Source organism: Fusibacter sp. 3D3, assembly GCF_001748365.1.
Lineage (GTDB): Bacteria > Bacillota > Clostridia > Peptostreptococcales > Acidaminobacteraceae > Fusibacter_A.
This window is the reverse complement of the sequence record NZ_BDHH01000012.1, coordinates 1-115,343: the sequence shown is the minus strand read 5'-3', so window position 1 is coordinate 115,343 and position 115,343 is coordinate 1. Positions and strand designations below refer to the sequence as shown.

At 38.5% G+C, this 115,343-nt stretch carries 108 protein-coding genes, 1 tRNA gene, 1 pseudogene, 2 riboswitches and 1 other annotated feature (1 of these 113 running past the window's edge); of the genes and pseudogenes, 64 read left to right on the top strand and 46 right to left on the bottom strand.

Translation table 11 applies throughout. The features are described from left to right. Together F3D3_RS14435 and gltB are read right to left on the bottom strand one after the other, a co-directional pair. Positions 1-245, bottom strand: the 5' portion of a protein-coding gene (locus F3D3_RS14435; RefSeq protein ID WP_069875009.1) for a glutamate synthase subunit beta. 1,183 nt of this gene lie to the left of the window's left edge; only the first 245 of its 1,428 coding nucleotides appear in the window; the start codon lies at positions 243-245; its stop codon lies off the left edge, out of view. Positions 246-259: 14 nt separating this feature from the next. Then, on the bottom strand, positions 260-4,807 hold the full coding sequence (gene gltB / locus F3D3_RS14430; protein WP_069875008.1) for a glutamate synthase large subunit: 4,548 nt from the start codon (positions 4,805-4,807) through the stop codon (positions 260-262). 520 nt (positions 4,808-5,327) lie between these two features. Here gltB and F3D3_RS23400 point away from each other — a divergent pair. Further along, positions 5,328-5,480, top strand: coding sequence for a hypothetical protein (locus F3D3_RS23400; RefSeq protein ID WP_242877143.1), 153 nt, complete (start codon positions 5,328-5,330; stop codon positions 5,478-5,480). A 150-nt stretch (positions 5,481-5,630) separates the two neighbouring features. Here the strand turns inward: F3D3_RS23400 and F3D3_RS14425 are convergent, their stop codons facing one another. The 10 genes from F3D3_RS14425 to F3D3_RS14385 all read right to left on the bottom strand — a co-directional run bounded on the left by F3D3_RS14425 (position 5,631) and on the right by F3D3_RS14385 (position 16,420). After that, complete coding sequence (locus tag F3D3_RS14425) at positions 5,631-6,761, bottom strand: S1C family serine protease (protein ID WP_242877142.1); 1,131 nt, start codon at positions 6,759-6,761, stop codon at positions 5,631-5,633. Positions 6,762-7,001: 240 nt separating this feature from the next. After that, positions 7,002-7,568: a hypothetical protein gene (locus tag F3D3_RS14420; protein WP_069875006.1), complete on the bottom strand. Its 567-nt coding sequence runs from the start codon at positions 7,566-7,568 to the stop codon at positions 7,002-7,004. Between the two features lie 705 nt (positions 7,569-8,273). After that, entirely contained in the window at positions 8,274-8,402 is a 129-nt protein-coding gene (locus tag F3D3_RS25210; RefSeq protein WP_084389066.1) for a transposase, read from the bottom strand. Positions 8,403-8,596: 194 nt separating this feature from the next. Beyond that, on the bottom strand, positions 8,597-8,896 hold the full coding sequence (locus F3D3_RS25205; protein WP_069875005.1) for a helix-turn-helix domain-containing protein: 300 nt from the start codon (positions 8,894-8,896) through the stop codon (positions 8,597-8,599). 359 nt (positions 8,897-9,255) lie between these two features. Beyond that, positions 9,256-10,272: a pirin family protein gene (locus F3D3_RS14410; protein ID WP_069875003.1), complete on the bottom strand. Its 1,017-nt coding sequence runs from the start codon at positions 10,270-10,272 to the stop codon at positions 9,256-9,258. A 42-nt stretch (positions 10,273-10,314) separates the two neighbouring features. Further along, on the bottom strand, positions 10,315-11,037 hold the full coding sequence (locus F3D3_RS14405; RefSeq protein ID WP_069875002.1) for a Crp/Fnr family transcriptional regulator: 723 nt from the start codon (positions 11,035-11,037) through the stop codon (positions 10,315-10,317). 28 nt (positions 11,038-11,065) lie between these two features. After that, a complete protein-coding gene (pflA, locus tag F3D3_RS14400; protein WP_084389064.1) occupies positions 11,066-11,899 on the bottom strand; it encodes a pyruvate formate-lyase-activating protein in 834 nt (277 codons plus the stop codon). An 18-nt stretch (positions 11,900-11,917) separates the two neighbouring features. Then, a complete protein-coding gene (gene pflB / locus F3D3_RS14395) occupies positions 11,918-14,164 on the bottom strand; it encodes a formate C-acetyltransferase (protein ID WP_069875000.1) in 2,247 nt (748 codons plus the stop codon). Between the two features lie 104 nt (positions 14,165-14,268). Then, entirely contained in the window at positions 14,269-15,102 is an 834-nt protein-coding gene (locus F3D3_RS14390; protein WP_069874998.1) for a MerR family DNA-binding transcriptional regulator, read from the bottom strand. 349 nt (positions 15,103-15,451) lie between these two features. Further along, on the bottom strand, positions 15,452-16,420 hold the full coding sequence (locus F3D3_RS14385) for an AraC family transcriptional regulator (protein WP_069874997.1): 969 nt from the start codon (positions 16,418-16,420) through the stop codon (positions 15,452-15,454). Between the two features lie 306 nt (positions 16,421-16,726). Between F3D3_RS14385 and F3D3_RS14380 the strand changes: the two genes are divergently transcribed. After that, positions 16,727-18,181 carry an S-layer homology domain-containing protein gene (locus F3D3_RS14380; RefSeq protein WP_069874995.1) on the top strand — a complete coding sequence of 485 codons (1,455 nt, stop codon included), beginning with the start codon at positions 16,727-16,729 and terminating at the stop codon, positions 18,179-18,181. 220 nt (positions 18,182-18,401) lie between these two features. On the opposite strand, the gene F3D3_RS14375 is transcribed toward F3D3_RS14380, so the two are convergent. After that, positions 18,402-19,229 (bottom strand): MBL fold metallo-hydrolase, encoded by an 828-nt coding sequence (locus F3D3_RS14375; RefSeq protein WP_069874993.1) that lies wholly within the window; start codon positions 19,227-19,229, stop codon positions 18,402-18,404. A 372-nt stretch (positions 19,230-19,601) separates the two neighbouring features. Between F3D3_RS14375 and F3D3_RS14370 the strand changes: the two genes are divergently transcribed. Both F3D3_RS14370 and kynU read left to right on the top strand, forming a co-directional pair. Continuing rightward, entirely contained in the window at positions 19,602-20,033 is a 432-nt protein-coding gene (locus F3D3_RS14370; protein WP_069874991.1) for an Lrp/AsnC family transcriptional regulator, read from the top strand. Between the two features lie 136 nt (positions 20,034-20,169). Beyond that, positions 20,170-21,453: a kynureninase gene (gene kynU, locus F3D3_RS14365; RefSeq protein ID WP_069874990.1), complete on the top strand. Its 1,284-nt coding sequence runs from the start codon at positions 20,170-20,172 to the stop codon at positions 21,451-21,453. 34 nt (positions 21,454-21,487) lie between these two features. Here kynU and F3D3_RS14360 read toward each other — a convergent pair whose 3' ends face one another. Both F3D3_RS14360 and F3D3_RS14355 read right to left on the bottom strand, forming a co-directional pair. Beyond that, positions 21,488-22,525 (bottom strand): Gfo/Idh/MocA family oxidoreductase, encoded by a 1,038-nt coding sequence (locus F3D3_RS14360; protein WP_069874988.1) that lies wholly within the window; start codon positions 22,523-22,525, stop codon positions 21,488-21,490. Between the two features lie 93 nt (positions 22,526-22,618). Beyond that, complete coding sequence (locus F3D3_RS14355) at positions 22,619-23,038, bottom strand: Lrp/AsnC family transcriptional regulator (RefSeq protein ID WP_207645382.1); 420 nt, start codon at positions 23,036-23,038, stop codon at positions 22,619-22,621. Positions 23,039-23,208: 170 nt separating this feature from the next. Between F3D3_RS14355 and F3D3_RS14350 the strand changes: the two genes are divergently transcribed. Further along, a complete protein-coding gene (locus tag F3D3_RS14350; RefSeq protein ID WP_069874986.1) occupies positions 23,209-23,967 on the top strand; it encodes an MBL fold metallo-hydrolase in 759 nt (252 codons plus the stop codon). A 58-nt stretch (positions 23,968-24,025) separates the two neighbouring features. Here the strand turns inward: F3D3_RS14350 and F3D3_RS14345 are convergent, their stop codons facing one another. From F3D3_RS14345 to F3D3_RS14335, 3 genes are all read right to left on the bottom strand, one after another. Continuing rightward, the gene (locus tag F3D3_RS14345) at positions 24,026-24,682 is read right to left on the bottom strand and encodes a pentapeptide repeat-containing protein (protein ID WP_069874985.1); all 657 of its coding nucleotides are present in this window, start codon (positions 24,680-24,682) and stop codon (positions 24,026-24,028) included. A 134-nt stretch (positions 24,683-24,816) separates the two neighbouring features. Beyond that, the gene (locus F3D3_RS14340) at positions 24,817-25,077 is read right to left on the bottom strand and encodes a DUF3795 domain-containing protein (protein ID WP_069874983.1); all 261 of its coding nucleotides are present in this window, start codon (positions 25,075-25,077) and stop codon (positions 24,817-24,819) included. 154 nt (positions 25,078-25,231) lie between these two features. Then, positions 25,232-25,696, bottom strand: coding sequence for a YafY family protein (locus F3D3_RS14335; protein ID WP_069874981.1), 465 nt, complete (start codon positions 25,694-25,696; stop codon positions 25,232-25,234). A 162-nt stretch (positions 25,697-25,858) separates the two neighbouring features. Here F3D3_RS14335 and F3D3_RS14330 point away from each other — a divergent pair, with 162 nt between their 5' ends. After that, positions 25,859-26,266 carry a helix-turn-helix transcriptional regulator gene (locus tag F3D3_RS14330; protein ID WP_069874979.1) on the top strand — a complete coding sequence of 136 codons (408 nt, stop codon included), beginning with the start codon at positions 25,859-25,861 and terminating at the stop codon, positions 26,264-26,266. Positions 26,267-26,345: 79 nt separating this feature from the next. After that, a complete protein-coding gene (locus tag F3D3_RS14325) occupies positions 26,346-27,122 on the top strand; it encodes an EFR1 family ferrodoxin (RefSeq protein ID WP_069874977.1) in 777 nt (258 codons plus the stop codon). 25 nt (positions 27,123-27,147) lie between these two features. Here the strand turns inward: F3D3_RS14325 and F3D3_RS24185 are convergent, their stop codons facing one another. From F3D3_RS24185 to F3D3_RS14285, 9 genes are all read right to left on the bottom strand, one after another. Then, positions 27,148-27,285 carry a hypothetical protein gene (locus tag F3D3_RS24185; protein WP_175438384.1) on the bottom strand — a complete coding sequence of 46 codons (138 nt, stop codon included), beginning with the start codon at positions 27,283-27,285 and terminating at the stop codon, positions 27,148-27,150. A 22-nt stretch (positions 27,286-27,307) separates the two neighbouring features. Beyond that, positions 27,308-27,823, bottom strand: coding sequence for a DUF1016 N-terminal domain-containing protein (locus F3D3_RS14320; RefSeq protein ID WP_069874976.1), 516 nt, complete (start codon positions 27,821-27,823; stop codon positions 27,308-27,310). A gap of 134 nt (positions 27,824-27,957) precedes the next feature. Beyond that, entirely contained in the window at positions 27,958-28,299 is a 342-nt protein-coding gene (locus F3D3_RS14315) for a zinc ribbon domain-containing protein YjdM (protein WP_069874974.1), read from the bottom strand. A gap of 116 nt (positions 28,300-28,415) precedes the next feature. After that, the gene (locus F3D3_RS14310) at positions 28,416-28,892 is read right to left on the bottom strand and encodes a methylated-DNA--[protein]-cysteine S-methyltransferase (RefSeq protein WP_069874972.1); all 477 of its coding nucleotides are present in this window, start codon (positions 28,890-28,892) and stop codon (positions 28,416-28,418) included. Beyond that, on the bottom strand, positions 28,885-29,373 hold the full coding sequence (locus F3D3_RS14305) for a DNA-3-methyladenine glycosylase (RefSeq protein ID WP_069874971.1): 489 nt from the start codon (positions 29,371-29,373) through the stop codon (positions 28,885-28,887). Before F3D3_RS14305 ends, F3D3_RS14310 begins: the two co-directional genes overlap by 8 nt. 101 nt (positions 29,374-29,474) lie before the next feature. Then, positions 29,475-30,566 carry an RNA-guided endonuclease TnpB family protein gene (locus tag F3D3_RS14300; protein ID WP_069870248.1) on the bottom strand — a complete coding sequence of 364 codons (1,092 nt, stop codon included), beginning with the start codon at positions 30,564-30,566 and terminating at the stop codon, positions 29,475-29,477. Next, positions 30,563-30,964, bottom strand: coding sequence for an IS200/IS605 family transposase (gene tnpA / locus F3D3_RS14295; RefSeq protein ID WP_069870250.1), 402 nt, complete (start codon positions 30,962-30,964; stop codon positions 30,563-30,565). Before tnpA ends, F3D3_RS14300 begins: the two co-directional genes overlap by 4 nt. A 260-nt stretch (positions 30,965-31,224) precedes the next feature. Beyond that, positions 31,225-32,658, bottom strand: coding sequence for an argininosuccinate lyase (gene argH, locus F3D3_RS14290; protein ID WP_069874969.1), 1,434 nt, complete (start codon positions 32,656-32,658; stop codon positions 31,225-31,227). Between the two features lie 81 nt (positions 32,659-32,739). Further along, positions 32,740-34,005, bottom strand: a complete 1,266-nt coding sequence (locus F3D3_RS14285) for an argininosuccinate synthase (RefSeq protein ID WP_069874967.1) — start codon at positions 34,003-34,005, stop codon at positions 32,740-32,742. A gap of 270 nt (positions 34,006-34,275) precedes the next feature. On the opposite strand from F3D3_RS14285, the gene argJ reads away from it, so the two are divergent. The 10 genes from argJ to F3D3_RS14235 all read left to right on the top strand — a co-directional run bounded on the left by argJ (position 34,276) and on the right by F3D3_RS14235 (position 46,261). Next, positions 34,276-35,499 (top strand): bifunctional ornithine acetyltransferase/N-acetylglutamate synthase, encoded by a 1,224-nt coding sequence (argJ, locus tag F3D3_RS14280; RefSeq protein WP_069874966.1) that lies wholly within the window; start codon positions 34,276-34,278, stop codon positions 35,497-35,499. Beyond that, positions 35,499-36,341 (top strand): acetylglutamate kinase, encoded by an 843-nt coding sequence (gene argB, locus F3D3_RS14275; RefSeq protein ID WP_069874964.1) that lies wholly within the window; start codon positions 35,499-35,501, stop codon positions 36,339-36,341. The genes argJ and argB overlap by 1 nt, the downstream gene beginning before the upstream one ends. A gap of 32 nt (positions 36,342-36,373) precedes the next feature. Further along, positions 36,374-37,573: an aspartate aminotransferase family protein gene (locus F3D3_RS14270; RefSeq protein ID WP_242877141.1), complete on the top strand. Its 1,200-nt coding sequence runs from the start codon at positions 36,374-36,376 to the stop codon at positions 37,571-37,573. Positions 37,574-37,711: 138 nt separating this feature from the next. Beyond that, entirely contained in the window at positions 37,712-39,178 is a 1,467-nt protein-coding gene (locus tag F3D3_RS14265; RefSeq protein WP_069874963.1) for a sodium:solute symporter, read from the top strand. Further along, positions 39,168-40,910: a PAS domain-containing sensor histidine kinase gene (locus tag F3D3_RS14260; RefSeq protein WP_069874961.1), complete on the top strand. Its 1,743-nt coding sequence runs from the start codon at positions 39,168-39,170 to the stop codon at positions 40,908-40,910. The genes F3D3_RS14265 and F3D3_RS14260 overlap by 11 nt, the downstream gene beginning before the upstream one ends. Continuing rightward, complete coding sequence (locus tag F3D3_RS14255) at positions 40,903-42,285, top strand: sigma-54 dependent transcriptional regulator (RefSeq protein WP_069874959.1); 1,383 nt, start codon at positions 40,903-40,905, stop codon at positions 42,283-42,285. Before F3D3_RS14260 ends, F3D3_RS14255 begins: the two co-directional genes overlap by 8 nt. A 135-nt stretch (positions 42,286-42,420) precedes the next feature. After that, on the top strand, positions 42,421-43,173 hold the full coding sequence (locus F3D3_RS14250; RefSeq protein ID WP_069874957.1) for a LamB/YcsF family protein: 753 nt from the start codon (positions 42,421-42,423) through the stop codon (positions 43,171-43,173). A gap of 47 nt (positions 43,174-43,220) precedes the next feature. Next, positions 43,221-44,462, top strand: coding sequence for an NRAMP family divalent metal transporter (locus F3D3_RS14245; RefSeq protein WP_069874956.1), 1,242 nt, complete (start codon positions 43,221-43,223; stop codon positions 44,460-44,462). A gap of 10 nt (positions 44,463-44,472) precedes the next feature. Beyond that, on the top strand, positions 44,473-45,228 hold the full coding sequence (gene pxpB / locus F3D3_RS14240) for a 5-oxoprolinase subunit PxpB (protein WP_069874954.1): 756 nt from the start codon (positions 44,473-44,475) through the stop codon (positions 45,226-45,228). Beyond that, positions 45,215-46,261 carry a biotin-dependent carboxyltransferase family protein gene (locus F3D3_RS14235; protein ID WP_175438383.1) on the top strand — a complete coding sequence of 349 codons (1,047 nt, stop codon included), beginning with the start codon at positions 45,215-45,217 and terminating at the stop codon, positions 46,259-46,261. Before pxpB ends, F3D3_RS14235 begins: the two co-directional genes overlap by 14 nt. 80 nt (positions 46,262-46,341) lie before the next feature. Here F3D3_RS14235 and F3D3_RS14230 read toward each other — a convergent pair whose 3' ends face one another. Genes F3D3_RS14230 through F3D3_RS14220 form a run of 3 tightly spaced genes read right to left on the bottom strand, consistent with a single transcriptional unit; the run spans position 46,342 to position 48,749 of the window. After that, positions 46,342-46,710 carry a type II toxin-antitoxin system RnlB family antitoxin gene (locus F3D3_RS14230; protein ID WP_069874950.1) on the bottom strand — a complete coding sequence of 123 codons (369 nt, stop codon included), beginning with the start codon at positions 46,708-46,710 and terminating at the stop codon, positions 46,342-46,344. Between the two features lie 48 nt (positions 46,711-46,758). After that, positions 46,759-47,856 (bottom strand): type II toxin-antitoxin system RnlA family toxin, encoded by a 1,098-nt coding sequence (locus tag F3D3_RS14225; protein WP_069874948.1) that lies wholly within the window; start codon positions 47,854-47,856, stop codon positions 46,759-46,761. Continuing rightward, the gene (locus tag F3D3_RS14220) at positions 47,853-48,749 is read right to left on the bottom strand and encodes a viroplasmin family protein (RefSeq protein WP_069874947.1); all 897 of its coding nucleotides are present in this window, start codon (positions 48,747-48,749) and stop codon (positions 47,853-47,855) included. Before F3D3_RS14220 ends, F3D3_RS14225 begins: the two co-directional genes overlap by 4 nt. 158 nt (positions 48,750-48,907) lie before the next feature. Here F3D3_RS14220 and F3D3_RS14215 point away from each other — a divergent pair, with 158 nt between their 5' ends. From F3D3_RS14215 to F3D3_RS24180, 8 genes are all read left to right on the top strand, one after another. Further along, a complete protein-coding gene (locus tag F3D3_RS14215) occupies positions 48,908-49,285 on the top strand; it encodes a GntR family transcriptional regulator (RefSeq protein WP_069874945.1) in 378 nt (125 codons plus the stop codon). 1 nt (position 49,286) lies between these two features. Then, positions 49,287-50,153, top strand: coding sequence for an ABC transporter ATP-binding protein (locus tag F3D3_RS14210; protein ID WP_069874943.1), 867 nt, complete (start codon positions 49,287-49,289; stop codon positions 50,151-50,153). Further along, entirely contained in the window at positions 50,150-50,803 is a 654-nt protein-coding gene (locus F3D3_RS14205) for an ABC-2 transporter permease (RefSeq protein ID WP_069874942.1), read from the top strand. Before F3D3_RS14210 ends, F3D3_RS14205 begins: the two co-directional genes overlap by 4 nt. Positions 50,804-50,970: 167 nt before the next feature. Next, a complete protein-coding gene (locus tag F3D3_RS14200) occupies positions 50,971-52,269 on the top strand; it encodes a sensor histidine kinase KdpD (protein ID WP_084389058.1) in 1,299 nt (432 codons plus the stop codon). After that, entirely contained in the window at positions 52,266-52,955 is a 690-nt protein-coding gene (locus F3D3_RS14195) for a response regulator transcription factor (RefSeq protein WP_069874940.1), read from the top strand. The genes F3D3_RS14200 and F3D3_RS14195 overlap by 4 nt, the downstream gene beginning before the upstream one ends. 128 nt (positions 52,956-53,083) lie before the next feature. Further along, the gene (locus tag F3D3_RS14190; protein ID WP_069874939.1) at positions 53,084-53,383 is read left to right on the top strand and encodes a hypothetical protein; all 300 of its coding nucleotides are present in this window, start codon (positions 53,084-53,086) and stop codon (positions 53,381-53,383) included. 2 nt (positions 53,384-53,385) lie between these two features. Next, positions 53,386-57,810, top strand: a complete 4,425-nt coding sequence (locus tag F3D3_RS14185) for an S-layer homology domain-containing protein (protein WP_069874937.1) — start codon at positions 53,386-53,388, stop codon at positions 57,808-57,810. Positions 57,811-57,829: 19 nt separating this feature from the next. Beyond that, positions 57,830-57,917: riboswitch (cyclic di-GMP riboswitch) on the top strand. A 262-nt stretch (positions 57,918-58,179) separates the two neighbouring features. Continuing rightward, positions 58,180-58,332: a hypothetical protein gene (locus F3D3_RS24180; protein WP_175438382.1), complete on the top strand. Its 153-nt coding sequence runs from the start codon at positions 58,180-58,182 to the stop codon at positions 58,330-58,332. A gap of 55 nt (positions 58,333-58,387) precedes the next feature. Here F3D3_RS24180 and F3D3_RS14175 read toward each other — a convergent pair. Further along, positions 58,388-58,464, bottom strand: a tRNA-Arg gene (locus F3D3_RS14175). A 175-nt stretch (positions 58,465-58,639) separates the two neighbouring features. Between F3D3_RS14175 and F3D3_RS14170 the strand changes: the two genes are divergently transcribed. The 3 genes from F3D3_RS14170 (at position 58,640) to F3D3_RS24175 (ending at position 60,604) form a co-directional block, all read left to right on the top strand. After that, a complete protein-coding gene (locus F3D3_RS14170) occupies positions 58,640-59,587 on the top strand; it encodes an ABC transporter substrate-binding protein (RefSeq protein ID WP_084389057.1) in 948 nt (315 codons plus the stop codon). Next, positions 59,578-60,363, top strand: coding sequence for an ABC transporter permease (locus F3D3_RS14165; protein WP_069874933.1), 786 nt, complete (start codon positions 59,578-59,580; stop codon positions 60,361-60,363). The genes F3D3_RS14170 and F3D3_RS14165 overlap by 10 nt, the downstream gene beginning before the upstream one ends. Positions 60,364-60,448: 85 nt before the next feature. Further along, positions 60,449-60,604 carry a hypothetical protein gene (locus F3D3_RS24175; RefSeq protein ID WP_175438381.1) on the top strand — a complete coding sequence of 52 codons (156 nt, stop codon included), beginning with the start codon at positions 60,449-60,451 and terminating at the stop codon, positions 60,602-60,604. A 301-nt stretch (positions 60,605-60,905) separates the two neighbouring features. Here F3D3_RS24175 and F3D3_RS14160 read toward each other — a convergent pair whose 3' ends face one another. From F3D3_RS14160 to F3D3_RS14145, 4 genes are all read right to left on the bottom strand, one after another. After that, positions 60,906-62,129: an FAD-dependent oxidoreductase gene (locus F3D3_RS14160; protein WP_069874932.1), complete on the bottom strand. Its 1,224-nt coding sequence runs from the start codon at positions 62,127-62,129 to the stop codon at positions 60,906-60,908. A 79-nt stretch (positions 62,130-62,208) separates the two neighbouring features. Beyond that, entirely contained in the window at positions 62,209-62,769 is a 561-nt protein-coding gene (locus F3D3_RS14155; RefSeq protein ID WP_069875063.1) for a YeeE/YedE thiosulfate transporter family protein, read from the bottom strand. 22 nt (positions 62,770-62,791) lie between these two features. Continuing rightward, a complete protein-coding gene (locus tag F3D3_RS14150; protein ID WP_069874930.1) occupies positions 62,792-63,019 on the bottom strand; it encodes a sulfurtransferase TusA family protein in 228 nt (75 codons plus the stop codon). Positions 63,020-63,091: 72 nt separating this feature from the next. Next, on the bottom strand, positions 63,092-63,778 hold the full coding sequence (locus F3D3_RS14145) for a YeeE/YedE thiosulfate transporter family protein (protein ID WP_069874928.1): 687 nt from the start codon (positions 63,776-63,778) through the stop codon (positions 63,092-63,094). A gap of 167 nt (positions 63,779-63,945) precedes the next feature. Between F3D3_RS14145 and F3D3_RS14140 the strand changes: the two genes are divergently transcribed. Next, on the top strand, positions 63,946-64,845 hold the full coding sequence (locus F3D3_RS14140; RefSeq protein WP_069874927.1) for a LysR family transcriptional regulator: 900 nt from the start codon (positions 63,946-63,948) through the stop codon (positions 64,843-64,845). A 27-nt stretch (positions 64,846-64,872) separates the two neighbouring features. On the opposite strand, the gene F3D3_RS14135 is transcribed toward F3D3_RS14140, so the two are convergent. Continuing rightward, positions 64,873-65,091, bottom strand: coding sequence for a sulfurtransferase TusA family protein (locus tag F3D3_RS14135; protein WP_084389055.1), 219 nt, complete (start codon positions 65,089-65,091; stop codon positions 64,873-64,875). Positions 65,092-65,210: 119 nt separating this feature from the next. Between F3D3_RS14135 and F3D3_RS14130 the strand changes: the two genes are divergently transcribed. The 3 genes from F3D3_RS14130 (at position 65,211) to F3D3_RS14120 (ending at position 68,138) form a co-directional block, all read left to right on the top strand. Continuing rightward, positions 65,211-65,993, top strand: coding sequence for a glycosyltransferase (locus tag F3D3_RS14130; protein WP_069874923.1), 783 nt, complete (start codon positions 65,211-65,213; stop codon positions 65,991-65,993). After that, positions 65,917-67,167 carry an ATP-grasp domain-containing protein gene (locus F3D3_RS14125; protein WP_069874922.1) on the top strand — a complete coding sequence of 417 codons (1,251 nt, stop codon included), beginning with the start codon at positions 65,917-65,919 and terminating at the stop codon, positions 67,165-67,167. Before F3D3_RS14130 ends, F3D3_RS14125 begins: the two co-directional genes overlap by 77 nt. 347 nt (positions 67,168-67,514) lie before the next feature. After that, positions 67,515-68,138 carry a hypothetical protein gene (locus F3D3_RS14120; RefSeq protein WP_069874920.1) on the top strand — a complete coding sequence of 208 codons (624 nt, stop codon included), beginning with the start codon at positions 67,515-67,517 and terminating at the stop codon, positions 68,136-68,138. A 311-nt stretch (positions 68,139-68,449) separates the two neighbouring features. Here F3D3_RS14120 and F3D3_RS14110 read toward each other — a convergent pair whose 3' ends face one another. Further along, positions 68,450-70,093 carry a glycosyltransferase family 39 protein gene (locus tag F3D3_RS14110; RefSeq protein WP_069874916.1) on the bottom strand — a complete coding sequence of 548 codons (1,644 nt, stop codon included), beginning with the start codon at positions 70,091-70,093 and terminating at the stop codon, positions 68,450-68,452. 297 nt (positions 70,094-70,390) lie between these two features. Between F3D3_RS14110 and F3D3_RS14105 the strand changes: the two genes are divergently transcribed. From F3D3_RS14105 to F3D3_RS14085, 5 genes are all read left to right on the top strand, one after another. Next, entirely contained in the window at positions 70,391-71,287 is an 897-nt protein-coding gene (locus tag F3D3_RS14105) for a sulfurtransferase (RefSeq protein ID WP_069874915.1), read from the top strand. 26 nt (positions 71,288-71,313) lie between these two features. Beyond that, a complete protein-coding gene (locus F3D3_RS24680) occupies positions 71,314-73,107 on the top strand; it encodes a rhodanese-like domain-containing protein (RefSeq protein WP_069874913.1) in 1,794 nt (597 codons plus the stop codon). 105 nt (positions 73,108-73,212) lie between these two features. Continuing rightward, complete coding sequence (locus F3D3_RS14095) at positions 73,213-74,352, top strand: aminotransferase class I/II-fold pyridoxal phosphate-dependent enzyme (RefSeq protein ID WP_069874911.1); 1,140 nt, start codon at positions 73,213-73,215, stop codon at positions 74,350-74,352. Positions 74,353-74,420: 68 nt separating this feature from the next. Next, positions 74,421-74,684 (top strand): HPr family phosphocarrier protein, encoded by a 264-nt coding sequence (locus F3D3_RS14090; RefSeq protein ID WP_069874910.1) that lies wholly within the window; start codon positions 74,421-74,423, stop codon positions 74,682-74,684. Positions 74,685-74,851: 167 nt separating this feature from the next. Beyond that, the gene (locus F3D3_RS14085) at positions 74,852-75,607 is read left to right on the top strand and encodes a nitroreductase family protein (RefSeq protein ID WP_069874908.1); all 756 of its coding nucleotides are present in this window, start codon (positions 74,852-74,854) and stop codon (positions 75,605-75,607) included. Between the two features lie 47 nt (positions 75,608-75,654). On the opposite strand, the gene F3D3_RS14080 is transcribed toward F3D3_RS14085, so the two are convergent. Next, positions 75,655-75,891: a hypothetical protein gene (locus F3D3_RS14080; protein WP_069874906.1), complete on the bottom strand. Its 237-nt coding sequence runs from the start codon at positions 75,889-75,891 to the stop codon at positions 75,655-75,657. A 19-nt stretch (positions 75,892-75,910) separates the two neighbouring features. After that, a riboswitch (cyclic di-GMP riboswitch) is annotated at positions 75,911-75,995 on the bottom strand. A 120-nt stretch (positions 75,996-76,115) separates the two neighbouring features. On the opposite strand from F3D3_RS14080, the gene F3D3_RS14075 reads away from it, so the two are divergent. The 18 genes from F3D3_RS14075 (at position 76,116) to F3D3_RS13990 (ending at position 93,868) form a co-directional block, all read left to right on the top strand. After that, positions 76,116-77,033 carry a triphosphoribosyl-dephospho-CoA synthase gene (locus F3D3_RS14075; RefSeq protein ID WP_069874904.1) on the top strand — a complete coding sequence of 306 codons (918 nt, stop codon included), beginning with the start codon at positions 76,116-76,118 and terminating at the stop codon, positions 77,031-77,033. A 271-nt stretch (positions 77,034-77,304) separates the two neighbouring features. Next, the gene (gene citC / locus F3D3_RS14070; protein ID WP_069874903.1) at positions 77,305-78,345 is read left to right on the top strand and encodes a [citrate (pro-3S)-lyase] ligase; all 1,041 of its coding nucleotides are present in this window, start codon (positions 77,305-77,307) and stop codon (positions 78,343-78,345) included. 9 nt (positions 78,346-78,354) lie between these two features. After that, on the top strand, positions 78,355-78,663 hold the full coding sequence (gene citD, locus F3D3_RS14065) for a citrate lyase acyl carrier protein (RefSeq protein ID WP_069874901.1): 309 nt from the start codon (positions 78,355-78,357) through the stop codon (positions 78,661-78,663). Continuing rightward, positions 78,656-79,525 carry a citrate (pro-3S)-lyase subunit beta gene (gene citE / locus F3D3_RS14060; RefSeq protein ID WP_069874900.1) on the top strand — a complete coding sequence of 290 codons (870 nt, stop codon included), beginning with the start codon at positions 78,656-78,658 and terminating at the stop codon, positions 79,523-79,525. The genes citD and citE overlap by 8 nt, the downstream gene beginning before the upstream one ends. Before the next feature lie 19 nt (positions 79,526-79,544). Continuing rightward, positions 79,545-80,987 carry a citrate lyase subunit alpha gene (gene citF, locus F3D3_RS14055; protein WP_084389073.1) on the top strand — a complete coding sequence of 481 codons (1,443 nt, stop codon included), beginning with the start codon at positions 79,545-79,547 and terminating at the stop codon, positions 80,985-80,987. 5 nt (positions 80,988-80,992) lie between these two features. Next, positions 80,993-81,502, top strand: coding sequence for a citrate lyase holo-[acyl-carrier protein] synthase (gene citX, locus F3D3_RS14050; RefSeq protein ID WP_069874897.1), 510 nt, complete (start codon positions 80,993-80,995; stop codon positions 81,500-81,502). A 40-nt stretch (positions 81,503-81,542) separates the two neighbouring features. Next, positions 81,543-82,616, top strand: coding sequence for a tripartite tricarboxylate transporter substrate binding protein (locus F3D3_RS14045; RefSeq protein WP_069874895.1), 1,074 nt, complete (start codon positions 81,543-81,545; stop codon positions 82,614-82,616). Positions 82,617-82,673: 57 nt separating this feature from the next. Further along, positions 82,674-83,171, top strand: coding sequence for a tripartite tricarboxylate transporter TctB family protein (locus F3D3_RS14040; RefSeq protein ID WP_069874893.1), 498 nt, complete (start codon positions 82,674-82,676; stop codon positions 83,169-83,171). A gap of 9 nt (positions 83,172-83,180) precedes the next feature. Next, a complete protein-coding gene (locus tag F3D3_RS14035) occupies positions 83,181-84,692 on the top strand; it encodes a tripartite tricarboxylate transporter permease (protein WP_069874892.1) in 1,512 nt (503 codons plus the stop codon). 88 nt (positions 84,693-84,780) lie between these two features. Continuing rightward, entirely contained in the window at positions 84,781-86,757 is a 1,977-nt protein-coding gene (locus tag F3D3_RS14030; RefSeq protein WP_069874890.1) for a methyl-accepting chemotaxis protein, read from the top strand. Between the two features lie 80 nt (positions 86,758-86,837). Then, entirely contained in the window at positions 86,838-89,033 is a 2,196-nt protein-coding gene (locus tag F3D3_RS14025) for an ATP-binding protein (RefSeq protein ID WP_069874888.1), read from the top strand. Between the two features lie 49 nt (positions 89,034-89,082). Beyond that, positions 89,083-89,829, top strand: a complete 747-nt coding sequence (locus F3D3_RS14020; protein ID WP_069874887.1) for a Na-translocating system protein MpsC family protein — start codon at positions 89,083-89,085, stop codon at positions 89,827-89,829. A gap of 21 nt (positions 89,830-89,850) precedes the next feature. After that, a complete protein-coding gene (locus F3D3_RS14015) occupies positions 89,851-90,249 on the top strand; it encodes a hypothetical protein (RefSeq protein ID WP_069874885.1) in 399 nt (132 codons plus the stop codon). A gap of 160 nt (positions 90,250-90,409) precedes the next feature. After that, positions 90,410-91,390 (top strand): nucleoid-associated protein, encoded by a 981-nt coding sequence (locus tag F3D3_RS14010; protein ID WP_069874883.1) that lies wholly within the window; start codon positions 90,410-90,412, stop codon positions 91,388-91,390. Continuing rightward, on the top strand, positions 91,387-92,079 hold the full coding sequence (locus tag F3D3_RS14005) for a pseudouridine synthase (RefSeq protein ID WP_069874881.1): 693 nt from the start codon (positions 91,387-91,389) through the stop codon (positions 92,077-92,079). The genes F3D3_RS14010 and F3D3_RS14005 overlap by 4 nt, the downstream gene beginning before the upstream one ends. A 101-nt stretch (positions 92,080-92,180) precedes the next feature. Beyond that, positions 92,181-92,549, top strand: coding sequence for a hypothetical protein (locus F3D3_RS14000; protein WP_069874879.1), 369 nt, complete (start codon positions 92,181-92,183; stop codon positions 92,547-92,549). Between the two features lie 42 nt (positions 92,550-92,591). After that, on the top strand, positions 92,592-93,344 hold the full coding sequence (locus F3D3_RS13995) for a hypothetical protein (protein ID WP_069874878.1): 753 nt from the start codon (positions 92,592-92,594) through the stop codon (positions 93,342-93,344). An 11-nt stretch (positions 93,345-93,355) separates the two neighbouring features. Next, complete coding sequence (locus F3D3_RS13990; RefSeq protein WP_069874876.1) at positions 93,356-93,868, top strand: regulatory protein RecX; 513 nt, start codon at positions 93,356-93,358, stop codon at positions 93,866-93,868. Here the strand turns inward: F3D3_RS13990 and F3D3_RS13985 are convergent. Next, positions 93,785-95,671 (bottom strand): ATP-dependent helicase, encoded by a 1,887-nt coding sequence (locus F3D3_RS13985; protein ID WP_069874874.1) that lies wholly within the window; start codon positions 95,669-95,671, stop codon positions 93,785-93,787. The two genes, F3D3_RS13990 and F3D3_RS13985, sit on opposite strands and share 84 nt — an antisense overlap. A gap of 246 nt (positions 95,672-95,917) precedes the next feature. On the opposite strand from F3D3_RS13985, the gene tig reads away from it, so the two are divergent. The 6 genes and pseudogenes from tig to F3D3_RS13955 all read left to right on the top strand — a co-directional run bounded on the left by tig (position 95,918) and on the right by F3D3_RS13955 (position 102,743). Further along, a complete protein-coding gene (gene tig, locus F3D3_RS13980) occupies positions 95,918-97,204 on the top strand; it encodes a trigger factor (RefSeq protein WP_069874873.1) in 1,287 nt (428 codons plus the stop codon). A gap of 25 nt (positions 97,205-97,229) precedes the next feature. Then, the gene (gene clpP, locus F3D3_RS13975; protein ID WP_069874871.1) at positions 97,230-97,814 is read left to right on the top strand and encodes an ATP-dependent Clp endopeptidase proteolytic subunit ClpP; all 585 of its coding nucleotides are present in this window, start codon (positions 97,230-97,232) and stop codon (positions 97,812-97,814) included. Positions 97,815-97,836: 22 nt separating this feature from the next. Next, the gene (gene clpX / locus F3D3_RS13970; RefSeq protein ID WP_069874869.1) at positions 97,837-99,108 is read left to right on the top strand and encodes an ATP-dependent Clp protease ATP-binding subunit ClpX; all 1,272 of its coding nucleotides are present in this window, start codon (positions 97,837-97,839) and stop codon (positions 99,106-99,108) included. Between the two features lie 165 nt (positions 99,109-99,273). Next, a complete protein-coding gene (lon, locus tag F3D3_RS13965) occupies positions 99,274-101,619 on the top strand; it encodes an endopeptidase La (RefSeq protein ID WP_069874867.1) in 2,346 nt (781 codons plus the stop codon). After that, positions 101,603-102,184, top strand: a pseudogene (gene yihA / locus F3D3_RS13960) (ribosome biogenesis GTP-binding protein YihA/YsxC); the annotation flags it as partial. The gene lon and the pseudogene yihA, both read left to right, overlap by 17 nt. Before the next feature lie 346 nt (positions 102,185-102,530). Then, positions 102,531-102,743: a hypothetical protein gene (locus F3D3_RS13955; RefSeq protein ID WP_069874863.1), complete on the top strand. Its 213-nt coding sequence runs from the start codon at positions 102,531-102,533 to the stop codon at positions 102,741-102,743. Between the two features lie 166 nt (positions 102,744-102,909). On the opposite strand, the gene F3D3_RS25200 is transcribed toward F3D3_RS13955, so the two are convergent. Continuing rightward, a complete protein-coding gene (locus tag F3D3_RS25200; protein ID WP_084389049.1) occupies positions 102,910-103,368 on the bottom strand; it encodes a transposase in 459 nt (152 codons plus the stop codon). A gap of 87 nt (positions 103,369-103,455) precedes the next feature. Between F3D3_RS25200 and F3D3_RS23385 the strand changes: the two genes are divergently transcribed. After that, a protein-coding gene (locus F3D3_RS23385) for an IS630 family transposase (protein WP_242877140.1) occupies positions 103,456-104,504 on the top strand; the annotation gives its coding sequence in 2 pieces (ribosomal slippage) (positions 103,456-103,965 and positions 103,968-104,504; 1,047 coding nt in all). A 97-nt stretch (positions 104,505-104,601) separates the two neighbouring features. Beyond that, a protein-coding gene (locus tag F3D3_RS13930; RefSeq protein WP_139132100.1) for an IS3 family transposase occupies positions 104,602-105,722 on the top strand; the annotation gives its coding sequence in 2 pieces (ribosomal slippage) (positions 104,602-104,851 and positions 104,851-105,722; 1,122 coding nt in all). On the opposite strand, the gene F3D3_RS13925 is transcribed toward F3D3_RS13930, so the two are convergent. Then, on the bottom strand, positions 105,719-107,452 hold the full coding sequence (locus tag F3D3_RS13925; RefSeq protein WP_069874854.1) for a hypothetical protein: 1,734 nt from the start codon (positions 107,450-107,452) through the stop codon (positions 105,719-105,721). The two genes, F3D3_RS13930 and F3D3_RS13925, sit on opposite strands and share 4 nt — an antisense overlap. Before the next feature lie 395 nt (positions 107,453-107,847). Further along, positions 107,848-110,271: a valine--tRNA ligase gene (locus tag F3D3_RS13920; protein WP_069874852.1), complete on the bottom strand. Its 2,424-nt coding sequence runs from the start codon at positions 110,269-110,271 to the stop codon at positions 107,848-107,850. A gap of 93 nt (positions 110,272-110,364) precedes the next feature. Beyond that, positions 110,365-110,644, bottom strand: a binding site (T-box leader). 197 nt (positions 110,645-110,841) lie between these two features. Between F3D3_RS13920 and F3D3_RS13915 the strand changes: the two genes are divergently transcribed. Beyond that, complete coding sequence (locus F3D3_RS13915; protein ID WP_069874850.1) at positions 110,842-111,579, top strand: FlxA-like family protein; 738 nt, start codon at positions 110,842-110,844, stop codon at positions 111,577-111,579. A gap of 8 nt (positions 111,580-111,587) precedes the next feature. Here F3D3_RS13915 and F3D3_RS13910 read toward each other — a convergent pair whose 3' ends face one another. From F3D3_RS13910 to F3D3_RS13895, 4 genes are all read right to left on the bottom strand, one after another. Then, positions 111,588-112,226, bottom strand: coding sequence for an amidohydrolase family protein (locus tag F3D3_RS13910; RefSeq protein ID WP_175438380.1), 639 nt, complete (start codon positions 112,224-112,226; stop codon positions 111,588-111,590). 29 nt (positions 112,227-112,255) lie between these two features. Continuing rightward, positions 112,256-113,449: a M20 family metallopeptidase gene (locus tag F3D3_RS13905; RefSeq protein WP_069874847.1), complete on the bottom strand. Its 1,194-nt coding sequence runs from the start codon at positions 113,447-113,449 to the stop codon at positions 112,256-112,258. A 17-nt stretch (positions 113,450-113,466) separates the two neighbouring features. Next, entirely contained in the window at positions 113,467-114,897 is a 1,431-nt protein-coding gene (gene nhaC, locus F3D3_RS13900; protein WP_069874845.1) for a Na+/H+ antiporter NhaC, read from the bottom strand. Positions 114,898-115,044: 147 nt separating this feature from the next. Continuing rightward, positions 115,045-115,343 (bottom strand): sodium ion-translocating decarboxylase subunit beta (locus F3D3_RS13895; protein WP_139132099.1); only part of this gene is annotated, 299 nt, incomplete at its 5' end.

Genomic DNA, 115,343 nt, shown 5'->3' with positions numbered 1-115,343 from the left:
ATGTCATAGGCATGTTTCCAGTCTAAAGCTTCTGACATCTCATTCCAATACGAAATCAGATTACCCAGTGGACACCCAAAACTGCAAAATGTCGTGCCACAAGTCATACATCTTCCAGCTTGTACTGCCATGATCGCCTCATCAAGCGGTTTATAGACACTTCTATTGTCTTTAAGTCTTTGAGAGACAGGTCTTAATTTGAAATTTTTACGATTTTCTTCATTAAAAAGCATGATATCTTTCATTTGTCTCCCCCTTTTTATGAAATGGCTTCAAGTTTAGATGTTTTAGTGTCTTCTGAACTTTGATTCTTTTGTTTTTCAAGAATTTGTTTATAGATCGGCGAAACGACTTGTTTGAAATCTTTTACGCACGCGTTCCAGTTGTCTAAAACTTCAAGCGCCCTTTTTGAATCCGTATATAGATAGTGCTTCCTAATCAACTGTTTGACTCTTTCTTGTTCTGCATCTCCAAGTTCATAGATTTTCACCATCTCAAGATTACATTTCATTTTTAGCGTTTGATCTGGATCATAAACAAAAGCCTCACCACCAGACATTCCTGCTGCAAAGTTCTTGCCCGTATTGCCCAAAATAATCACCGTACCACCTGTCATATATTCTAGCCCATGGTTGCCAATACCTTCAACAATAGCAGTGGCACCACTATTTCTAACAGCAAACCGCTCGCCTACACAGCCATTGATATAAACCTCACCATCTGTTGCACCATATAAGAGCGTATTCCCTGCAATGTAAGTGTTTCCTGCATCAAACGTCGAATTTTTAGGGGGTTTTACGATGATTTTAGCCCCTGATAGGCCCTTGCCTACATAGTCATTGGCTTCACCTTCAAGAATCATCGTGAGTCCCTTTGCTCCAAATGCACCGAAGCTCTGTCCAGCTGATCCATAGAATGTCAAATGAATGGTATCTTCATCAAGGCCTGCAGCACCGTGTGCATTGACAATTTTACCCGATAGCATTGCGCCTACCGATCGGTGCGTATTTTTAATCTCAAAGGCACCTTTAACAGCTCTTTTATGCTTAATTGCATTTTTTGAAATTTCGATCAGTTTATGATCAAAGCTGTTTTCAATACCATGTTCTTGGGCTTTCACACAGTAGGGTTTCATTCTCAGCGGCATATCCGGTTTATATAAAATTTTATCGAAGTTTAAATGTTTTGCTTTCCAGTGATTAATCTCTTTGTTCACATGGATGACATCGATATGCCCCACCATTTCATCTATATTTCTAAAGCCAAGTTCTGCCATGATTTCACGCGTTTCACGTGCGATGAAACGCATGAAATTCATTAAATGCTCTGGTTTTCCAGAAAAATGTTTTCTGAGTTCTGGATCTTGTGTCGCAATGCCGAGATCACAATTGTTTTTATTACAATGTCTGAGCATTGTGCAACCCATAATCACAAGTGCCGTCGTCGCAAATCCAAATTCCTCTGCACCGAGCAGTGTGGCTACAACCACATCGCGTCCCGTCTTGAGTTGCCCATCCGTTTGAAGTCTAACGCGACTTCTCAAATTATTGAGCAAAAGAACTTGATGTGTTTCTGAAAGGCCAATCTCCCATGGCGTACCTGCTGTCTTAATTGAAGATAAAGGGGATGCACCGGTGCCACCATCGTGACCACTGATGACAATCATATCCGCATGTGCTTTGGCCACACCCGCTGCAATGGTCCCAATGCCCACTTCAGAAACCAATTTAACACTAATTCGAGCTTTGGGATTGGTTGATTTTAAATCATAAATAAGCTGTGCCAAATCTTCAATCGAGTAAATATCATGGTGTGGAGGTGGTGATATTAAATCAATGCCCGGAGTAGAATGTCTCACTTTTGCGATGTGAACAGTGACTTTACTGCCTGGCAAATGCCCCCCTTCACCGGGTTTTGCGCCCTGAGCTACTTTGATCTGGAGCTCATCAGCATGCATGATGTAATTCGTATTGACACCAAAACGCGCAGAAGCAATTTGCTTTGTAGCGCTTCTCTTATCATTACCACTTGAATCTACTTCATAACGTGCATCATCCTCGCCGCCTTCACCACTGTTACTCCTAGCACCCAATCGGTTCATGGCGATGGCAATCGTCTCATGTACTTCTTGACTCAATGATCCGAAAGACATAGCACCCGTGCAAAACCGCTTTATAATTTCGCTTACCGGTTCAACCTCTTCAAGTGGCACTGAGGCCCTAGTCCCCTTGAGTTCAAATAGACCTCTCAAGGTGAATAAGCCTTTGGATTGATCGTTTATCTTCGATGCATATTGCTTGTAAAGATCATAGTCATCCTGTCTCGTGGCCTGCTGTAGAAGATAGATCGTCTCTGGATTAAAGAGATGTCTCTCACCACCTCTACGCCACACATGCTGTCCTCCAATTTCAAGTTCATAGCTGGGTTTTCTAAGCCTATTAAATGCCTTAGCATGGGTCTCAAGTGTCTCACGCGCTATTTCTTCTATCCCCAAGCCTCCTATACTCGTAGGCGTTCCAGGAAAATAGCGCTCTACCAAACTATCGCAGAGTCCCAAGGCTTCAAATATTTGCGCACCTTGATAAGATTGTACTGTACAAATGCCCATCTTGGATAAGATTTTAAGAAGACCATTTGAAAGTGAATTGATCAGATTATAACCTGCTTCTTCTGCCGTAACGCCCTTGACTAAGCCTTGCGTTACAAGATTTTTTGCCGTTTCTATTGCGAGATATGGATTTACTGCACTTGCCCCATAGCCTATCAAAAGTGCCACGTGTGTGGTTTCTCTCACATCTCCCGCTTCTACGATGATTGATATTTTAGTTCTAGTCTTCTGATGAATGAGATGATGATGTACTGCTGATACAGCCAAGAGACTCGGTATGGCCGCTTCATAACCATCTACTTTCTTATCGCTTAAAATAAGTAGGTTGTAGCCTTCATTTACACGCCTTGACGCCCTCTCGCAAATTAAAGTTAACGCTTTTTTAAAACCCTCTACGCCTTCGTCTGCTTTAAAAGTGATTGGAATCTTGGTGGCATTAAAATGTGCATTTCTGAGCGCTTTTATCTTGCGCGTTTCAGCATTGGATAATACAGGCGTCTTTAGACTGATAAAAGGCATAAAATTAGGTGCTTCATCCAAAAAGCTTGACTCCGTTCCCATATAGTTCATGAGCGACATGACTATTTTTTCTCTAATCGGATCAATCGGTGGGTTGGTCACCTGTGCAAACAGCTGTCTAAAATAAGCAAAAAAAGTCTGCGTCTGGTCTGATAAAACGGCAAGCGGTGCATCATTCCCCATGGAGCCAAGTGGCTCCTTACCAGTCTCTGCCATGGCTTTGATCACATGATTGACATCTTCAAGGGTGTAGGCAAAGGCAGCTTGCTTCTCCAGTAAGTTTTCATCTCTGAGGACGTAGTTTTCTTTATTTTCAGGGAGATCACTCAAGCAAACTTTAGCCTTTTTCAATATATCCTCATATGCATATTTCGAAAAAACAGAAGCTTTGATCTCATCGTTTTTAAAGAGCATGCCCTTTTCCGTGTCTACGATCATCATCTTGCCAGGCTCTAATCTCCCCTTTTCAAGCACGTCTTCTGGTCGGAATTTTAGAACCCCAAGTTCAGATGCCATGACCATTAGACCACCTTTAGTAATGACGTATTTAGCAGGTCTAAGACCATTGCGGTCAAGTGTTGCCCCAACCTGAATGCCATCACAGAAGAATACAGCTGCTGGCCCATCCCATGGTTCAATTAATGAACCGTTTGTTTCATAAAAGGCCTTGAGCTCAGCATTCATAGTTTGATCATTCTCCCATGCCTCTGGTATGAGCGTCATCATGGCTTTTGCATTACTATTTCCATGTTTTACAAGCAGTTCAAAAACATTGTCAAGCGATGCCGAATCACTGCCGTTTGGCGTTATAATCGGAAATACCTTTGAGAAATCAGCACCATAAACACTGGATTTTAACACCCCTTCTCTGGCGTTCATCCAGTTTCGATTGCCTCTAATGGTATTAATTTCACCATTATGTGCCACATATCTATACGGATGCGCCAAATCCCACGTTGGAAAAGTATTGGTACTAAATCTTGAATGCACCAGTGCAATGGCACTTTTAAAATTCACATCCTGTAAATCTATGAAATACGGTCCAATCTGATCGGGCAAAAGAAGCCCTTTGTAAACAATCGTGTCACTGGACATACTGCAGATATAAAAATATTCAGTCCCTTTTTTGACGAGTGTCTTAACCTCGTTTTCTGTCCGTTTTCGAATCATATAGAGCTTTTGTTTAAAAAGTTCTAGGTTTTCAAGGTTGCCAAGGCCTATAAAAACTTGTCTGATATTCGGCTCAGTGCCACGAGCTGTTTCACCGATCATTCTGTTATCTGTAGGCACCGTTCTCCAGCCGAGGACTGAAGCGCCTTCTTCTATGACAATGCGCTCTAATATGCCTTCACACTGATATCTGATCGCAGGTGATTTTGGTAAAAATACCATCCCCACCGCATAAAGACCTCTTCTTGGAAGTTCTATGCCCTTGTCTTCACAAATACCTTCAAAGAACTCATGTGGTATTTGGAACATGATGCCCGCACCATCACCTGTGTTGGGATCTGATCCCGATGCACCTCTATGCGTCATATTGACAAGTACTTCTACACCTTTCTTGACAATCGTATGGCTCTTATCGCCGTTGATATTTGCCACAAATCCGACACCACAATTGTCCTTTTCAAACTCTGGACGATATAAACCCTGTTGGTCAGGTAACCCCACTGATTTCATAAATAATACCCCCTAAACTCTAAACATTCGTTTCGTATACAGTATACAGTGCAAAAAGGTTCAAAAATTAGAGACCTCTTCACTCTCCTCAAAAGTAACAGATGAAATTACTTTGAATACCATACGCTATTTTCTAAAAATTTCGATAATTTTGAATATTATATATCGTTCTCTTGCAAATATCAATACATTTTTGATACATATTTAGTCATTAGAATGCATTTTTTATCATTTGTTTTTTTGTGTTTGTCCCTTAAAGACATTTTTCAAAAACTTTGTTAAGTATTAAACACATTGAAAATGCTATATACATGCTGTCAGCGTATTTTTAAGCATTTGATCCCCATTAGGATATTATACAAGATTGCATATTTGTATTTTGCAATGCAATTATTCATATCTTTCATTTTGAATGTATATATTTTAAATTTAAAGTCTTCGGTATAATATAAGCATAATCATTTTTTTACTGACCTATAATCAAATGCATTTAAGAACACGATTTGAAAGGAGATACAACATGGCCGTAATTGCATATTTAAATTTCCAAGGCACATCAAAAGAAGCTTCAGAATATTATGCTGAAGTTTTTAGTTCTGAAAAACCAAAATGCATGTTCTATGGTGACATGCCACCAGATCCAAATGCCTCTTCAAGAAACCTTCTGGAGTAAATTATATGGCAACCTCATCGATAAGTTTGGAATTGGCTAGCAGTTTAATCTAGACGACGCATAATTAATGCTTATGTATAAACTAAAGGTGTTCTTTTAGGTCTTAATCCAAATCTTACCTAAAATAAACACCTTTAATTTTAAACGCCTTTAGCGTGGTTCCCCTTTTAAAATCACTTTCAAGTCGACCGGTTTCCCTTCTCTAATGACTTTTACATGCACGACATCATCAGGTCTATAACTGTATAACTGTCTCGTCAACTTGGTAATTGTATTTATAGGCGTATCACCAATGCTTACGATCACATCACCAGAAATAATACCACCGTAGTTTGCTGGGGAATCACTTACGACATCATAGACATAAACACCTGTTTCAGTGCCTAAGTCATTGCCATAAGTCCTTATATATTGATACACGTTTACGCCCTTAATCCCTAGATAAACTTTAGTAAATTCACCTTTCATAATAAACTCATCTACAATAGGCTTTGCAATATTGATGGGAATTGCAAAACCAAGGCCCTCACCCGATTGTACTTTAGCCGTATTGATCCCTATGACCTCTCCTTTAATGTTGAGCAGTGGTCCGCCACTATTTCCAGGATTAATAGAAGCATCTGTTTGTACTAATCCTTCAATATTATAGTTTTCATTTACGGGTATTGTGCGCTCGAGGCCACTGATAATGCCCGCAGTGACACTTCTTTCAAAAGTTAAGCCCAGCGGATTGCCTATGGCGATCGCCGTTTCACCTACTACGATATCATCCGAATTGCCTAGAGATGCCACGGGCAGATTTTTGCCTTCAATTTTCAATACGGCTAAATCTAAAACGGCATCATTCCAAAGAATTTCCGCGTTTTTTGAAGTACCATCATAGAGCAATACCTTTACTGCCTCTGCATTACCATCGTTCACCACATGAGAATTCGTAAGAATATAGCCTCTTTCGTCGACAATAACGCCAGTTCCAACGCTTTCGCCTTTATATGTGCCATAATACCAATCTTCATGAATTGAAGTTGTGGCTACGCCAACTACCGATGGCATTGCCGTCTTTGCCACAGCAGGGATACCCCCTTCTAACGCGATACTGCTGACTTTCATAGGTGTTAAATTCAAATCTGTTACCACACTTGCGCCTTGAGGTTCTGATTTTGTCACGAAACCTGCGCCTAATATGCCGCCCATAAAGGCTGATAAAGGCAACATAAAAACCAAGAACAGAACCAAAGACTTCTTGATCATAAAATATTTTTTGCTTTCATCTTGTCTCATCTTTAACATCCTTTCATTTAAAAATTAAATGGCACTTCCATTTATAGCACTTATTATAGCACTAAAAAGATTTCATACTATTTCAATTGTGAAACTTTTTTGTTAACGTCCCTATACCCTGAATTTTTTATTGTGCAAAGTGTTCTAATTATAAAAAGCACCCTTATTTTAGGGTGCTAAATATGTAAACTTTGTTTTTTAAATTATATTTCTTAAGTTATACTTTTTAAATAGTTTTGACTATAAATGATAAGATAAAGAAATGTTCGTGTCTTCACTCCACATTTCCACAACCCCACTAATAAGAAGATAGTGCTTGAGTGTTCCATATGAAGTTAGAGTTATCGATTGTTTATCAGCTGAAATGTTAGGCTTAATATAATTTTCTGTCCATGTGGTCCCTACCGTATATCCAGTCAAAGAGGTCCATGCGTTATACCCATTTATTTGTCCAAAACTGCCATTGATATAAACGTCAATTACTGCATTTAAATTTAAATAAATAACACCACCCATAAGCTTAGATGTACTTACAGAAACGCTAGTACTTGATCCAGAATATAGCCTAGGAATGATTTTAATCACACTTTTGCTATTGGTATATGTTTCTGCAGTTGCTTTTTTAACAAATTCATCAAATTCTTTTTGTGAATTGATTTCAATAGGTGTCACACCATCTGGCAAGAAATTGATTCTCTCTAGGTTAATTGCACTTGTGTCAATGACTTCCGTACTGCTATTTCCATCAGCAAAGCCTGGAACCGAAAGAGTTAAAATCAATAAAAAACATATTAATATTTTTTTCATTTTGATCCTCCTTGAATCAAATATAATCTATGTACAAAGCTCACAATTTATATTATACTCTTGTTAAGAGATATGTCAACTTAAAGGAGGTTTGTATAATGGAGGCATTTTGGGCTACTATTATTTTTCAAATAATTAACACTGCTTTATTATTAGGAATTATCTATCTAATTGTAAATTTTTTAAAAAGCAAAAGATAATTGTAAAATTCAGGTTCATATAGAAATGTATTCAAAATATTTTTTTATTAACTTAGTCAATCTACCCGAGTCTTGCTGCGGGCTGCAAACTATTACATAGAAAACCATAAACCAAAGTAATTCTAATTGGCTTATGGTTTTTTATTTTTCTTTCGTTCTTATATGAAATTACGCGCTTATATATAACTGCTAGAGTAAAGTTGTTATGAAGAACATAACATTCAGTTCATTTAAAAATCACCTATATAAATCGCGAATAATAATTTACATCAGATGGAATTAAAAATTAATTTTGTTATTTTTGTCAAATAACTACATAAATCGTGATAATGTTATTACAATTTAAATTACAATCTTTGAATTACTGCATCTGGAGTTGTATTCACACGCTTAATAAACGCTCTAACAACTAATTTGATGGCTTGAACAGATGGATAAAAACGCATTGTTGATCCTGTCGTTTTTTAACCACCCCCTGAGTCCCTTGATTAAATTCGATTGTAGACTATAGGGGGAAGTACATTAAAGTCAGCCTATCTGCATGCTTTTCCAAGAATGGGTGCAGTAGTTTTGCATGATGAATCCTTGAATTATCAAGGATCATCACAATTTTTCCAGTAGGATAATTTTGCATAACTTTTCACAAGAATCGAAGAAAGGGATGAACATCATAGCGCTCTTCTTCGCTGCAGATTATTCGCCCAGTTTCATAGTCTAGTATTCCTAAAAGCTTTACGCCATAAGTATTCAAAATCCAATGAGCAATCAAATTGCAATCCCAATTCTTTCTGTTTTCAAATCCCACTTCGTTAGGTGTTTTGGTTGTGACTACTTCAAATAGCTTTTTTTCTTGATCGTCATTAAGAAACTTAGGTTTACCAGTACTTCTACCCAAGGAAGACCCTCAAGACCGTTTTGGTTGTATGCTTTAACGTAAGTTCCAACCGTATGTCCAACAAGGTTTTGAGTTTTGGCAATTGCTTTGTTTGTGTAACCCTCCAGATGATTGAAAATAACCATATAACGGATGTGCATGTGCTTACTATCATTGTCCTTTATTGCTTTCTTAAGTTGTTGCATTTCAGGACTGTTTTTATCAACTAATGAAACTAAAATTTTATTTTTCATCAAATATCTACCAGATAACATCCTCGAGTTCAATAGCGTTTTTAGTATACAAAATTAGGGATTACCAGTGCACCTCTCAGTATGGAAATCTGCTATTCACATAACCTTGAAACCACTAAAACAAATCTTGTTCATAAAAATGCACAAAATGAGCAATAGACGCTTCAAAAGGTTGTGAAATCACTGTAAATACAAGACTTCACGTGTTCAGTCAACAACATATTATACAATGTATATACTTTGTTTTTTCGATTATCCACAATTTATCCACCGTATTTGTGGATAAAAACAATCCCACGTATCAACGCTTTCTTACATCGCGCCCTCATACATGGGATTTTGGGATTTTGAGATTTAACCTATTTTGGAAATTGTTCAATGCCATTTGCATATTTTGCAAACCTAGGTGTGGTTTTAGAGTGCACAGGATCAGGTCTTTCCCATGGCCAGCCGCCAAATCGCGTATTGCGATAATCCCGATACGCCTCTTGTATTTCTTGTTCCGTATTCATGACAAACGGTCCATACTGAACCACGGGTTCGTTGATCGGCTCACTTTGAAGCAACAGCCATTCGGAAGCTTCCTTACCATTTTGAATTTCAATGGTTTCTAACGGTTTTAGATGGCCACAATGATTCGATTTAAGGACGGACTCATTCACCATAAGTTCATGCCCTTTATAGAGATATAGACTTCGGTTAATGGTTTCTGAGCTGTTTTCAATTATTAATTTCGCGTCAGCATCCATCTTCACAATCCAAATGGAGAGATTATGATCTGGTTTTGCCGCCCAAGAATCTGGCGTTGGACTTACTGCCACCTCGCCGTCAAATGTGCCTGCAATTAAAATAATTTCAGATGTATTGCCACTTTCATCGACTTTTTTAATTTTAGGAATGGTCTCATGCCAAAGCATTTTATAGTGTGGCTCAACAAATTTATCTTTCTTCGGCAAGTTGAGCCAAATTTGAAACAAGTGAAGCGGATTTTGATCGTCTTCTTTGATCAAAGGGAACATCTCCGCATGTTGGAGACCGCTTCCCGCTGTCATCCACTGAACGTCACCATCACCATATCTACCAGATGCGCCCGCCGAATCAAAATGATCTACATGGCCTTCAAGAACGATTGTGACCGTTTCAAAACCACGATGGGGATGTTCTGGAAATCCTGGTACATTTCTACCATGATACATCTTCCACGGATTGCGTTCATCAAAGTCCTCGCCTAGAATTCGCCCTTCAAGAGAAGCTTTGGGTCCAAGGGATGAATTGCCCTCGGGATATTCATCTCTATGGTGCACACAATATAAAAAAGGGTCCTGAGTTTCCCAGACGAAACCCAACGGACTCATTTTTAAAAATACTTGATCCATTGTTAAATCCTCCTTTAGAAACTAGTACCCCATTTCTTTTATTTATATCATCGTCTTGAGTTTATTGACATCATAAATCAGAATTTTCTTGACCCCTTCAAGCTGGATTAAGCCCAATTCTTGAAAGAGTTGAAGTTTTCTAGACATCGTCTCACGTGTGATTCCTGCATAGCTTCCCATTTCTTCACGACTAATAGACAGCTCCAGTAAAATGCCCTTTTCAGTTTTATGACCAAAGTCTTCCACTAAATCGATGAGTAAGCCTGCGATTTTAGCATCTGGACTCTTGCTCGAAAGCCTTTCTACTAAGGCCTCTGCCTTAATGATCCGTTCATAAGCTTTTTCAAATATTTTAAGCGTAATTTGAGGATTCGTAATGACGATTTTATCAAATTCTGCTTTCTCAAGTGTGCTGATTTGAGTATCTTCAATCGCCACTGCATTAAAATCAAATTCATCTTCTTTTAACAAGTTAAAGGCACCGATAAAATCCCCTGCTGACAGGATATATAAAATTTGTTCTTTACCATCAAGTGAATTCTTAAAAATCTTCATTTTGCCTGAACAAATAATGTACAGTTTATTGGCTTTTTGACCTTGTGCAAAAATCACATCGCCTTTTTTATAGGCATCACTTGAAACCCCTTGCGAGATAAGCCTTGCTTCCTCATCCGTCAATGACGACAGCAAAGGGATATTGTTAATGCAGAGCATCTTGCCACATTTTATACAATTGACACGATTGCATCGAATAATCTTTTCCATATTTATCCTATCTTTATCATAAGTTTCATTAGGAAACGGCTTTTTTCAACTTCTGACGTACTTTTAATTTCTGATTAATCAGCACTTCAAATTCACTTGCCACCGCCGGATCCATAGCTGGGACATTTTCAAGTTCATATGTCCACCCTAATTGAGAATATTTTTCAATCCCACTCTTATGATACGGTAAAATCTCTATTTTTTCAATGTTTTTCTCAATGGGTGCTATGAGTTCAAGCAAGCGCTCCATATGCTTCACATGATCCGTCTCTCCTGGAACCATCACATGACGGATCACCACATTGCCTTTAAAGCGATTTTCTTTAAGCGCTTCTATAAAGCTTAAAATACCAGACATATTTCTGCCTGTCAATTTTAAATGCTGTTCATCCGTCACATGCTTGATATCCAATAAAAGTGTATCCGTGTATCTCAAAATATCTGCATAATATTTTTTAACGCCATATCCAGAGGTGTCCACGCAAGTGGTGATCCCTTGATCTTTAAGGGCTTTTAAGGCTTTTGCCAAGAAAGCCCCTTGCATTAAAGGTTCCCCTCCAGAGAAGGTCACGCCGCCACCTGAAGCCTCATAATACTCTCGATATCGATTTGCAATTTCAACAACTTCTGCCACTGTAATATGCTTTGAACCCATAAAATGCTGTGAATCTGGATTGTGACAATATTGACATTTAAGCGGGCATCCTTGAAGAAAAAAGAGCGTCCGAATGCCGGGTCCATCCACAAGTCCCATGGTTTCAATAGAATGGAGGCTACCGCTAATTTCAGTGTTGTAAACCTCTCTATTGTGATGGTTATTTAAATCCAGTTCGATTTGCAAACCTTCTTTCGTCGTTTTCATAGGGCACCCCTCTTTCATCTACATCCGATCGTGGAAAGTACGGTTGATGACTTCTTCCTTTTGCTCTTTTGTCAAGCGGTTAAAGTGTACTGCATATCCTGAAACACGGATGGTTAACGTTGGATATTTACTAGGGTTGTTCATTGCATCTATGAGTAATTCTCTCGATAGCACATTTACATTGAGGTGAAATGCACCTTTTGTAAAATAGCCATCCAGTATACTGTATAAGTTTTTATACTTCACATCTTCCGTTCTGCCAAGAGCCGCAGGCACAATAGAAAATGTGTTTGAAATACCATCTTGACAGATGTTCTCAAAAGGCAGTTTTGCCACCGTATTAAGGGATGCAAGTGCACCCATGTGATCTCTACCGTGCATCGGATTCGCCCCTGGTGCAAAAGGTTCCCCTTTCAATCGACCATCTGGTGTTGCACCTGTTTTTTTACCATAGACCACATTTGAAGTGATTGTCAGGACAGACATTGTCTGAGAAGACTCTCTATAAGTCTTATGCTTTTGAATTTCATTGCTGAATAAAGTGACAATATCCTTAGCGATCAGATCAACTCGATCATCGTCGTTCCCATACATTGGGTAGTCGCCTTGGATATCAAATCCAGTCGTGATCCCATTTTCATCTCGAACAGCCGTAACTTTCGCATGTTTAATCGCACTTAACGAATCCGCCACAAGTGAAATACCTGCTACGCCAAATGCCATATAGCGCCCTACCTGCGTATCATGAAGTGCCATTTGACCTTTTTCATAAGCGTATTTGTCATGCATAAAGTGGATGGTATTCATGGTGTTGACATAAAGTCTTGCCAGTTTTGTAAGCACTTTTTTATAAGAAGCATAGACCTCATCATAGTTTAAAACATCGTTTTTGATTGGCTCAATACCGTCTATAACCTTGATTGGCGCATTCAACTTGTCTTTTTTAAGTTCATCATAGCCTTGATTAATACTGTATAATAACGCTTTTCCAAGATTTGCTCTGGCACCAAAGAATTGCATTTCTTTACCAATTCTCATTGGGGATACGCAGCAGGCAATGCCATAATCATCACCATAAATCGGTCTCATAAGGTCATCGTTTTCATACTGTATAGCACCCGTTTGAATGGACATTTTCGCACAATAAGTTTTAAAAGTTTCTGGTAATGCCTTTGACCAAAGCACTGTCATGTTTGGTTCTGGTGCTGGATCTAGATTTGTAAGTGTGTTTAAAAATCTAAAGGCTGTTTTAGTGACAAGTGTCCTACCATCTTCACCCATACCCCCGATTGACTCTGTAACCCAAGTGGGGTCTCCAGCAAAAAGCGTGTTATAATCTGGCGTTCTAAGATGTCTCGCCATTCTGAGCTTGATCACCAGTTGATCAATCAATTCTTGAGCACCAACTTCATCTAATAAGCCTAAAGCGATATCTCGCTCGATGTAAATATCTAAAAAAGTGGTATTTCTACCGAGCGACATTGCTGCACCGTTATTTTCTTTTACCGCTGCCAAATAGCCAAAGTAGAAAAATTGAACAGCTTGTTGAGCATTCTGAGCTGGCTCCGAAATATCCACGCCATACTCACTTGCCATCGCTTTAATTTCTTTTAATGCTCTTATTTGCTCAGTGATTTCTTCTCTCAATAAGATGATTTTTTCAGTTGCCATCTCATCTTCCAGTGCCTTAAAATCCTTTTGCTTATCCTTAATAAGTGCATCTATACCATATAGTGCAATTCTTCTGTAATCTCCGATAATTCGACCACGGCCATATGCATCTGGCAGGCCCGTAAGGAGCCCCACACTTCTGGCAAGTTTCATATCACTTGTATAAGCATCAAACACGCCTTGATTATGCGTTTTTCTGTACGCCTGAAAATGGTTGGACATATCACTTGGCATTTCATAGCCGTAAGCTTCCAGCGATGATTCTAACATTCTAAAACCACCATAGGGGTTCATGATACGTTTTAAGGGCTCATCTGTTTGAAAGCCTACGATCACTTCATTATCACGGTCCAAATAACCCGCTTTGTATTGATTTATCCCTGAAAAAAGACTTGTTTCGATACCAATGATGCCCTTTTCAATCTCTTCTTTGATCAGCGCTTCTGCTTCGCGCCATACCGCTTTTGTCTTATCACTTTTGCCTGCGAGAAACTGATCATCGCCCTCATAAGGTGTATAGTTAAGATTGATGAAATTTTTTACATCTATATTTTCCGACCAATTGCCTTGCTTAAACGTCTTATAATTTGTCATAACGACCTCCGTTTTTCTTTCATTATAAGGCCATTTGTTTATTTAAGATGTGATTACACGCACTTTTTGAAAAAATCATTGTCTGTCGAAAGTTGATCTAACCGTTATATTTCTGAATTATCGATCACACTTTTTATCGGAATCTGTATCTCCGAGACATATTCATATTCTGAATCCGAAAAATCATAATCCACAATATTCTTTTCAATAGAGTCTCCTGCGATGACATAGCCATTTTCATAAATCCAGCTTGTGAGCACTGCATAGTACTTTGCCATCTCACAATAAGGGCCTTCAAAAGTGATACAGGCACAATCTTGCTCTGGAATTTCAATGGTTTGAGATAATTGATCAGAATCCACAGAAACGACTTCAATAAAATATCTAAACCTCGTAAAAATGCCTTGATCCATATTTTCCTTAGATAGAGACGTATAAATCTGACCTTCAATCAGCCACGAGCTGGTCTTGAGATACTGTTCGTTTGCCTTAAACGCTTTCTTGATCTCATAGTCACTCTCCACATCATTCATGTCTAAAAAAATGCCTCGTCTTGCGGGGATTCTTTTAATCTTCATTTCATCGAGTTCGCTGTTGATGTTTTCAAGTAACTCAAGTTTTGTCTGGATTTTATTTTTCAGATTCATGAGCCTGTTGATCTTATGGTCAATTTCGTCTTCTTTCTTCTTGAGTAGACTCACCAAATTGCTCGTATTCTTATGTTTCATATAGCGGTTAATCTCTTCTAGCGAAATGTCTAAATTTTTAAAAAAGAGAATTCGACTGAGTTTGAAAAAGCTTCTAATATCATAGTATCTGTAATCATTATTGGGATCGCATTCTGGTTTTAAAAGCCCTATACGATCATAATGCCTTAAAGTGTCCGTACTGATATTAAACATCTTTGCCAGTTCACCTATTAAAAACTTCTCTTTCATATGCCCTCTTTTCTGTTTATGCACATTTTACAATATATGTATGTTTGCTTTTGAGCTTCATTTATTAACGCATCAAAGCGTATACTCAGTCCGCTTCGCTACCTTCGTAACACTTGCACAATCCTATCGGATTGCATTCAGTGGGAGTTTGGACTCCCACTGAATTAGGAATATGAACCCCCACTTTGAGAAGTGGAGGACATCTCCTCAAGTGTTATAAGAAGAATTTCACATGTGATTAGTGTCATTATACATGAGATGAATAAAACTAACAATGTCAACATCTCTTGTATACAACAGAAACTCCGCTCGCAGACAACAAACGGAGTTTCTATCTTCTTTACAGTCTTTATTGCGTGTCCACTGGCACATAAATATCCATAACGGTTACACCACCTATTTCCTTGACTTCCTCAAGACAATTTGCCAGATCACATCTGACAAAATCAGGCGCTTTAAACTCATGATCTTCAAGCCAGCTCACTAGATATTGCCATCCCGTTCCTATGCGCTCAAAGGGATCAAGCATTGGATCTTCAATTCTCAAAGCTGCATAGCGATAAGCGGGGATGCGCTTGACCTTAATCTGAGTTCCCTCAAATTCAATTTCTGTTGCATCTGGACTTGGTAGTTTATCTAGCATGGATTCATCAACAGAAAGCCAATATTCATAACCTCTAAACCTCGTGACATCCTCGCTACCTTCAACAGGAACATCAAATCCAAACGCTCTAAGGGGTGTTATGTCATAGGTTTTTGCAAATTGATTCATAAGCCCTATGATGGCATCTTCTGGTTCATTGCCAATCATTGTGCCACTGAACACCACCATTTTATCCATAAGCTCATATCTTACGTCACTTAAATACTTTTTCATCTTTTTAATACCTTCCGCAGTCAAATTTTGTGTTACTGTTTCAAAACCTGGAGGGAAATTCGCAAGTATTCGCTCTTCATTGGCGCTTAAGTTCAAATCATAGATCACTAGACGCCTTGTTTTTAAAACCTCTTTTTTCCTAAAATAATTTGGAGAATGTCCATAAGCGTTATAAATCGCCCTTGAAAAAGCACGTTCAGAGGCATAACCAATGTCAAGTGCAATGTCCACAATGCGCTTATCTGTTTTCAGTTCATCCAGTGCATACTCCAGTTTCTTTTTTCTAACATACGCCATGATCGAAAGCCCTGTGTATATGTTGAACATATGGTTTAAATAAAACTTTGAAAATCCAACATGATCTGCGATTAGGTCTAGATTAAGAGGGTCACTAATATGAGCGTCTATGAACTCAATTGATTTTTGAAGATAAAATTTCACCTTTGAAACCTCCTGTATTTATTGACCGGTCCTCTTTATTATAAACTAAAAAATAAATGGATACAGGACATTTCGTGCGGTCAAAACCATCGATTTTAAATTTGGGAGACCTGCTAGTACTATGAGCCCAGATCCTCTTAGTACAGTGGTTTGAGTAGGCCCAAGCTTCATTTCAGATGTGTTAAGCGATGATTACGTTACGATGACTTTACGCTTTATGAACCTCGCCACTGATATAATGTATTTAGAAACATACATTATTGCCAAGCGCTTATGATCCCCTGGCAATACCAAAGGAGGAGAAACATGAAAACTTTTTTTAAATCGGCACTCATTTTAGTGCTGGCTATTTCTATGTGCATCCCAGTTTTTGCCACAACCAACACGGATGAAATCATATTTTCAGATATCAATTCGACACATTATGCTTATGACGCTATTAAGACTATGAAAACCTATGGGATTATCAGTGGCTATCCAGATGGTACCTTTAGACCGAACAACACAGTAAACCGAGTGGAATTTGCGACGATGATGGTCAAAGCCTTAAAACTCCAAATCAATTTAAATGCAACGTCTTCATTTTCAGACATGAACACAGAAACTTGGGCAATTCCCTATGTAGAAGCCTCAAAGAATTTCTTAACAGGTTATAAAACCACTACAGGTTATGCGTTCAAACCCTATGAAGCTTCTGTCAGAGAAGACATGGCAGTGGCACTTATTAAAGCTCTAGATAAAAATACGGATACAGAAGCAGTTTTATCTCTCTATGCGGATCAAAACAGCATCTCCAACAATCTCAGAGTCTTTGTCGCTTCTGCAATCAACAACAATTTGATGATCGGAGAAACGATTGGCACTCAGAAATACTTCTATCCTCAGAGATCATTAACGCGAGCTGAAGCGGCTTCACTTCTTATGAATGTTATCAAAGCCGAGAAAATTACTTTTGATGGCGAGGAGAAAGTTACTTTTGATGAGGATGTCAACACAAATCCTGACGCAACTTATTATGCTACAACACTTTCCTATGAGTTTGACCGCGCTGGAAACAACGGTAATGGTAACGCATATGGCAATGGTAACGCATATGGCAATGGTAACGCATATGGCAATAACAAAACCAATAGCGCCGTTGTTCTAAAATGGGATAAAATAACGCACCCAGATTTTGAAGGCTACAAAGTTGTGGCTTCTAAAACAGACAGTACACCTGCTTATCCTGAAAATGGGTACGCTTTATGGATTACAGATAAAAACAATACCACAGCATTGATTAAAGCGGGTTCTTCATATGACGGCAACGAATTTTCCAAGTTTGAAGCTGGACAGACGTACTACTTCAGCATCACTGCAGTCTATAAAGATAAAAAAGTCCCTAGCAACGTAATCACTGTCACTATTCCAAATACGCCAAGCACAAGCAATAACGATTATAACCAAGACAATGCATTGACGCTCCAAGCAGAAAATAAGGGAGATTCGATTGAACTTAAGTGGACAATTGCTCAATCAGATTGTTTTCAAGGATACAAAGTAGTGGCATCTCAAACAGATACCACCCCTATGTATCCCGATAATGGCTATTTCAAATATATTACCGATCGTGATGACAACAGCATCACCATTAACAAAGATGACTTATACGGTAGTGGTGATTTTTCTAAATTTGAAAAAGGTAAAACTTACTATATTGCAATTACCTATTTATGTGATGGCTACAAGAAATCAAGCAACGTCGTCAAAATGGATTTTTAGGTTTTACTCGATAACGCTTGCTAAACGCCCTTAAAAAAGGCAAATCTCTTTAGGCTTGTTCATAAGGATACTTATGAACCCTCTTGTCTAATAAATGGTGACAATATGCGGGCAATCACAGCTGTCCGCTTTTGTTTTGCCTAAATTACCAAACATATTTTCATTTATTTCCATCCTATCACCTTCTTTGAGCACGTCTCATTTCTTATGCTCATCAGATCTATAGATTTATTGTTTGACCTGTGGAAAAATAATTCATTTTATCACCCATGATATTTTTTAAAATTTCATAGGCTTTGACGCCTGTACAATGACAAGTATAATATTGAGCACCTGTTTGAAGAAGTAGCCCTCCCAATTGTTCAATTCTCATTTCTGTTTCACATTGACTCTCTTCTCTGCTATGAAGATGAAATCCACCAATGACTACATCCGGCATTTTACCAATATAATCAGCTGACCGATTTACAATATTAATAATGCCCCTATGAGCACAACCCGCTATGAGGACAGTTTTGCCATTTTCTTCAATAATCAAATTTTGCTCATGTAAAAACCCATCTGGAAGATAGGCGCCATCCTTGCTGTCAATGAACATAGATTGATTGCCCTTCGGTACTAATTTTTGATCCTTAACATCTGAAAAAATGAGAATTTCTTCATCGACTTCGAACATTCCCCCAATATAACAAATTTGATTATTTTCTGCTAATTTGTTGTCTAAACCTATGTTCACGATACCCTGTTCTGTTCTTTTTGAATAATGCTTTTCAAAAGCCTTCTGATTCACACAAATTTTTGCCGTTTCATTCAATCTTAAAAATGCCTCCAATCCACCGCCATGATCATAATGTCCATGAGATAGAATGCCTAAGTCAATTTGTGCTAAATCCACATCCATTTGACTGGCATTTTTTATAAAAAGGGGACTTGCTCCAAAATCAAACAATAAATGATGCTTTTCAGTTTTAATATAAAGACTTAAACCATGTTCAGCTTCGTAACGATCATACAGAGTTGTATTCTCTATCAGACATTTAATATGCATAATTAGGCTCCTCTTTTATAAAAAATATGTGTTTTGAGTCGGATAGTCTCATACGCCTCAACAGTCATCAAAACATACCCTTTTACAATTTTATTGTACTCTTTTATGGGCATATGTCAATAATGGTTACCTGAAGGTTATAACAATCTAAAAGCAAAAGTACTCTATATAATTTCCTTCCAGATCGATAAAATGATATAATTTGAGCAACGGTTAGAGTATGAACGTCCGTTTCGCATAAACCCTCTACCCTATGCTGTATCGCGTACTCCCCGTAAACGACATCATCTGGTAGGTGATTGTTCAACTTTTGGCTTTTGAATTTTGACACTCTAACTCGCAATTCATAAATATATTAATGAGGTGATCATTATGGATACTTTAGATTATGAAATACTCAGGCTTCTACAAGAAAATTCTAGAATCTCCATCACAGAACTCTCAAAAAAAATAAACCTCTCAAGACCCAGTGTCAGCGAAAGGCTTTCAAAACTCATAGAATCTGGTGTAATCGATAAATTTACAACACTATTATCTACTCAAAAGTTGAGCCAAAACGTCGTCTTTTTTATGACCATCAGTGATCTTAAAGTCAGTAGTGACCAAATCGTGGAACAGCTTAAAGCGAACCCCTATATCATAGAAATTCACTGTGTCACTGGCAAAACCAATTACTTTGCAAAAGCCTGTATGCCAAACATTGAAGAAATGAACCTCTTTTTATCTGAACTTACAAAAGTGTGCCATGTGGTGACTTCAGTTGTACTCCACTCACCGCTTACACATCGCCCTTTAAAGCTCTGACGACTTGTAACTTTTGAACACAAAAGCAATTCAAAACGTCGGTTTTTTAAGCTCTATAAAGACGTTTTAGTATGGTAGATCACACGACTTTAATGTTAACATTAACTTATAGATAATAGCTAACAGGAGGTTGAATATGAAGAGACTATTTGAAACAGATCGTGAGTTTGCAAAACGTTTAGATGCCGAGGACCCTCTATTTAAAATTCGAGATCACTTTTATATAACTGAGGGTGAACTCTATATGGACGGTAATTCTCTAGGCCTTTGCTCCAAAGACGCCGAAAGAGGTCTTTTAGAAGCTTTTGATGTATGGAAACACGAAGGTATTAAAATATGGGGCACTCAAAATGGTCGTTTTTTTAACTATTCTAGGCGCATTGCAGAAAAGTTAGCGCCGCTACTCAACGCCGACTCTGATGAGATCGCCATTATGGGTAGTATTACTTCTAACATTCACCAAGCACTTGCAACTTTCTATAAACCCACAACCACAAAATATAAAATCGTTGTAGATGCACTCAATTTTCCCACTGATATATACGCCACTAAAAGCATCATTGAACTCTTAGGGTATCGCGTGGATGAAACTCTAATTACCATTCAAAGCGAAGATGGTCGTACCTTAGACGTGGAAACCATTATAGGCACTTTTAAAGAGGATGTTGCTTTAGTTCTATTACCCGCCGTGCTCTATCGCAGCGCTCAACTTCTTGACTTAAAAAAAATAACCGATGCTGCCCATGAAAAAGGCATCATCATCGGTTGGGATCTCGCCCATTCCATTGGTGCAGTACCACATGACTTTAAAGCGGCCAAACCCGACTTCGCCGTCTGGTGCTCTTATAAATATCTCAACGGAGGTCCTGGTGCCGTAGCAGGACTGTATATAAACCGAAAACACTTTGGTATCAGTGCTGGCCTAAAAGGGTGGTTTGGGAATCAAGACGACACACAATTTCTATTAAGCCATGATTTTGAGCAAGATCATGATGCAAACGGTCTTCTACTCGGTACACCGCATATCTTATCCATGGCGCCACTGGATGCCATGCTTGATCTATTTAATGTGATTGGTATGGACGCCATTAGAGAAAAATCTTTGAATATCACCGCTTATCTCATGTCCCTTGTCGATAGCAAATTAACCGCTCTAGGCTATACCATCGGCAATCCAAGAGCAGATCATCAAAGAGGTGGCCATGTCTGTCTTGAACATCCTGAAGGCTATCGTATAAGCCTTGCACTCAGGGATTTAAACATCATTCCAGACTATAGAGAACCCAATGTCATCCGCCTAGCACCTGTAGCACTTTATGTTTCCTATGAAGAAGTCTACCATCTGGTCGAAATTCTAGAAAAAATTATAATTGAAAAAATATATGAAAGTTACTCATTAAAGCGTGTTACGGTTCTATAGAACTCAATTCTATAAAATTCTATAGAACTTAGTTTTATAACTCTACACGTCGCTTTAGGCGATCACTCTCAATTGCGGCCTGTATAATTTTGATAACATTTGCGCCTTCTTCAGCCGTTACAGGGAGAGGCGCATTGTTTACGATTGACTCATAAATCGCCTGATAGTACTCACGATAATCACCTTTTTCACTGATAACCGTCTCTCTTGACTCTAGCGTATTTAAAATACCATAAAGCGGTTCTGGTTCCTGACCCCATTGACCTTTAGAAGGAATTGCACCTTCCCTTAATGCAGACTCTTGTATATCTAAGCCATATTTCACAAATGTTCCCTCTGTGCCGATGAGCATATAACGCGGCCAGGGTTCTTTGACCAAATTCCCTGCCTTTAGAGTCACTTTGAGTTCATCGTAATATAAAATCACTTCGAATTGATCGTCAACAACCCCACGTCGTTGAGATCTTATATCACCATAAACTTCATTTGGAAGTCCAAAGAGACAGAGCGCTTGATCTATTAAATGTGATCCCAAGTCATACAATGTACCAGACCCCGGATGCGCATCTTCTCGCCAAGCATTGCCTTTAAACTGGTTTCTAAATCGATCAAAATGAGATTCAAATTCTACTATGCGACCTAGTCTATTTTCATTTATAACGCGCTTTAACGTTTTAAAATCACTGTCAAATCGACGATTTTGATACACGGATAAGCATTTATTCATTTCCTTAGCGACCACCATGAGTTCAACAGCATCTTCAAGTGTCACTGTAAATGGCTTTTCAATCACCACATGTTTGCCCTTGCGAAGTGCTTCTTCTGCCAAAGGCTTGTGGCTTGTATTAGGTGTGCACACGATCACTAAATCGATCTGAGGATCATCCATAACTTCCTGAGCCGACGCCACAACCTCAGCACCTTGAAAATCTACAAGTGCTTGCGCTTTCTTAACCGGATCGGAAGTGACGATCTTGGTGACCTCAAACCCATCCACGCCTTTTATGACCGCGCCATGGAAAACCCTACCAGAAAGACCGTATCCTATAATGCCTACTTTTAATACTTGCATCTGTCTACCTCCCATTCCTCATCTTAAGAATCCTTATCCTAAAAGTCTTTATCTAAAATTTTTATCCACATTTATTTCTACTGCATTCTCTAATCATTTAATCCGATCCGTGGCAATATTGACTCTATAATTTGCAAATAGAAGAACGCCATCACAAAATGCATTAAGTGACTCGTGATCTTTAAACTCGCATTTAAAAAGATAACAGCCTTCTCCACTGATTCGTGATGCTTCTATAATTTCAGAATGCTGCATCACAAATGATTTAACCTTCTGATGTTCCTGAGTCTTCATCGTCAAGGTAACATAAGCAATCAGCGTTCCCATTTCTTTAGCACTTGTATCTATCATATAACGCTTGATGACGCCTTCATCTTCAAGCCGTTTCACGCGAAGTCCCACAGCTTGACCTGTCATATGAACCTTTTCACCTAATATTTTATAACTCAATTTCGAATTTTCTCTTAAAAGTGCAATCAATTTTTCATCTATGGTATCTAATATCATTTTCATATCCTTTCAACATACCTATATACCTTATATCCTTTCACTCTGAAAACAAACAACCTTCATCATTTTCACAAGCCTCTTTATCAGAATCGGATCATACAATAAAATATACTTATGTAACACTTTTATTTTATCAAATCAGAAGGCTTTTACAACGACTTAGGAGGAATAGAATGATTTATAAACATTTTAGACATGCCACTGGCCTGTTAACTTACAGTGACTTCACTTTTTTACTCGACCCTATGCTGGCGCCAAAAGAAGATAAGCCACCCATTCAAAGCAGTCCGAATGAGTACCGCAATCCAAGAGTTGATTTTCCCATAAAACTTGATCAAATTGAATTTCCCAATTTTTGCCTAGTAACACATTCCCATCAGGATCATTTTGATGATTATGCAGAGCATCTTCTTCCAAAAGACATGGGCTTAATATGTCAGCCTCAAGATACTTCTAAATTTAAAGCCATGGGCTTTCACAATCTTTATCCCATAGAGACCTCTATCACGATTGGCAACGTTGAAATTACAAGAGTGCCTGGGCAACATGGTACAGGAGAAATTGCAAATCTTATGGGCACCAGCTCTGGTTATATTCTCAAGTGCTCTCATCAACCGACGTTATATCTCACTGGGGATACCATTTACTATGATGCAATTGCTCAAACACTAGACGACTATAAACCTGAACTTATTCTTGCTTTTACTGGTGGTGCACGTTTTAATGTGGGCGATCCCATCACATTGACACCGGAAGATGTTCAATCGATTCGCCTTAGAGCATCTAAAGCCACTCTTATTTGTACACATCTCGAAGCGCTTAATCACTGCCTTACAACAAGAACAAATCTAAAAGATTATCTGATCTCACATTCAGACAATATAGAGGGCTCGTTTATAATTCCAGCTGATGGTGAACTTATCCACATTTAAGAACAGCATAATAAGACTCATATGTTTCAGGAATCTCTAATTGAAAATAGCAACTTATTTAATCTTTGATGACAACGCCCAAAATTCTAGCAATAGACACCGCTTGAACAGCCGTGATAACAATACCTTTTAAATCTTCTATTCGAGCACCTAAGCCTTCTATATCGCACGTTCTAAAATCAAGGCCGTTGAGTTTGGCCCCTGAACACTGGCTTTCTCTAAAACTGGTTTTTTCTAACCACACTTCATCAAATACGGCATTTTGATAATCGGATAAGTCCAGATTCGAATTTTCAAATGCCGATTTTTTAATTTGCGCAAATCTAAAGTTGGCATATTTACCATTACAATTTTCTAATTTGACATTCATTAAAGTCGTATTGCTAAAATTGGCACCTGTAATCTTGCAGCCCTTAAAAACCGTTTTATGAATAATACTATCCGTAAAATCCACATTTGAAAAATCACAATTCTCGAAGATCACATCTTGAAGATCCAGTCTATGAAACCGCGTTCCCTTGAATGAAATATCTTTAAAAATAGATTTTCGAATGTAGACACAATCCTTTTCTTGATTTTCTAACCGCCCCTCAAAACAATCTATGGATTCAATCAGTTCTTCTGATTCAAAACCAATTTCATCTACACTGACTGCATGGAGACTCTTAGGTATTTGAGGTACATTGATCTTAATTTCTTTTGCCTTTTTTGTCATGGTAACACTCCTATTTTATGTTCTAATCATGATGACCTTTTCTTCTCATTATATCAATTTTAAAAATAAAAACCAGACAGATGCCACATTGGCTTAAACTGTCTGGTTTTATTCAAAAGACTGATTAGAGTCTTTCAACTTTCACACTTCCATTTTTTACACTGCTCAATCTTGGGTAACGGATCAAACCCTTGTGCCACCCCCATGTTGCTAAGCATTTCACATGGGAACGTGTCACACTCGCCACAATGATTATGGCCTTTTTCTTCACAACACGATTTTACACCGCATTTTCCACCCCAAAATGGCGCAGACATTTTAGTGCACCCTTTACAGTTTACTTGTTCCTTGCGCTCACAAATATCACAGCGCACACCACATCTAGATTCAAACATATTTGAGTTCTCCAAAACATATTTGACATATTTTCATGATCGTTCTCCTTTAAAAATAATGAATCTATTTAGACTCTTAATTCATTTTAATTTATAAATGACGACAACTGTATGTCACTCTTTATGACTTGAAGTATCTAAAATAGCTCAAATGTTATTTTGAAGCGCTTTTTGCAATAGTCACTTTTAAGTGTTCAGCTCTCGCTTTCGTTAACTGTTTAAACACCACACTAAAATTTTCTTGATTGAATTGGGGCATCATTTGGATAATGAGTCTATCATTGTCTGTATCTTTAGGAAAAAGTGCCATGAGTTTATTACATGTAGTTTGAATTTCATCACTTGGCGTCGTTCTTTCTATATCTGCTAAAAAAGTGTAAAGAAGATTTGATTCAGATGCATTTAGATAGCTTTTGTCCATTTTAAAATGCTCCATTAGTTGATAGCCGCCACCTCTTCCAATCTCCGAATATATGGGTATCCCTGCAAGTGTCAAGTGATCGATATCTCTTTGAATCGTCCGTTTAGAAACGTCAAAATGTTCTGCTAAGGCATTTGCTGAGACTTTTTTACGGTTGATTAAATACATGAGTATATTTAATAATCTTTCTACTTTCATCTTCGCACCTCATCAAGTTTATGCACATTTCTTTATCATTATAACAAATTTTAAGCACACAATCCCCTTCTAAAAAGAACCTTTTAGGGTATCCATAGAATCAACCCGCTTATTCAAAACAAATCATTGACACGTGCATATAAATGCATATATAATACGATTATGAAAAGAGAAAACTGTGAAAAAAATGCGATAACGCCTGAACAAATGAATAAGCTTTTTCAACAAGATATTTTCAAGATTCTTGGTGAGAATATTCGGATGGAAATTATTAAGTTTTTGGCTTTAAACGGGCCTGCTGATATCAGCACCATTTCGGAGCATTTTCCACAAGATCGCTCTGTGATCTCAAAACATCTTAAAATGATGAAAGAAGAAGGCCTTTTAATTCTTACCGTAATTTCAAGACATCATTATTATCAATTAGATGGAATGGCTTTTCTCTATAAGATGGAAGCCGTGGTTTCAGATATAAAAGTTGTTCTGAAAAACACCTGTGATGACACTTATGATTATTTATACGAACACCATTTGACTTACAAAAATTATTTAGAGGATCCACAAGATTAAACATTGCATTACAAAATTGAGCGATTTATTCGCTTTATTTTCTAAATTATACGTGCATTTAAATGCACAAGGAGGTTATATGAGTACAGAACTCTACTATTTCTCAGGAACAGGAAACACCTATTATATTGCTAAAAAAATCGCGCATTCTTTTTCAGATTCAAAGTTGATCCCCATCGGTTCTCTAAATTTAGAAAGCCCTGTAAAGACAAACGCACAAAATATTGGTATTGTATTTCCCGTTTATTTTTACGATGCCCCTAAAATTGTGAAGCGTTTTCTTGAAAAAATCGAACTCTCAGATCAGCCCTATGTATTTCTCATTGCCAATTATGGTGCTGGTGGTGGCAATGCACTTGCCAATTGTACTTCTATTTTGAACGCACGTCATATCGGCGTTTCAAGTACCTTTTCATTTGTACTGCCTGATAATAGTATTATCTTCCCAACACCTAAGGCAAAAATGCCTCAAATGCTCACAGATGCAGATCACGAAATTGATAAAACCATTCAGTCCTTACTGAATCATGAAAAAGGTAAATTACCAACGCAAAAAATCGCCACACATCTTGTCAGTAGTTTCATGCAAAAATTGAGTACTTCTTACCTCGAATTTAATAAACTTAATATTGATAAAGCGAAGTGTACCAACTGTGGTCTATGCTCAAAAGTGTGTCCTGTGGATAACATTACTACATCTTCAACCTATCCACAAATGAATCACAAATGTGAGATGTGCTTTTCTTGCCTACATCATTGCCCCGAAGAAGCCATCCGATTTAAGCACATGAAGCCCAAAACCGATTACCAATATACGAATCCCAACATCACATTAAAAGAGCTGTTGCGAATCTAATTGTTTAGATCAGCAACAGCCATTATCATACTAATGCTGCCGTTACAGCTTCTATAAGATTTTTCTTTTGATCAGCTTCCATCAACAGGTTTGCAAGATCAGTATTGCTGTATATTCTATTGTCCATCATTGTAACCGAACTTTGTCTTGGATGCGGGAACATAGAAGAAAAAGACTCTTGGAATCTAGGTAACACCTTGGCGCGTTGGTTCATAGAGTAAAGCATGATCAATTAAGCCTTTTTCTATGTCTTTTTCATAAAGATTCGGAGTCTGCTCAAGTCCTAAAAATTGAAGTACATAGGGGGCTCTTAGGATGTCTTTAACATCAACACCCTTTTCAAGTGTTTGAATTTCGTTTCTTACACTATCCTTATCTTGACTTGATAAAAGCCGTTGAAAATAAAAAGAATTAATCTGACGTTCAAGTTGCCTTGTACTCCAATTGGATTTTGAACATGCGTCAAGATAAAATTGTCTTGCTTTTACATCTTCAACTTTTAATAGTATCCTATAATGTGTCCAGCTCAATTCATCATGCAGTGCGTGATAATTTGGAAACGCTATGTAAAACTGACGCATATCGCTCAAATTTGTCATGGTAAAGCCTTTTCCAAATTCATCAGTCAATTTTTCAGAAAGGTATTTCAATAAACCTTTACCATATTCAGCACGATCATTGTTTCCTTGTGCTTCGCAAATTTGTTTGCCAATATTTCACTAGGTTTCAACCATCACAAAATTCACAGCCACATCACTGCCATTTCTCACACTCTTATTTTTTAACCCTTTCCAGTCTCAAAATACACTCCACGTGCATCAAAAAGAAGGACAGATTATATTTTTTTAACGAATTCCGATTTTAATTTCATAGCACCAAATCCATCGATTTTACAATCAATATCGTGATCCCCTTCAACAAGTCTAATATTTTTAACCTTTGTGCCTATTTTAAGCACAGATGAACTCCCTTTAACTTTTAAATCTTTAATAACCGTAACAGAGTCCCCATCTGATAGAACATTGCCATTGGCATCTTTGATTATTTTCTCATCTGTTTCAGCACCCTCTACGGGTTCAATTGCCCATTCATACGCGCATTCTGGGCAAACATAAACCGATCCCATTTCATAGGTATATTCACAGTTGCATTTAGGGCAATTTGGTAATTTAAACATAAACAATCTCCATTCTCAATTTTATAGCCATCAAGTAATCATCAACGGCTTATCAAAGCGTATACTCAGTCCGCTTCGCTAACTTCGTAACCCTTGAGGAGATATTATCACAGCCTCTATAGATTGGCAAATTTTTGTTCATGTTCAATGAGCCATTGCTTAACATCAAGGCCTCCTGCATATCCCGTTAGAGTGCCATTCTTTCCAATCACACGGTGACAAGGGATGACAATCATAATTGGATTTTTACTATTGGCATGTCCCACAGCCCTAGACGCATTTTCATTGCCAGTCCAACAAGCCAATGTCTTGTAGGATATCGTCACGCCATAAGGAATCTCCAGTAAATATTGCCACACTTTTTTTTGGTATGCAGTGCCTTGCGGTGAAAGCGGTAGGTCAAAGTCTACGCGTTTGCCTTCAAAATATTCATCCAATTGTCTTTTAGTCTTTTCTGTGATTTCATTGGGATTGATAGGTCTTTCACCCTCTGTTGTTCTGAGGATATCAATCCTAAGTAAATATGGTGATTCGCTTATAATTTCTATGATTCCAAAAGGGGTTTCCATTTCATCTCTATAAAAATCAGTCATATAAATACCTCCATAGATAAAAAGTCATGTACGCCTCGTTGCCTTCCCAAGCTTTTGACATCATTTCAATCGCTTCAATCGTTGGCTTTTGAGCTAAATTTAAGATGCCTTTAAGTGCATTATGAATGCCTACATCTGCAATGGGAAATGCTTCGTTAATATTAAGACATTTAAGCATGATATAATCCGCTGTCCAGTTTCCAATACCTCTCACTTTCAAAAATTTACGCTTCAATTCGGCATAGTAATCCATTTCTCTCAATTCTTTTTCACCGAGTTCCCCCTGACAAAACAATTTTGCAATCCCTATGACATATTCAGCTTTACGGCCTGTGAATTGAAGCTTTTTTAAATCATCTACACTCAGATTTACAATCACCTCTGGTGTTGGAAATAGATAATAGCGTTCCTCTTGAAAAAGAATTGATTTGCCATATGTTTCAACGAATCTCTTTTTAAGTGTATAAGCAAACTGTGACATACTCCCACCACTTGAAGAAGTGGGGGCTTCTTGTTCGAGTAGCCTAACGGCTACAGCATAAGCAAGCTATCCCCGTGTGYCCCACGGTTCKATGAGTTCGTTTACCCTAATAATAAGCGTATACCTTCMGTTTTGATATTTATACTTGCATTGTAATCCCTATCCATTGTCATGCCACAATCTTCGCAATGATATGTCCGCTCTGAAAGCAATAATGTTTTCTTCACTATCCCGCAAACACTACACTTTTTAGAACTTGGAAACCATTTGTCAATTTTGACGAGGTGTTTYCCTTGTTCCATCAACTTGTAATTAAGCATAGACACGAACATCCCAAACCCATTATCCATAACACTTTTACCAAAATTCAACGCTTGTGACATCACCTTCATGTCCAAATCTTCAATACACACCGCATCAACAGCATCGGCGATCTGCTTTGACTGCTTGTGTAAAAAGTCTTTTCGTTGGTTCGTCACTTTCTCATGAATTTTCGCTACTTTTATTCTTTGYTTGTTACGATTTTTACTGCCCTTTTGGCACAGAGATAGCTTTTTTTGTTCGCGTTTGAGTTGTTCTAGCAACTGTCTGTAATAYCTAGGATACTCTGCTGATATGCCATCGGAAGATAGAAAAAGTGCTTTCATGGAAAAATCTAACCCTAAGAATGTTTTAGGCTGAACTGTTTCTATAGTCACTTCATATTCATATAAGATACTTGCAAAATACTTCCCAGTTGCAGTTTGACTTACCGTTACAGCTTTAAGTTTGTATTCTTTAGGAATAGCTCGGTGCTGTTTGATTTTCACAGCTTTAAGCTTTGGTAAAACAATACAACCATTTTCTAACTTGATATTTCCATTTACAAAATTAGTTGTATAACTTTTGTTATTATTTCGTTTTGACTTGAATTTAGGAAATCCTGTTTTAGGCTTTCTAAAAAAGTTGTTATAGGCTGTTTGCAAATTCATTTGSGCATTAGCAAGTGCTAGACTGTCGACTTCTCTTAGCCATTCAAATTCTGCTTTATATTGTGCGGGGGTATTTTTCAGTTTTTGATTTGTCCTCTTGTAATATTCTATTTTATCGCCTAGCATTTTATTGTAGATAAAACGCACACAACCAAAAGTCTTACCTATGAGCACTTCTTGTTCTGAATTTGGATATATTCTAAATTTGAACGCTTTATTCAATGCTTTTCACCTTGACTTTCTATATATTTCTTGATGACTTCAAGGGGTGCGCCACCAGTTGTAAGTAAACAATAACTTCTTGACCAAAAATATTCTTTCCATAATTTTTTACGAATTGACTGAAATTCATTTTTGAGTAGYCTTGARCTCGCACTTTTATAAGCATTAATAAACTTYGATAATTCACTATTTGGGTGTGCCTTGAACAGTATRTGAATATGGTCACTGTCGTGATTCCACTCTARCAATGTTATATTGTAATTTTTTGCGATATATTCGAATATTTCTTTAGCTCTTTCAGATACTGCATCGTCAAGGACCATTCGTCTATATTTGATTACTAGCACAAGATGATAATACATCAAAAACACTGAATGATTATTATTATCCATTTTCATTTATTTCCAACCTCCTTTGTATACTACTACTGATTACATTATAGCATTTTCTGCAGCATATTTCAAAGGCAAAAACCACCGATTCATCTCCCACCTACGCTCTCACTCCCTGAGCAAGGAAGGCTAAGAGGAAGGAGACTTCTCGGCTTTTAGGTTAAAAGGATTATAATTGAGGAAACTTTTGTTTTTTTTTGAGTTGCGTAGTCCAATTATAGCGCTTTCTGACAGCGTCTTGATTCTAAAAAATTAAAAATTTAAGGTTACTTCAGTGCATTGAGCAATCCAATAGGGGATACGTAAGTTTTGCGCATCTCTTCTTTTACACTGAGCCATAACTGAACTTGATCTAGATGCGATGCACAAGCAGAAGGTGCTGGACCGCCCACATGTGCTTTAGAGGCGATGATATGCTCGAGTTTAATGACTTCATACAGATCTTGCTCAAACACCTCAGAGTAACTCTGATACGCTTCTAAGGGGATGTCTTTAAGTGCCAAATTCGCCTTAGAGGCATAGCCCACAATTTGTCCGATGATGTGGTGACTATCTCTAAAACTAATGCCTTTTTTTACGAGATAATCTGCGAGATCAGTGGCCTCGGTGTAACCTTTTAAAGTGGCCTCATACATAATCTCTTTGTTAAACTGTGCTGTAATAAGGGTCTCGCCAAGAATCTCAATCACATCAATCATTTGTTCAGCGGTGCTCATGAAGAGTTCCTTATCCTCTTGCATGTCTTTGTTATACGCAAGCGGGAGCCCTTTCATGACGGTTAAAAGCTGAATGAGATTACCATAGGTTCTTCCAGTTTTGCCTCGGATCAATTCATGAATGTCTGGATTTTTTTTCTGTGGCATGATGCTGCTACCTGTCGTGTAAGCGTCATCGAGATCGATGAAATTGTAAAGTTGAGAATTCCAAAGGATGATTTCTTCGCAGAGTCTGCTTAAGTGCATCATAAAAGTACTTGAAGCACTTAAACTGTCCAGAAGATAATCTCTGTCGGAAACGGCGTCTAAACTGTTTAAAGTCATGCGCTTGAATCCCAGTTTTTCCATGGTATATTGTCTGTCAATTGGATAACTGGTCGATGCCAAAGCACCAGCGCCTAAAGGCATTTCATCCATTCGCTCAAGTGCATCCTCAAAACGAGAATAATCTCTCTTAAGCATTTCCACATAGGCGAGCAGATGATGTGCAAGTGTTATCGGCTGGGCTTGTTGTAAATGCGTGAAGCCAGGCATAATCGTTTCTAAATTAGAATTTGCAATTTGACTCATCTTTTCAATGAGAGATGTTAGGGCATCTAACATTGAAATAAGCCAATCTTTAGTGTAAAGCTTCATATCGAGTGCGACTTGATCATTTCGACTTCTACCCGTATGCAGTTTTTTACCTGCATCTCCAATCTTATCGATCAGATGCGCTTCAATATTCATATGAATGTCTTCTTGAGCTATTTTAAACTCGAAGCGATCTGTTTCAATCAGATGGTAGATCTCCATTAAGCCTTTTTGTACCTGAATCGCTTCATCGGTGGATACAATACTTTGTTTTGCAAGCATTTCCACATGGTAGTAGCTTCCTAGTATGTCATAAGGGTAGAGTTTATAATCAAAACCAATTGAAGCATTAAATTTTTCGGTGAGTAAAGCGGTAGATTTAGAAAATCTACCGTTCCATAATTTTTCCATAAATATTTATCCTCTTTGCATTTAGCCATGCATTTCAATTTATATTTAAGTGCATTTCAATTTTAATAATGAATACGTGATTTATCGGATCTCTTGATTCCCTCTATCGGCATCTGGAAATGGTGTCGCTTTTTCGACTTTGCCTTCAGCTCTCTTCATTAAAGCCCTTACAGTCATAGGGAGACCGTATAGATTAATGAAACCTTCTGCGTCATGATGATTGTACAAATCACCAGTGGTGAAACTTGAAATTGAAGCGTTGTAAAGTGCGTATGCAGATGTTGTGCCTGCAAGTGTGCAGTTGCCTTTGTATAGCTTCATCTTCACGCTACCAGTAACTGTTTCTTGAGTGCTGTCTACAAATTGAGAGAGCGCTTCTCTGAGGGGACTGAACCATTGACCGTTGTAAAGCAAGTCTGCAAATTTGATAGCAACCGTAGATTTGAAGCTGTAGGTATCTCTATCGAGACACAAATGTTCAAGCGCTTCGTGAGCTTTGTATAACAATGTGCCACCGGGTGTTTCGTAAATACCTCTTGATTTCATACCTACGATTCTATTTTCGACTAAATCCACTGTGCCAATAGCGTGATTGCCACCGATTTTATTAAGGGTTTCCATTATTTCTAATGCATTCATACGGATGCCATTGACCTTTACAGGAATACCAGCTTCGAAATCGATGGTGAGATATTCAGGTGTATTCGGTGCATCTTCAGGCACATTGGACATCTTAAGAATCTTCTTATAATTCGTCTCAAGAGTAGGATCTTCAATTTCAAGACCTTCATGTGACAGGTGCCAAATGTTTTTATCTCTTGAGTAACTTTGCTCTGCAGTGAAAGGCAAGTTAATGCCCCTTGCGTGGCAATAGTCTATTGCGTCTTCTCTAGATTTGATATCCCAAAGTCTCCAGGGTGCTACTATTTTTAAGTCTGGATTCAAAGCTTTAATTGCAAGCTCAAACCTTACCTGATCATTTCCTTTACCTGTAGCGCCGTGACAGATTGCCTCAGCACCTTCTAGTTCAGCTATATCTACAAGAACTTTTGAAATTAATGGCCTTGCCATACACGTCCCGAGCAAATATTGATTTTCGTAGATTGCGTTTGCTTTAAGTGTAGGCCAAATGTAGGATTCAATAAATTCTTCAACAACATCTTTGACGTAGACCTTTGATGCTCCCGATTGAATTGCCTTTGCTTCTAAATTATCGAGTTCATCAATGCCTTGGCCGACATTTACGCAAACGGCGATAATTTCATAATCATAATTTTCTTTTAGCCATGGGATGATGGTTGTGGTATCTAAACCACCTGAGTAGGCTAAAACAACTTTTTTCGCCATAAGCGCCTCCTTTAAAATTTAATAGTTGATACGCATGATTATACAATTAATTAAATATAGATGCAACATTTTTTTAAAAAAATATTGCAAAAATATTCGTGGATATGTATAATGATCAGAAATAATCAAAATAGTTATTGAAAATACAGCGTGAAACTGCATGAGGGGTTGAGAATAATGAGGCAAAGGTATTTTGAAACAAATGGAATAAAAATGCATTATTTATGCATAAACTATGTATAAATTGAATAATTATTAAGGAGGAAGTATATGTTCAAAATCGTAAGTGGTCACATTAACTCACCTAAGGGCTTTTTAGCAGGGGGGTTGCATGCTGGTATAAAAAAGAAGAAAAAAGACTTGGCGATAATTTACACGGAAACACCAGCGGTATTAGCAGGTGTTTTTACAACCAATCAAGTAAAAGCAGCCCCTGTTTTATGGAATCAAGATATCCTAAAGCAAGGCGAAGGGGTACATGCTGTTGTTATAAATAGTGGCAATGCAAATGCGTGTACGGGCGTAAAGGGCATAGCAGATAATGCTCAAATGGCAAAATGGGTCGCTGAAAAGTTTGAGTGTAAAGCTGAAGAAGTTCTCGTAGCTTCAACGGGCATTATTGGATTACCGCTCCCTATGGAAGTGGTAGAATCTGGTATCAAATCTTTAGCGGATAAGATCACTTCAAAGAGTTTGTGTGGTAAAAATGCGGCTGAAGCCATCATGACAACCGATACCTTCTCTAAAGAAGTTTGTGTAGAAGTTGAGCTTAAAGGTCAGAAAGTGACGATTTCGGGTATGTCGAAGGGCTCTGGAATGATTCATCCGAACATGGCAACCATGTTGTCTTTTGTCACGACGGATGTGAATGTCGCAGTGGCAGATTTACAAGCGCTGTTGGCTGAGATTAATGAAGATACGTATAATATGATTTCAGTAGATGGGGATACCAGTACAAATGATATGGTCATTGTGCTCGCAAATGGAGCTGCTATGTCGGAAAAGATAACAAAGTCAGATCCAGAGTTCATTAAATTTAAAAAAGCGTTTTTATATGTGCATCAAACATTGGCAAAACTCATCGTTAAGGATGGAGAGGGTGCTAGCAAACTCATTGAAGTCACTGTAACGGGGGCGGAGTCATCAAAGGATGCTAAGAAAGTGGTTAAATCCGTGCTGACTTCAAGCTTGGTGAAGACTGCATTTTTCGGGGAAGATGCCAATTGGGGCAGAATCCTATGTGCTGCAGGTTACGCAGGGGTGTCCTTTGATCCAATGAAAGTGGGGTTGTCTTTCTCAAGTGAGAAGGGGTGTATCGAATTGTTAAATTCTGGAGAGCCAGTGGCTTTTAGCGAAGCATTGGCATCGGATGTACTTTCTGAGAAAGAGATTTATGTGCACTTAACACTTGGATCTGGAAATTCTAAAGCCGTGGGTTGGGGTTGTGATCTCAGCTATGAATATGTCAAAATTAATGGAGATTATAGAACCTGATGGAAAAGATTATAGATAAAGCAAGAATTCTCATAGAGGCACTGCCTTACATCCATGAATTCAAAGGCAAGATATTTGTCATCAAATACGGTGGCAGTGCAATGAAAGATCCTGTGCTCAGACAAAATGTCATCATGGACATTTGCTTATTAGCGTCAGTAGGGATCTTACCCGTAATCGTTCACGGTGGTGGTAATGACATCACTAAGCTTTTAGATGAAGTCGGTCAAGAAACGGCTTTCCAAGATGGCATTAGACTTACGAATGATCAGAATGTGGATTATGTGGAGATGATGTTATCTGGGAAAATTAACAAGCAGATTGTGGCGGATATCAATGTTAGCCATGGGCATGCGGTAGGAATATCTGGTAGAGATGGCGGGCTTGTAAAGGCTGAGCTTTACGATGCAGGCAACACTGCTATGGATCGTGTTGGCAAGATTTGTTGTATCGAGACGGCTTTGATCGAAACGCTTTTAGGGGCAGGCTATATCCCTGTCATATCCCCTATAGGCGCAGATTCGAAGGGACAGGCACTTAACATCAATGCGGATGAAGTCGCTGGTGAAATTGCAAATGCTTTATGTGCAGAAAAACTCATCTACTTAACGGATGTAGATGGGGTTTGCGAAAACGGCAAATTAATAAGTCAGATAAATGCTCAAGAAGCTTCGGAGCTCATAGAAAATGGGGTGATCTCTGGGGGCATGATTCCTAAAGTCTCTTATTGTATAAAATCAAATGTGGAGAATGTCCATATTTTAAACGGAACTTTGGAGCATTCCATCCTTCTTGAGATTTTCACCCAAGAGGGGATTGGAACAAAAGTTGTTAAGGCTTAAATTTAGCGTTAGTGAAGGTAAAGGTGGTAAAAATGGTAAAGATGAAGGATCAAATAGAACAGGGTTTAGAATCAATAGCGAATACCTATGGCCGATTTCCGATTTGCTTTGAGTCGGGTGAAGGGTTGTATTTAAAAGATACAGAGGGCAAAGTGTATTTAGATTTTGTAGCAGGGATTGCAGTGAATGCCCTTGGACATGGGGATAAGCAATATGCAGAGGTTCTTAAAAATCAAGCGGCGTCACTCGTTCATGTGTCCAATCTATATTGGAACGCACAAAATATCAAATTGGCACAGACTTTGACTTCTATTTCGGGACTGGATAAAGCTTTTTTTTGTAACAGCGGCGCAGAAGCCAATGAAGCCGCATTAAAGTTTGCACGTCTCTATGGCGCAGATGAAAAATTCGAAATCATCACTATGAGCAATTCATTTCACGGCAGAACTATGGGTGCGCTTGCTTTAACAGGTCAGACGAAATATCAAGCTTCGTTTGCGCCACTACTTCCTGGTGTAAAGTATGTGCCTTTTAATGATTCGGAGGCTTTAAAAAATGCGATTGGCGACCAGACGGTTGCGGTTATGGTGGAAGTGATTCAGGGCGAAGGTGGGATTGTTGAAATTACACCTGAGTTTGCAGAAACCATTTCTAAGTTGTGTTTGGAAAAGGACTTGCTTTTGATTGTTGATGAGGTACAGACGGGGATTGGAAGAACCGGTCAGTATTTTGGCTATCAAAATTACGGTCTAAAACCCGATGTCGTTTCATGTGCAAAGGGACTTGGAGGTGGCTTCCCAATCGGCGCGACACTGGTCAGTGGAAAAGTGGCTCAAAAACTCACGCCAAGCTGTCACGCTTCAACTTTTGGTGGAACGGCACTTGCATCTGCTGCAGCCAATTATGTGCTCGATGAAATTGAATCGCGAAAGTTGCTGGATAACGTCAATCAAATGGGACGGTATTTACAAGAGCAGCTTTTAATTTTACAGAACCAGTTTGATGTGATCAAAGCGATTAAAGGCAAGGGGCTCATACAGGGGATTGAGATTGTGGAGGCGCTCCCAACGGGTAAGATTGTGAATGGTGCTATGGCAAAAGGCCTTTTATTAGTGGGTGCTGGACATCAGGTCATTCGTTTTGTGCCACCATTGATTGTGGCGCAAAAGCACATTGATGAAATGATCGGTATTTTGAAAAGTGTTCTTGAGGATTTGAGTTCAAATAAATGAGAGGTGATCTCTAAATTTGTTTAAGTGTGCAGTCATTTAATCTGATCGAGGCAGTGAGATTAAATGATTGTATTTTTTTTTTGCCAATTGATATATTCTTTTAAGTATAATAGAATTAGAATTGTCATAGGGGGGAAAATGCCAAGATCATATGTGTTTTTAGGTTTCTTTTTCTTTTATTCAATTGCATTGTTATACTTTGGAAAAACAGGCTACAATGAGTCCGATACCATTGATGATTTTTTCATTGGGGGTAGAAAAATGGGGCTGTTTGCGCTTGTTTCTACTTTTGTTGCAACTTGGTTCAGTGCAGCTTCAATGCAAGGACTTCCTGGGTCAATTTATGTTTATGGGTTTACTTTTGTGCTCTATTCAATTGTGCCTTGGTTTATCGGTGCTGGGTTTCTTTATTTGTTAACACCCAAATTGAGAGCAAGCGGTGCAGTCAGCATTCCAGATTATTTTAATAAGCGGTATCAAAGTAAAACCTTGCAAGTTTCCACTGGAATTTTAATCATCTTTAATTTTATCTTATATATTGTCATTCAAATTAGAGGGTTTGGTATCGTCATATCAGAGTTTTTAGAAATTCCATATACACTTGCGATTGTCATTGTCTATATTTTTATTCTCTACACTTCATTTGGGGGCCTCTTTTCTTTGGCAAAGAGCGATGGCTTCAACTTTATCGTCATTTGCATCGGCATTTTTTTAGGCACATGGATCATTTTATTTCGAATTGACAGCATAGAGACCTTTATAAATCAAGCTAATGCGGTGGAAGGCTATGCTATTGAAGGTTATTTTTATTACACACCGAAAGCGTCACTGCTCAAGCCTTTGGCAGGGGGTGGAATGACTTTAATCAGTCTGATTTCCGCTTTTTTTGCATGGGGACTTGGACTGGCTACAAACCCTCAATATACGGTGAGAATTATAGCGGCAAAGGATACCGAGACTGCACTTGAGATGATCAAGCGATCTGTGGCGATCCTCTTTGTTACTTATATAGGTATTATCATTATAGGGCTTGGCATGCGTGTCATTATGCCGTCTATAAAATCGGTGGATTCCATCGATTCTGTTTTGACCGTTGTGATTAACAGTTTGTTTTCAACGCCAATCAGTGGCATTGTGATGCTTGCCATTATGGCAGCAGCTATTTCCACAGCGAATTCTCAATTGTTAGTTGCTGCAAGTAGTTTTATCTATGACGTGTTTGGGATTGTCTCTAAAAAGCAGAGAAGTGACGATGTCTTATTGACGATTAGTCGTGTTGTGGTATTAATCGTTGGTAGCTTATCTCTGCTCCTTGCAATATCACCACCTGAAAGTCTTTTAATCTATGGCAGCTACATCTGGGGTGTCTTTTCTGTGACTTTGTTGATTCCGCTTTATGGGGGTGTGTTTTGGCGTGATGCCACGACTAATGGGGCGATTTGGAGTATGATTTCTGGGATGTTGACGATGATCATCTCCTATGTGGGGACATATCATTCGGAAGCCATTTTTAAAATTCACCCTTCTATGCCGGGGGTTATTGTGTCTGGCATTGTTTTTTATTTAGTCAGTTCACAGGAGCGTGTAAAAGCAAATGAAAATTAGCATAGAAAATAAAATCTCAATTCCCTTTTTAACGCTTTTTATCGTTTCCTTGACGATTGTTTTGATGACTTCTTTTCAGTTTGATTATAATTATGTGATGAATAGTCAATTTAGGCAAATGGATCAGAAATTAAAAGAAGTAGAAGTCAGTATCCAGTTGAGTCTCCAAGATACGGGGCAGCCAGAACAAGTTAAAAAGAAAATCATTGATGATCTTCGACTAATCTATCCCCATGAGCTTCTTGTTTATGAAGAAAGGGTCCTCATTATGGGGGATGCGCCCATTTTAAAAAAGGAGGATGTTGAAAGGATCAACAGACCGTTGAGTGACTATGAGCATTTAACGACGAAAGCATATCTTTTGACGTCTAAGCGTTTGAAATCCACAGGATGGACTCTGGTTGTTCTGGTGGATAAGAGAGAACTTATGTCCTATTTTTATGAATCCTATAAATATAATATTTTGATTGGGATTATTTTTTTGACTTTGGCCCTGCAATTCACCATCTTGGTTTCTGCCAACATTACGAAACCATTAAAAGTGCTTTCGAAGTTCTGTGATCAAATTTCAGGAGGCGATTACAATAAACGGATTGAATTAAATCGCAAAGACGAGATTGGCAAGCTGGGAGAAGCGCTCAATCAAATGCTGGAACAGTTAGAGGCGTCCATGACGGAATTGATTTATGTAAAAAACTACAATCAAGACATTTTAAATAATATTGAAAACGGCATTATCACATATGATGCACATGAGGCACAGATTTCTCAAAATCCTTTTGCAACAATGATTTTAGAGCAGTTAAAGCCCTATACCTTTGAAGGGGATTCCTTTGAAAAATGTCTTAAGACCATTATTCAAAGAACAAAAGAACAAAACCTGAGTCAATATCAGCTCTATCGATTTACACATGCAGAGGGGGATGTGAAGTTCATAGATGTCAACACTTCTGTTATAAGAAGTAATGAAGAGTCAATTGGGGGTTATATTTGTAGTTTTAAGGATATCTCTGAGCAAAAAAAGGTTGAAAGCAGAATACAGAGATTGGAAAGACTTGCTTCCACTGGCAGACTCGCCGCAGGGGTTGCACATGAAATTAGAAATCCGCTGGCGGGGATGAGAGCAAGTATTCAAGTGCTCAATAAAAGACTTAAAAGTGAACTCACTGGTAAAAATGAAATGATGTTTTTAAGGTTGATTCAGGAAATCGACCGAATTAACAAATTGATCTTTGATCTGCTCGAATACGCGAAACGGTACAAAGCGGAGCCGAAACTTCTAAATTTACATTCAAAATTGACAGAGCTGTTAGATTTAGTTGAAAGTGAATTACAATCCAAGCAGATTCATTTGTCTTTGGAAAATTTGAAGAAAGACACCCTGATCTTTGTGGACTCCGTTCAGTTTAGCCAAATTGTTCTCAATATTTTAAAAAACGCAATTGAAGCATTGCCAAGTGAGACTGGAAGAATTGTGGTTGAGGTTGTTGATGATGAACTCAATGTCATACTCAAAATTGCGGATAACGGATTAGGGATACCGAGAGATGCGCTTGATAAAATTTTTGATCCGTTTTTCACGACCAAAAGTGAAGGGACGGGCTTGGGGTTGTCCATCGTTCATGAACTGATCGTTGAAAATGAAGGCGAGATTGATGTTAGAAGCAATGAAGGTGAGGGCACTGAGGTCATGTTAACATTTAAAAAAGGGGGCGGATTTATAAATGGATAGAAGAATCATGATTGTAGATGATGAAGCGTCAATAAGGATTTCACTTGAGGAAGGCTTGAGTGATTTGGGGTATTCTATATGTGCGGTAAAATCTTTAAAGGAAGCAGAGGATGCCATTCAGAGATATCATCCGCATTTGATTCTTTTGGATATTCGCCTGAAAGACGGAAACGGCATCGACTATATTGATACGATCAAAGCCATGGACGAAGAAATCAAGATCATTGTCATGACGGCATATGGTGATATTCAAAAAGCGGTTTTGGCCATGAAAAAAGGGGCGTTTGAATTTGTGACAAAGCCATTTGATCTGGATGAAATGGAAATTCATATTGAACGTGTTTTTGAAACGATCAACACCAATCGGAAACTCAAAATCTTTGAGGAACAGCATGAAAAAGACAAGATGAGAGATTCTATTTTAACCCAAGATGATCAGATGAAAGCCCTTTTGAGCAGTGCAAAAAAAATCGCTTTGGAGGACAGTGTTACCGTGCTCGTCACCGGTGAAACAGGCACTGGAAAAGAACTGATTGGCGATTATATTCATAGGCATAGCGCGAGAAGTCGCATGCCTATGGTCAAAATAAATTGTGCTTCGATTCCCAAAGACCTCTTTGAAAGCGAACTCTTTGGGCATGAAAAAAATGCTTTTACAGGTGCAGGACAGCTAAAAAAAGGCCTGATAGAGATCGCCGATGGTGGCACAGTGTTTTTAGATGAAATAGGGGAGATCCCTTTAAATCAACAAGCGAAGCTCTTGCGTTTTCTAGAGGAGAGAAAGATCAAGCGGGTGGGCGGCGTGCAAAATATCGATGTCAATGTGCGCGTCATAGCGGCGACGAACCGCAATCTTTTGGAAATGGTCCATCAGGGGACCTTTAGAGCTGATCTTTACTATCGCATAAATGTGATTCCGATTGAAGTGATGCCCTTGCGTGAAAGACCCAGTGATATTGCTTATCTCGCAGAGCATTTTAAGCATTTTTATAATCATAAGTTCAATAAAAGAATATCAGGTTTCACAGAACAAACCTTAAAGAAAATGAATCTATACAAATGGCCGGGGAATATAAGAGAGCTTAAAAATTTAGTAGAGCGTGCATGCATTATTCATGATGAAGGGGAACTCACCTTTGCTGATTTTCCAAATTATGATGAAACCAAAGTGTTTTCAAATCAAAGATATTCTTTTGATTTTTTAAGGGATATTGAGCTGGGGAGGCCCATAGATTTGCGAGAGCATTTGATTTATTTAGAAAATGAATGTATCGACCACGCGCTGGATATCTGTAATGGAAATCAGTCTAAAGCTGCGGAACTTCTGAATATAAGTCGATTTTCGTTAAAAAGGCGCCTTGAGAAGCAATCCTAATATAGAAAGAGCGCATTCACTCACAACTGAGCGAATGCGCTCTTTTTTAATGCAATGAAAGTGATGCGACGGTTGTAAAAGCCACACTCAGTTCTGGCATAGGGTTTGCGTATATCTAGGACAGGAGGTGACGTAATGAAAATTGATATTAACAGTGACTTAGGAGAAAGTTTTGGGCATTACACTTTAGGCATGGATACAGCATTATTAACGCTTATCAGTTCTGCCAATGTTGCTTGCGGCTGGCATGCAGGGGATGCGAATGTCATGGCACAAACTGTAAGAGCAGCGTTAGAAAACAATGTGGCCATCGGATGTCATCCTGGCTTTCCTGACCTTTTAGGATTTGGAAGAAGAACGCTCCAAGTCTCACCACAGGAACTCAAGAATTATGTCAAATATCAAATGGGGGCACTTAAAGCGTTTGTGGACTCAGAAGGGGGGAGGCTTCAGCACGTCAAGCCACATGGTGCGATGTATAACATGGCGGCCAAGGATGAAAAACTGGCTCAAGCAATCGCTGAAGCAATCTATGAAATTAATCCTGAAATAAAGCTGATGGGACTTTCAGGAAGTCAGATGATCGTCAGTGCACAGGCACTGGGGTTACAAACGATAAGCGAGGTTTTTGCAGATCGTGCATATTTATCAGATGGCGCATTAGTGCCAAGAAATCAAGAAGGTGCTGTGATTCATGACAGTGAAAAAGCGATTGAACAGGTCATGCAAATGGTCAAGACACAAACGGTGACTGCACTTACAGGAGAGCAAATTGCCATCAAAGTGGATTCGATTTGTGTACATGGGGATAATCGCAAGGCCATAGAATTCGTCACTGGAATTCGAAAACGGTTAATACTTGAAGGTGTTCAGATTAAGGCTTTTTAGAGCGCTTTATACGATTGAAGATAAATTATTTATAGGGGGAACAGACTATGATCGAAGAAAATGCATTTGAAGAGCAAGTGATTAAATCAAATAAAAAGAATAGCAAAGGCAATATGAGCGCACTTGTGGGTGCTGCCTTTATTATGGCAACCTCTGCGATTGGACCAGGATTTTTAACGCAAACAGCGACATTTACACAACAGTTTGCAGCAAGTTTTGCCTTTGTCATATTGCTTTCTATCATTTTAGATATTGGGGCACAGGTTAATGTTTGGAGTATCATTGGTGTTTCGGGTATGAGGGGACAAGATATCGCCAATAAAGTATTGCCAGGTCTGGGGCATTTCGTCGCAATTTTAGTGGCATTAGGAGGACTGGCGTTTAACATCGGCAATGTAGGCGGGACGGCTCTGGGACTCAATGTTTTAACGGGATTAGATATCAAGCTCTGTGCGGTTATAGGTGGTGTAGCGGGGTTGACGATATTCATAAGCAAAGATGCAGGGCCAATGATTGATAAGATCACGAAGATTTTAGGCCTTATGATGATCTTAATCGTGGGCTATATGGCTGTTATAACGCATCCACCTATTGGAGAGGCAATTTTTAGATCTTTCGCACCAGAAAATCCAAAAGGACTTGTCTTCCCAACGATCACTTTACTTGGCGGTACAGTAGGTGGCTATATCACCTTTGCAGGCGGTCATAGATTGATAGATGCTGGAATCACTGGAAAAGAGCATTTAAAAGAGATTAGAAAAGGTGCCATCATGGGCATTGTGATTGCATCGGTTATGAGAGTACTGTTATTTTTAGCAATCTTAGGCGTTGTCGTCAAGGGCATCCAACTAGATCCATCAAATCCTGCGGCATCAGCATTTCAACATGGCGCTGGTATGATTGGATACAAATTCTTTGGACTCGTATTGGTGGCAGCGGGACTGACGTCGGTAATTGGCGCTGCATACACGTCGGTATCTTTCTTGAAAACATTGCATCCGTCTATTAAGAAATTTGAAAAATACTGGATCATTGGTTTTATTGCAACTTCCACTGTGATCATGGCTGTACTTGGAAAGCCAGCGAAATTATTGATTTTAGCGGGATCGTTAAATGGATTGATTTTGCCGATTACAATAGGTGTGATCCTCTTTGCCTCAACGAGAAAAGACATCATAGGCGATTACAAGCATCCGAAGTGGCTCTTGGTATTTGGATTTGTGATCGTGCTCATTGCCGCTTATGCAGGGATTATGTCGCTTGCAAATTTACAAATGCTTGTACATTAAGGATGCGCTTATGAAAACGGTATATAAAATAAAGCCTTGTGGAGATTGTGCTTTGAGCGTCATCTTCGAGAACGTCATTTCTGAAAAAATCAATAATTATGTTTCAAGTTTAAAAAAATCTGTTGAGAGCATTGAAATTAAGGGGTTTCAAGGGTGTGTTCCGACGTACTGCGCCCTGTTGATTCGATACAATCCCGCAGAGCGTTCATATGGTGAATGGTGTGAATGCATAGATCACCTTTTAAAGGAGACCAGTGAGGTGCGTGACGATAAAGCGACGGTTTATGTAATTCCTGTTTATTACGGCGGGCAATTTGGTCCAGATTTAGGCTATGTGGCATCAGAAAATCAGTTAGAGGAATCCAAAGTGATAGAGATTCACACTTCAAATGTCTATCGCATCTATATGCTTGGCTTTACACCTGGATTTCCTTATTTAGGAGGCATGGATGAGCGCATTGCAACGCCGCGGTTAGCACAACCGAGAACCAAGATAGAGGCAGGTTCTGTGGGCATTGCAGGCAAGCAAACGGGGATATACCCCATCGATAGTCCTGGAGGTTGGCAAATCATCGGGAAGACACCAGTGAGACTATTTGATCTTGAATCTGAGCCGCCTGTACTTCTGGAAGCTGGCAATTACATTCAATTTAAAGAAATTGATTTAAACACATTTGAAAGCATTGAAGCCTTGGTGAAAGCACATCAATTTAAATGTGAAACTTATGAAATATCGCGCGGAGGTGTTAAAAGTGAGCTCAATTAAAGTCATTGCTCCAGGGCTATTTAGCACGATACAGGATTTAGGGCGATTAAATTATCAGCAGTACGGTATGCCTGTCTCTGGCAGCATGGACAAATTTGCACATCATGTAGCCAATTTGCTTGTGGGCAATGCTGAACATGAAGCTTTGATAGAGATGACAATCCTTGGAGGGACTTTTATTTTTGAAGAGGATGCGGTAATCGCCATTACTGGGGCGAACATGTCTCCCCTGATCAATCGAGCGGTGGAGGCGGAGATGTGGCGCAGTGTCCACATTAAAAAAGGAGATCAATTAAGTTTTGGCTCTGCAAAGATGGGGTGTAGAACCTATTTGGCAATAGCGGGTGGATTTGATGTGGCAGATACTTTGGAAAGCAAATCCACTTATACGCGAGGCGGTTTAGGTGGATATAAAGGGCGTGCTTTCAAAAAGGATGACGAAATTGGACTCAAAAAGCATCGATTGAATTTAGGGCATCTTGAAGGTCGATTTATCAGGGCGGAGCACATCCCTAATTATGCTTCTGATATCGTACTCAATGTGGTTTTGGGCCCTCAGGAAGATGCGTTCACGGCTAAGGGCATTGCGGATTTCTTTTGTGAGACTTTTAAAATCTCAAATGAGTTTGACCGCATGGGGTATCGTCTTGAAGGTAAAAAGATAGAGCATGTGGATTCTGCGGATATTATTTCGGATGGGATCGTCAGTGGTGCGGTGCAAATTCCCGCTCATGGCAACCCGATTATTATGCTTTCAGACTGTCAGACCACCGGTGGATATACAAAGATTGCACATGTGATTACGTCTGATTTGCCTAAACTCGCTCAAGCAAAAGCAGGTGATAGCATCAAGTTTAAAGCATTGGATGTGAATGAAGCTCATGAACAATATCGGAAGGCTATGGCAAAATATGAAGTCATAAGAGCAGAGTTAGAGACGCTTAGATTAGCGCCAGAACGCAACTTAAGGCTTAAGTTGATGGATAAAATTTTTAATGTCAAAGTCAATGAGATCAGAACGAAAGAGAAATAAATAAATAAATAAAAGACAGAGACTTAACTGTTAGAAATCAGTTGATTCTCTGTCTTTTGAATTTTAAGTATATTAAAGTCCTATATTGCTCGGCCATTCATTAAAATTTGTTTTTGAATCGAAGTTAAAATTGAAGCTTCCAAAATCAGTTTTTCATATTTAAGCAAATTCATAGTCTCAATTCTTAAAGGACTGCTTTTGGGAATTATAGCATTTCTAAAAGTAGACTCTATAAAATGGCCATTTTCAACTTCAGCTTCAACAAATCGTTCGGGCCCATTACCAACAATTAATAGCAAATCAAAAATAATTAAACCAGTTAAGGTGTTAAGGCTTTCTAAATCTTTTAAGATACAATTTAAATTATTAAAAGGAGTATCGAAAGAATTAGAAATAATCATATTCTTATATTTAGAATCATTTAAGGTTAAAATTTCAAACTTTTTCACTCTTCTCATCCTTTCTAAACAATGTAACATTATATCATGTTATATACCCTAGAGCAATGTGTAATATTCGTTAACAAGTTGTAATACTTCAATAATATGTGTTTTTGCAATATCAATGTCGTTGAATATGACTGTGTTGTCAAAGGTTCCTATTGGGCTATCCCAATGAAATATATTATTTCTAACAGCTCTATATTTACTATAAACCTTATTGATATATGCAATCTTGTTAGTAGAGTGATCAAATGATGGATAATATTTTGTTTTTAGGATATGGAAATCAGTTTTTTCATCATAATCAAATTCTTTAACAATAAATTTATCGGCATTTATGCCATGAGTCTTAAACAAATACCTTAAATGACCTTCCAAACCTCTGTAAGCAGGAAAAGTCATAAAAGTGTAGTCAAACATATCGCCATCTATATTGAGGTTATATATCGCTTGCAAAAAAGAATTTTTTAATTTGGGTGTAATAGAGGCGTTTAAGTTAGGCAAATAATGTGCTAATTGATGATTTATAGTCTCCTTTTTTATATCAATTTTAAAATAGTCATTAAAAGAATTGGTAATAACATTGGAGTCAAGTAATTCTGAAATGCCAGTTGTAATCATTGTAAATAGAAGTCTTGGCTTTCCTTGAACCATAACTTTGTTTGTAGCATTATAGTAGTGGATAACCACTTTTTCTCCAAATTTACCTTTTAATTTCCAAATTCGACCTTGTAACCCAGTGGAAATTTCCTTGTTAAGCAAATAGTTGTCATCAATATTAGCTTCTAAAATATCAATAATGCATTCGATTGTATCTTTTTCAATGGGGTGTACTACAAACCAAGAGTTTTTAAAGGGATCAAGTTCTTCTAAAGAACAAATTTCGCTACTTATTAAATAATATGCAAGAATAAGTTTTAAATGCTGGTTTTGTCCACCGGTTACATCAATTGTAGTTGTTTGGTCGTTGTTGAAAAAAAAATCTAAGTAAAATTCAATGTCCTTATATTTAATATGGGCTCTATGTCTTTTTGAGTCTTTTGGAATTAATGATGGTGCTTCATAAGTAATTGTATTTTCCTTAAGAAATTGTTCGATTTTGGATAATATCAAATCTTGATTTATGTGTAATTTTTTAAATCGCTCGTTCATAAGTGCCCCCTAGTAATATTATTGATTTTATATTTGTATGAACTGCCATCATTTGAACAAATTGTCCATATTAAACTATCTTCATTACAATGAAGCTGGATATCATATGTGCAAATATCTTTAACTTTATTACCCAAATCAACCCAAACTTTTTTTATAAAATTAATTGCGATTTTTTCATTGATAGATAAATCATTAAAAATAAAATTAAATGAGTTGTTAGCGGTTGTTGTCTCATTTGTTATTTTTAGAAATAATATTTTGTATTTTTCACTTAGTGTTATCATCTCTTCAATTGGATCATTATGTTTTGAGTTTTCAAATATAAGTAAAGCTTGTTTTGCGAGATTATCAGCTTGTTCGTTAAAAATATTTCCTGAATGTGCTTTTACTTTTTCAAAACCAATGTCAAGTTTCTGCCTAAAATTATGAATAAAGTGCTGGTATTCTTTTGTTCCGATTTTCGTTGCAGCCCACTCCCCATTTGCCCATTTTTCAATGCCTTCATAATCGTAGAAAATTTTTATTGATTTATGCCCATTTTTGTACGCCCACTCAATTGCTTTTTGAGCACCAAGAATTTCACCAGCTACATTTCTCATCTCAATCAAAGCTGTGGCATTTTGTGCTTCCGAAAGTTCAATTGTTTCTCCGTTAATGAAGATTAGGCATCCGTATGAATACATTTTTAGATTTTCAGAATAACTACCATCTACATAAGATTCTACTTCCCAATTTGTATCTTTGTTGAATTGGTGTTTAGACATATCTATATAATTTTCTGCTTCTTCGTAATTGCTGAAACTTTTGTATATAGCACCACTAAATCCATCAATTTGTCTTTTGCATTCAGCCCATGTATTAAAAATTCCTGTTTTTCTGCCATTTTTCACAGCATAATTTATTTGGAATACAGAATAATAGATATTAACATGAAATAAATTTATTGTAATTTTAACTTTACTAAGCCAATAACTATTGACAAGTCAAAAAAGCGACGTTAAAATGTACTTATAAGACAAGTACACTAAAGTTCATTTGGAGGGCTTTTATGGAGATCATAATTAGCAGTAATACCAGTAAGCCTATTTATGAGCAAATCACGTCTCAGTTTAAAGCAAAAATCATGCGTGGTGAACTAAAAACGGGTGATCCGATACCTTCGATGCGTTCACTAGCCAAATCATTGCATGTTAGTGTGATAACGGTTCAAAAGGCTTATGAGGATTTACAAAGAGATGGTTTTATAGAGACGACTGTCGGACGTGGCAGCTTTGTAGCCGCTCAAAATAAGGACTTTATTCAGGAAGAACAAAAGCGCAAAGTGGAAATGCACTTACAGGAAGCTGTGGAGATTGGAAGAACAAATGGCATTCCACTTGAAAAATTAGTTGAATTGGTGAAGCTGTTTTACCACGAGGAGGATTAATATGAGTGAGTATGCCTTAGAACTAATAGAGATCACCAAAAAATATCCAGATTTTAGCTTAAATGAGGTGTCGTTTAAGGTGCCCAAAGGTTCAATTGTAGGCTTGATTGGTGAAAATGGTGCGGGAAAAAGCACAACGATTAATATTGCACTGGATTTGGTTCACAAGGAATGTGGTACGGTTATTTTTTGGGGACAAGAAAGATCAGAGAATTCGCAAGAATGGAAAGAGGACGTTGGTGTTGTATTTGATGGCATCAATTTTCACGAAACGTTGACACCTTTAAAAATCGGTAAAATTTTGGCCGCAAGTTATAAGCAATGGGATGATGCGGTATACCAAAGTTACTTGGTGAAATTCAAGTTGCCACAGGCTAAAAAAATCAAAGCGTTCTCGAAGGGGATGAAAACAAAATTATGCATCGCTGCTGCTCTATCTCATGATCCTAAAATTTTGATTTTGGATGAAGCCACAAGTGGTTTAGACCCTGTCATGCGCGATGATATATTGGATGTTTTTTTAGATTTCGTCCAGGATGAAGATCATTCTATTTTAATGTCCTCTCACATCACGACAGATCTTGAAAAAGTAGCAGATTATATCGTGTTTATACATCAAGGTCAAATTATTTTGAGTAAATCAAAAGATGAGCTCATATATAAATATGGTATTATCCGGTGTGGTTCAGATTTGTTTGAGTCAATTGATAAAAAGGCGGTATTAGCTTATCGAAAATGTGATTTTCAGTGGGATGTTTTAGTAGACGATAAAGATAAGTTTAAAAGATTGTATAAGGATGCAGTTATTGATAACGCTTCTATAGATGATATTCTCTTACTCTATATAAAGGGGGTACAGGTGACATGAAAAGTTTGATTTTAAAAGATGTGTACAATATTGGACATAACTCAAGGTCGATGCTGCTCATACTCATCCTGTTTATGGTTTTGTTATTACCCGTAAACGGTCCAATCAGTTATATCATTATGAGTTGCATCATGTGTAGTATGATGGTCGTTACGACTTTTGCTTTTGATGAAAATGCAAAATGGACAAATTATGCGATTATTATGCCGATTTCAAAAAAACAAATTGTGATGAGCAAATTTATAGTATTGTTGATTTTCACGACGATAGGTGCTGGATTTGGACTTGTTTTCGGCGCTATAGGCGGTATTCTTTTTAAGAAGTTTGATTACATGAGTTTGTCAGGCTGGTTAACTTTGATTTCAGCGGCAGGCATAGGCATGGTAATCGCTTTTTTCTTTGGAAGTATTGTGATTCCGCTACTTTACAAGTTCGGAGCCGAAAAAGCCCGTATTTTATCTATAGTGGCGTTTGCTTTGCCAGTGATGGTCAGCCTTGGGCTTTATCAGATCATGGTGACCTTTGGTATTACTTTTAGCAATACCGCAATCGTCATAGGGCTAGTGTTATCACCTTTTATCACCGTGTTTTGGTCGATTGTGATGTTTAAAATCAGTTGTAAAACGTTCAATCAGCAAGAATTTAACTAGGGCATTGAAATGGCTTGTGGTTCGGTTGCAGAGCAAATTTATGCCGCTGGGCGCATTTTCGGACGAACGCGCTTTGGGAGGTCGTGGTGTATCCCCACTGATGCTCAAAAGCCTACTGACCCACGAAAAATACTGAGACAACAAACAGAAGCCGGAGGTGAGAAAAAGTGAGAAAGTTCATTTCACGCATTTGTAAAATCTACTTTGGGCCTACAATGGAGCTGCGTGTAAGGTTGTTTCATGTCCTGGCCTTTGGCGGCACAGCAGTCAGTCTGGTGATGGGGGTACTGGGTGCCACCAATGGTCTTGTGGGGAATGCCGTCGTAAATTTTCTTGTTGCGGCGCTTTCCTTTGCATTGCTGACCTATTCGCACCGTTCAGGGAACTACCAGCTATGCTACACAATCACTATTGTTGGGATTTTTCTTCTGCTCTTTCCGATGCTCTTTTTCTCGAGCGGAGGATATCACAGTGGAATGCCTGCATTTTTTGTGTTCGCCGTGGCGTTTACCATTTTTATGCTCGAAGGGAAACGGGCCATCTTCTTATCGCTGGCGGAAATTCTGCTCTATATCGGAATTTGCGTGGTCGCATACCATTACCCCGAATCAGTTCATCACTTTGACACGGAGACTCAAATGCTTGCCGACGTGATCATTGCGTTTGTTGTAGTCAGCGTGGTGCTGGGCGTAAGCTTGTATCTGCATTTTCGGCTCTACAACGAACAGCAGCGGAAACTAGACGAACAAAATGTTATGCTAGCCCAAATCAATCGCGCTAAAACCGAATTTTTAGCGAACACCTCCCACGAGATGCGCACCCCCCTTACCGTTATTTCAGTTAACATACAGGCAGTGAGCGGAATTTTGCAAAGTGTGGATAATTCAATCACCGATCCGGAGGTGACAGAGCTACTGGAGGATGCACAGGCAGAAATTATGCGGTTATCTCGCATGGTGGGCGGAATGCTGACGCTTGCATCCATCAGTGAGGGAACAGAAAAGGGGAAAACCGATTTCTCCACCTTGTTGGGCGGAGTAGCGGATATGCTGCGGCTGACCCTCTCCAAGCGTGGCAATAAGCTCAAAACGGAGATTGAAAAAAAACTTACCGTGTTTGGCAACGCTGATTTACTTTCCCAAGTGGCGGTAAATCTCATTCAAAACGCCCAAGCCCACACCGAAAATGGATTCATTTCCATGAGTGCCATTGGAGATGGCAGACAGATCACCGTTACTATCTGCGACAATGGCTCTGGCATTCCCAAGGAGCTTCTGCCCCATGTGTTTGAGCGAGGTGTCACCGATAAGTTAAATGGCGGTACGGGCTTCGGGCTGTTTCTCTGTAAAACGGTGGTAGAATCCCACGGTGGAGCAATTTCTATCGCAAGCGACTTTGGCAAGGGTACAAAGGTGTCCTTCACCCTACCTGCTTATCAAGGACAATATGGAGGTGATGGAAGATGAACGTCAAAACTGGAAAAGGCAAGCTGATTTTGCTGGTGGAGGACAATGAAAAAATCATGCGCGGCAATCAGCGACTGTTTGGATTGGAAGGCTTTGAAACCATGGCAGCATTGACACTGTGTGCGGCTCGTACTTCCATAGTGGCACGCAAACCAGATGCCGTCATTTTGGATATCATGCTTCCCGATGGCAGCGGTCTGGATTTTATGCAGGAACTGAGGACGGGAGAGCACACAGGCATTCCAATTCTGCTGCTTACCGGACTGACTACGCCAGAGGATATCATCCGAGGACTTACTGCGGGTGGGGACGACTATCTCACCAAGCCCTACGACTTTTCAATCCTGCTGGCACGGGTGGAGGCACTTTTGCGCCGTGCCCAGCGTGTGCCGGAAACCATCACCAAAGACCGCTTTACGCTGGATATGACGGCAAGCGTAGCGATGCTGGATGGTGTTGATCTGCTGCTGACCCAAAAGGAATTTGCCCTGCTGCTCATTTTCATACAGAATCCAGTGCGTTTTATTGACGGAGAATATCTGTATGAAAAGGTATGGCACAAACCACAGATGGCCGATGCCAATGCCTTAAAAAGCACGATTAAACGTTTGCGGAGCAAAATGGAGGGCAGCGGCTGGCAAATATCGTGGTCGAGGGGCGAAGGCTATTGTCTTGAAAAAGAATAAAAAAACGAAGCAAAAAAATAACTATGGCGAGCGTGTCAATTTTGACACGCTCGCCACTTTTTGTTTGCCACTATTTTATAATATATATTGCATAAGCTGACAAAAGGATTTTTAGGAGGTGATTTGGTTTGACATGGAACAAGGCGGAAACAGAACTGCCAACCATCGCTAAAGTGGGTGCATTAGACGGTGACTGCTTTGATATTACCCTCTCCAATGGGCATACAATCCTGTTAGAGTTGGGTGACTGGATTGATGAGCCTGCTTTTGCAAAGCTCATTGAAGCCCATCTGTTTGACCGCCCGCAGACGGATGGGAAAAGACTATATTGGGTGAATGGCCCGTCATTCACAGTGGCAGAGATTTTTACCATGCTGGCGCAGGGCAATAAAACACCAAATAAATTAGGAAATTTAAAGGAGGAGTGAACATGCAGAAAATGCATTCAAAGTTTTTAAGTATTTTGCTGACAGTGTGTATGATTGGATCAATGCTGCCTACAGTAGTGTTTGCAGAGGAGGGCAGTCAGAATTCTGGGACATCCTCTAGCACAAGTGAAATCACTGCCTTTGCAGATTTGGCAGAGGATGTTGCTTTACAGGCGGTAGAAACCAGCACAACTGTAGATGGATTGAATCTGCCAAGTACTTTGACGGTTACTGTAACCACCGGCTCCGCAATGACAGCTACTGTAAGCGGCGATGATATGGCAACGGACAGCGAAGCACAGGAGACAGAAACACAAGAAGAAACTACAATTGAGGTGTCTAATTGGATAGCCAACCCAGACTATAACGGCGACACAGCGGGGGATTACACTTTTACCCCTACTCTTGATATTCAGGAGGGTACAACGCTGGCGGATGATGTTACACCGCCTCAAATCAAAGTAACAGTGAAAGCGGCTGATGCTCCAATGCTACTGAGAGCTGGGATTCAGCCTTTAGGTACCGGTACTGGTATAGACATTACGGCCAAATTCACCGACGCAAACTTTCTTGCGGAGGTGCGCACAGTGCTGGGCAAAGAAGTAAATGACCGTATTTACGATACAGATGATTTTGATTCGGTAAAGTACTTCTCAATAGGAAACAAAGGCATCGCAAGCCTTGCGGGTATCGAGTATTTCACCGCGCTGATTGGGCTGAACTGCATTTCCAATGAGCTGACCGAACTGGATGTGAGCAAAAACGTGGCGCTGACCGCGCTGTCCTGCAACAACAATAAACTGACCGCGCTGGATGTGAGCAAAAACACGGCGCTGATCAGGCTGGACTGCTACAGCAATCAGCTGACCACACTGGATGTGAGCAACAACACGGCGCTAACCCATCTGTACTGTTACAACAATCAGCTGACCGCGCTGGATGTGAGCAACAACACGGCGTTGACCACGCTGGATGTGAGCAAAAACACGGCGCTGACCGAGCTGGATGTGAGCAACAATATCGGGCTAATTGAGCTGAACTGCTCCAACACTCAATTGATCGCACTGGATGTGAGCAACAACACGGCGTTGACCGGGCTGAACTGCTCCTACAACCTGTTGACCGCACTAGATGTGAGCAACAACGCGGCGTTGGCCGGGCTGAACTGCTCCTATAACCTACTGACCGCACTAGATGTGAGCAACAACACGGCGCTAACCCTGCTGTACTGTTACAACAATCAGCTGAATATACTGGATGTGAGCAACAACACGGCGCTAACCCTGCTGTACTGTTACAACAATCAGCTGAATATACTGGATGTGAGCAACAACACTGGGCTAACTAAGCTGTACTGTTACAACAATCAACTGACCGCACTGGATGTGAGCAACAACACGGCGCTGATCAGGCTGGACTGCTACAGCAATCAGCTGACCGCACTGGATGTGAGCAACAACACGGCGCTAACCACGCTGTACTGTTACAACAACTATATGCCAGCCGAATCCGCGGTCACAGGGCTTGACACAAATTTAACGACAATCTTTGCCTTCGACCCGCAGAAATCCAGCTACGCTGTCACGGTTAATAGCGGTACAGCAAGCCAGCCCACAGCGGCAGCGGGTACAACTGTTACCATAACTGCAAATACACCAGACAACGGCAAACGCTTTAAAGAGTGGACAGTTGTAAGCGGAGGAGTAACCCTTGCAAATGAAAAGGCATTAAGCACAACCTTTACCATGCCTGCAAATGCGGTGGAGGTCACGGCAACCTATGAGAATATTCCGGCTGGTAGCACAGATATCACGGCCAAATTCACCGACGCCAACTTCCTTGTGGAAGTGCGTAATGCACTGAAGAAAGCGGTAGACGAACCTATTTATGATACGGATGATCTGGCGTCTATTAAGCGCCTAAATATATCAAACAAAAATATCGAAAGCCTTGCGGGCATCGAGTATTTCACAGCGTTAGCCGAGCTGTATTGCAACAGCAATCAACTGACCGAGCTGGATGTGAGCAAAAACACTAAGTTAGCCGTTCTGTCCTGCTCATACAATCAACTGAGCGCACTGGATGTGGGCAATAACACCGCGCTAACCAATCTGTACTGCTCCAACAACTATATGCCTGACAAATCTGCGGTTAAGGGGCTTGACACGAGCCTGACGACAACCTTTAGCTTTGACCCGCAGAAATCCAGATACGCTGTCACTGTTAATAGCGGTACAGCAAGTCCTGCCACAGCGGAGGCAAATGCGATCGTAACGATCACAGCCAGCCCTGCACCAAGCGGACAGCTGTTTAAAGAGTGGGCGGTTATAATCGGCGGCATAACCCTTGCCAATTCACAGATGGCAAGCACAACCTTTACAATGCCTGCAAATGTGGTGGAGGTCACGGCAACCTATGAGAATATTCCAGAGGGAACAACGGCGGTTAGCGGGATCGCCTTAAACAAGAGTAGCCTATCCCTATATAGCAATACTTCGCCTAATACGGCACCCCTTCTAGCCACAGTGACTCCTGCCAATGCCACAGATAAGTCTGTAACATGGCAAAGCAGTAATGAGGCAGTTGCAACCGTAGACGCAAGCGGTAATATTAAAACGGCAGGGAATGGTACAGTAACGATAACTGTGACCACAAACGATGGTGGCTATACAGCCTCCTGTATCGTGACTGTTTCAACCTATTCAAGCGGCGGCGGTTCCTCCTCTGGTGGAAATTCCGACGGCGGTTCATCGTCTTCAGATCGTAGTTCAACCACCACAACGACCACAACAACAACAGCAACAACAACAACAACAACGACAACCACAACGGAAAAGAAGCCAAATCAGCCAGTAACGGCGTCGGCTCCTATTACGGCAACAACTGGAACAAACGGTGCAGCAAGCGCATCCATCCCAGATGAATCCATTTCCGACGCAATCACCAAAGCACAGGCTGAAGCAAAGGCGCAGGGCAAAACCACAAACGCTGTTTCTGTAGCACTTAATGTAACAATGCCAAATGGGGCAACCGAACTGACAGCAACTCTCACACGCAGTTCTCTAAACAGTCTGGTGAGTGCAGGGGTAACAAATCTTGAAATCAACGGTTCACCTGTTACTGTAACCTTTGACCAAAAAGCATTGACGGAAATCCAAAAGAAAAGCAGCGGTAACATAAATATTACCATGGCTCCGAAAACAGACCTTTCCGAAACAGCAAAGAAAATGATTGGCATAAGACCGGTATATAACATCACCGTGAGCTATGGCAACAGCAGTACGGTTTCTAGCTTCGGTAATGGTGTTGCTACGGTAGCAATTCCTTATACCCCGGGAAACGGTGAAGCGATTGGCGGCGTGTATGCCGTGTATGTAGATGAAAAGGGCAACGCAATACGTGTGGATGGTTCTGCTTATGATGTAAGCAGCGGCTGTGTCATCTTTACGACACCTCATTTCTCTATGTATGGAGTAGGCTATACTGCACCAAGCGCGAAGTTTAGCGATAGTAACAGCCATTGGGCAAAGGAAAGCATTGACTATGTGGTGGGAAGAGGACTTCTTTCTGGCACAACAGAAACCACCTTTGCACCTGATACTGCCATGACGCGGGGAATGCTGGTTACAGCTCTTGGCAGATTGGCAGGAGTTGATGTAAGCAGTTATATCACAAGCAGTTTTACCGATGTAAAAGCAGGAAGTGCCTTCCAGCCATATATCGAATGGGCATATAAAAAAGGCATTATTCAGGGTATTGGTAGCAATCAATTTGCTCCTGACAGGGCTATTATCCGTGAGGAAATTGCGGTTATTATTTCAAATTTCGCAAAATCTACCGGATATACGCTGCCTGTTATCCGTGAGGCAACAACCTATTCGGACGCTTCTAGTATCGGCAGCACTTACAAAACAGCAGTGACAGCGCTGCAGCAGGCAGGCATCATGAGGGGCGGAACAAGTAATAAGTTCAACCCAAAATCAAATGCCACACGTGCAGAAGTTTCTTCTATGCTTAACGGTTATATCAAGTTGACCATTGACCCAGATACAGCTCAGGGGTGGGCACTAAACGACGCTGGACAGTACCTGTACTTCAAGGATGGCAAGGCCCTCACCGATACACAGCCCCTCGACGGTGTGAAGTATGTCTTCAATACCGACGGTACGCTGAAAACCGGATGGGTCAAGGACGGCGATAATTGGCGTTTTTATTCTGGCAAGACCATGGTGGTCGGTTTTTGGGATCTTGGTGCAAAAGGAAACAACAAGACCTATTACTTTGCGAAAGATGGTCTGATGGTATCCGGCAAATGGCTTGAAACCGACGGTAAATGGTATTACTTTAACGCCGACGGTTCTCTTGCTCGAAGTACGAAGATTGACGGCTATGAAGTCGATGAAAATGGCGTGAGAAAAACAAAGTAAACGACATCCATAAACAAAATTAAACTAAGGGTGTCCCCATCTAAAGGTGGGGACGCAAAGCCGAGGGTCTAAGGCGCACATTGTGCTATGATAGTCTGACTGCAAAAAAACGGGTAAGAGTCTGCTCTTTATTCTAAGGGCAGGCTCTTGCCATGTAAGCAGTTTTAGCCAGAAGAATGTTCATTGGTTGCTGATTTCGCCTAAACGAAATACGGGTGTTGAAATCAAAAGAGGTAGATGTTGATTGTGGGATAATAGGCATTAAAAATGCAATTTGAAGTGGGCGTGCATATGAAGCACTTGTGTTTTTTAAAGTTCTTTTTAAGGTTGAAGTATCTGAGAGTATGGCGAGATTTGACTTCGCAATGGATGAAAAAAAAATACCTCTCACAAGGGAAAGGTATTTTTAAAAAAAGTGTTACAGAACAGAATCAACTTATTGATAAATGCGTTGATAAAGTCGTCGTGTTCGATGATAGAATCGAAATCTACCTTTTTATGGAGCATTACAATAAGGTTTAGGGTTAATGCGAAACTGATTTTTGAAACCCTAACCCATAATGGAACGTGGATAAGTTGGTGCACCCTGCGGGATTCGAACCCACAACCAACGAATTCGAAGTCCGCTACTCTATCCGATTGAGCTAAGGATGCGTGTGTTATAACGCTATTTATTATACTATAAATTTGTTTTTTAATAAAGGGCATACATAAAAAAAAATTACTGCAATCGGATATTGTAATGTTATATTAAGAGATGAGTACTAAATTTCCAAACGGGATATGGTATAATTATTGATAAATAAATAACGAATAATAGAGGTGCAATGTGAATTCTAAATATAAAAAAGGGTATTTACTTTTTACGGTATTAATAATGGCGTTGATCTTGGTCGTGCCAGGATGTGCGAAATCAAATGAGAAAAAGCAGGTCATCATAGCAGATCAATTTGGACTCGCTTATGCACCGCTTGAGATCATGAGACATGAAGGCTTTTTGGAGAATGCTTTGACGAGCGCAAATGTAGATTTAGAAGTGGTTTGGAAAAAACTGCCCAACACAGCCGCCATGAGAGAGGCTATGATAGCCAATGAACTGGATTTTGGTTTCGTAGGGATACCACCGTTCTTGATCGGAAAAGATAAAGGGATGGACTGGCGTATCGTTATGGGATTGTCAGAGAGTCCGCTTGGATTGGTTGCGCCAGCAGATATGGAGAGTCTATTGGCGTTAAAATCAGATCAAAAGATCCTATTGCCTCAGCCTGGGAGCATACAACACATTTTGCTCAGCATGTATGCTGAAAAAATCTCGGGGGATGCGAAAGCTTTTGATGACCAGTTGGTTTCGATGTCGCATCCTGATGGTCAGATGGTCATGATGAACAACGACTCTAGATACCTTCATTTCACGTCACCGCCCTATTTAGACCAAGAACTTAAGCAGACTGGCCTTAAGGTACTTGTGGATGGGGAAACCTGTTTTGGAGATTCATTTACTTTCATCGTAGGGATTTGCCCAGAACGGGTTTATGAGGATACGGCATTATACAATGCTTTTTCAAGCGCACTTTCAAAATCAATTGACTTTATGAATGATAAGCCCGATCGCGCATATGAAATTCTATTAGAAAACTATACGGAGGCCGATTTAGGCGCTTTATCCGACATGACCTATACCCATGAAGTCAAGGGGTTGGAGCGGTTTTTAACATTTATGAGTCAACAGAAAATGATAGAATCCAATTTTGAGCAAGAGGATTTGATATGGCAGTGATTCAATGGTTAAGAAGAAGTAGAAAAACAACCCTAAAAATGACGCTTTTTTTTCTGATCTGCTTATTGTGGGAGATTGTTGCTTACAGTAAGGTTTACCCAGAGGCATTGTTTCCACCGATTGAGAAAATCATCAAGCGCTTAATCCATGATGGATCAGTACTCACTTCGATTTCTTTTTCACTTTTTCAAGTGCTAATCGCGCTGGGCATAAGTGTGATCTGTGTGTTGTTGATGTTGATTTTATCCAAACGATTCCGATTGTGCCAAGAATGCTTTGACTTGCTGTACACATTACTCAGCCCTATCCCAAGTGTCGCTATTTTACCGCTTGTGATTTTGTGGTTTGGGTTGAGTTCTAAAGCAATTCTATTTTTAATGCTTCATGCGACGATTTGGCCGCTTTGGATACAACTAAAACTATGTCAAGATCGGTTGTCATGTCGATTTTATGAACTGGAAAATGCATACCCAATCCCTTTGATTAAAAGGCTCTATAATATTTATTTTTTAGGTTCTGTTCCCGATCTTATTATGGGCTTACAGAATGGGTTTAATAGGGGATGGCGTGCCATCATTAGTATAGAAATGATTTTTGGAATGGTGGGCACACATATGGGGATCGGTTGGTTCATCTATGAAAAGCGAATGCTTATGGATACGGTCAGTGTTTATAGTGGGATTCTTGGTATTATGCTCTGCGGGATATTAATAGATCATTTGCTCTTCAATACACTTAAAAAACACTTGTCTATACGATGGGATATTCCAAAATAGGATTGTAATTTCCTTGAAACTTGCTATAATGAGTGAGTAATAAAGTGTTTATGAATAACTCAATTAATGGACTGGAGGTACAAATATGTCCGAGAAAAATATGGAAAAAATGAAAGAATTTTTAGAAAAGAAAAAAGCGGATAACAAAAAGAAACAAGATTTTCAAGTTAACAAAAAAATGGGTGGAGCATCTACCAGTAAAAAGAATCAAAAGACTAGAGGTTCTAACAATAAGGTATAGAGTGAATACAATGAAATGTTGCTATAAACTTATTACTTTATAAAATGTATAAAAGCTGAACAATTAATTTTCTACGGAGACCAGTCCTCGGCGTGAATGCCTGTGGAGCTCCTTTAAAAGTCAATTGCTCAGCTTTTATTATTACAGTTTGAAATGTAGTCATTTTCACCCTAAATAGAATATGATTCCATTAAAAATATTACAAAATGACTTAAAAATTTTGGAGAGCGTAAATTTTGCAGACCATCAAAAGAAGCCACCGAATCTAAACCGATTCAGTGGCTTCTTTCAGAATATAGGCTTACAAAGCGTTGATTACCTGATCTTTATCAAGATCATAGAGTTTACCAACAATTTTACCTTCTTTAGTAATGACAATTGCAGGGATTTTCTCGACACCTAATTTAAGGGCAATACCATTTGACTTATAAGTGTCAATACGATTGACGATTAAACGGCCTTTATTTTCGTTTTCAATGGCTTCGATGTGCGTTAAGAATTCTCTTGAAGGCACATCAATGGCATTGTAAACATAGATCAGACCTTGTTTTTCTTTTTGCATGATACAAGTATCAAAGATTTCTTTTTCTGCAATGTAGCGCTCTGCAGCTGTTCCTGCGATGGCGCCATCACCAACGGCTGTGGCAACTTGCTTTAACCATTTATCAGTGACATCGCCGATGGCGAAAACACCTTCAATATTGGTTTCCTTTTTCTCTGTAACGGGGATATATCTTTGAGGGGTCATGTTGATCACACCTTCAAAGAGTTCTGAGTTTGGAAGATAGCCAATGAACTCAAAACAATTATCACAGTTCACCGGAATTTCAACGCCAGTCTTAACATTTTTAAGCACAACAGTTTCTAAGTGCCCATCTCCCTCAAAGCGTTTCGCCACAGAATTCCATACGAATTCCATTTTAGGATTTGCAAGTGCTGCTTGACGTGCGATTTCGTTACAGTCCATGATGCCTTCGTCGTGCATAACGGACACGGTGACTTTGCGTGCAAATTTAGTGAGGAACATGCCCTCTTCTATAGCGGCATCGCCAGAACCGATGACCACTACATGTTTATCCGTGTTGGCAGCCGCATCACAAGTTGCACAGAATGAAATCCCTTTATCGAAGAGGTATTGCTCTTCATTTTCAGCGCCTGTTGTACGTGGACGACCACCAGTTGCAATGATCACTGTTTTAGCGATATATTTATTTCTAAAAGTTTCGACGATTTTTTCTTCACCTTCGAGTTCAACACTTGAAACGGCAGTGAGTTTAAAGTTAACGCCGAGTTTTTTCGCCTGTTCTTTCATCAAATTGGTGATTTTTTCACCTTTTGGATCATCTGGAAATCCAGGATAATTTGAAATTTCGTTGGTATAAGTAGCCAGTCCACCGATGAGCGCTTTCTCGATGAGGAGTGTGTTAAGACGTGCTCGCCCTGCATAAATGGACGCACTTAAACCAGCTGGTCCACCACCGATGATAATCACATCATAGTACTCAACTTTTTTTTCTCTAGCCATTATATAAATCCTTTCTTAATCAAAAGTAGGTCGATGAGTAGTGGGTAACTTAAAGGTAATTGCTCACATAAAGACTTGCTTACATAAAGAATTTAACCAAAAGCTTACTGCCAACAATAGCGCCAAAGAACATGCCGATGGCAAACACCCAACCCGAAAGAGAGAGTGAGGCAATACCACTGTATAGGGCACCGATGTTACAGCCAAATGCAAGTCTTGCACCGTAACCCATGAGTAGCCCACCAAGCGAAGCTGCGATAATTTGCTTTTTAGATTTAATTTTCTTAATTTTAAAACCAGAAGCCAATAACGTTGCAGTGAGTGCACCTATGATGATGCCGAGATTTCGCCATGTGCCCGCATGGTTTATAAAACCATCGTTGAGTACAGCTTGGGCACCAGAACTTGCAAAGTAATACCACTTGTCAACGGAACCTCCAAAAGCTTCAAATACCCAAGCGCCCCAGTAAGCAAATACACCAGAAACGCCCCATGGCTCTTTTGTAACAGCAAGTGTAATCGTTTGAAAAAGCGATAAAAGAACAGCAGCGGTTACATAAGTGAATGGATTTTTAAGCCATTTGATATAATAGGCATTGTTTTTTAATTGATCAAAGAATTTTGTCTCTTTCTTTTCCAATTTTGACACCTCCAAGTTGGTGTTATTTATTTTTTTCAATGATGACTTCCCATTCGCCATCATCCACTTCTTCAACTTCCACATTGTAGCCGTCTTTTCTAGCCCATTCTGGCAAGTTTTTCATGGCACAACTGTGATCAATTTGTACGATGAGCACATCGCCAACTTCTAATTCTTTCAATTTGTTTTGCGCTTTTACCAAAGGCACTGGACAAGCTTCACCTAGACAATCTAATATAACTTCTTTCATTTGAATCCTCCTCTAAAATTTAATATTTTAAACTCATAAGTTTGACTATTGGGTAGACCGTTCATCATTTCACTAATGTGATGAAGCACCTCTTTTTTTCTCATATTCTTCTGCGAGAATATAAAGTGCCAATAAAACACCTAATTGCAATAATACTGCGCCCATCCATCCGAAAACATCGGGTAAAAAGATCGACGTACCTTTTGAAATAATATGTTCTTTCCACCAACCAAAATCATGTGCACCGAGTAGAGAACCGATGACAAAGAAAATCATTGCCAAAAGGTTCATATAAAAACCTTCGCCAACACGCATGAGCGTGCCTGATGCACAACCGCCGGCGATGACCATGCCCACACCGAACATAAAAGCGCCAATAAGGGTCGCTAGACTGATCGGCACGACGTAACTCATGCCTGGAATCGGTAAACCTGCACTTGCATAACCATATTTAATCGCTGTAAAGCTGATGGTTGTCAGTGCAAGCGCAATGATGACGGCACGTGTCATAGAAGTACTTCCTGTTAAATAAGGGTCACGCATTGAAGCGGTAAAACAGAAACGTCCTTTTTGAAGAATGAAGCCAAATGCAATGCCTGTCATCCAAAAAAGTGACAACGTACTTGATTTTGTATTCAACCAAAGTGCAACTGCTATAAATAAAAACACTGCTGCAAAACCAAAGGGAATTTGATTCTTCTTTGGTTTGCGATTTGCAGAAGAGCGTCTAGATGTTGCTGCGCGGTTTGATTCAGCCATTTTTTCACACTCCTAAAAATAAAGTTTGCTATACTCTTAACAATCTCACAGTTATATGATACCATTTTATTGAAGGTAGGCATCAATGGCAATTCTAAATCAGTATAAGAAAAAGTGATACCCAATTTGTAAATTAATCCGCCATAATAGAAATGAAGAGGTGAGCTATGAATTTAAATGCACTTGAATATTTTAGAGATATCGTGGAGACTAAGAGTATATCTAAAGTTGCTGCCAACCGCCATATTTCACAGTCGGCGCTGAGCCAAAACATTCAGAAATTAGAAGATGAAATGGGCTATCAATTGCTGGAAAGAAGCAATAAAGGGGTTCTCCCGACAGAAGCGGGGCGAATTTTATTTAAATATTCAGGAACGATGTTGAGAATCCACGAAAAGCTTAAAGAGGAGCTCGTTCAGCTTGAAAATAGCTTTGAAAACATTAAGATCAATGGCTATTTATCCATGGTGAATTATTCTCTGCCCTGTGTGATCTATAAGGTGAAAAAGGCTTTTCCAAAGTATAATTTTGAAATGCATTCCAAATCGAATATGGAATCCATTAATGATTTGATCAATGAATTGACGGATTTATGTTTTGTCACAGAAGAGCCTTGTGACGATCGATTGGAGTTTACCAAGATCGGCAAGGAACGTATTGTTTTGGTGGCAAATAGCAGTTCTAGAATTCCAGATGCGATTGATGTCAACGCGCTTTTAGATCATGAGATGGTGTTGTTAGATGATGACGCACTTACGATTTCTTCTTTTTTGAAACACAAATTAAAACCCTTGGGGCTTCATATGGATCAAATCCCAATTATGTTCAAAGTAGACTCAATACCCGCTGCGAAATCTTCAGTGAATAACAACTTGGGAATCTGTTTTTTACCTTATATGTCTGTCAAAAAAGAACTCTATGAAAAAAAATTTAAAATCATAGAGGTTCGGAATTTTGATTTTGATTATGATATCTATTTAGTGACAAGACGTAAATGCAATCGGGAAAAAGCGGTTACGGACATCTACCACTATTTTATAGAGCATGGGGCAAAGGAGTTCTGTTAATGCCCTGCTTGTGAGTGAATCGAGGATTCATACCTTGGTTATGGTTATTTCCCAGACTCCATTGAGCACTTCGTCGATTTCATAGATCAGAGTGCTCTTTTTTAAATTTTCCTTTATGGATTCGATGACACAACTGTGATCTACAACCATTTGAAAAGACTCTCCTTTATTCAAATGCTTGATTTCATTTTGCATTTTTAGGAGTGGTATCGGGCAAATATCGCCAAAGCAATCTAATCTGTTCATAAGGCCCATCCTTTTCAATGTGAATGTTCTAAGGTTTTATGTGGATAAATTAAGTGTATCAGATATTGGTTAAGGGTTCAATTACAACCGTTACATATTTTATTTGAAAGGAGTCTGTTTTGGATTTTTCAGTGGTAGTACCTGTTTTTAACAGCGAAAATACAATTGAATTCATGGTAAAAAGACTTTCAAACTTCTTCTTAGAACATGGAATGGCCTATGAGCTTATACTGGTGGATGATTGTAGTAGTGACCAGAGCTGGCGGGTCATCGAAAGCATTTCAAAAGAAAATGAGAGGGTTAAAGGCATCAGATTGAGTTCTAATCAAGGGCAGCAAATGGCTATATATCTGGGGCTTCATTACTGCATAGGTGAGTATGTTCTCACAATAGATGATGATGGTCAGCACGATATAGAAGATTTGCTCAAATTTATACCTTTGATCGCACAATCATATGATCTCATCTTTGGTATTTACAAGTCTTATAATGACCCTTCATACCGAAAAAAAGGCTCAGGATGTATTGCACGCTTTTTTAAATGGCGGTTTAAAAACCTTAAAGGTCTCCGCGTGAGTAGTTTCAGGGTTGTTAAGAAATCGCTTTATCGTCAAATTTTAAACGGCGATAAAAAGTTTGTGTATATTAGTGCCGAACTTTTGCCCTATGCTCAAAAAGTGGGGAATGTAGACGTTACACGGCATTTGCGCTTGCAGGGGAAATCGGGTTATGACTTGAGCAAATTAATTAAACTCGGGTTGAACTTACATCTCTATTACGGCATACCGCATTTGTTTAACAAGATTAATCGAGGGAAGGCATATCATGAAGCGATTGTTAATGGTTGGTGCGGGGAGCTGCCAAATCAACGGCATCCTCAAAATGAAGGATATGGGTTATGAAACGGTGGTGGCAGACTACTTAGAGGCCTCAAAAGGCAAGGCACTTGCAGATATTGCTGTGCTTGCAGATGCTTTTAACACTTCTGAGATTTTAGAGTGTGCCATAGAGCAAAGGGTTCAAGGCATTCTAACGGTTGGGACAGATCAACCTGTTTATGTGGTATCAAAGGTCTGCGAACAATTGAATTTACCGAGTTTTATAAGTTCAGAGACCGCTCTATGGGTCACTGATAAAAAGTATATGAAAAATAGATTTATAGCTTTTAATATACCCACAGTGCCTTTTGCGATTATTTCAAAGCAATTTGAGGAAAGTGCACTTGAGCATGTCACACCGCCTTATGTGATCAAACCATTGGACTCTCAAGGCCAGCGTGGTATCTATAAATTGGATTCCATAAAGGAGATTCGTGAAAAGTTTGAGCATGTGCTCAGTTATTCAAGGCAAGATGAAATTTTGGTGGAATCCTATTATGAAAATAAAGAAATTACGGTAAGTGGATGGGTGGTTGATGGCGTGACTAAAATATTCACCATCACGGATCGAGTCACATTTTCACCAGAAGTGCATATTGGCGTCTGTATTGCGCATGAGTACCCTTCAATCCATTTGGCGCAATATGAAAAAGAGATTATTGAGATCACGACACAAATTTGTAAAGTTTTTAACATTCATGAAGGGCCTATTTACTTTCAATATCTTGTAGGCAATCAAGGGGTTATGGTCAATGAGATCGCGTGCAGGTTAGGGGGTGCTTATGAAGATGTGACGATTCCGCTGGTTACAGGGATTGATGTGCTTGATCTCGCTATAGAAGGCTGTCATAATTTAGATTATGATAAAAGTGAAGTAAAGGCATATGAATATAAAGTTAAATCTCCACTGTTTAGCACTCAACTTTTCTTTTGCAATGCGGGGGAAATCAGCAAGATGACACCTATGGAAGCGTTGTTGGCATACGATTTTGTGTACCAACTTGGGTATAATTTTAAGATGGGCGATACGATTGAACCCATTGAAAACGCATCACAACGTGCTGGTTATATGATTATCACAGGGGAAGATGAAGTGTCATTATCGAGAAATATTCAATTGGCGTATGATAAACTTGAAATTAGAGATGAGCTTGGTGAAAACCTTGTGATTAGAGGAAAAAGGTTTTATAGAGAATAGAGGATAGAAGGCTTCATACTTTATTATGGAGTAATCCTCTATCAAATTTTCTTGTTGTGCTTGGTGATAGCAAGTTATAAAATTTGGCATAAAAATTAAAAATATACCGCTTCTGCTTATGGCAGAATGCGGTATATTTTATTTTGTTCCAATTAGGCCGCAATTTGTTCCAATTAGGCCAGTGGGGTTGTAAAGTGTAAATTGAAATGATAATGTTTTTATAGTGGGTTCAAGGTAATAGTCTTTTTATAGTGATTGCACAAAGGGGGAGAGTAATTAGACACTGGTGAGGGTAACGAGGCATGTTTCTCATAATGAATAACATAAGACGATATTGGAGGAAGCAAATGAAAAAAATTAGAATATTAGCATTAGCCTTTGCAGTAGTATTTACAACGATTATGCCTTCTTTTGCATTTGAAAATTCTTTGAGTTTAACAGTGAATGGAAAAACAGAAGTTAATTTTGAAGAAGCAGATGAAAATAATGGGATTGAAACAAGATCTAGTAAATCTAGGTATTATTATACTGAAACAGAATACAGTTATCATACGAGTACAATTATTGATGAAGAAGACATGAAGGCAGCTGTGAAAATGGCTGCAAAAGAATTAGAGATCGGTTTTTATTTGTTGGGTGGGGGATTGACTAAAAGTGCATTGAAAGTGACTGCCTCTACGCTTACGAAAAAAAAAGGATATGCTCTTATAGCAAAAAAACTAGGGTTGGCAATGTTTGTTTCAGACGTTGCATTTGCAACGTCAAATGTTGCACCTTACATCTCATTTGATGCAATTAAAATAAGCGTTGATAAGAAGAAAAAGATAAAGTGGGAAGAAAATTTAGCTAATGGAAGAGTTACGAAAATGAATGAGTGGATAACTTATAAAACTAAAACTTGGAGAAGAGCTGATCCTAATTCTGCTTGGACTTCTGCTGGGACTCAATACAAGACATTTTTGGTGCGTTAATATGCTTGACAAGATATTCAAAACAAAAGAATCCAGACATATAGCATGGTTTATGGTCGCTTACTGCATTTTTGCAGTGGTTGGTTTTATAACAGGGTTACTTCATACTATTTATGGGGTAGTCCTCTATCAAATTTTCTTGTTGTGTCTGGTGATAAGCAGTTACTTTATTTGGAATAAGAGAAAAAAATAGTGATGCTTTCATGCCTTGAATTTCTATAAATTCGAAATCTTATCTGAACGGTTACTCTTTAAATGATTGCCATTAAAAACAGCCCATTGAATAGAACAAAAAAATATACCGCTTCTGCTTATGGCAGAATGCGGTATATTTTAGTTTGCCAAGGATAGGTCCCGGCGTATTTAGAAATTCTCATGGCGTAAAGGGGATTATCAATTTCAGCTATAAGTTCAGTGTGAGTCGATAGGTAGGTCTTGAGCTCATCCCAATAGGTCATATTGTCATAGAGAAAATCCCACTTGGGCGAACAACTGGCGATATAATCCATTTCATCATGGATGATTATATAGTTTATATGTCTTTCTTTTATATAAGCTTGCAAGGTGATTTGTTTTACCTCTAAATAGGCAAGGTTTCTAATATCGTAAAACTGATTTGGATTGAAACCTTCCATGACATTTATATTGCCTAATATTATGGCTTCTTTTGGGATAACGGCGTTGATCTTTTCCTGTGTACTTTCATAACTTTCAGCATAGGGAAATCTCATGGCATAGTCTCTCAAGTCGCTCTGTAGATTAATCAGTGCAAAGAGTACAAGGATTACACTAATCCCTTTTGTAAAACGTAATTTTGGCATTAAATTGAGCCATGTTAAAATGAGGAATGGCAATAAAAACACCACTGAAGTTTGATTATTACGTCCTATGATAAATATGCCAAAAAGGATGCTCACGAGTGCTATATTAGATTCAAAATAAAGCGGTGGTAAAAGAATGCGGTTTTTAGCTAATTTAATGAATTGGACATGTTCGATAGGTTCAATATGCTTATCGTGTTTAGTCCAGTTTGGATTTAATGTATGAAACACACTTCTCATGAGAAATGCCAGTGGCATGAAAATAATGAGGAATCCCAATGTTAAAAGTTCTATTTTGATGTTAAAGAGTTCATAAGTGCCCCCAATTTGGTGATAGAGTTTAACCCAAAACCAGTAGTAATTTTGGAGGCGACTCATGGGAACCGCATCTACACCAAGACTTGCGCCAAAACTCAAGTAACGTGTAAGGAAATCAGGTGCCATAAGGAATCCAAATCCCAAGTAAGCGATGAATCCCATCACGAGATAAAATATGAACTCAATGAGGTCTTTTGTGGGACGTTGCTTCTTATAGATTTGATAGGAAAATAGTGCAAAAAGCATTAAGCCGATCAGAAAGCTATTGGGGTGAATGCCAATGGCGATCAGGACGATCAAGGCCAGTAATTTGGGCTTTTTTAGAAGGATGCAAAACCAATAACTGAGCAGCATAAAGAGCATGATGAGTGCTTCTTGACGCCCAAAATGTGAAGCGTAAAGCCACTGAATGTTCAGCATGAGCAGTAATAATCCTGTAATCGAATAGGTCTTTGACTGCATTTCATAATGTAGAATCTTATAAAAGGTTAAAAGACTCAAAGTGGAGGCAACTAGGGAGAGGAGTCGCACGCTAAATAGTGCATTGCCAAAGAGACCAATGAAGCCAAGTTGCACGATGTTAAAGAGCCATCTAAAAGGATGCGCGACCCTAGGATAGAGATTAAAAAAAGGCTCTGTAACCCCAAACTGCTTTTGATGCCAAACTTCAAGCGAAAGTCCTTTTAACCAGATTTCATCCGAGTGGACCAAAGGAAAGTGTGTTAGTGAAAAGAGGTTTAGGACGAAGAATAAAAGCATAAGCCCATAAGCTGTGAGTTTTATAAAATCAATTTTTCTATTAGAAAATGGATGCATATTTAACCTTCTTTAATAAAAATACTAAAAATGTAACGACGATGACGGATGCCTTCGTATAAATAAAATGAATCTCTTTTATCATACTGAAATTAGACTTTAATGTACAGTCCCATAGAAAAGTGTGTTAAATTTCTATCATGGCAATATAGAATGTTGTATAAGGAAATGTGATGGCCAAAGCTGAAAATATTATCATATAATGGATATAAGAAATGTGGTTGTTATCACATGGATTGTTTACGATTTAACAATGTACTCCAAAGCAATCTCACAAATTCGTTTATGGAGGTTTATATGACGAAAAGGAAATGGGCAGTCCTCTTGATTTTGACGCTCCTTCTAACGACTTCAGGCTGTACGCCGGATACTGCGTATTCGGGAACGCTGAATGTTGTGGAAGCCAGCCAAGTAGGGACTGTTTATACAGACAATCCAGAGGTGATTGTCATCGATGCCAGAGGCGAGGAAGCTTATGCGAAAGGCCATCTTAAAGGTGCTATTGATCTAGCCCCTTCAGAGCTTGTAGATGAAAAGTCTATGCTGATTGATCAAGTGCTTTTTGAAAAAGTGGTAGGCGCAAAGGGCATTTCTTCGGAAAAAACAATATATATCTATGATGACAATGATGGCGTAAATTCAAGCCGTATATTATGGTCTTTCAGAGTTTACGGACATGAAAACATCATGGTTGTCAATGGTGGTGCAAGCGCACTGGTTAAGGCAGGACTTGAAATTACCAAAGAGAAGCCCTCTTTAGAAGCTGCTGTATACACAGTTAAAGAGGCTAATCCGTCACTTATGGCATCTTATGATGAAATGAAACTGCAAGTAGAACAGCCAAGTGACACCGTAAAAATCGTAGATGTCAGATCTATTGCAGAATATCAAGCGGGTTATATTAAAGGTGCGATACTCTATCCACATACTAAGAACCTCTATAGTGACGGGTCCTTTATGTCCAGTAGGGATATTAAATTGTTCTATCAAGATTTAGGGCTAAAAAAAGAGGATACGATTCTACTCTACTGTAAATCGTCTTTTAGAGCGACACAGACATTTGTGCTTTTAGAAGAAGCGGGATTTACAAATGTTAAAGTATATGATGGCGCTTGGCTTGAATGGTCATCTAAGACAGATGTGACGGTTCCAGCGGAAGAAAAGGCACCGATCACACAACAAGACGGCTCGTGATCTACAGCTCAAATTGGGAGGCTATTATGAATAAGAAAGTGTTGGCAATTTTACTGACATTGATGTTAATTATTTCAACTACAGCCTGTGCGAAATCGGAAGAACCACAAGCAACGATGGAAGTGAACGATGCATCAGCTCCCGCAACGGCTGAAGAGAGTTCATCGGAAACTGCACCATCAGATGCTGAGGCCAATAGTGCAGACGAAAAAGTAATGGCTTATTTTGAAAATATGCCAGATCATAGCTATAAAATTAAGCAAGATGAGTTTGTTTCAAAAGTAGTTGCAGATGAAGCAATGACGATTATAGATATCAGAAGCGGCGAAGATTATGGCAAAGGTCATATTAAGGGCGCTGTCAATTTACCTTGGGGGCCTGCAATTGCAGAAGGTCTAAATAGTATTCCTAAGGATAAACCACTCTATGTTTACTGCTACACGGGTCAAACTGCGGGTCAAGCAGTAATGACGCTTAATTATGCAGGCTTTGATGCAAGAAGCGTCAATTTAGGATGGAATTTAGGCATATCCAAAGTGGATGGCGTGGATGCTGTAACCGTTACAGATGCAGCAACACTCACAAGTGGCGTCACTGAAATTAATGCAGATGTCCAAACGGCTTTAACCGCTTATTATGAAGGTTTAAGCGCAGTGGCAGATTCCAAATACAAGAACTATAAAATTTCTGAAGACGGGTTAAAAGAGATGGTAGATGCATCTGATGACAGCATTTATATCTTGTCTATACGAAGTGCTAAGGATTATGCGATTGGCCATATAGCTGGTGCAAGTAATATTCCTTTTGGGAAAGATATGGCGAGTTCATTCTCATCATTGCCTAAAGACAAAACGATTGTCGTTTACTGTTATACTGGTCAAACAGCAGGACAAACCACAGCTGCACTGCGGTTGATGGGTTATGATGCCGTTTCGTTAAATGCAGGCATGGGCATGGCAGCAAATGCACCAGCGGGTTGGGCGAATAAAGGATTTCCAGTTGAGAGCGATGCCATCAGTAAGGTAGAAGAACTCTATGCAAATATGCCAGATCACAGTTATAAAATTGCACAAGATGAATTCGTTTCAAAAGTGGTAGCAGAGGAAACTGCAACGATTATAGATATTAGAAGTGCTGATGATTATGCTAAAGGTCATATCAAGGGTGCAATCAATTTACCTTGGGGCACTGCAATCAGCGAAAACTTGGTTAATATTCCAAGCGACAAGCCTGTATTTGTGTACTGTTATACAGGTCAAACCGCTGGTCAGGCTGTGACGACTTTAAATGTAGCTGGATTTGATGCAAGAAGTGTCAACTTGGGTTGGAATCTTGGTATCTCTAAAGTGGATGGCATAGATGCTGTGACAGCTACGGATGTAACGCCAGTAGGCAGTGCTGTCACTGAAATCTCTGCACCGATTCAAGCGGCACTTACAGCATATTATGAGGGCATGGCTGCGCTTTCCGAAACGCCGTATAAAAACTATAAAGTATCTGAAGATGACCTTAAAGCAATGGTAGATGCTGATGATGAAAGTATCTATATCTTATCCATTAGAAAAGCAGATGATTTTGCGCTCGGTCATATCAAAGGTGCAATGAATATACCTTTTGGAAAGACGATGATTTCTGAATTCACAAATTTACCAAAGGATAAAACCATTGTGGTTTACTGCTATACAGGTCAAACAGCAGGTCAAGCCACAGCAGCACTTCGTTTAATGGGCTATCAAGCAGTCTCGTTAAACGGTGGTATGGGTATGGCATCAAATGCGCCAATGGGATGGGCAAACAAAGGATTTCCAGTGGTTCAATAGATCCAATATTTGATTTTAGAGTTAAATAGATCATAAAACGAGAGCGCTTTTTCATGATATAATATGGAAAAGCGCTTTTGAAATAACAGGAGGCTGAGTTCGTGTATGATTGAATATCACAAACCCTATTGGAATCAGAAAATTATGAAAAATATTGGTGACCAACTCAATGGGAACCCTTATGAAAATCCTTATGAGCTACACGAAACGCTTGTTGAAGCCTTTAAAAAGTTGCCTTTATATCAGTCGGTTAAACATGTCCATTTTTTGAATTCAGCAACAAGTGCTTTGGAAGTCATGGCTTTAGCACTTAAACTTAAGCCTGAAGATGAAATTATATTGCCTGCATTTACACATGTCTCCACTGCAAACGCCTTTGTGAGAACGGGTGCAAAACTCAAATTCGTAGATATAGAGCCACAGAGTCTCAATTTGGACGTCCGAAAAGTAGAAGCTGCCATCACTGATCAAACGAGAGCCATCATCCCAATTCACTATGCGAGTATAAATCCCGAGTTCAAAGCATTGATAGACCTTTCAAAAGTATATGGCATTACGCTTTTAGAAGATGCTTCTCACTGCATGAACAGTGGTCATCAGAATAAGGGCTATGGACTTTATGGTGCAATGGGCTGTTTGAGTTTCCATCAGACAAAAAACATCACATCAGGTGGTCATGGCGGGTGTTTGTTCGTTAATGACGAGCGCTTTAATGAAGATTGTCTTGAAATTATAAATCACGGTACAAATCGGGTTGCTTTTTCTGAGGGGAAAGTTAAAAATTATCAGTGGCAACAAGTGGGGAGTGAACTGATGATGTCGCCCTATCAAATGCGATTTTTACTGGAAACGTTGCCCTATGTCGATGCCATTACAGAGAGAAGAAAAACGATTTGGAAACGATATCAAGAGGCACTAGCCCCTCTTGTAAAAGCAGAGCGGCTAAAGTGCTCAACAGGAGAGAGCGGCAATGGCCATATTTTCTATATACTCTTGAATACAGAGGCAGAAAAAAATAGAGTCATGGAAAAGCTTCGTATTAACGGGATTCAAGCGATGACGCATTATGAACCCCTTCATAAAAGCCCAATGGGCAATAAATTGGGCTTTCAACGGTCCAAGCTTGAAATTACAGAATCGGTAGCGGGCAGATTATTGCGCCTTCCCATTCATACTGAGCTTTCAGATGCAGATCAAATGCGAATAATAGAACACTTACTGGATATATTTACTGAAGTACTTTGATGTGATTTAATAGGAAGAGAGCCTTCTGGAGATGCATATGATGGCTGCTGGAAAAGTGAGGTTATAATATGAAACAATTTGAATTTGCATTACAAAATGAACATGGGCTACACGCAAGACCTGCAGGCTTATTTATTCAAACCTGCAATAAATTCCAAAGTGCTGTCAGCCTGTATAAAGCAGATCAAAAGTACAATGGCAAGAGTATGTTGGGCATCTTAAAAATGGCTGCATCCAAAGGCGATGTCATCAGAGTTGAAGTAGAAGGCACTGATGAAAGTGATGCGATTGCTGAGATCAAAGTCTTGATTCACAGCAACTTTGGCGAATAGTGTCGACCTGAAATCGGTTAGAAAAGTATAGAGGGTTAGTCTGTTTTAAAGCGGACGGGCTCTTTTCATTTTAAGTTTATAGTGATAAGATTAATAGAAACTTGTTTCATAATGAAGTTGTCAGTTGAGATACTTTATCAAGGTTCAATAGAAAGAAGGCGGTATTCATGAATCCTAATAATCCAACAGTAGAAGTTTTGTTAAACCATACGTCCATACGTAAATTCACTCAAGAGGAAATTTCGGACGAAGCCGTTAAAATCATTGTAGAATCAGCTAAGCGTGGTGCTACAGCAGGGAATATGATGCTCTATAGTATGGTTAAAATCAGGTCTAAGTCGACTTTGAAATCGCTATCCGAGAGCTGTGATGATCAACCCTTTATTGCGAATGCGCCATTGGCACTTTTATTTGTACTGGATCATAATAAGTGGCAGAAATATTTTGAAATCAGCGGCTTGCCAAACCGCATAGAAGGGTTTTCGGGCCCATCTGTAAGTGATTTTGTTTTGGCGATGCAAGATGCCACCATAGCGGCACAAAATGCCGTTATAGCGGCAGAGAGCATGGGCATTGGCACTTGTTATATCGGTGATATTATGGAACATTACGAAACGCATAAAGCGCTTTTTAATTTACCTGAGTATACCATGCCTGCAATTTTAGTTGTTTTTGGACATTACGAACATAAACCTGTGCTCAAACCTAGATTTGAAGATGAGTTTACTGTTTTCGATGAAGCCTATCCTGATATTGATGAAGCTTTTATCCAGAAAATGTTTCAGTCAAGAGACGAGAGCACAGAAGATTTTGCTTATAAATTCTATATGAGAAAGAAAAATGCAGATTTCTTCAAAGAAATGAATCGATCGATTCATAAATATCTTTCTGAATGGACTGAAAACGAAAAAAGGACGGATTAATCTTAAGAAGTACACTTCTCAATAATCAAAAAGTCCTTTATTAAGGCCTAATTTTCAAAATAGGGTTTTAGGGTTTCATATAATGCAAATTCAAATGGGGTGGCTTTTTCTTTGATCTGGGCGTATGTAAAAAACCATTCAGCCAAGTAAACAAAAGCCATCTCATTTCCAGATTGAGCACTGTCAAATAATTTGCCAAGGTCGTTGTTGTTTAGTTTAAATGATTTTGTAGTGTGAGTACATTGAAGAATTTCAATGACTTTTTCACAATTTTCCGGGTTCATATTCTCCTCCTCTAATAGGGTTGGTAGCCTGGCGATCATAACAAATGTGTTTTAGACCCATGACTTTGCGTCACTGACTTTCATCAGCTTTGCCTTTTCATTCGACATTAAAGTGTAACCAATATATATAATATCTGAAAAATGAAATGAACACAAGTAAAATACAGGGAAAAAGCGGGTAATTATTGCATTAATTTTATATAAAAATGAAAATAGGAGAAAGTATGCACAAAACTCATGACAATATACCTATAGTAATATCTGAAATCGCTGTTAAAGCTCTGCTGTATGAAGTTTCTGCAACGCCAAAACCTGGACTCGTTGATCGAATAAACAATGGCGCGCATCACGATATGAATTTTTATACATTTATAGACAGCAGTATTAGTTTAGGGCAGTACTTTATTAAGATTGTCCAGTTGGTGATGAATAAATACGCCGCTGTTCCTGAACTTAAAACATTTCTTGAGCCCGTTGAATTTTTCGGTGATTTGCAAGTGCTTGGTATAGAAGCAGAAAGTCAAATGTTTAAAGAAACGCATCATGTGAACACGCATAAAGGTGCCATTTATGCACTTGGCCTCATTACTTGTGCTGTAAGTGAGTGGCTATGTGTCCATCGAGAATTACCAAAGGACCGCCAAAAGTTTATAGAAGAAATCACGGAAAGAGTAAGTATCTATATTAAGCCCGTTGCTTTGAATCAGCTTACAAGTGTAAAACTGGCCAGTACCTATGGTGAAATTCAATATCGTGTATTGGGGCTTACGGGTGCTAGAGGTGAGGCTGCCTCAGGTTACTTAAGTGCAAAAAAATGGGGATTGCCTATAATAGAAGAAGCACTCAGTAAGGGGATGTCTCTAAATGATGCCATGGTCCAAGCACTTTTGGTACTTATTTGCCATTTGGACGACTCCAATGTAATCGGAAGACACGATTATGAAACCCTTGAACTCAGTAGGGCAAAGGCAAGAAGTGTGCTAGAGGCAGGTGGTGTCTACACGGCATCTGGACAGAACGCAATAAAAGCTTATGATTTATGGTGTATTGAGCACTACATCAGCCATGGGGGATGTGCGGATCTGTTAGCGGTTTCTATCTACCTCAAATTGCTTTCTGATCAATTTTGTGAAAAAAATTAAAAAAAATATTGCAATCTGTTAAAGAATCTTTTACAATGTAAATGAGTTCAGATAAAAAGTGATGCGGGGCAGACACTTTTTATGGGACGTTTTACGATTATGATTTGGATAATAAGTGAATAGTACGGGCAAGGATTAGTTTAAACTATGAAGGTCAGTATGTAAAATCAAACGATTTTATATACTGACCTTTTTTTGTTTTAATCGAATGGATTCTGCGAAAACAAATGCTCTACAAATAGATAAGACTACATTAAAAAGCGAGGCAAATATGATTGACAAAACATTTGTTAAAGAAATGGATGCCAATGATCTTTATTGGAAAGACGTTTTAAATCTAATTGAAATCAATGATATAAAGCTCGATCCTAATGTGGATCATACCTTCGGCCTCTTCAGAGAAGATCAATTACTTGGCACTGCATCCACACTGAGTAACACGATTAGAAGTGTTGCAGTTAATCCGCTGGAAAAAGGGAGCAATATTCTAGGGGAACTGATTGATGAGGTCATGAAATTCTTATATGACGAAGGTTATAGCAACCTCTTTGTGTATACCAAATGTGAAAGCGCAAAATCATTTGAACATTTGGGCTTTTATGAAATTGAACGCGTTGAGTCGAAAGTGGTCTTGCTAGAGCGCAAACCACATGGGATTCAGAATTTTGCGTGTTACTTGAAATCTTTTAAAACCACACACGATGTGATTGGCGCTATTGTAATGAATGGGAATCCTTTTACTTTAGGGCATCAATACCTTGTGGCATACGCAGCCTCAAATTGTGATTTTTTATATATATTCGTTGTGGATTCCACACATACAGCGTTCTCCAGTGACGATCGCTACAAGTTGATTGTGGCGGGCACAGCGCATCTTGAAAACGTCTACGTCATCAAGGGCAGTGATTATATCATTTCAGATGCTACTTTTCCGACCTACTTTCTGAAAAAACCAGAGGAAGGTACTTTAATTCAAACGGCACTGGATCTGAAAATATTTGGACATTATTTTGCGAGGACCTTGAACATAACAAAGCGATTTGTGGGCACTGAACCCTACTGTGAAACCACATCTATATACAATGAACAGATGAAACAGATCTTGCCCAATTACAATGTCGAAATCGTGGAAATTCCAAGGAAACGATTTGGAACAGATGCCATTAGTGCTTCAAGAGTGCGTGCATTGCTGGTAAAGAACCAGATGAAAGATGTTAAAAAATTGGTGCCTGAGAGCACGTATCAATATTTTAAAACAGCACAGGGCAAACAGGTGATTGAAAAGTTAAAAATTTCAACATCAAGACACTAGGAGGTCAAAATGAAATTGAAAAAAGAAGCCTCTGCAGGAACGATGGATTCTTGCGATATCAACATTAGGCTTGATAACAATCTGATGAGCAACACAAATGAAATACATCTAAAGAGTGTTGTGGAAAAACAGTATGGCGAGCACATTAAAAACCTGATCTCACAAGTGATTGACAAGTATGAACTTGAGGGTGTGGTGGTAAATGCAGTGGACAGGGGCGCACTTGATTGTACGATAAAAGCACGCGTTGAAAGTGCGATTCAAAGGGGTCTTGATCAAGAGCACACTTTAGAATGGAGCGTGGTGCATCATGAGTAGACTTAGAAGAACAATGCTTTATGTTCCAGGAAGTAATCCAGGAATGCTTGCGGATGCAGTTATCTATGGTGCAGATTCGATCATGTTTGATCTTGAAGATGCCATTTCACTGAGAGAAAAAGATACAGCAAGAATGCTCGTCTATAGAGCACTTCAAACTGTAGACTTTGGGACGACAGAACTCGTATGTCGAATCAATGGACTCGATACACCCTTTGGAGAAAAAGATATTGAAGCGGTTGTGGCAGGTGGCATCCATGTGGTGCGTTTACCAAAGACTGAAACCGCAGATGACATACATCAAGTTGAAGCACTCATTGCAAAGGCAGAAGCCAAATACGGTAGAGTAGTTGGCAGCACCAGAATGATGGCAGCGATAGAAAGTGCACTTGGTATTATGAATGCCTATGAAATCGCACATGCATCAGAAAGACTGATTGGCATCGCACTAGGTGCAGAGGATTATGTGACGAATCTTAAAACCAAGAGATCCCCAGGGGGCATCGAACTGTTATATGCGAGATCTCAACTCTTAAATGCAGCGAGATCAGCAGGCATTGCAGCACTTGACACGGTGTACTCAGATATGGATAACATGGAAGGGTTTGCGGATGAAGTGAGTCTCATAAAGCAACTCGGTTTCGACGGAAAATCCGTCATCAATCCAAGACAGATTCCAGTGGTGCACAGGCTGTTTAAACCTACAGATCAAGAAATAGCACATGCTAAAGATGTGGTTAAAGCAATAGAAGAAGCAGAAGCTAAGGGCTTAGGTGTCATTTCACTTAAAGGAAAGATGATCGATAAACCAATTGTTGAAAGAGCCTTGAGAATTATAGACCTTTCAAAAGCGAGCGAGTAGGAGACAGTAGGTGAATGAAATGAGAAAACACGGCAAACAAATTAAAATTTATGACAATAAATCTAAAATGGTGCCTTCGTTAGAAGAAGCCATTAGAAAGTCCGGTTTAAAGAGCGGTATGACGATATCTTTTCACCATCATTTTAGAGAAGGTGATTACACGACCAATTTGGTGCTTAAGCACATAGCAGCGCTTGGCATCAAGGATTTGACCATTATTCCAAGCTCACTTGGAAAGGTCCATGAACCTTTGATTGAACTTATCCAAACAGGTGTGGTTAAAGAAATTCATACCAGCGGTATGCGCGGCAAATTGGCTGAATTTATATCAGAAGGTCATATGGAAAAACCGATTATCATCAGAAGTCATGGTGGGCGAGCACGTGCGATCGAAGCGGGCGAGGTTAAAATAGATGTTGCATTTTTAGCGGTTCCTAGATGCGATAAAATGGGAAATGCCAGTGGTAACGGCTCTAACACAACTTGTGGGTCTCTAGGGTACGCCATGGTGGATGCAGAATATGCGGATACGGTGATTCTCATGACAGATGATTTGTGTGAATATCCCAATATGCCAGCGAGCATTAAGCAACAACAAGTCGATTTTGTTGTCAAATTAGATGAAATCGGTGATCCAGAAGGGATTGCATCTGGCGCAACACGTTATACTAAGAATCCTAAAGAACTTAAAATTGCAGAATACGCTTCAAGAGTGATCACGGCATTACCCGAATACAAAGAAGGCTTTTCATTTCAAACGGGTTCTGGTGGCGCTTCACTTGCAGTAACACGTTACCTCAGAGAAGCGATGATTAAGGATGATATAAAGGCGGGATTTGCACTTGGAGGCATTACTGAGCCCATGGTAGATCTGCTAGAAGAGGGTTATGTTAAGCACTTGTTTGATGTGCAAAGTTTTGATTTAATCGCAGCCGCTTCTATTTCAAAAAACGCAAATCATCATGAAATCAGTGCCTCTGAATATGCGAATCCGTCCAATTTAGGGTGTATCGCATCAGGACTTGATTTTGTCATATTAAGTGCTCTTGAAATCGACAAGGCGTTTAACGTCAATGTTATGACGGGATCCGATGGCGTTATCATGGGGGCGTCTGGTGGACACTGTGACACCGCACAAGCGGCTAAAAACACCATTATCGTTGCCCCTCTTTATAGAGGACGACTTGCAACTGTAATAGAGCAAGTGACCAGTATTATCACACCAGGGAACACGGTGGATGTTCTCGTTACTGAAAGAGGCATCGCTATTAATCCTCAAAGAAAAGACCTTGTAGAGCATCTTTCTAAGACTAATTTGCCAATCGTTTCAATCGAGGCCCTTGTGGAGCAAGCGGAGCAAATTGTGGGCAAAGCCGCACCGATTTCTTTTGAGGAACAGGTCGTTGCGATTATAGAGTATAGAGATGGTTCTGTGGTGGACCGCATTTATAAAAGAGGGTAATGTTCATGAGACTTGAAACGCTCCTTGAATATAGAGAAATTAAAGCGGATGTCATACAGAGTCTTGTGAGCATTGATACAAGAACGGTTCTAGTCATTCGAGTGAACATACCAGGTCCCGATAAGAGGACGCGCTGGGCCCTTAAATTATTTGATGAAGCGGTAAGAAGTGTAGAGTCATCATTTGAAAGCCAATTAATAGCGTATGAAGCGGTTACTTTTAGATTGGAAGAACGCGTTGAACCTGTGGAGTATGTCCATATACTCTACGTTGATTTAGAACCCAATGACGTTAAATTAAGGTGTGTTCAGATTGAAGAATCACACTCAATCGGGAGAATTTTTGATCTTGACGTTTACGACGAAAAGGGGCAGTCACTTACGCGAGCACACCTTGGCCTGGGGATTCGCAAATGTTATTTATGTGATCGACCTGCATATGAGTGTGCAAGGGGTAGAGTACATGCGTTATCAGAACTCGAGTTATTTTTGATCTCAAAAGCCGAAGGGCTTTAAGATATGATGCAATGAAACAAACTTATAGGAGGAAATGAGAATGAGTTTAAGAAAAAAATTATGGTCATCAGTAATGGCACTTTCACTTGTTGGTGCAATGACTTTAACGGGGTGTGCACCAAAAGCAGCAACACCTGCTGAAACAGCACCAGCAGCTGGAACAGAAGCACAAGCGGCAGCACCGGCAGAGGTAAAAGTGGACTATCCAAAAAGTGCACTTGAATTTATCGCACCAAGTGGTGCAGGTGGTGGCTGGGACTTGACGATCAGAACAGTTGCTAAGGTTTTACAAGATACAAAATTAGTAGAAAAACCAATGCCGATTACCAATAATGCAGGTGGTGGCGGTGGTGTCAACCTCGCTTATATGCAAACTCAAGAGGGCTCAGATAAATTGATTTCTGTTTACTCGCCACCAATCCTATTAATCAACTTAAATGGATCTAGTGAATACAGCTATGAAAATACAACACCGCTTGCACGGTTAATTACAGATTACGGTGCATTCGTAGTGCCTAAAAATTCGAAATACAAATCAATCAAAGAAATTATGGATGCCCTTAAAGCAGATCCTAAAAGCGTAAAAATTGGTGGAAATTCATCGGCGGGTTCTATGGACCATATCCAGTTTTTAATCATTGCAAAGGCAGCTGGCGTTACAAACCTTAAAGAGATTGATTATATCAGTTTCCAAGATGGGACTGCAACAGCTCAAATCTTAGGCGGTCACGTAGACTTATTGACGACGGGCCTTGGCGATGTTCAATCGCTTATTGAAAGTGGCGATTTAATCGCACTTGCACATACAGGTGCTGAAAGAGTTGGAGAAGGTGCTTTGGCGGAGATTCCAACCTGTAAAGAGCAAGGTATCGATGCCACTTTTGAAAACTGGAGAGGCTTATTCGGTGCTCCAAATATGCCTCAATACGCTGTAGATTTCTGGCAAGAGACTTTAGCTAAAATGGTTGAAACTGAAGAGTGGAAGACAGAAGCAGCAAAACACGGTTGGGCAGACGCTTACATGAATCAAGCCGATTTTACAAACTTTTTAAAGGAAACAAATGAAGACTACAAAGAAATTCTTTCAGAAATTGGCTTATTAGCAGTTCAGTAAAAATAAGTAGATTAAAGGGTGCCCTCTCTGAGGGCTCCCCTTACAAATGGAGGCATTATGGAAAATAATAAAAAAACTACAAATTATGATTTCCTATCGGGTGTCATCTCTGTAGTGCTTGGTGTTGTATATGGGTTTATGGCTTATAACATAAAGAGAAGTCCTATGGGAAATCCTTTGGCACCATCGATGTTCCCGTTAATTTTAGCAGCATGTATGATTATATTTGGCATTATCCTAATTTTAAAAAGTGATTTAGAATCCACAAAGAGAGCATTCCAAAAAGCCAAAGAAAAAGCGACGGTTAACGATAAAGAAAGTCAGAAAATGATTCTGGCAACAGTTTTAGCAGCACTTGTCTATGCGCTTATTCTGGAGCACTTGGGTTATGTTATTGCGACGTTTATCTTTATGCTGGCGATGTTGACTATTACAAATGGTAAAAAATGGGTCAAAAATAGTATCGTGGCACTTATTTTCAGTTGTGTTGTATACTATATCTTCTTCTATCTCTTAGGCATCAGTTTACCGATGACGCCTTTTATAAATCTCTAGGAGGATCAAATGGAAGTATTAAATCACTTGTTTGCTGGCTTAGCAATCGCTATTCAGCCTTATCATTTACTTTTAATTACCTTCGGAGGCGTATTGGGAACGATTGTAGGCATGTTGCCGGGATTGGGACCTGCCACTGGAGTCGCAGTACTTTTACCACTTACATTTTCCATGAGTCCAACAGCAGCATTGATCACGATGGCGGGTGTCTACTATGGAGCCATGTTCGGGGGATCGAGAAGCTCAATTTTAATCAATACACCTGGTGACGGGGCGGCACTTGCAGCGACGTTTGATGGTTATCCGATGGCAATGAATGGAAAGGCAGAGTCAGCACTTGCAATCAGCGCGATTGCTTCATTTATTGGCGGACTCGTTTCAGTTGTATTTTTAATTTTATTGGCAACACCGGTGGCTAAATTTGCCCTTAAATTTGGACCAGCAGAATATTTCTTATTGATGGTAGCAGCACTTTCTATGACGGCATCGATGTCAAAAGGCAACATGGTTAAAGGATTTATTTCAACAATCTTTGGTCTTATGATTGCAACCGTTGGTATTGACGCACAATCTGGTATTTCAAGATTTACATTTGGTATATTGGAATTACAAACAGGGATTGATTTCTTAGTCGTTATCATTGGACTCTATGCACTTGGAGAAGTTTTCAAAGCGTTCAAAGAAATTAAAGAAGGTAAAAAAGTACCTCAAACAAAATTTGGTAAAATATGGATTACAAAAGAAGAATGGAAAAGAACATGGTTGCCAATTCTTAGAAGCACGCCGCTTGGGTTTATTGTAGGTGCATTGCCTGGCGCAGGTGGCACAATGGCATCTTTGATGGCATATAACAATGAAAAACAATTATCTAAAGATCCTGACGCATTTGGGAAAGGCGAAATTATAGGTCTAGCAGCTCCAGAAGCCGCAAATAATGCTGCATCTGTAGGCGCATTTATTCCGATGCTCACACTGGGTATCCCAGGTTCAGGAACGACAGCGATTATGATGGGCGCACTTTTAATGCTTGGGATTCAGCCAGGACCACTACTCTTTACGCAACATCCTGATGTGGCTTGGGGTTTAATTGCAAGTATGATTATTGGTAACTTTATACTTGCTATAGTGAATATACCAATGGCTGGTCTTCTTGTTAGAGTGTTAGCAGTGCCCCCTAAAATTTTGTATCCCTTGGTATTAGGGTTGGCCTTTGTAGGGACTTATGCCATTTCAAATTCGGTTATTGACTTTTATATCTTGATCCTTTTTGGTATAGTCGGTTATTTCATGGAAAAGATAAAAATACCGACAGCACCGATGATATTAGCAGTTATTGTGGGCGGCACAATGGAGCAATCCTTTAGACAGGCTACGAAAATTGCCAACGGCAGTTTGTCTATTTTTGTAGGGTCACCTTTAGCAAAAGCCTTAATTTTAATTACAATTATTTCAGTGGCTTATCCTGCTATTAAGAAAATCGTTTTTAAAATGTTTAAAAAGACAGGCAGTGCTCAAGCATAGTAATATTGCCTTGCACTTTGCAAAAGCCGCCGAAAGGTGGCTTTTGTTGCATGAGTTGACGAAACACGGCATATTCTTGGGGGGAAAAATGAAAAAATATCGATTAAGGTCTATTTTGATTTTAAGTTATGTGACGCTGATGTTGATCATAATGGGGGCATCTTTTTACACTGTAAATCAAATTACAGATCAAGGTAAGGCTCAAGCTTTTTTAAACAGCATGAACAGCATTCTATCGAATATAGACAATATCCTACTCAATCAAGAAAAATATAGAAGCAGTGGTGATGAAACGCTCTATGATGAGATCAAACTCAGGATTGAAGAAACAGAAAAACTAACGGCTGAGGGATTAGAGCGTTTAGAACAAGAGCATTACAGGGAAAGCCTTTTAGTGATACAAGAAGCTATTTCAAAATACAAAAATGCCGTGGAAGCTTTTGCAACGGATAAGAGAGATCGCGATCAGAATGTAAGCGCTTTGGTCGATCAAACGCGTAGCATTGAATCTCATTTCTTATCCCTTGAAAATCAATACAAACTTGAAAGTCAAGCCGCTTTAGAGAACAATTCGGATGTGGTGACAGCGTTAAAAGTAAAGATCATTCAAATATTCTATTTTAAACAAACCTATTTGAGTGAAGGGAGTAAAGATGCACTTGCGTTGGCTCAAATGAGTATTAATGATGTAGAATCTCTTTTGAATAAAGTCACGATTGATTTGCAAGAACAAGATCAGATCAAGCGCTCATTTTTGAGCTTTAAAGAAACCCTACAAAATATAGAAACCCTTGATGATCAAATGAAAATTCAAACTCTGGTTTTGATATCTGAGACGCAAAAAATCAGTGATTCGGCAATGAGCATAAAGGAATCTCTATCGTTAAGTCAATCACAAATCCAAGAAGGCACCATAAGTGGCGCGAAGAGAGCTTCACTGCTGTCCACTTTAATTGTCCTCATCTTTTCAATTTGGATCTTCAGTATGATTTCGAAACCGCTTAAGGTTTTGACGAGAGATTTAGAAGCTCTAGAGCGTGAAATGAATCTCAGCAATTCGCTTAAATCGCCAAGTGATAATGAATTCAGATGGCTTGCCAATGGGTTCAACAAGATGATATCACGATTTAAAATGCTGATTATCGTTTTGCATGAAAATATTAAAACCCTTGAGGTCATTTCGAATGCATTACATGTGAATATGGACGATGTGGTCTTAAAGGCAAGTCATATCAATGAGAAAGTAGAGAATCTTTCTGCAAATATGGAAGAAGTAACGGCTTCAACAGTCTCCATAGAAGCTGTTACTGAAAAAATGTTCGTTGCCATACAAGATATCGCCAAGGAAACTGTAGAAAATGTGGCATTAACTCATGCACTTCAAATAAAATCAGAAGCAATACAGACGGACAGTTTAACCGCAAAGAACAAGACGGTTATACTCTATCAAAAGACGAAATTAGCACTGGTTACGGCACTTGAGGATGCGCATGAAACGACGGCAATTCATACGCTCACAAAGACTATTTTAGATATTTCGGATCAAACCAACCTCTTGGCGTTGAATGCTGCCATAGAAGCAGCAAGAGCTGGAGAAGCCGGTAAGGGGTTTAGCGTCGTTGCAGATGAGATCAGAAAACTTGCGATTGTCAGTCAAGAAGCTGCTAATGAAATCAATAAAGTATCCAGTATTGTGATGCGTTCAGTGAGTGCTATAGAATTGGAAATTCAAAATGTTTTGAATTTTATAGAACATGCTATTTTAGCAGATTACGATAAAATGATTGAATCGGGCGATGTGTATCTAAACCGTGCATCCGAGCTTTTAAAATCATTCAATCTACTCATCAAACAGATGAATGGCATAGAAGAAAGTGCACATTCTGTAAGAGAGATGATGGCACAAATTTCAGAGGCCATAGAGAGCAGCTCTTGCGAGATCATACAAACGGCAGATCAAACGGGTAAGCTTAAATTGTCCATGGATGCGATTGAAACGCAGGCTCAGAAGCTTAGAAATTGTAGTGATCAAATGACGGTACAGGCCTTTAAATTTATTGTTTAAAGACAAGCTTTTGATTAATAATGCTTGTGAATTCTATATTTGTCACATATAATAATGAAAAAACTAAAGGAAATAAGTTCATGAAAAAAATAAAACGGCAATTGAAGAGTGTCTTCATTTTTTTTAGCGCAATCGCAGTGATGATGGTTATCGTTTTAGCCTCTTATTACAATTATAGGGCCATCCAAGATAATGTTATTGAAATAGAACAATCTCAATTGCTTTCATTAGCAAACACGGTGGCAGATAGTCTAGAACGTTTTTTTGTCAATCAGACGCACAACCTTGAAATTTTGGCTAAGAATCGCTATTTTATAAGCAACTATATTGCCCAGCAACAAGGTGTGATTACGGAAGCTGCTTTTCAAAATATTGAAGATTACTATAGCATTCAAAGTGATAATATAGAATTGATACGCCTTATTGACGGTGAGGGTGAAGAAATTTATACGTATCCGATTACGGACTATGGACAGGGTATAGAGGCCGATTTTCAAGAGGTATATGAAAAACAAAAAGCCATCATTGGCGCCTTATACCAAGAACAAGATAAATTGTATATCAATATTCTACAACCGGTAATAACAGATGGGCACATCAGTGGTGTTCTCTATGTGAAAATTAAACTGGAAACCATTTATCATGCTTTTATCGTCCCAGTGAAGGCTGGTGAAAAGGGTTATTCTTCCGTAAAGGATTCAGATGGTGCTCTAATTATGCACCCAAACACAGAGGACATCGGTGAAAATGTCATAGAAGCCCGGACGAGCGCTTATCCAGATTTTGATTGGTCTGAACTTCAAGAACTTGTGGAAAAGCAAAAAAGGGGCGAATCCGGAGTTGGTATTTATCATTCGCTTTGGTTTAATGATAATCTCGAAAAGCGCGTCAAGAAATTCAGTGCTTTTTCACCTGCTCAAGTGGGGGATGATTTTTGGATCGTCAATGTCTCGAAAGATTATTTAGAAGTGGTTTCGTTTCTAAAAGAACGGACTTACAATATAATCATCATCAATTTTTTTATCATTTTGATTTTCGTCACAACATTGTTATATCTGTATAGAGTCAAAAAAGATCAAGTGCTTATTGCAAAAGAACATGCACTTTTGGTGAAGGTAAAAGAGCTCAACGAGGAACTTGAAGCGGATATCCAGCAACGGATTGTACTGGAAAAAGAGCTTATTCAGAGTAAGAATAAATTTGAAAATATTTTTGAAGCAGGCTCGGATTGTATCTTCGTCATAGATGTTGGACAGAATGCTCAGATAAAAGAAGTCAATTTAAAAGTAACCCAGTCCTTAGGCTATTCAAAAGAGCAGTTGTTGCAAATGAATTATCAAGATATCAGTACCTTTATAACACCTGAAAAACTCAATGAAATCAAATCGGATTTATTGTTGCATCAAAGTTATTTGTTTGAAGATATCCTAAAGGGCAATCAAGGGAAGTCCATTCCTGTTGAAATCAATATTAAGCCCATGGTTTCTGAAAGCACAAATCAAATGGTCATGATCTCAAGAGATATCACGATGAAAAAGCGATTTGAAGAAGAGATGATGGAGAATAAACGCAAAGAGGCGCTCATGATCTATCAGTCTCGACTCGCAGCGATGGGAGAGATGATCGGGAGTATTGCACATCAATGGCGCCAACCCCTCAGTGGGATTTCTATGATTTTTAATAATATAGAGGATGCCTATACCTTCGAGGAACTAGATGCCCCATTCTTAAAAAATCAAGGACATCGATTACAAGAACTCATCAAATACATGTCACAAACCATTGATGATTTCAGATTTTTTTTCAATCCCAAAAACGACAAAGAAAACTTTTTAATGTCTAAGATATTAGATCAGACCTTAGATTTTTTAAGAGAGAGTATTCGCCTTAATAACATAGATGTTTCAATGTCATTAGAAAAGGATATCTTAATGTTAGGAAGACCCAATCAACTTTCACAGGTTCTGTTTGGCATTTTAAAAAATGCCATAGATGCCATCGTGCTCAATAACTCTGAACAGAGGAAAATCAGTGTGAGATGTGGAACAGAAGATCAAAGCGTACACCTTGAAATAGAGGACACGGGTGGGGGGATATCTGAAGAAAAATTAGTTCAAATATTTGAAATGTACTATACGACAAAAGAAGCGCATAATGGAACTGGTCTAGGCCTTTATATTGCCAAAGTCATCGTTGAAAAGAATTTTGATGGTGAAATTACGGCACAAAATACTCAAGGTGGCCTCTGCATTGTCATAAAGATTCCTATTATATAGTGTCAAATTGTAGAGTGCAAAACTTGGGGATCATAAAGGGGGATTAAAAGTGAAGGAACTAACATGCCTATATGTTGAAGATGAACCATTTTTGAGAGAAGAGATTGCACGTTTTTTAAAAAGACGTGTGGGGCACTTGATCATTGCTGAGAATGGCCAAGAGGGTTTTCAAAAGTATGAGCAATTTCCCATAGATCTGATTATTACGGACTTAAAAATGCCTGTCATGGATGGTATTGACATGACGCGTAAAATTCGAGAAACAAACGAACGCATCCCAGTGATTATAACAACAGCTCTCAGTGATGTGGAATTAATGCAATCTTCCATTGAAATAGGCATTGAACGGTATCTGTTAAAACCCATAGATATTACAGCGTTAACGCAAGCACTCGAAAGCGTCAAAAAGAAAATTTATAAGCAGAATCTCGAAAAATCACTTCATGAACTCAACGTAGAAGACAGCAAATCACTCGAAAGAAAAATTGAGAGCGATGTGGCGAAGATTGTTAAACTCACCTCTGGCAAAGGACCTCAAAAGGTAACGGCTTTTCTCAGGGCCAATTTAATAGAGATTGTGATTGCGGGTTCTAGGACCCCTCTTGAGCAAACGATTTTGGAGGCAGATGAAAACAAGCGTATTGCCGATTATGTTAGAGAAACTTATTATCAGCAAATTCAATCTGAAATTGAAAATGCAATCCGAGAAATAACTGGATTTAAGGCCATTTGGATGAGTCAGAGTTGCAACAGTCAAAGAGATGTGGATATGATTAAATTAATTTTGGAGATATAATAGGGTACTGGAGGGTTTGATATGAGCGATCTTGGTGAGTTTTTAGGCCTATTGATCATAACTTCTTATGGCTTAACACTTTTAAGTTTCTTGCTAAAGTGGAAATACAAATATTTTAAAAAACAGATTAATGAGATTACATGGATTAAAGATAGGTTCACGAAAATTATGAAATTTTTTGTAAAATACCATCGTTTCTTTGGATTTGCAACAGTATTGTTTATACTCATGCATTTTGGAGTCCAGTTTTCAAGATATGGTGTCAATATCACTGGGGCACTTGCAGCAGGGCTGATGTTTTTACAAGTGGGAATAGGGGTATATGGCTTTAAAATGGCAAAGCGCTCCAAACTTTGGCTTTGGTCACATCGGACTTTAGCTGTAGTCATTGGCGTTGCAATATGGATTCATATTAATTGAGCATTAATTAGGAGTTTATCCACAATTCAAAAGGATGGCACAGGCTGTGATCGGATGAGTTGTGGATAAACTCCTTTTACTGTCTCATACTCATATTGCGGTTGTTTTACAGCCCAAAGTAAGCTATGATAGTAAAGTAAAATAGAGAGGATGATTAAAAGTGATACAAGTAAAAGAGATTTATTTACACATATTAGACGGCATTAATGAAACGAAAATCCTATCAGAAAATGAAATGGAAATAGAAGGTGATATTCAGGATTATATTGAAAAACACGTCGCTGTATTTTTTGATCAACTGGATATTTTCAAGGGCAAAGTGGATGAGACTTCCTTTGTTAAAAAACGCCTTGAAAGTTCAGGTGATTTTAAGAATTTCTCTCTTGAAATTGCAGATTTATTCTTTGAAGTTATGAAGCGATCAGAGGAAATTAAACCTTGTGATTTAATGTGCCTTTACTTTGATTATGAAGGGGCAGAATACGTTGGGATACTCAAACTCAATCTGAGAACTTCCTACATTCATTTTGTGGAAACGCATGATCAGAAAATTACCAATAAAATCATAAGACAACAGGCAACTTTGCCTTATAAAACGCAGAAAGTTGAAGAAGGCTTTCTCATTGCACTTGAAAGTGACGAGGTTTACATTAAAGACAAGCAAGTTCTGCTAGATGGCAACAAATCACGTTATATTCAAGAGGATATTTTGAAACTTTCAATGGGGGCAACGGCTAAGAAAGCCATTGATGCGGTGACAAAAGCGGCTGAAAAAGTGATTCAGAAGTACCATGATCAAGATTATGTGAAAACAGCTAAGGTCAAAGAGTTTATCAACAGTCAACTCGATGAAAAAAATGCGATTGATCTTGAATCCATCGTTTATCAATGTTTTGAAACGCAACCTGAGCGTGAAGCTTATAGACATGAACTGGATTCAAAGGGGATTGATCCTACAGCCTTTGAACTCAACGAGTCTCAAAAAAAGAAGATCAAGAGGACACAGAAGATTAAGACAGCAAGTGGTGTGGAAATTACATTGCCTTATGAGTATGTGGCAAGAGCGGAAAACATGGAAATAGAAAACAACCCTGATGGCTCAATTTCCATTAGGCTGAATAATTTAGGAGAACTGCTATGAGAATTAATAAATACCTCAGTGAATCAGGTGTCTGTTCAAGACGCAAGGCGGATGAACTTATAGATCAAGGGGTTGTAGAAATAAATGGAGAACTCGCTACGAAAGGGTCACAGGTTGAGCCTGAGGATGATGTCTGTGTCAATGGCAAATCTGTAACCGGTAAAGAAAAGAACATCTATATCGCCTTTAATAAGCCCATAGGGGTGGAATGTACGACTAATCTAACGGTAAAAGACAATATCATCAGCTATATTAATTATCCTGAACGTATTTTCCCAGTTGGGAGACTTGATAAAAATTCAGAGGGTCTGATTTTATTGACGAATGACGGTGATTTGTCAAATGAGATTTTAAAGGCGAGACATTATCATGAAAAGGAATACATCGTCACTGTAGATCATAGAGTTTCAGATGAATTTTTGGAAAAGATGAGAACTGGTGTTGAAATTTTAGAGACTATAACACGTCCTTGTGAGGTAGAAATCGTACGTAGCAATATGTTTAAGATCATACTGACTCAAGGTTTGAATAGACAAATTAGGCGGATGTGTGAAGCCCTGGAATACAAGGTTGTAAAATTGAGACGTGTGAGGATCATCAATATTGAAATTGGTGATCTTGAAAAGGGAGAATGGCGATATTTATCTGCCGATGAACTTAAACGGTTGAAGACAATGGTTAAAAAATGATACAATAGAGTTATAGATTCAGAAAAAGTGACGATAATAATATTAGTAACATAACTTTATGACGTTTATTAGCGAAACCATAATAAAATGAAGGAGATTTTATGTTATTGAACATCTTATTTGCGGCGGCTGTGACATTTTCTATATTTTTAATGGTTGAATTTGTCAAAAGCATTCAGCAATTTTTAATTTTCAAAAAAGTAAGGGAGACTATTTTATTGTCTTCTTTTAGTTACTTAAAGCAGACGCCTCATTCGATTGTGGATCTTAATAAACTGAGAGAAATGCTTCTCGGTAAACTTTCTGAGACCAAACTTTCAAAATGGGTCAATGATCTTAAGATTACTTGGCAGTCTAGTGATGCAATACAGTTTGTTTTTGAACTCAAATTCAACGAACTTAAGCCGAAATATAAGTTTGTAATTGGGTTAAAGGATATTGAAGAGATCGTCAATAAGGCGAACGGATAAGGGATTAAGCTCAATCATCGATTAATTCATATGAGGTGAGATATGAAAAAAGTAGTAGTCATTGTTTTATTTGCCGTTATTGGTTTTTTCATCTATAGTATTGTATTTCAGACGAGAGAGCAGCCTCCTGTTATTTCTTATACCTTTGATTTTGAAGAGATGGACAAAGATTTTTGGCTTGTGGGACAATGGGAAAACTATAAACGCTCTTATGATTTGATCTCTCTAAAGGATGGCATTCTGAAAATGACTTCCGATGTGCCAGAAGCACGTCCATATGTCTTATCTAGACCCATAGAAATTAGAAGTGGCGATGTGATTACCTTAAAACGAAAGGTCAAGATTACTCATGGGGACAGGCTATTCGCAGGTGGTCTTGCGATATATCAGACCAATTCCATTGAACTGGTCCCAGAAAGGGCAGATGGCTCGTGGTTTACCTCCATGGGAGATGGGATTGCATTAGTGGAATATTCTTATGATTTATCACCACTTCAAAAAAGACCTGGAAAAGATGTCGTCCGTTTTTTAGCGGCAGACTGGGATTACAATGAAAACTTTAAATTGATTCCACCCTTTTATGACGAATGGGTAGAAGAGAGCCTCAGTTATGATACGCGTTCGAATCAAATTACTTATAAAATTAACAATACGGAATATAAGTTAAACAGTTATCCTATTGATCAAAATAATATTCGTTTTTTGATGCACGCTTATGGCGAGGGTGCAGGCAATAGTATAGAAGTGGATTGGGTCGAAATTACAGTCATTAATAAGAAAAATAGAATGCAGTAGATGGAGCTGTTATGGATATGAATAAAGAAGAAGAGAAATGGTTAAACTATGCACTCTATTTACTCTCCTTTAGAATGCGCACAGAGCATGAACTCATTGAAAAATTTAATTCAAAGCAAGTTGAGGAAACCGTTCAGCAACTTGTTTTATCTTTTTTAAAGTCACAGAAATTGGTGGATGATCAGTTTTATGCAGAAAGCTACATCGAAAGTCATGCCAGTAAGTACGGTGCCTATCGCATGAAGCAAACGCTTGCGAGAAAAGGGGTCTCAAAGGCTCATATTGAAAGCGCTTTTGAAGCATTAGAGGCATCAATAGATCCCTATGAAGATGCCAAAGTCATTCTCAAAAAAAAAATGGACGGTATGTCCATTGATTTTGAAAAGTTAAAAGAAGATTATGTGTATAAGCGTAAAATTCAGCAAAAATTATCACAATTTTTAGCTTATAGAGGCTTTTCGCTCGATGTGATCAAGAGCGTTCTCAGTGAACTTTTGGCTCAAGAATTCTTCAATGAAGAGTGAATTTTTGTTGAAGTCACCGTTCATAAAGCGCGTATGAAGCAGTTCAAAACGCTTCTTTGCACGCGTAAGACCTACATAAAACAAGCGACGTTCTTCTTCGAGGGCGTCTTTTTTTTGACTGTTGAAACCTGGAAAAATTTGATCATTCACGTCGATCATAAAAACACTGTGAAATTCAAGCCCTTTGGAACCATGAATCGTTGAAAGCGTTACCTGTGCTTGATGTACAGGCGTTGAATCCGTGCGCAAGTGATCTCTTAAACTGTCAATTCTTGTGATAAAGTCGAATCCAGATTTTAATGATTTGCCAATGGCTTTATAAGCATCGAGGCGTGTGCGTGCGAAGTTCATCGAGATGCCCAGTCTTGTGGTGTTCTTTTTCAAATAATCCAGATAACCCAGTTCGGTTTCTATAAAGGCAATGGCATCATAGGGTCTTAATAACTTGAGCTCTTCAAATTGCCCCATAAGCCGTTCTTGTGTTCTTGATTGATAGGGTTCTAAAAAGGGTATATCTACAAGAGTTCTAAAGACGGTTTTCCCCCGGATGTGTTCATTCACATGTTGAAGCATTTCTTTTGAAATGTAGCCATTCGTTTTAAATGCAATACGGTTAAAACTTTCTAAATCCTGTGGGATCAATGCGAGATTTAGAAAAGCGAGTATATCTTTCAAAAGCCAATGGTCCAGTTCCGCTATTGGGGGGTCTTTTATATAGTATTCCACTTGATTTTGATTTAAGAGGTTTACAAGGCTAAGCGCAGAAATTCGATTTCGATACAAAATGGCTATAGAATCAGGTGTCTTTTTGATTTGATCTAATAAATATTGATTTCGGTCTATGAGATCGTCAAAGTTTTTAAAAAGAGGCGATTGCTCGTGTTTGTGTATTGGAGACATAGGTTTATCGAATCGATGTTCATTCTTTTCGATAATAGATTGTGCGGTGAAAACAATGGCAGCATCTGATCTAAAATTATCTTTAAGATAATAAACAGTCGCAGTCTTAAAGCGCTCTTTAAAAGAGAGCAAGTAATCTGGGAAGGCACCCCTAAAACCATAGATAGATTGATCATCATCTGCCACAATAAATAGATTTTTATCAGGGCCTAAAAGCAATTCGATTAATTCAAACTGAAGTTTGGAAGTGTCTTGAGCTTCATCCACTTGGATATAGGCGTATTTAGTTTGATAAAAATTCAGTGCATTTGGATTTGCTTTTAGTATTTTGATGGCGTAGTAAATCATATCATCAAAGTCAAAAAGTTGATGTTTCTTCTTATATATATGGTAATCGGAAACCATGTCAAAAATGCGATCGAATTGAAAATCATAAGAGGACTGATCTTCTCTTTTGAGCTTTAAATTATAAATGAGCCCAATGTGATTCGTAAAAGCTTCATAGTCATCCTCCGTGAGTGATGTGGTATAGTATTTTTTAAAGATTTCATTGAGAATGTGGAAGCGACGACCAGAATCATCTAGTAACTGCATCTGTTGCCCTGTTTGAGCGTTATATTGTTTGAAAATGCCATAAGCAAATTTATGAATGGTCATAAACTGAAATTTGTAGGGTGCGTTTAAGGTTTCATATCGATTTGCCATATCCTCGGCAGATGCTTTTGAGAAAGTTAAAGTGAGTATATTTGAAGGGTCAACCAGCTTGTTTTCCACGAGATGAATGAGCCTTGAAATTAAAAGCGTGGTTTTACCACTGCCTGGAATGGCCAGTGTGAGTGCAGGTCCTTTAAAATGTGTTGAGGCTTCTGCTTGGTTAGGGGTTAATTTGAGTTTGGCGGTCATAAATGCTCCTAAAGAGGTGATCTCATATTTGCTTTGTGAATAAGTTATTAATATATTATAACATAAGGGTGAAATTTGCAATAAAGGCTTGTTTACCCCCACTTTTGATGTATAATAAGAGTGATTTTGGCTATTATTCTTTACTTTTTAACCTAAATACGGTACTATTAATAAGTTAAAGCACTAAAAATGACTGGGAAAGTCCAGTTTTGATAAATATGAGTAAATTTATTGGGAGGAATTCACATGAGTTATGAAATCGTAAAAAAAGAAAACAGTGAAATTACTATAAAAGCCACTGTTGGAAAAGACGAATTTGAAAAAGCGGTTAAAACTGCTTATAACAAAAACAAAGGCAAATTCAATGTCCCTGGTTTTAGAAAGGGTAGAGTACCACAAAATATTATTGAAAAGCAATATGGTGAAGGCGTGTTCTTTGAAGATGCTGTCAATGATTTATTACAGGTTCATTATGAAAAAGCGCTTGATGTACTTGAAATCAATCCTGTTGCGAGACCGGATATCGATGTAACTGAAGTTGGCAAAGGACAAGATCTTATTTTTACAGCGGCGGTAACAGTGGCGCCAGAGTTCACACTAGAAAATTACAAGGGCCTTGAAGTTGAAAAAATCAATGTAGAAGTAACAGAAGAAATGTTGGATACAGAGATTGAAAAAACAAGAAATATGAATTCGAGATTAATGAGTGTAACCGATAGAGCGGTACAAGATGGCGATACTGTAATCATGGACTATAGTGGATTCCACGGTGAAGAACAATTTGAGGGTGGCACAGCTGAAAATCAAGAACTCGTCATTGGTTCTGGTCGTTTTATTCCTGGCTTTGAAGAACAATTAGTGGGCAAAGAACTTGGCAGTGATATTGAAGTTAACGTGACATTCCCAGAAGATTATCACGCTGAAAACCTTAAAGGTCAAGCTGTGGTTTTCAAAGTTAAGATCAATGAAATCAAGTTTAAAGAATTGCCTGCACTTGACGATGAGTTTGCTAAAGATATCTCTGAATTCGATACACTTGCTGAATATAGAGAAAGCATCCGAAAAGAACTAGAAGAAAGTTCAAAACAAAGTGCCGTTGCAGCACAAAGAGATAAAGTACTAGAAGCAGTTGCTGGATTATTAACAGTTGAAATTCCTGAAAAAATGGTAGATACTGAAGTAGAAGGTATGCTTCGTGAATTTGATCAACAATTAAGACAGCAAGGATTAAGCCTCGAGCAATACGTTCAATTTACAGGTGGTAAATTAGAGGATCTCAAAGTTACAATGAGAGAAGATGCGCTTGCAAGAGTAAAAACCGGTATGGTTATTGAAAAAGTAATGGAACAAGAAGCAATCGAAGCAACAGATGAAGATGTTGACGTAGAAATAGATAAAATCGCAGAAATACAAAAAAGAGATCAAGAAGAAGTTCGCAAATTATTCGCAAAAGATAATTATGAGTACTTAAAATCAAATCTTAAATCAAGAAAAACAGTTGATTTCTTAGTAGATCATGCGAAACTTGTCTAATCAGTAGAACTTTCGGAGGTGAAAAATGGCTAATTATGTACCTTATGTAATTGAACAAACAAGTAAAGGCGAACGTTCGTATGATATCTATTCTAGACTTTTAAAAGATCGTATTATCTTTTTAAGTGGAGAGATTGATGATTATACAGCGAATGTAGTGGTTGCTCAGTTGCTTTTCTTAGAAGCAGAAGATCCTGATAAAGATATCAATATCTATATTAATAGTCCAGGGGGTTCTGTGACCGCAGGTATGGCGATTTTTGACACCATGGAGTATATAAAACCAGATGTTTCGACCATCTGTGTTGGCATGGCAGCGAGTATGGGCGCGTTCTTACTCGCAGCTGGAACGCGTGGCAAGCGATATGCACTTTCAAATGCGGAAGTGATGATTCATCAGCCTCTCGGCGGTGCTAAAGGTCAAGCATCTGACATTAAAATTCATGCTGAATGGATTTTAAAAATAAGAAAGAAACTCAATACAATTTTAAGTGAGAAAACAGACAAGCCATACAAGCAAATAGAAAAAGACACTGATCGAGATAATTTTATGAGTGCAGAAGAAGCAGTTGAATATGGTCTTATTGATAAGGTTTTCAAACAGAGATAATAAGAGCAGAAAGAGGTAAAGGATGGATAAACCAACTTTAAAATGTTCCTTTTGCGGGAAAAGTCAAGAGCATGTGAAGCGCTTGATTGCTGGGCCCAATGTCTATATTTGTGATGAGTGTATAGAGCTTTGCAATGAAATTCTTGAGGAAGAATTATCGGTATTTAAAGACGACATCACACAGGATTGGGAACTCTCGGAATTACCTAAACCAGCAGATATTAAAAAAATATTAGACGATTATGTCATTGGTCAAGAGCAGGCTAAGAAAACGCTTTCTGTTGCAATGTATAATCACTATAAGAGAATACAATCGGAAATCGGCGACGATGACGTGGAACTTCAGAAGAGCAATATCTTACTCCTTGGTCCAACCGGTTCAGGCAAGACACTTCTTGCACAGACTTTGGCTAAAATTTTAGATGTGCCATTTGCAATTGCTGATGCTACAGCTTTAACAGAAGCGGGCTATGTCGGTGAAGATGTTGAGAACATTATCTTGAAATTAGTTCAAGCGGCTGATTACGATATTGAGCGTGCTCAAAAGGGCATTATCTACATTGACGAGATCGATAAAATCACAAGAAAATCAGAGAATCCATCTATCACAAGAGATGTTTCAGGTGAAGGGGTTCAGCAAGCACTGCTCAAAATCATTGAAGGTACGGTTGCCAATGTACCCCCTCAAGGTGGCAGAAAGCATCCGCATCAAGAATTTTTACAAGTAGACACCACAAATATTCTCTTTATCTGTGGTGGCGCATTTGATGGTATGGAGAATATCATCAGTTCAAGAATCGGTGAAAAGGCACTTGGATTTGGGGCTGCTGTTCAGAGTAAGAAGGACATCTCTTTAGGGGAACTCTTTGCGAAGATAGAACCCAAAGATCTGCTTAAATTCGGATTGATTCCTGAATTTATAGGTAGGGTTCCAGTGGTGGTGTCGCTACATGAACTTGATGAAGAGGCGCTTGTTAGAATATTAAAAGAGCCTAAAAATGCCATTATTAAGCAATATCAAAAAATGCTTAAAATGGATGATGTTGAGCTTGAATTCGATGAAGATGCATTAGTTGAAGTGGCAAAGATGGCCATCAAAAGAAAAGCGGGTGCCAGAGGCTTAAGATCAATACTTGAAGGGATCATGATGGAAATTATGTATGAAATTCCTTCAAGAGAAGATATTAAGAAATGCATCGTCACAAAGGAAACGATTCGTAATCATCAAATGCCAACACTGGTATTGGTGGATTCGAAGCGTGAACTCAAAGCACATCATGAAAGCGTTTCTTAACATTTAGAAGCTATTGAAACAATATTTAATATAGACTTTACAACGAGTGGATGCCTATGCGGAAACTCGTTTTTAGCATTCTTTTTAAATTGAGATGGAATGAATAGGGTATGAATAAATCGCTCTTTAGAGCGATCACAGTATAAAGAGATTAGAGGTGAAATTATGGATAACGAAGTAAGAATCGTTAATATGCCGTTGATTCCTCTTAGAGGATTATCAGTTTTTCCATACATGGTGTTACATTTTGATGTGGGTAGAAAAAAATCTATCAAAGCACTTGAAGCTGCCATGGCAAAGGATCAAAGAATATTTTTAACGACACAATTTGACATTGATATTGACACGCCAGCACCAAAAGATTTTTATCAAATGGGCACAATCTGTAAAATTAAGCAAATGCTTAAATTGCCAGGTGATGCGATTAGAGTTTTGGTGGAAGGGATTCAAAGAGCAGAAGTTGAAACGATTATAGAAGAAAATCCATATTTCAGAGTGGATTTAAAAACGTATAATGATAGCCTTGAGATGGATAAAGAAGCTAGAGCGTTAATGCGTTCATGTGTAAATGCTTTTGAAAAATACATTACGATTAGCAATAGGGTGAGTGCAGATGTGATTCTTTCCGTATCTGCTATTGAAGAACCAGGCAGGCTTGCGGATATTATTGCGGCTCAACTGACACTTAAGACAGAACAGAAGCAAGATATTATCAATGCGGTTGAAGTTAAAGAGAGACTTGAAAAGTTGTATCTTTTATTATTAACTGAAATTGAAATTCTTCAAGTTGAAAAAGACATCAACGATAAGGTTAAAAGCCAAATCAACAAATCACAAAAGGAATATTATTTAAGAGAGCAAATCAAAGCCATTAGAGATGAGCTTGGTGAGGAAGATGCGCAGGAAGACGAAATTGAAGAAATGCGCAAAAAGCTTAAAAAGCTTAAACTTGGCAAGAAGATTGATAAGAAAGTGATGAATGAAATAGATCGCTATTCACGTCTATCGTCTTCATCAGCAGAAAGTGGTGTTATTAGAAGTTATGTCAACTGGATTTTAGATTTGCCTTGGCGAAAAGAAACCAAAGATGAGATCGACCTCAATATGGCGCAAACTGTTCTTGATGAAGATCATTTTGGACTTGAAACAGTTAAAGAAAGAGTGGTAGAGTACCTTGCCGTTAGAGACTTAACACAAAGTATGAAGGGCCCTATTATTTGCTTAGTAGGACCTCCAGGTGTAGGCAAGACTTCTATTGCTAAGTCTATCGCAAGGTCGTTAAATCGCGAATTTGTAAGAATGTCGCTTGGCGGTGTTCGAGATGAAGCTGAAATTAGAGGCCATAGACGGACTTATATTGGTGCAATTCCTGGGCGCATTATCAATGGGATTAAAGAAGCGGGCACTAAGAATCCCGTTTTCCTATTTGATGAAATCGATAAACTTTCAAGTGATTTTAGAGGTGATCCAGCATCAGCACTTTTAGAAGTACTCGATCCAGAGCAAAATAAAGAATTCACAGATCACTATTTAGAAGTGCCTTTTGATCTTTCGAAAGTGATGTTCATCACAACTGCGAATACACTGAGCACAATTCCAAGACCACTACTTGATCGTATGGAAGTCATTCAGGTTTCTGGGTATACAGAAGTTGAAAAACTCAATATTGCAAAAAAATACCTTGTACCTAAGAAGATGGAAGAACATGGCCTCGTTAAGTCGGCATTGTCCTTGTCTGATGATGCGCTACTTGAGGTGATTCGTCAATATACCAGAGAATCAGGTGTCAGAGAACTTGAACGTAAAATTGCAGATGTTTGCCGCAAGGCCACTGTAAGAATCGTCAAAGGCGAAGTTAAAAGCGTTCGAATCACAGATAAAAATTTGGACAAATATCTGGGCAAATCTAAATATCATTATGATTTAATTGCTGAAAATGATCAAGTGGGTATTGTGACAGGTCTCGCTTGGACCAGTGTGGGTGGAGAGACGTTATCCATTGAAGTCAATACCATGAAAGGTAAAGGCAAACTTCAACTCACAGGTCAATTAGGGGACGTTATGAAGGAATCTGCTCAAGCGGGACTTTCTTATATCAGAACGGTTGCGTCTGAATACGGGATTGAAGATAAATTTTATGAGGAACTAGATTTACACATTCATATTCCAGAAGGTGCAATTCCTAAAGATGGGCCTTCCGCAGGCGTGACTATGGCAACCGCTATGATTTCTGCATTGTCTGGAGTCCCTGTGGATCGATTCGTTGCCATGACAGGTGAGATCACTTTAAGAGGTAGGGTATTGCCGATTGGCGGCTTTAAAGAGAAAGCTTTAGCGGCTAAACGCGCAGGCATTAAAAAGATTATTTTCCCATTTGAAAATATTAAGGACTTAGAAGATATACCAGAAATTATAAAGAAAGAAATTGAATTTTTCCCTGTCAAAACGATGGATGAAGTTCTGGAGCACGCTTTAGTTAAAAAGGAGCCAAAACATGAAGATCAAAAATAGTGAATTTGTCATTAGTGCAGTGGCGAAATCACAGTATCCAGAAGATCAATTACCTGAAATTGCATTTGCTGGACGGTCAAATGTAGGCAAATCATCACTTATAAACATGTTGCTCAACCGAAGAGGTCTTGCAAAGACAAGTTCAACCCCAGGTAAAACTCAATTGGTAAATTTTTATGATATTGATGGCTTGTTCAGATTCGTAGATTTGCCAGGATACGGGTTCGCTAAGGTATCCAAAACGCAAAAAGCGACTTGGGGGAAAATCATTGAGACTTATTTAACAGGCAGAGAGACCTTACTTGAGGTGATTCTGCTTGTGGACATCAGGCATAAGCCGACACAAGATGACAAAGAGATGTATCACTGGATCAAACAGTTTGGTTTTAGTGGTATCGTCGTCGCGACCAAGGCAGATAAACTCAGTAGGAATCAAATTGCAACGCAAATAAAGATCATACGCAAAGAACTCAATATGGATAAAGAAAGCGCGATCATCCCAATTTCATCTTCTGAAAGAACGGGCAAATACGATGTGTGGGATTTATTCAACGAGGTCTTTGAAGTCAACCAGTGCGGGATTTATGTGGAAAGACAAGTGGGCGATCCACGACTTCTTGAAGCGGAATCGACAGATGATTTAGCAGTAGAGTAAGAAATCCTGTTTTTATGAGTATGGATCAACAATGACAAGAACACCCCCTAATATTACATGGATGGCACTCCGCAGCCCCGCGAGGACTGCGTGCCAGTGATGTGATATTAGGGGGTGTTTTGTTGTAAAGCAGATAGAATTCACAAAAAAGAAATTTGATTAATTAAATTAAAAATGCTATATAAATTGAATTAAAATTTTATAAAAATCATCCGATATATATCATAACCAAAACTACTATGTGAGGATGAACCCTATGAATAAACGCAAGCCACTAACTCAAGAACAAATAAAAGAACTTTTAGAAGCAATGAGGTCATCAAAAATAAAACGTGAATATCGTCGAATTCAAGCTATCTATTTATACGGAACAGGAAAAGAGGTCGGAGAAATCGCTGAAATAACACAGTTGACTCCTGTTACGATTTCAAGATTATATACAAAGTCACTAGTGTTGCATAAAAAATAATTGCTCATGTCAAGCCTATAAACAAAAAAACATATATACATTATAAGTACTTTGTGGTGAATAATTACATTGTGTATCGTTCTGCAAATGAAAAAAAATAGCAGCTAAGCTAAAATAGTTCTTGCTCAAATTTTTTCATAAAGTGACATTTTACTATTGGATTAAATTAGTGTATATCGTTTTCCAGTTCAATTTTTTCGAAATATTCGCAGATTCTATCAAATTCTTGTATATAGTTATTTTTTCGCCTGCCCTTTGAAGTCTTTGATGGCCGTTTTCTTAATTCAGCTAAGAAGTCTCCAAACGGATTKAAAATACAGGCTTTCAGTATTCTTACAAACGTCAGTAATGAGCCATTATAGCCTTCTTTAAGTTTCGCCAGAATCAAAAGACAGTAGGTAATAAGTGCAATAAATATTTGGTTTTCCACAGCGTTGGCACTTTTCCCATAGAACACTTTTATTCGACAATGCTGTTTTATCCATTTGAAAAACAATTCGATTTTCCAGCGCAACCTATAAATATCAGCTATTTCTTCTGCTTTCTTATCAAAATTATTGGTGAGGATCACAAGAAGATTTCCCTTTAAGTCCAATGTTTTTATAAGTCTCACATGATTTTTCATTTTGGTTGATATATAAATCGAATTAAAATTTTATAAAAATCATCCGATATATATCATAACCAAAACTACTATGTGAGGATGAACCCCATGAATAAACGCAAGCCACTAACTCAAGAACAAATAAAAGAACTTTTAGAAGCAATGAGGTCATCAAAAATCAAACGTGAATATCGTCGAATTYAAGCTATCTATTTATACGGAACAGGAAAAGAGGTCGGAGAAATCGCTGAAATAACACAGTTGACTCCTGTTACGATTTCAAGATTATATACAAAGTATCGTAGCATAGGGCTTAGTTCAATCCCAGATGCTBCACGCAAAGGGAGACCAAGTCGGTTAACCGAAGAGCAAGAGGCTACAATAAAAGACCTCATTYTAAACAAAACCCCCGCCGATGTTGGTTTTGTAGCTAATTTCAATTGGACAGCTGGAATTGTAGCAGAATATATTTTGAGAGAATTCAAAGTTCAATACAGCATCAAAGGTATCACGTTGATATTGTCTAGACTGAATTTATCATTCACACGTCCTACGTACACGTTAGCTAAAGCTGATCCCCTAAAGCAAGAGCAATTTCGCAAGGCATTTATTGATGTTAAAAAAAATTGATAAACGGTGAAATCCAACACATACTATTCGAGGATGAATCTATGATTCGAGATTACCAAGCGATCGGAGCTACATGGTTTGAACGCGGCAAACAAAAAATCATMAAGACGTATGGAAAGCATCGTGGCGTAAAACTAGTGGGCTGTTTAGATTATGAGAGTGGAGATATCTATTGTGAAGAGCACGAAACATACGATGCACAAACATTTCTTGGTTTTCTGAACAATGTACTTGAACGGTATTCTGGTAAAATTGTTATGGTTCTTGATAATGCAAGGATACACCACGCCAAGTTRCTTCAGCYTTTTCTTTTAGAAAATTCCCATCGACTTGAGTTAATGTATCTACCTCCRTATAGTCCAAATCTAAACTTGATAGAAGGTCTCTGGGGTTGGCTTAAAGAAAAAGTCATCAACAATGTTTTTTATAACAAGACATATGAGATTAGAAAGAATGTCTCTGCTTTTCTAACAGAAATTGCAAAACATCCACATATTATTATAGATCGGTTATGTGTCCAATTGTAAATTATTAAAATTTAATTCAACTTGGATAGGCTATACTAAACTAGACAGAATTCTTAGGGTGAATTAAAATAAACTAATAAGCCTAAGGAGACTCGAAATGACTAAAAAAACTAGAAGAGAATTCACCGAGGAATTCAAAACTCAAATGGTGCAATTGTATTTACATGGTAAAACAAAGGCCACGATATTAAAAGAATATGATTTAGCCCCTTCCTCATTGGATCGCTGGATATCTCAACATCAGAACTCAGGTTCATTCAAGGAAAAAGACAATAGAAGCGATGCTGAAAATGAACTTCTTAAACTTCGGAAAGAAAATCAACATTTAAAAATGGAAAATGATATTTTAAAGCAAGCGGCGCTGATATTAGGACGAAAGTAGGAGTCATCAAAGCAAATTTAGACAAATACTCAGTATCAGCAATGTGTAACGTCCTAAAACTCCCTAGAAGCACATATTACTATGAATCCACTATGAAAAACAAAAAAGACGCTATGACTGAAGATGTCATAAAGATTTTCAATGAAAGTCGAAAAAACTATGGCACCAGAAAAATCAAGAAGAAACTTGCAGACGATGGTAAAATCGTATCCAGACGCCGAATTGGAAGAATTATGCGTGAGAATGGTTTAGTATCAACTTACACAATTGCACAATACAAGCCTCATAAAAAGCCGTGTAACGAGGATAAAACAACAAACAAAGTGAAACGTGAGTTTTCGGATCGAGAGTACTTAGAAGTTGTAGTCAGCGATTTGACTTATGTCAGGGTTGCTGGAAAATGGAATTATGTCTGTATTCTTATCGACTTGTTCAACAGAGAAATTATTGGTTATAGCGCTGGTCCAAAGAAGGACGCATTGCTTGTATATCAAGCTTTTTCAAGAGCAAATGTAAATTTAAATAATATATCGATATTTCATACAGATCGTGGCAGCGAGTTTAAAAATAATGTTATTGAGGGCCTAATAAAGAATTTTAACATCCAAAGATCATTGAGTAAAAAGGGCTGTCCATATGACAACGCTGTAGCAGAAGCTACTTTCAAAGTGTTTAAAACAGAGTTTGCAAATCGATATTTATTTAAATCGTTAGAAGATCTCAATCTCGAGTTAGCAGATTATGTGAATTGGTATAATAACATAAGAATTCATTCAACATTGGACTATTGTACACCTATACAATTTAAAAGAAATACCCTTAAGAAAACTGTCTAAATTACTGTTGACAATCCAACTTTATATAGTATAAAAAGAGTTATATACATAGAATAAAAACCGTTATCTCCCTCCTCATTAAGATATAAACTATTATGTACTATACTATAATCAATTTTTTTAGCATTATTATCTCTTAATAAATTTCGAATTTCCTCATCTTCTAGCTGAATAGTTGATTCCATCATCATAAATGCCAATGTTTCTAAATTCTCATAGTTATCATAATTCATTTGAAATTCACTCACAATTTCGGATTCTAAGATGTCACTATTAGCATTTTCAATTTTAGTTGCGAACTCATATGCAAATATCTTCATAGATATAGATTCTTCTATTGAATCATATTTTCTTGCAACTTTATCATTTATAAATGCTTCAATTTTCAATCTATAATCACTGTTTATCTCTATCTTATATTTCTTGCATATAGTCAACAAATTATTCATAAGAAAATAATTTTTTCCAACATCATAAGAATATGCCATTTGAATAATATCATTCACTCTTTCAAAATCATTATTATTTGATATTCCTAAATCATATTTCATATCAAGATATAATATCTTCTCATAATCATCTAAATCATCATAATAGTTCTCAGCAGTCAAAAGATACCTAATCAGCGATTCACTATGCTCCGACCCTAAACCTAAAATTACAAAGCATTTATATGCGTAAAATGTATCATTCATATCAGAATTAATTTCAAAGCTGTTCGAAAAACTTCCGTTAGATAATTGCATTTTCTTTATCATTTCTATTGTGTTATCCCAAGTTATTGATTCATCTAATTTGAAACTCATTTCCATTGCCAAGTCTATAAACAGAACATTGCCATCACTCTTTTTATCAAAAATATTCCCATCTTTGGATTTATACAATTTAATTATGTCTACATAATTTATTGAGTCTGGACTAACATCTTCTTGATCTTTCAAATAGCTCTCTACGACAAAAAGACTGTACAAATCCAGAAAGGGAATATCATCTGGTATAACGTATTCATCAAAACACTCTCTAATCTTTATTTTTTGTTGACTTGGTGTTAATCCAAGCATATTTAATATAGATATAGCCGAATTAATATTGCCTATTCTATCTATTTTTGAATCACAAGTTTTGTCTATTAGACGATAACACCAATTTTCAATATATTCTCTGTTTGGTATGTCTTTGTTTAACAAGGTAAATATCTGAATGCCTCGTTTATTGGCTAATATTTTAGATGCACTAAAATCATTAGAGTCATCTATATCAGTTTTTGGCTTTAAGTAAAAACCACGCTCATCATATAGAGTATCTACAACCTCTATTATTGTATTATATTCACTTTCTGACATGTTATAATTTACCATTTTTGCAATGCTTAAATAGTAAAAAATATTATTTAAAACTAAAAAAACATCATTATTGGTTAAATAATACGATTCAACATCATTAATCCATTTTTGAGTATTTTGTTGCAGTTTTGAATCCAGACCTTCATACCTATTTATAATATTTAGGCAATGGTATGTATAATATAAACTTTCTTCACTATTCTTATAGTAAAAAAAACCCCCATCTTTATTCTCATACACACTTAAGTTCCTCTCTATAGCTTTGCTTTTAGATTCATCTAAAATTGCATTCACTGTTTGTGAATTTAACTTTAACGAGCAACCACACATTAAATTTGATACTATAACAATAATTAATGTTAGCACAATCATCTTGTTTTTAAACATCTCTAGTCCTTCCTTTTGAAAATCAAAGCGTATACTCAGTCCGCTTCGCTACCTTCGTAATCCTTGCGCAATCCCACTGGATTAGGAATATGCCCCCCCACTTTAAGACGTGGGGGACATCTCCTCAAGGGTTATATTGAGGAACATACATGATTGGTTGTAAAAAACCGAAACTAAATACAAAACCTTCTATTGGCTTTAATCCAACAGCTAATGTTGTAAAAATGCATAATTTGAAAAAACACATATTTGATTTGCACGTTGATTTGCACAAATCATATGAACATAAACAGATTACCATTAATCAACTTAATAGTAAATAATATTTATTAATTTCTAATTTGTTATACACATTAAAGACATATATTTCCTCATTTTCTGTATCAGATTTTGATTTATAGAATCACCTTCCTATTGTTGAGGATTAATCGCTTGGCATTGCAACATGCGATGATATCCATTTTGTTGTCAAAAATCATCTCTTGAATCTCTTTTGGACATTCGATAATCACTTCATCAATTTCTGATTTTAGGGAGAGTGCCTTTTCAGATTTATACTTTCTTACCTCAGCTATTGCGGTTTTGATCGTATCGCCATAAATTAAATAGTGATCTTTTAAGAGCGTAATTTCACACCATCTCATTTGGTGAAGCGATTCGAATTGCTCTTTGTCGCTATAAAAAATTTGATAGATATACTCTGTAATATGTGGCGTAAAAATAGCGTAGAGTTTAAGGATCATGAGTAGTGAAATGTAAAGTGCATATTGTGCCCCTGCCCTTTCAAGGGTACCATGTTTTTCAGGTTTATAAAGCCTGTCTTTAACGATTTCAAGATAGTAATCACAGAAATCTCGCCAAAACAAGAGATCAATTTCATGTCTAGCCAGTCCCAGTTCATACTGGTCTAAGTGTCTTTGTGCGAGAAGCATGGTTTCTTTACACCGCTCTATAATCCATTTATCTATGGGTAAGAGTTTCATTTCATTTTCTATCGAAAAATCTTGAAGGTGTGAAATTGAAAACTTTGAAGCATTCCAGAGCTTGTTGATAAAGCGCTTTGAAGCACCGAGCTCATCTTCTGAGAAAAAGGTATCCGTTCCTAGCTTCGCTGTGGCTGCCCAATATCTAATCGCATCAGCAGAATGCGTTTGAATCAATGCTTGTGGTGATAAAGTGGCGTTGTTCTTGGATTTGCTGATCTTCTCCCCTTTTTTTGCCAAGACAAAGCCACAGATCATGATGTCTTTCCATGGAATCTCGCCAGTATGATAGAGACTTTTTACAATCGTATAAAATGCCCATGTCCTTATAATTTCATGAGCTTGAGTTCTCATACTCATTGGCATGAAAGAATCGTTTTTCTGAACGCGTTCATCTTCTGTTGGATTAGAGCTTAGACGCTTTCTCTTTTCACCCCAAAGCGCATTGATTTGCGGTGTAACAGATGACGTTGCCCAGGTGTCCAATACTGCTGTTTCAGGCATAAAAGTATTGCAACCGCAAGAACAAGGCGCTATTGGGTTTGATTCAAGTGGGTTAACGGGCAGTTGGCTTTCATCTGCAAGCTTTACTTTGCCGCATTCAGAACAATACCAAAGTGGAAATGGCACACCAAAGTATCTCTGCCTAGAAATACACCAATCCCATTTTAAATTTTCAACCCAATTCAGATAGCGATTTTTCATATGAGCTGGATACCAATTGATCTGATCACCAGCCTCTAGAAAACGTTTTTTTTCTGTTAAAATATCGATATACCATTGTTTTGAAGGGATGATTTCTATAGGGCTACCACAGCGTTCATGGGTTGAAACGTGATGTTCTATGGTATCACTACTCGTGAGCAAATCATTATCTTTTAACAGATCAATGATCAGATGCCTTGCTTTTGCAACGGTTAACCCACCTATGAAAGGCGTTTCTTGTGAAATCGTCCCATCTGGCATGATGACCTTTCTATAAGGCAAGTTGTGTTTTTCATACCATTCGAGGTCCGTTATATCGCCAAAGGTAGCACACATAACGATACCACTGCCCTTTTCTATTTCTACAGCATCATCTGCTATAATGGGAATTGCATAGTTGTACAGTGGGACATAGGCTGTTTTGCCAATCAAATGTGCATGGCGGTTGTCGCTAGGATGTATAAAAAGTGCCGTGGTGCCATTGAGGAGTTCTGGTCTTGTGGTGGCGATTTCAATGGCTTCGCCATCACTTGTTTTAAATATAAGGGTGTTAAAAAGTGTTTGTTTTGCTTTAGCATCCAGTTCTGCCTGCGCAATTGAAGTTTGACACTCTGTACACCAAAGAACGGGCGAATTCTTATGATAAACCTTCCCCTTTTCATAGAGATCGATAAATGAACGTTGAGATATTCTTTGAGAGATTGGATTGATGGTTTCGTATTGAAGCGTCCAATCCACTGAAAAGCCAAGCGATTGCCATAGTGTTTTGAATTCAGCTTCGTACTTCTTTGTCGTGTCAAGACATTTTAAGTTAAATTCTGAACGCGATAAATTTTTAGCCAATATCTGTTCTTCTTTTTCAACAAGTCTCTCTGTTGGGAGGCCGTTGTCATCAAAACCGAAAGGATAAAAGATATTATATCCCCTCATGCGTTTATAACGCGCGATCATTTCACCTTGTGCATAGGAGAATATATGCCCCATATGAAGACTGCCACTTACTGTGGGCGGTGGCGTGTCTATGGAATAGATTGGCGCTTTGGTATTAGGATCGAATTTATAGATGTTGAGTGAATCCCATAAAGCTTGCATTTGGCTTTCAATTTCCTGATGTTCGTAGTGCTTTTTCATACTGTAACCTCCTGAATTTTGATGGATCTTATTAGATAAGTTGAATTGACCAACGAACACAAAAAAAACCGCCCTAAGAATAACTTTCGCTATTCTTAGGGCGGATGCTTATGCGTCCGTGGTACCACCTAAATTCAGATTATAAAAATCTGCACTCTACCAATACGGGAACTCACAGAGCTGTGCTCAAGGGTCCGATATCGTTTTCCCTATAACGGTGGAAAATGCCGTTGAAGTCTACTCAGATCATGTCCGCATCTTTTCGGTTCAAAGCTCAAAGGCTACTTCCATACACACTTCATGAAGATTTTCACCAGACATCTTCTCTCTACTTTTCAGGGGTGTATGTACTCCTCCTCGTCAACGCTGTTTTGATGTGTTCGTTTAACTTATATTATGTGTTTTTTTTTAGCTTGTCAAGTCGATTTTAGGAATTTTTAAATTTGATTTTGGAATTTTTTAAAATTGATCTAATCTTTTTAAAAGGAATTACGATATATTTATTAGAGTATTAAGTTTAGATAGAGCATTGAGCTATAGTATAGACTACAGAGTTAAAAGGAGGCCATCATGTTAGGCAATGTAGGCAGTCGTACATCATCAGAAAAAATTTATAGTCCAGCTCAAAGTAAGGGACAGGATTCACAGATCAAGGCCATACAAAATCAGATTAAAAGTGTGCAAGAACAAATTCAAAAATTGTCAGAAAATAAAACTTTGGACATCAAAGAAAAAGCGGCAAAACTAAAGACACTACAAGAGAATCTTCAAGAATTAAACCGTCAACTTGTAGAAAAACAAGCTGAAATTGCAAAAAATCAGAATCAGAATCAGAATCAAACCCATAAATCTACTGAAACGACTCAAAATTCGACTGAAAATACTTTAGAACTGGACACCATGAAAAATGTAGCCGCTGCAGATCAAGCGCTTTCTATGACCAAAACACTGAATGCCGTTAAAAATGAAATGTCTGGAAGAGCTCAGATCTTAAAAATCGAAATAAAAATAGATAGAGGTCGTGGGGATTCTACAAAACTTAAAGAAGATCAACTTTCAGGACTAGAGAAAAAAATTAACAGTTCTAACTCAGAAGTTTCAGAAAGTATTGGCAATGTAAATCATATTTTGAAAAAATCAACTGAAACACGCCAGTCCAATGACGCTGTTGAAGAAGATGACGCCACTTTGAATCTCAATGATGAAGATCAAATGCGTAAGACAGAAGATCAAAAGGACGCGATTCACTCAAAGAAACAAGAAAAGTTAAGCAAGAAGCCTAAATCCCCTTTTGATATAACCATTTAAGTGTATATTTATGTCTTTTCAATTTCAAAAAAAGTTTCTAATTGTTCAATATAGAGCATATTTTCACTGGATAAAAAAAGTTGTCCCCTAAATTTGGTTTGTTTGAATAGAAAGTATTTAATAAATTCAAATGAAATCTCATCAATCCAATGAAAGTTTTTAATAAAAATATAAAGCTCACATTTTTGACTAATATGACATAATAAATGCATCAAGGAATTAAATATTCGGTTTTTTTCAGTTAAGGCCGTCAAATTGAATTCATCCTCATGAGTGGAATTGATGAATCTTATAACGCTGTTGTCGAGTCGAACGATGTCTTTCCAAAATAGAACTGGGATGTCGCTAAGTGTTTCATCTGAAACATTGTTCATCACTTCTTCTACAAGACCTGATAAATAGTAGCCCATCAAGTTAAGACCCGTTTGTGTCAAATGCACATGGCTATCGTGAAATCCTGGAAGGACAGTCATGCCCTTGAGATCAAGGACTTCAATAGAGGCTTCCATATAGGGTAAATAGTTTTGGTCATTGCCAAGATCAATGATCAAGCCATCTCTCACAACAATCCACGCATAAATGGAATCTTCATCATCCATTGAAATTATATGGCCATTAAACATTAATAGATCATTACATTTCATCATCATCATCATCCTTTACACGCATATCCTCTTTAGCGATTAGCCTCTTTAATAAATTGATACATTAAATGAGCCGTTTGAGTTACTGTATTGATTTGAACATTTTCATTGTGTGTGTGATAATTATCGCCACTTGGTCCGAAAACATAAGTTGGTATTTTCATCCTTGAAGCGATAAAGTTGAAATCACCAATACTTGAAAAATAGGCAATATTGGGTTTGCTATTAGTCGTGTTTTCTATTATTGTACAGAATAAATCCGTAAAGGGATGTTTCTCATCTACCACATAGGGTTGAAAACCATCATAGGCATCAGAGGGTGCTTTTCTAAAGACGATATTGTATTTGGATTTGATCCTAGCTTTAGCGACAGCCGCTTCCACTTCTCTAATGATGGTCTCTTTTGTTTCACCGCGCACAATATGCCTGAAGACGGTGAAACTCGCTTTGTCGGGAACTGAGCACACATCATGTCCGCCCTTTACATCCACAATGCACAGTGAACCAGAACCCAGCTGTTCATCGTGGATCAGTGGTAAGTCTTCAAGGCAGGCCATGACTTTAGCCGCATCAATAGCCGCGTTGATACCTTGCTCTGGATTTGCAGCATGAGCAGATTTTCCAAAGAACTCTACAGTGTAATTATACCCTCCCCGAGCCCCTAAGCATAGACATGGAAACGATTTTTTTGTAAATCCAGAACTGGGCTCTGCAACTAATGCCACATCTGCATCTTTACCGTATTCTGAATCAATAAAAAAATTTGTACCAAGGCCATAAGGCCCTTCTTCGTCAGATACAAAGGAAAAAATAACATCACCTTTTAAAAAGGCTTTATTCTGATTGAGTTCTTTTAACACCAGCAATTGGGCGACTACACCGGATTTCATGTCTAAGGCACCAAGGCCATAAAGGAGCCCTTCTTTTAAGACTGGGGTAAGAGGGTCGGTCAACCAACCTTCACAGATGTTTACAGTATCTAAGTGACCATTGAGTAGAATGTTGGGACCATAGCCACGGCCCTTTATTCTTCCGACGATATTCAAACCCTTAAATCCGGTTATCAGGGACTCTTCATAAGGGACGAGTTCACAATCGATGTTATGACCTTTTAACCATTGATAAACATAATTCATGATTTCATGTTCATGAAAATACGGACTGTGGATTTGAATGAGTTGACCGAGTAGATCAATAACAGTTGTGTCATTTAACGTATTATGCATGTTGACCTCCACTTAGATTACGCAGCTTCACTATCACTATAGGTTTTGACGCTGGCAATATCCCCTTCTTTGAACATAAATTTGTTTGTAAAGCCATAGATCACTGAAATGATCGGTGCTAAGAAAGATAAATAGACATAAGGGAGATAATCAAGTGTGGCAACACCGAGTGCACCTGTGAAAAATACACCGCATAAGCCCCAAGGAATTAAAGGCGAGGTGACTGTTGCAGAGTCTTCGCAAACTCTAGAGCAAACTTGAGGAAGTAGCTTTTTCTCTTTATAAGCAGGCACCAACATTCTTCCAGGAATAATAATCGCCATGTATTGGCTTGCAGAGAAGAGGTTGATTGCGATACTGGAAAGAACATGAGTCAAAACTAAGCCACCAGTTGTTTTGACAAGGTGTCCTATTTTTTCAAGAAGGACTTCTAACATTCTAGTTTTTTCAAGTAATCCGCCAAAACTGAGTGCAATAAACCCAAGCGATATGGTCCACATCATGCTTTGTAGTCCACCTCTGCTCAAAAGTGCATCTATTTCAGCGATACCAGTAGCTGAAGTGAATCCATAGTTCATGAAGTTCATCATTTCGCCTATGCCATAGCCTTGGAAAACAATGGCAAATAGCGCACCTATAAATGATGCAATGACCATAACGGCTAAGCCGCCTACTTTCTTTATCGCTAAAATTACCACGAGTATTGCTGGAATAAATGTCAATGGATGAATGAAATAGTTTTCTTTCAACCCCACAAGAATGTTATTGATTTGACTCTGGTCGATACTGCCCCCTTGAAACTGCATCCCTAATAACAGATAGATTAAAAGCGAGAGGATCAGTGCAGGTCCGGTGGTGTACATCATACTTTTGATGTGATCGAATAAATCAGCTTCTGCCACACCCGCAGCAAGATTGGTAGAGTCAGATAAAGGTGACATTTTATCACCAAAGATGGCACCAGAGATGACGGCACCTGCTGTCATTGGCGCTGGGATACCCAGACCTATGCCAATCCCCATAAAAGCAACTCCAAAAGTGGCACCTGTTGTCCATGAACTTCCAGTTGCAAGTGATGCCACAGAGCATATGAGACAGACGGTAAACAAGAATATTTGGGGCGATAGAATTTTTAAACCATAATAAATCAGTGTTGGAATCGTTCCGGCCGGAATCCATGATGCGATCAGGACACCGACCATCATTAAGATCAGCATAGGCAACATTGCGATTTTACAACCGTATAAAATCCCCTCCTGAATGTCATCCCATGTGAAACCTGAATAAAGTGCTACAATAGATGCGACAACACTTGCAGCGATTAAAGTGATATGTGTTACCCAATCTTGATGCAGGATAAATATTTGAGTAAACATGGCAAAGATTAAAAATATAAAGACGATCATTGCGCCCCAAAACGTGGGTTTTTTTGCTCTTACTTTTTCCATACGCGTCACTCCCTTTTCTTTAATGAGTTCATTATAGAGTTCACTAATTTAAAAAAAGGTTTATTTTTATGTTTAATCTTTAAAAAATTATAATATTCTGAAAAAAAAAAATCAGCCCATCGGGGCTGATCAAGTTTATTTATTATTTTAGAATCCAGAGAACAGTGATAACAACACCCCAGCAGATACTGCTGAACCGATTACACCGGCAACGTTAGGTCCCATTGCATGCATGAGTAGGAAGTTGCTTGGATTTTCTTTCTGTCCAACCACTTGTGATACCCTTGCTGCCATTGGTACTGCGGATACCCCTGCTGATCCAATCAGTGGATTTACAGGATCTTTTGTAAATTTGTTCATGATTTTCGCCAAGATGACCCCTGCTGCTGTACCGATACCAAATGCTACAACCCCAAGACATACAATTGCAAGTGTCTGTACGTTTA

Bases quoted from the DNA above. Each gene is read 5' to 3' on its own strand.
- F3D3_RS23400 (WP_242877143.1), top strand. From the start codon at position 5,328: ATGGCCGTAATTGCATATTTAAATTTCCAAGGCACATCAAAAGAAGCT.
- F3D3_RS14310 (WP_069874972.1), bottom strand. From the start codon at position 28,892: ATGACTGATTTTTATAGAGATGAAATGGAAACCCCTTTTGGAATCATA.
- F3D3_RS14390 (WP_069874998.1), bottom strand. From the start codon at position 15,102: ATGAAAGAGAAGTTTTTAATAGGTGAACTGGCAAAGATGTTTAATATC.
- F3D3_RS14410 (WP_069875003.1), bottom strand. From the start codon at position 10,272: ATGGATCAAGTATTTTTAAAAATGAGTCCGTTGGGTTTCGTCTGGGAA.
- tig (WP_069874873.1), top strand. From the start codon at position 95,918: ATGAGTTATGAAATCGTAAAAAAAGAAAACAGTGAAATTACTATAAAA.
- F3D3_RS14080 (WP_069874906.1), bottom strand. From the start codon at position 75,891: ATGAACCCGGAAAATTGTGAAAAAGTCATTGAAATTCTTCAATGTACT.
- lon (WP_069874867.1), top strand. From the start codon at position 99,274: ATGGATAACGAAGTAAGAATCGTTAATATGCCGTTGATTCCTCTTAGA.
- F3D3_RS14225 (WP_069874948.1), bottom strand. From the start codon at position 47,856: ATGAACGAGCGATTTAAAAAATTACACATAAATCAAGATTTGATATTA.
- F3D3_RS14185 (WP_069874937.1), top strand. From the start codon at position 53,386: ATGCAGAAAATGCATTCAAAGTTTTTAAGTATTTTGCTGACAGTGTGT.
- pxpB (WP_069874954.1), top strand. From the start codon at position 44,473: ATGAAAACGGTATATAAAATAAAGCCTTGTGGAGATTGTGCTTTGAGC.
- F3D3_RS14350 (WP_069874986.1), top strand. From the start codon at position 23,209: ATGATTTATAAACATTTTAGACATGCCACTGGCCTGTTAACTTACAGT.
- F3D3_RS14340 (WP_069874983.1), bottom strand. From the start codon at position 25,077: ATGTTTGAATCTAGATGTGGTGTGCGCTGTGATATTTGTGAGCGCAAG.
- F3D3_RS14305 (WP_069874971.1), bottom strand. From the start codon at position 29,373: ATGTCACAGTTTGCTTATACACTTAAAAAGAGATTCGTTGAAACATAT.
- citE (WP_069874900.1), top strand. From the start codon at position 78,656: ATGAGTAGACTTAGAAGAACAATGCTTTATGTTCCAGGAAGTAATCCA.
- F3D3_RS13955 (WP_069874863.1), top strand. From the start codon at position 102,531: ATGAATAAACGCAAGCCACTAACTCAAGAACAAATAAAAGAACTTTTA.
- gltB (WP_069875008.1), bottom strand. From the start codon at position 4,807: ATGAAATCAGTGGGGTTACCTGACCAACAGGGTTTATATCGTCCAGAG.
- F3D3_RS14110 (WP_069874916.1), bottom strand. From the start codon at position 70,093: ATGCATCCATTTTCTAATAGAAAAATTGATTTTATAAAACTCACAGCT.
- F3D3_RS14165 (WP_069874933.1), top strand. From the start codon at position 59,578: ATGGCAGTGATTCAATGGTTAAGAAGAAGTAGAAAAACAACCCTAAAA.
- citD (WP_069874901.1), top strand. From the start codon at position 78,355: ATGAAATTGAAAAAAGAAGCCTCTGCAGGAACGATGGATTCTTGCGAT.
- nhaC (WP_069874845.1), bottom strand. From the start codon at position 114,897: ATGGAAAAAGTAAGAGCAAAAAAACCCACGTTTTGGGGCGCAATGATC.
- F3D3_RS13905 (WP_069874847.1), bottom strand. From the start codon at position 113,449: ATGCATAATACGTTAAATGACACAACTGTTATTGATCTACTCGGTCAA.
- F3D3_RS14345 (WP_069874985.1), bottom strand. From the start codon at position 24,682: ATGACAAAAAAGGCAAAAGAAATTAAGATCAATGTACCTCAAATACCT.
- F3D3_RS14325 (WP_069874977.1), top strand. From the start codon at position 26,346: ATGAGTACAGAACTCTACTATTTCTCAGGAACAGGAAACACCTATTAT.
- F3D3_RS14370 (WP_069874991.1), top strand. From the start codon at position 19,602: ATGGATACTTTAGATTATGAAATACTCAGGCTTCTACAAGAAAATTCT.
- argB (WP_069874964.1), top strand. From the start codon at position 35,499: ATGGAAAAGATTATAGATAAAGCAAGAATTCTCATAGAGGCACTGCCT.
- F3D3_RS14075 (WP_069874904.1), top strand. From the start codon at position 76,116: ATGCACAAAACTCATGACAATATACCTATAGTAATATCTGAAATCGCT.
- citX (WP_069874897.1), top strand. From the start codon at position 80,993: ATGAGACTTGAAACGCTCCTTGAATATAGAGAAATTAAAGCGGATGTC.
- F3D3_RS14000 (WP_069874879.1), top strand. From the start codon at position 92,181: ATGTTATTGAACATCTTATTTGCGGCGGCTGTGACATTTTCTATATTT.
- citC (WP_069874903.1), top strand. From the start codon at position 77,305: ATGATTGACAAAACATTTGTTAAAGAAATGGATGCCAATGATCTTTAT.
- F3D3_RS14260 (WP_069874961.1), top strand. From the start codon at position 39,168: ATGAAAATTAGCATAGAAAATAAAATCTCAATTCCCTTTTTAACGCTT.
- F3D3_RS13920 (WP_069874852.1), bottom strand. From the start codon at position 110,271: ATGAAAAAGCACTACGAACATCAGGAAATTGAAAGCCAAATGCAAGCT.
- F3D3_RS14245 (WP_069874956.1), top strand. From the start codon at position 43,221: ATGATCGAAGAAAATGCATTTGAAGAGCAAGTGATTAAATCAAATAAA.
- F3D3_RS14160 (WP_069874932.1), bottom strand. From the start codon at position 62,129: ATGGCTAGAGAAAAAAAAGTTGAGTACTATGATGTGATTATCATCGGT.
- F3D3_RS13915 (WP_069874850.1), top strand. From the start codon at position 110,842: ATGTTAGGCAATGTAGGCAGTCGTACATCATCAGAAAAAATTTATAGT.
- F3D3_RS13990 (WP_069874876.1), top strand. From the start codon at position 93,356: ATGGATATGAATAAAGAAGAAGAGAAATGGTTAAACTATGCACTCTAT.
- F3D3_RS14145 (WP_069874928.1), bottom strand. From the start codon at position 63,778: ATGGCTGAATCAAACCGCGCAGCAACATCTAGACGCTCTTCTGCAAAT.
- F3D3_RS13910 (WP_175438380.1), bottom strand. From the start codon at position 112,226: ATGATGAAATGTAATGATCTATTAATGTTTAATGGCCATATAATTTCA.
- kynU (WP_069874990.1), top strand. From the start codon at position 20,170: ATGAAGAGACTATTTGAAACAGATCGTGAGTTTGCAAAACGTTTAGAT.
- F3D3_RS14420 (WP_069875006.1), bottom strand. From the start codon at position 7,568: ATGAAAAAAATATTAATATGTTTTTTATTGATTTTAACTCTTTCGGTT.
- F3D3_RS13925 (WP_069874854.1), bottom strand. From the start codon at position 107,452: ATGTTTAAAAACAAGATGATTGTGCTAACATTAATTATTGTTATAGTA.
- F3D3_RS14105 (WP_069874915.1), top strand. From the start codon at position 70,391: ATGACGAAAAGGAAATGGGCAGTCCTCTTGATTTTGACGCTCCTTCTA.
- F3D3_RS14025 (WP_069874888.1), top strand. From the start codon at position 86,838: ATGAAAAAAATAAAACGGCAATTGAAGAGTGTCTTCATTTTTTTTAGC.
- F3D3_RS14255 (WP_069874959.1), top strand. From the start codon at position 40,903: ATGGATAGAAGAATCATGATTGTAGATGATGAAGCGTCAATAAGGATT.
- F3D3_RS14125 (WP_069874922.1), top strand. From the start codon at position 65,917: ATGAAGCGATTGTTAATGGTTGGTGCGGGGAGCTGCCAAATCAACGGC.
- F3D3_RS14005 (WP_069874881.1), top strand. From the start codon at position 91,387: ATGAGAATTAATAAATACCTCAGTGAATCAGGTGTCTGTTCAAGACGC.
- F3D3_RS14090 (WP_069874910.1), top strand. From the start codon at position 74,421: ATGAAACAATTTGAATTTGCATTACAAAATGAACATGGGCTACACGCA.
- F3D3_RS14360 (WP_069874988.1), bottom strand. From the start codon at position 22,525: ATGCAAGTATTAAAAGTAGGCATTATAGGATACGGTCTTTCTGGTAGG.
- F3D3_RS14315 (WP_069874974.1), bottom strand. From the start codon at position 28,299: ATGTTTAAATTACCAAATTGCCCTAAATGCAACTGTGAATATACCTAT.
- F3D3_RS14335 (WP_069874981.1), bottom strand. From the start codon at position 25,696: ATGAAAGTAGAAAGATTATTAAATATACTCATGTATTTAATCAACCGT.
- argJ (WP_069874966.1), top strand. From the start codon at position 34,276: ATGTTCAAAATCGTAAGTGGTCACATTAACTCACCTAAGGGCTTTTTA.
- citF (WP_084389073.1), top strand. From the start codon at position 79,545: ATGAGAAAACACGGCAAACAAATTAAAATTTATGACAATAAATCTAAA.
- F3D3_RS14375 (WP_069874993.1), bottom strand. From the start codon at position 19,229: ATGCATATTAAATGTCTGATAGAGAATACAACTCTGTATGATCGTTAC.
- F3D3_RS14265 (WP_069874963.1), top strand. From the start codon at position 37,712: ATGCCAAGATCATATGTGTTTTTAGGTTTCTTTTTCTTTTATTCAATT.
- F3D3_RS14035 (WP_069874892.1), top strand. From the start codon at position 83,181: ATGGAAGTATTAAATCACTTGTTTGCTGGCTTAGCAATCGCTATTCAG.
- F3D3_RS14205 (WP_069874942.1), top strand. From the start codon at position 50,150: ATGAAAAGTTTGATTTTAAAAGATGTGTACAATATTGGACATAACTCA.
- F3D3_RS14085 (WP_069874908.1), top strand. From the start codon at position 74,852: ATGAATCCTAATAATCCAACAGTAGAAGTTTTGTTAAACCATACGTCC.
- F3D3_RS14210 (WP_069874943.1), top strand. From the start codon at position 49,287: ATGAGTGAGTATGCCTTAGAACTAATAGAGATCACCAAAAAATATCCA.
- F3D3_RS14030 (WP_069874890.1), top strand. From the start codon at position 84,781: ATGAAAAAATATCGATTAAGGTCTATTTTGATTTTAAGTTATGTGACG.
- clpX (WP_069874869.1), top strand. From the start codon at position 97,837: ATGGATAAACCAACTTTAAAATGTTCCTTTTGCGGGAAAAGTCAAGAG.
- F3D3_RS13995 (WP_069874878.1), top strand. From the start codon at position 92,592: ATGAAAAAAGTAGTAGTCATTGTTTTATTTGCCGTTATTGGTTTTTTC.
- F3D3_RS14045 (WP_069874895.1), top strand. From the start codon at position 81,543: ATGAGTTTAAGAAAAAAATTATGGTCATCAGTAATGGCACTTTCACTT.
- F3D3_RS14270 (WP_242877141.1), top strand. From the start codon at position 36,374: ATGGTAAAGATGAAGGATCAAATAGAACAGGGTTTAGAATCAATAGCG.
- F3D3_RS13985 (WP_069874874.1), bottom strand. From the start codon at position 95,671: ATGACCGCCAAACTCAAATTAACCCCTAACCAAGCAGAAGCCTCAACA.
- F3D3_RS24180 (WP_175438382.1), top strand. From the start codon at position 58,180: ATGAAAAAAAAATACCTCTCACAAGGGAAAGGTATTTTTAAAAAAAGT.
- F3D3_RS14015 (WP_069874885.1), top strand. From the start codon at position 89,851: ATGAGCGATCTTGGTGAGTTTTTAGGCCTATTGATCATAACTTCTTAT.
- F3D3_RS14040 (WP_069874893.1), top strand. From the start codon at position 82,674: ATGGAAAATAATAAAAAAACTACAAATTATGATTTCCTATCGGGTGTC.
- F3D3_RS25205 (WP_069875005.1), bottom strand. From the start codon at position 8,896: ATGAAAAATAAAATTTTAGTTTCATTAGTTGATAAAAACAGTCCTGAA.
- F3D3_RS14215 (WP_069874945.1), top strand. From the start codon at position 48,908: ATGGAGATCATAATTAGCAGTAATACCAGTAAGCCTATTTATGAGCAA.
- F3D3_RS14140 (WP_069874927.1), top strand. From the start codon at position 63,946: ATGAATTTAAATGCACTTGAATATTTTAGAGATATCGTGGAGACTAAG.
- F3D3_RS14195 (WP_069874940.1), top strand. From the start codon at position 52,266: ATGAACGTCAAAACTGGAAAAGGCAAGCTGATTTTGCTGGTGGAGGAC.
- F3D3_RS24680 (WP_069874913.1), top strand. From the start codon at position 71,314: ATGAATAAGAAAGTGTTGGCAATTTTACTGACATTGATGTTAATTATT.
- F3D3_RS14250 (WP_069874957.1), top strand. From the start codon at position 42,421: ATGAAAATTGATATTAACAGTGACTTAGGAGAAAGTTTTGGGCATTAC.
- argH (WP_069874969.1), bottom strand. From the start codon at position 32,658: ATGGAAAAATTATGGAACGGTAGATTTTCTAAATCTACCGCTTTACTC.
- clpP (WP_069874871.1), top strand. From the start codon at position 97,230: ATGGCTAATTATGTACCTTATGTAATTGAACAAACAAGTAAAGGCGAA.
- F3D3_RS14285 (WP_069874967.1), bottom strand. From the start codon at position 34,005: ATGGCGAAAAAAGTTGTTTTAGCCTACTCAGGTGGTTTAGATACCACA.
- F3D3_RS14135 (WP_084389055.1), bottom strand. From the start codon at position 65,091: ATGAACAGATTAGATTGCTTTGGCGATATTTGCCCGATACCACTCCTA.
- F3D3_RS14330 (WP_069874979.1), top strand. From the start codon at position 25,859: ATGAAAAGAGAAAACTGTGAAAAAAATGCGATAACGCCTGAACAAATG.
- F3D3_RS24175 (WP_175438381.1), top strand. From the start codon at position 60,449: ATGTCCGAGAAAAATATGGAAAAAATGAAAGAATTTTTAGAAAAGAAA.
- F3D3_RS14150 (WP_069874930.1), bottom strand. From the start codon at position 63,019: ATGAAAGAAGTTATATTAGATTGTCTAGGTGAAGCTTGTCCAGTGCCT.
- F3D3_RS14405 (WP_069875002.1), bottom strand. From the start codon at position 11,037: ATGGAAAAGATTATTCGATGCAATCGTGTCAATTGTATAAAATGTGGC.
- pflA (WP_084389064.1), bottom strand. From the start codon at position 11,899: ATGAAAACGACGAAAGAAGGTTTGCAAATCGAACTGGATTTAAATAAC.
- F3D3_RS14425 (WP_242877142.1), bottom strand. From the start codon at position 6,761: ATGAGACAAGATGAAAGCAAAAAATATTTTATGATCAAGAAGTCTTTG.
- F3D3_RS14380 (WP_069874995.1), top strand. From the start codon at position 16,727: ATGAAAACTTTTTTTAAATCGGCACTCATTTTAGTGCTGGCTATTTCT.
- F3D3_RS14355 (WP_207645382.1), bottom strand. From the start codon at position 23,038: ATGAAAATGATATTAGATACCATAGATGAAAAATTGATTGCACTTTTA.
- F3D3_RS25210 (WP_084389066.1), bottom strand. From the start codon at position 8,402: ATGCAAAATTATCCTACTGGAAAAATTGTGATGATCCTTGATAATTCA.
- pflB (WP_069875000.1), bottom strand. From the start codon at position 14,164: ATGACAAATTATAAGACGTTTAAGCAAGGCAATTGGTCGGAAAATATA.
- F3D3_RS24185 (WP_175438384.1), bottom strand. From the start codon at position 27,285: ATGTTCCCGCATCCAAGACAAAGTTCGGTTACAATGATGGACAATAGA.
- F3D3_RS14095 (WP_069874911.1), top strand. From the start codon at position 73,213: ATGATTGAATATCACAAACCCTATTGGAATCAGAAAATTATGAAAAAT.
- F3D3_RS14120 (WP_069874920.1), top strand. From the start codon at position 67,515: ATGAAAAAAATTAGAATATTAGCATTAGCCTTTGCAGTAGTATTTACA.